106 protein-coding genes, 2 tRNA genes and 1 pseudogene (2 of these 109 cut by a window edge) are annotated in these 113,396 nt (G+C 64.0%); 53 read left to right on the forward strand and 56 right to left on the reverse strand.

Annotated features, from left to right (window positions below; translation table 11 throughout):
• Positions 1–312, forward strand: partial view of a glutamate-1-semialdehyde 2,1-aminomutase gene (gene hemL / locus HU763_RS21395; protein WP_170032852.1) — the 3' portion only. Its footprint begins 972 nt before the window's first position; 312 of the gene's 1,284 nt are visible here — the last part of the coding sequence; its start codon lies beyond the left edge, outside the window; the stop codon is at positions 310–312.
• A 234-nt stretch (positions 313–546) separates the two neighbouring features.
• Positions 547–1,092 (forward strand): tetratricopeptide repeat protein, encoded by a 546-nt coding sequence (locus tag HU763_RS21400; protein ID WP_186686599.1) that lies wholly within the window; start codon positions 547–549, stop codon positions 1,090–1,092.
• Positions 1,093–1,095: 3 nt separating this feature from the next.
• Here HU763_RS21400 and HU763_RS21405 read toward each other — a convergent pair whose 3' ends face one another.
• Positions 1,096–1,422, reverse strand: a complete 327-nt coding sequence (locus HU763_RS21405; protein WP_170032856.1) for a DUF1820 family protein — start codon at positions 1,420–1,422, stop codon at positions 1,096–1,098.
• Positions 1,423–1,672: 250 nt separating this feature from the next.
• Here HU763_RS21405 and HU763_RS21410 point away from each other — a divergent pair, with 250 nt between their 5' ends.
• Genes HU763_RS21410 through lnt form a run of 4 tightly spaced genes read left to right on the forward strand, consistent with a single transcriptional unit; the run spans position 1,673 to position 5,528 of the window.
• Entirely contained in the window at positions 1,673–2,671 is a 999-nt protein-coding gene (locus tag HU763_RS21410) for a PhoH family protein (RefSeq protein WP_170032858.1), read from the forward strand.
• A complete protein-coding gene (gene ybeY / locus HU763_RS21415) occupies positions 2,664–3,137 on the forward strand; it encodes an rRNA maturation RNase YbeY (RefSeq protein ID WP_170032859.1) in 474 nt (157 codons plus the stop codon). The genes HU763_RS21410 and ybeY overlap by 8 nt, the downstream gene beginning before the upstream one ends.
• A gap of 25 nt (positions 3,138–3,162) precedes the next feature.
• A complete protein-coding gene (locus HU763_RS21420) occupies positions 3,163–4,002 on the forward strand; it encodes an HlyC/CorC family transporter (RefSeq protein ID WP_186686596.1) in 840 nt (279 codons plus the stop codon).
• An 8-nt stretch (positions 4,003–4,010) separates the two neighbouring features.
• Complete coding sequence (gene lnt / locus HU763_RS21425; protein ID WP_186686594.1) at positions 4,011–5,528, forward strand: apolipoprotein N-acyltransferase; 1,518 nt, start codon at positions 4,011–4,013, stop codon at positions 5,526–5,528.
• A 125-nt stretch (positions 5,529–5,653) separates the two neighbouring features.
• Here the strand turns inward: lnt and HU763_RS21430 are convergent, their stop codons facing one another.
• A complete protein-coding gene (locus HU763_RS21430) occupies positions 5,654–6,415 on the reverse strand; it encodes a YdcF family protein (protein WP_186686592.1) in 762 nt (253 codons plus the stop codon).
• Positions 6,416–6,551: 136 nt separating this feature from the next.
• Entirely contained in the window at positions 6,552–6,866 is a 315-nt protein-coding gene (locus HU763_RS21435) for a hypothetical protein (protein WP_170032865.1), read from the reverse strand.
• A 227-nt stretch (positions 6,867–7,093) separates the two neighbouring features.
• Here HU763_RS21435 and leuS point away from each other — a divergent pair, with 227 nt between their 5' ends.
• The 5 genes from leuS (at position 7,094) to HU763_RS21460 (ending at position 13,191) form a co-directional block, all read left to right on the forward strand.
• Positions 7,094–9,700 carry a leucine--tRNA ligase gene (gene leuS / locus HU763_RS21440; protein ID WP_186686589.1) on the forward strand — a complete coding sequence of 869 codons (2,607 nt, stop codon included), beginning with the start codon at positions 7,094–7,096 and terminating at the stop codon, positions 9,698–9,700.
• 61 nt (positions 9,701–9,761) lie between these two features.
• Complete coding sequence (locus HU763_RS21445) at positions 9,762–10,367, forward strand: LPS-assembly lipoprotein LptE (protein WP_170032868.1); 606 nt, start codon at positions 9,762–9,764, stop codon at positions 10,365–10,367.
• Between the two features lie 39 nt (positions 10,368–10,406).
• Complete coding sequence (gene holA, locus HU763_RS21450) at positions 10,407–11,444, forward strand: DNA polymerase III subunit delta (RefSeq protein ID WP_170034297.1); 1,038 nt, start codon at positions 10,407–10,409, stop codon at positions 11,442–11,444.
• 205 nt (positions 11,445–11,649) lie between these two features.
• The gene (gene arfA / locus HU763_RS21455; RefSeq protein ID WP_170032870.1) at positions 11,650–11,814 is read left to right on the forward strand and encodes an alternative ribosome rescue factor ArfA; all 165 of its coding nucleotides are present in this window, start codon (positions 11,650–11,652) and stop codon (positions 11,812–11,814) included.
• Between the two features lie 60 nt (positions 11,815–11,874).
• Positions 11,875–13,191 (forward strand): lytic murein transglycosylase, encoded by a 1,317-nt coding sequence (locus HU763_RS21460; RefSeq protein ID WP_186686587.1) that lies wholly within the window; start codon positions 11,875–11,877, stop codon positions 13,189–13,191.
• A gap of 133 nt (positions 13,192–13,324) precedes the next feature.
• Here HU763_RS21460 and HU763_RS21465 read toward each other — a convergent pair whose 3' ends face one another.
• From HU763_RS21465 to HU763_RS21525, 13 genes are all read right to left on the reverse strand, one after another.
• Positions 13,325–14,227 (reverse strand): S66 peptidase family protein, encoded by a 903-nt coding sequence (locus tag HU763_RS21465; protein ID WP_186686761.1) that lies wholly within the window; start codon positions 14,225–14,227, stop codon positions 13,325–13,327.
• A 168-nt stretch (positions 14,228–14,395) separates the two neighbouring features.
• Complete coding sequence (gene lipA / locus HU763_RS21470; RefSeq protein WP_225931904.1) at positions 14,396–15,412, reverse strand: lipoyl synthase; 1,017 nt, start codon at positions 15,410–15,412, stop codon at positions 14,396–14,398.
• Between the two features lies 1 nt (position 15,413).
• Complete coding sequence (lipB, locus tag HU763_RS21475) at positions 15,414–16,061, reverse strand: lipoyl(octanoyl) transferase LipB (protein ID WP_013974352.1); 648 nt, start codon at positions 16,059–16,061, stop codon at positions 15,414–15,416.
• Positions 16,061–16,336 carry a DUF493 domain-containing protein gene (locus HU763_RS21480; protein WP_186686585.1) on the reverse strand — a complete coding sequence of 92 codons (276 nt, stop codon included), beginning with the start codon at positions 16,334–16,336 and terminating at the stop codon, positions 16,061–16,063. Before HU763_RS21480 ends, lipB begins: the two co-directional genes overlap by 1 nt.
• Positions 16,337–16,409: 73 nt before the next feature.
• Positions 16,410–17,570 (reverse strand): D-alanyl-D-alanine carboxypeptidase family protein, encoded by a 1,161-nt coding sequence (locus tag HU763_RS21485; RefSeq protein WP_186672699.1) that lies wholly within the window; start codon positions 17,568–17,570, stop codon positions 16,410–16,412.
• A gap of 270 nt (positions 17,571–17,840) precedes the next feature.
• Complete coding sequence (locus tag HU763_RS21490; RefSeq protein WP_186686582.1) at positions 17,841–18,845, reverse strand: septal ring lytic transglycosylase RlpA family protein; 1,005 nt, start codon at positions 18,843–18,845, stop codon at positions 17,841–17,843.
• The gene (gene mltB, locus HU763_RS21495; RefSeq protein WP_186686580.1) at positions 18,845–19,855 is read right to left on the reverse strand and encodes a lytic murein transglycosylase B; all 1,011 of its coding nucleotides are present in this window, start codon (positions 19,853–19,855) and stop codon (positions 18,845–18,847) included. Before mltB ends, HU763_RS21490 begins: the two co-directional genes overlap by 1 nt.
• A gap of 17 nt (positions 19,856–19,872) precedes the next feature.
• Positions 19,873–20,976: a rod shape-determining protein RodA gene (rodA, locus tag HU763_RS21500; protein WP_170034301.1), complete on the reverse strand. Its 1,104-nt coding sequence runs from the start codon at positions 20,974–20,976 to the stop codon at positions 19,873–19,875.
• A 38-nt stretch (positions 20,977–21,014) separates the two neighbouring features.
• Complete coding sequence (gene mrdA, locus HU763_RS21505; protein ID WP_170032884.1) at positions 21,015–22,904, reverse strand: penicillin-binding protein 2; 1,890 nt, start codon at positions 22,902–22,904, stop codon at positions 21,015–21,017.
• A gap of 16 nt (positions 22,905–22,920) precedes the next feature.
• A complete protein-coding gene (gene rlmH / locus HU763_RS21510; protein WP_003249722.1) occupies positions 22,921–23,388 on the reverse strand; it encodes a 23S rRNA (pseudouridine(1915)-N(3))-methyltransferase RlmH in 468 nt (155 codons plus the stop codon).
• Between the two features lie 10 nt (positions 23,389–23,398).
• Positions 23,399–23,818: a ribosome silencing factor gene (gene rsfS, locus HU763_RS21515; RefSeq protein WP_087499514.1), complete on the reverse strand. Its 420-nt coding sequence runs from the start codon at positions 23,816–23,818 to the stop codon at positions 23,399–23,401.
• Positions 23,819–23,861: 43 nt separating this feature from the next.
• Positions 23,862–24,554, reverse strand: coding sequence for a nicotinate-nucleotide adenylyltransferase (nadD, locus tag HU763_RS21520; RefSeq protein WP_186686578.1), 693 nt, complete (start codon positions 24,552–24,554; stop codon positions 23,862–23,864).
• A complete protein-coding gene (locus HU763_RS21525; protein ID WP_186686576.1) occupies positions 24,523–25,794 on the reverse strand; it encodes a glutamate-5-semialdehyde dehydrogenase in 1,272 nt (423 codons plus the stop codon). The genes nadD and HU763_RS21525 overlap by 32 nt, the downstream gene beginning before the upstream one ends.
• Before the next feature lie 271 nt (positions 25,795–26,065).
• Between HU763_RS21525 and HU763_RS21530 the strand changes: the two genes are divergently transcribed.
• On the forward strand, positions 26,066–26,734 hold the full coding sequence (locus HU763_RS21530) for a DNA-3-methyladenine glycosylase (RefSeq protein ID WP_186686575.1): 669 nt from the start codon (positions 26,066–26,068) through the stop codon (positions 26,732–26,734).
• Between the two features lie 3 nt (positions 26,735–26,737).
• Entirely contained in the window at positions 26,738–28,054 is a 1,317-nt protein-coding gene (locus HU763_RS21535; protein ID WP_186686574.1) for a bifunctional DedA family/phosphatase PAP2 family protein, read from the forward strand.
• Positions 28,055–28,192: 138 nt separating this feature from the next.
• Here the strand turns inward: HU763_RS21535 and HU763_RS21540 are convergent, their stop codons facing one another.
• Genes HU763_RS21540 through HU763_RS21550 form a run of 3 tightly spaced genes read right to left on the reverse strand, consistent with a single transcriptional unit; the run spans position 28,193 to position 29,868 of the window.
• On the reverse strand, positions 28,193–28,783 hold the full coding sequence (locus tag HU763_RS21540; RefSeq protein WP_186686573.1) for an LON peptidase substrate-binding domain-containing protein: 591 nt from the start codon (positions 28,781–28,783) through the stop codon (positions 28,193–28,195).
• A 9-nt stretch (positions 28,784–28,792) separates the two neighbouring features.
• Positions 28,793–29,509, reverse strand: a complete 717-nt coding sequence (locus HU763_RS21545) for an LrgB family protein (RefSeq protein WP_186686562.1) — start codon at positions 29,507–29,509, stop codon at positions 28,793–28,795.
• On the reverse strand, positions 29,506–29,868 hold the full coding sequence (locus tag HU763_RS21550; RefSeq protein ID WP_170032900.1) for a CidA/LrgA family protein: 363 nt from the start codon (positions 29,866–29,868) through the stop codon (positions 29,506–29,508). Before HU763_RS21550 ends, HU763_RS21545 begins: the two co-directional genes overlap by 4 nt.
• 144 nt (positions 29,869–30,012) lie before the next feature.
• Between HU763_RS21550 and HU763_RS21555 the strand changes: the two genes are divergently transcribed.
• From HU763_RS21555 to HU763_RS21595, 9 genes are all read left to right on the forward strand, one after another.
• The gene (locus tag HU763_RS21555) at positions 30,013–30,468 is read left to right on the forward strand and encodes a MaoC family dehydratase (RefSeq protein WP_186686559.1); all 456 of its coding nucleotides are present in this window, start codon (positions 30,013–30,015) and stop codon (positions 30,466–30,468) included.
• Between the two features lie 123 nt (positions 30,469–30,591).
• Complete coding sequence (prmA, locus tag HU763_RS21560) at positions 30,592–31,470, forward strand: 50S ribosomal protein L11 methyltransferase (protein ID WP_186686556.1); 879 nt, start codon at positions 30,592–30,594, stop codon at positions 31,468–31,470.
• 42 nt (positions 31,471–31,512) lie between these two features.
• On the forward strand, positions 31,513–32,862 hold the full coding sequence (locus HU763_RS21565; protein WP_186686553.1) for a DUF3426 domain-containing protein: 1,350 nt from the start codon (positions 31,513–31,515) through the stop codon (positions 32,860–32,862).
• 257 nt (positions 32,863–33,119) lie between these two features.
• A complete protein-coding gene (gene dusB, locus HU763_RS21570; RefSeq protein WP_170032907.1) occupies positions 33,120–34,133 on the forward strand; it encodes a tRNA dihydrouridine synthase DusB in 1,014 nt (337 codons plus the stop codon).
• Positions 34,130–34,450 (forward strand): DNA-binding transcriptional regulator Fis, encoded by a 321-nt coding sequence (gene fis / locus HU763_RS21575; RefSeq protein ID WP_012274390.1) that lies wholly within the window; start codon positions 34,130–34,132, stop codon positions 34,448–34,450. Before dusB ends, fis begins: the two co-directional genes overlap by 4 nt.
• A gap of 81 nt (positions 34,451–34,531) precedes the next feature.
• On the forward strand, positions 34,532–36,139 hold the full coding sequence (gene purH / locus HU763_RS21580) for a bifunctional phosphoribosylaminoimidazolecarboxamide formyltransferase/IMP cyclohydrolase (RefSeq protein WP_186686550.1): 1,608 nt from the start codon (positions 34,532–34,534) through the stop codon (positions 36,137–36,139).
• Between the two features lie 182 nt (positions 36,140–36,321).
• A complete protein-coding gene (gene purD / locus HU763_RS21585; protein ID WP_186686547.1) occupies positions 36,322–37,617 on the forward strand; it encodes a phosphoribosylamine--glycine ligase in 1,296 nt (431 codons plus the stop codon).
• Positions 37,618–37,767: 150 nt separating this feature from the next.
• Entirely contained in the window at positions 37,768–40,539 is a 2,772-nt protein-coding gene (locus HU763_RS21590; protein WP_186686544.1) for a hybrid sensor histidine kinase/response regulator, read from the forward strand.
• A 74-nt stretch (positions 40,540–40,613) separates the two neighbouring features.
• Complete coding sequence (locus HU763_RS21595) at positions 40,614–41,210, forward strand: MarC family protein (protein WP_186686541.1); 597 nt, start codon at positions 40,614–40,616, stop codon at positions 41,208–41,210.
• A 127-nt stretch (positions 41,211–41,337) separates the two neighbouring features.
• Here the strand turns inward: HU763_RS21595 and cobJ are convergent, their stop codons facing one another.
• Genes cobJ through cobG form a run of 4 tightly spaced genes read right to left on the reverse strand, consistent with a single transcriptional unit; the run spans position 41,338 to position 45,704 of the window.
• Positions 41,338–43,035, reverse strand: coding sequence for a precorrin-3B C(17)-methyltransferase (gene cobJ, locus HU763_RS21600; protein ID WP_186686538.1), 1,698 nt, complete (start codon positions 43,033–43,035; stop codon positions 41,338–41,340).
• Positions 43,023–43,757 (reverse strand): precorrin-2 C(20)-methyltransferase, encoded by a 735-nt coding sequence (locus tag HU763_RS21605; RefSeq protein ID WP_170032923.1) that lies wholly within the window; start codon positions 43,755–43,757, stop codon positions 43,023–43,025. Before HU763_RS21605 ends, cobJ begins: the two co-directional genes overlap by 13 nt.
• Positions 43,754–44,380: a precorrin-8X methylmutase gene (locus HU763_RS21610; RefSeq protein WP_186686536.1), complete on the reverse strand. Its 627-nt coding sequence runs from the start codon at positions 44,378–44,380 to the stop codon at positions 43,754–43,756. Before HU763_RS21610 ends, HU763_RS21605 begins: the two co-directional genes overlap by 4 nt.
• A complete protein-coding gene (gene cobG, locus HU763_RS21615; RefSeq protein ID WP_186686758.1) occupies positions 44,373–45,704 on the reverse strand; it encodes a precorrin-3B synthase in 1,332 nt (443 codons plus the stop codon). The genes HU763_RS21610 and cobG overlap by 8 nt, the downstream gene beginning before the upstream one ends.
• A 145-nt stretch (positions 45,705–45,849) precedes the next feature.
• Between cobG and cbiE the strand changes: the two genes are divergently transcribed.
• From cbiE to HU763_RS21700, 17 genes are all read left to right on the forward strand, one after another.
• A complete protein-coding gene (gene cbiE, locus HU763_RS21620; protein WP_186686534.1) occupies positions 45,850–47,061 on the forward strand; it encodes a precorrin-6y C5,15-methyltransferase (decarboxylating) subunit CbiE in 1,212 nt (403 codons plus the stop codon).
• Positions 47,054–48,148, forward strand: a complete 1,095-nt coding sequence (locus tag HU763_RS21625) for a cobalt-precorrin-5B (C(1))-methyltransferase (protein WP_186686533.1) — start codon at positions 47,054–47,056, stop codon at positions 48,146–48,148. The genes cbiE and HU763_RS21625 overlap by 8 nt, the downstream gene beginning before the upstream one ends.
• A complete protein-coding gene (locus HU763_RS21630; RefSeq protein ID WP_186686532.1) occupies positions 48,145–48,864 on the forward strand; it encodes a cobalt-precorrin-6A reductase in 720 nt (239 codons plus the stop codon). The genes HU763_RS21625 and HU763_RS21630 overlap by 4 nt, the downstream gene beginning before the upstream one ends.
• Positions 48,865–49,103: 239 nt before the next feature.
• On the forward strand, positions 49,104–49,538 hold the full coding sequence (locus tag HU763_RS21635) for an NfeD family protein (RefSeq protein WP_186686531.1): 435 nt from the start codon (positions 49,104–49,106) through the stop codon (positions 49,536–49,538).
• A 26-nt stretch (positions 49,539–49,564) separates the two neighbouring features.
• Positions 49,565–50,419, forward strand: a complete 855-nt coding sequence (locus HU763_RS21640) for an SPFH domain-containing protein (RefSeq protein WP_186686530.1) — start codon at positions 49,565–49,567, stop codon at positions 50,417–50,419.
• Between the two features lie 135 nt (positions 50,420–50,554).
• On the forward strand, positions 50,555–50,944 hold the full coding sequence (locus HU763_RS21645) for a DUF2946 domain-containing protein (protein ID WP_024087799.1): 390 nt from the start codon (positions 50,555–50,557) through the stop codon (positions 50,942–50,944).
• Positions 50,945–50,991: 47 nt separating this feature from the next.
• On the forward strand, positions 50,992–51,477 hold the full coding sequence (locus HU763_RS21650; protein ID WP_186686529.1) for a copper chaperone PCu(A)C: 486 nt from the start codon (positions 50,992–50,994) through the stop codon (positions 51,475–51,477).
• Between the two features lie 22 nt (positions 51,478–51,499).
• Positions 51,500–51,931, forward strand: coding sequence for a DUF2946 domain-containing protein (locus HU763_RS21655; protein WP_186686528.1), 432 nt, complete (start codon positions 51,500–51,502; stop codon positions 51,929–51,931).
• A 67-nt stretch (positions 51,932–51,998) separates the two neighbouring features.
• On the forward strand, positions 51,999–54,065 hold the full coding sequence (locus HU763_RS21660; RefSeq protein ID WP_186686525.1) for a TonB-dependent copper receptor: 2,067 nt from the start codon (positions 51,999–52,001) through the stop codon (positions 54,063–54,065).
• A 55-nt stretch (positions 54,066–54,120) separates the two neighbouring features.
• On the forward strand, positions 54,121–55,488 hold the full coding sequence (locus HU763_RS21665; RefSeq protein ID WP_186686515.1) for a PepSY-associated TM helix domain-containing protein: 1,368 nt from the start codon (positions 54,121–54,123) through the stop codon (positions 55,486–55,488).
• A gap of 237 nt (positions 55,489–55,725) precedes the next feature.
• Positions 55,726–57,132 (forward strand): D-serine/D-alanine/glycine transporter, encoded by a 1,407-nt coding sequence (gene cycA, locus HU763_RS21670; protein WP_186686513.1) that lies wholly within the window; start codon positions 55,726–55,728, stop codon positions 57,130–57,132.
• Between the two features lie 288 nt (positions 57,133–57,420).
• Positions 57,421–58,686 carry an urea ABC transporter substrate-binding protein gene (gene urtA / locus HU763_RS21675; protein ID WP_110701784.1) on the forward strand — a complete coding sequence of 422 codons (1,266 nt, stop codon included), beginning with the start codon at positions 57,421–57,423 and terminating at the stop codon, positions 58,684–58,686.
• Between the two features lie 127 nt (positions 58,687–58,813).
• Positions 58,814–60,301 carry an urea ABC transporter permease subunit UrtB gene (gene urtB, locus HU763_RS21680; RefSeq protein ID WP_186686511.1) on the forward strand — a complete coding sequence of 496 codons (1,488 nt, stop codon included), beginning with the start codon at positions 58,814–58,816 and terminating at the stop codon, positions 60,299–60,301.
• Positions 60,301–61,380, forward strand: a complete 1,080-nt coding sequence (urtC, locus tag HU763_RS21685; RefSeq protein WP_186686509.1) for an urea ABC transporter permease subunit UrtC — start codon at positions 60,301–60,303, stop codon at positions 61,378–61,380. The genes urtB and urtC overlap by 1 nt, the downstream gene beginning before the upstream one ends.
• Positions 61,377–62,234, forward strand: coding sequence for an urea ABC transporter ATP-binding protein UrtD (gene urtD / locus HU763_RS21690; RefSeq protein ID WP_186686506.1), 858 nt, complete (start codon positions 61,377–61,379; stop codon positions 62,232–62,234). The genes urtC and urtD overlap by 4 nt, the downstream gene beginning before the upstream one ends.
• A gap of 140 nt (positions 62,235–62,374) precedes the next feature.
• A complete protein-coding gene (gene urtE, locus HU763_RS21695; protein ID WP_170032955.1) occupies positions 62,375–63,073 on the forward strand; it encodes an urea ABC transporter ATP-binding subunit UrtE in 699 nt (232 codons plus the stop codon).
• Positions 63,074–63,104: 31 nt separating this feature from the next.
• Positions 63,105–63,620, forward strand: coding sequence for a GNAT family N-acetyltransferase (locus HU763_RS21700; protein WP_186686503.1), 516 nt, complete (start codon positions 63,105–63,107; stop codon positions 63,618–63,620).
• Positions 63,621–63,823: 203 nt separating this feature from the next.
• Here HU763_RS21700 and HU763_RS21705 read toward each other — a convergent pair whose 3' ends face one another.
• The gene (locus HU763_RS21705; protein ID WP_170032959.1) at positions 63,824–64,129 is read right to left on the reverse strand and encodes a chaperone modulator CbpM; all 306 of its coding nucleotides are present in this window, start codon (positions 64,127–64,129) and stop codon (positions 63,824–63,826) included.
• 2 nt (positions 64,130–64,131) lie between these two features.
• Positions 64,132–65,085: a curved DNA-binding protein gene (gene cbpA, locus HU763_RS21710; RefSeq protein ID WP_186686501.1), complete on the reverse strand. Its 954-nt coding sequence runs from the start codon at positions 65,083–65,085 to the stop codon at positions 64,132–64,134.
• A 164-nt stretch (positions 65,086–65,249) separates the two neighbouring features.
• On the opposite strand from cbpA, the gene HU763_RS21715 reads away from it, so the two are divergent.
• Positions 65,250–66,521: an Hsp70 family protein gene (locus HU763_RS21715; protein WP_186672614.1), complete on the forward strand. Its 1,272-nt coding sequence runs from the start codon at positions 65,250–65,252 to the stop codon at positions 66,519–66,521.
• Positions 66,522–66,653: 132 nt separating this feature from the next.
• On the opposite strand, the gene HU763_RS21720 is transcribed toward HU763_RS21715, so the two are convergent.
• The 3 genes from HU763_RS21720 to HU763_RS21730 all read right to left on the reverse strand — a co-directional run bounded on the left by HU763_RS21720 (position 66,654) and on the right by HU763_RS21730 (position 68,872).
• Positions 66,654–67,661, reverse strand: coding sequence for an AI-2E family transporter (locus HU763_RS21720; RefSeq protein ID WP_186686498.1), 1,008 nt, complete (start codon positions 67,659–67,661; stop codon positions 66,654–66,656).
• A 71-nt stretch (positions 67,662–67,732) separates the two neighbouring features.
• A complete protein-coding gene (locus tag HU763_RS21725; RefSeq protein WP_186686495.1) occupies positions 67,733–68,020 on the reverse strand; it encodes a PsiF family protein in 288 nt (95 codons plus the stop codon).
• A gap of 63 nt (positions 68,021–68,083) precedes the next feature.
• A complete protein-coding gene (locus HU763_RS21730; RefSeq protein WP_186686492.1) occupies positions 68,084–68,872 on the reverse strand; it encodes an AraC family transcriptional regulator in 789 nt (262 codons plus the stop codon).
• Between the two features lie 207 nt (positions 68,873–69,079).
• Between HU763_RS21730 and HU763_RS21735 the strand changes: the two genes are divergently transcribed.
• Entirely contained in the window at positions 69,080–69,952 is an 873-nt protein-coding gene (locus HU763_RS21735) for a DMT family transporter (RefSeq protein ID WP_186686490.1), read from the forward strand.
• On the opposite strand, the gene HU763_RS21740 is transcribed toward HU763_RS21735, so the two are convergent.
• Complete coding sequence (locus HU763_RS21740) at positions 69,949–70,839, reverse strand: esterase/lipase family protein (RefSeq protein WP_186686488.1); 891 nt, start codon at positions 70,837–70,839, stop codon at positions 69,949–69,951. The two genes, HU763_RS21735 and HU763_RS21740, sit on opposite strands and share 4 nt — an antisense overlap.
• A 121-nt stretch (positions 70,840–70,960) precedes the next feature.
• Between HU763_RS21740 and osmE the strand changes: the two genes are divergently transcribed.
• Both osmE and HU763_RS21750 read left to right on the forward strand, forming a co-directional pair.
• Positions 70,961–71,302, forward strand: a complete 342-nt coding sequence (osmE, locus tag HU763_RS21745; protein ID WP_170032974.1) for an osmotically-inducible lipoprotein OsmE — start codon at positions 70,961–70,963, stop codon at positions 71,300–71,302.
• 47 nt (positions 71,303–71,349) lie between these two features.
• The gene (locus tag HU763_RS21750; protein WP_170034307.1) at positions 71,350–71,880 is read left to right on the forward strand and encodes a ferritin-like domain-containing protein; all 531 of its coding nucleotides are present in this window, start codon (positions 71,350–71,352) and stop codon (positions 71,878–71,880) included.
• 213 nt (positions 71,881–72,093) lie between these two features.
• Here the strand turns inward: HU763_RS21750 and HU763_RS21755 are convergent, their stop codons facing one another.
• A complete protein-coding gene (locus HU763_RS21755) occupies positions 72,094–74,160 on the reverse strand; it encodes an AsmA family protein (RefSeq protein WP_186686487.1) in 2,067 nt (688 codons plus the stop codon).
• Positions 74,161–74,500: 340 nt separating this feature from the next.
• Between HU763_RS21755 and HU763_RS21760 the strand changes: the two genes are divergently transcribed.
• The 3 genes from HU763_RS21760 (at position 74,501) to HU763_RS21770 (ending at position 76,988) form a co-directional block, all read left to right on the forward strand.
• Entirely contained in the window at positions 74,501–75,043 is a 543-nt protein-coding gene (locus tag HU763_RS21760; protein WP_200626306.1) for a phage infection protein, read from the forward strand.
• Between the two features lie 121 nt (positions 75,044–75,164).
• Positions 75,165–75,797: a TetR family transcriptional regulator gene (locus HU763_RS21765; RefSeq protein WP_186686485.1), complete on the forward strand. Its 633-nt coding sequence runs from the start codon at positions 75,165–75,167 to the stop codon at positions 75,795–75,797.
• Between the two features lie 93 nt (positions 75,798–75,890).
• Entirely contained in the window at positions 75,891–76,988 is a 1,098-nt protein-coding gene (locus HU763_RS21770; RefSeq protein WP_186686484.1) for an AGE family epimerase/isomerase, read from the forward strand.
• 178 nt (positions 76,989–77,166) lie between these two features.
• Here HU763_RS21770 and HU763_RS21775 read toward each other — a convergent pair whose 3' ends face one another.
• The 6 genes from HU763_RS21775 to HU763_RS21800 all read right to left on the reverse strand — a co-directional run bounded on the left by HU763_RS21775 (position 77,167) and on the right by HU763_RS21800 (position 83,622).
• Positions 77,167–77,934 (reverse strand): SDR family oxidoreductase, encoded by a 768-nt coding sequence (locus HU763_RS21775; protein WP_186686483.1) that lies wholly within the window; start codon positions 77,932–77,934, stop codon positions 77,167–77,169.
• Positions 77,935–78,527: 593 nt separating this feature from the next.
• Complete coding sequence (locus tag HU763_RS21780) at positions 78,528–79,244, reverse strand: ABC transporter ATP-binding protein (protein ID WP_170032985.1); 717 nt, start codon at positions 79,242–79,244, stop codon at positions 78,528–78,530.
• Positions 79,241–80,116, reverse strand: coding sequence for an ATP-binding cassette domain-containing protein (locus HU763_RS21785; RefSeq protein WP_019098909.1), 876 nt, complete (start codon positions 80,114–80,116; stop codon positions 79,241–79,243). The genes HU763_RS21780 and HU763_RS21785 overlap by 4 nt, the downstream gene beginning before the upstream one ends.
• On the reverse strand, positions 80,113–81,414 hold the full coding sequence (gene livM / locus HU763_RS21790) for a high-affinity branched-chain amino acid ABC transporter permease LivM (RefSeq protein WP_186686482.1): 1,302 nt from the start codon (positions 81,412–81,414) through the stop codon (positions 80,113–80,115). The genes HU763_RS21785 and livM overlap by 4 nt, the downstream gene beginning before the upstream one ends.
• Before the next feature lie 2 nt (positions 81,415–81,416).
• A complete protein-coding gene (locus HU763_RS21795) occupies positions 81,417–82,331 on the reverse strand; it encodes an ABC transporter permease subunit (RefSeq protein WP_013974411.1) in 915 nt (304 codons plus the stop codon).
• 154 nt (positions 82,332–82,485) lie between these two features.
• Complete coding sequence (locus tag HU763_RS21800; RefSeq protein ID WP_186686481.1) at positions 82,486–83,622, reverse strand: branched-chain amino acid ABC transporter substrate-binding protein; 1,137 nt, start codon at positions 83,620–83,622, stop codon at positions 82,486–82,488.
• Between the two features lie 523 nt (positions 83,623–84,145).
• Between HU763_RS21800 and pncB the strand changes: the two genes are divergently transcribed.
• On the forward strand, positions 84,146–85,351 hold the full coding sequence (pncB, locus tag HU763_RS21805) for a nicotinate phosphoribosyltransferase (RefSeq protein ID WP_186686478.1): 1,206 nt from the start codon (positions 84,146–84,148) through the stop codon (positions 85,349–85,351).
• 3 nt (positions 85,352–85,354) lie between these two features.
• A complete protein-coding gene (gene nadE, locus HU763_RS21810) occupies positions 85,355–86,182 on the forward strand; it encodes an ammonia-dependent NAD(+) synthetase (protein WP_186686475.1) in 828 nt (275 codons plus the stop codon).
• Positions 86,183–86,294: 112 nt separating this feature from the next.
• Here nadE and azu read toward each other — a convergent pair whose 3' ends face one another.
• Positions 86,295–86,741, reverse strand: a complete 447-nt coding sequence (gene azu / locus HU763_RS21815) for an azurin (RefSeq protein ID WP_186686756.1) — start codon at positions 86,739–86,741, stop codon at positions 86,295–86,297.
• Between the two features lie 349 nt (positions 86,742–87,090).
• On the opposite strand from azu, the gene HU763_RS21820 reads away from it, so the two are divergent.
• Positions 87,091–87,678, forward strand: coding sequence for an LOG family protein (locus tag HU763_RS21820; RefSeq protein WP_186686472.1), 588 nt, complete (start codon positions 87,091–87,093; stop codon positions 87,676–87,678).
• A gap of 150 nt (positions 87,679–87,828) precedes the next feature.
• Here HU763_RS21820 and HU763_RS21825 read toward each other — a convergent pair whose 3' ends face one another.
• The 8 genes from HU763_RS21825 to rnr all read right to left on the reverse strand — a co-directional run bounded on the left by HU763_RS21825 (position 87,829) and on the right by rnr (position 97,575).
• On the reverse strand, positions 87,829–90,129 hold the full coding sequence (locus tag HU763_RS21825) for a YgiQ family radical SAM protein (protein WP_186686469.1): 2,301 nt from the start codon (positions 90,127–90,129) through the stop codon (positions 87,829–87,831).
• Between the two features lie 257 nt (positions 90,130–90,386).
• Complete coding sequence (gene dnaB, locus HU763_RS21830) at positions 90,387–91,784, reverse strand: replicative DNA helicase (RefSeq protein WP_170033000.1); 1,398 nt, start codon at positions 91,782–91,784, stop codon at positions 90,387–90,389.
• A 113-nt stretch (positions 91,785–91,897) separates the two neighbouring features.
• Entirely contained in the window at positions 91,898–92,344 is a 447-nt protein-coding gene (gene rplI, locus HU763_RS21835; RefSeq protein WP_003249568.1) for a 50S ribosomal protein L9, read from the reverse strand.
• Positions 92,345–92,364: 20 nt separating this feature from the next.
• Positions 92,365–93,228, reverse strand: coding sequence for a hypothetical protein (locus HU763_RS21840; protein ID WP_186686466.1), 864 nt, complete (start codon positions 93,226–93,228; stop codon positions 92,365–92,367).
• A gap of 33 nt (positions 93,229–93,261) precedes the next feature.
• A complete protein-coding gene (rpsR, locus tag HU763_RS21845; RefSeq protein ID WP_003249563.1) occupies positions 93,262–93,492 on the reverse strand; it encodes a 30S ribosomal protein S18 in 231 nt (76 codons plus the stop codon).
• 28 nt (positions 93,493–93,520) lie between these two features.
• A complete protein-coding gene (gene rpsF, locus HU763_RS21850; RefSeq protein ID WP_013974420.1) occupies positions 93,521–93,946 on the reverse strand; it encodes a 30S ribosomal protein S6 in 426 nt (141 codons plus the stop codon).
• A 309-nt stretch (positions 93,947–94,255) separates the two neighbouring features.
• Positions 94,256–95,002, reverse strand: coding sequence for a 23S rRNA (guanosine(2251)-2'-O)-methyltransferase RlmB (gene rlmB, locus HU763_RS21855; protein ID WP_170033004.1), 747 nt, complete (start codon positions 95,000–95,002; stop codon positions 94,256–94,258).
• A complete protein-coding gene (gene rnr, locus HU763_RS21860) occupies positions 94,999–97,575 on the reverse strand; it encodes a ribonuclease R (RefSeq protein ID WP_186686463.1) in 2,577 nt (858 codons plus the stop codon). The genes rlmB and rnr overlap by 4 nt, the downstream gene beginning before the upstream one ends.
• 271 nt (positions 97,576–97,846) lie before the next feature.
• On the opposite strand from rnr, the gene HU763_RS21865 reads away from it, so the two are divergent.
• The 4 genes from HU763_RS21865 to HU763_RS21880 all read left to right on the forward strand — a co-directional run bounded on the left by HU763_RS21865 (position 97,847) and on the right by HU763_RS21880 (position 101,001).
• Positions 97,847–97,933 (forward strand) — tRNA-Leu (locus HU763_RS21865).
• Positions 97,934–98,021: 88 nt separating this feature from the next.
• A tRNA-Leu gene (locus tag HU763_RS21870) sits at positions 98,022–98,108 on the forward strand.
• A 314-nt stretch (positions 98,109–98,422) separates the two neighbouring features.
• Entirely contained in the window at positions 98,423–99,436 is a 1,014-nt protein-coding gene (locus HU763_RS21875) for an extracellular solute-binding protein (protein WP_170033008.1), read from the forward strand.
• Positions 99,436–101,001, forward strand: coding sequence for an ABC transporter permease (locus tag HU763_RS21880; protein ID WP_186686460.1), 1,566 nt, complete (start codon positions 99,436–99,438; stop codon positions 100,999–101,001). The genes HU763_RS21875 and HU763_RS21880 overlap by 1 nt, the downstream gene beginning before the upstream one ends.
• Positions 101,002–101,033: 32 nt before the next feature.
• Here the strand turns inward: HU763_RS21880 and HU763_RS21885 are convergent, their stop codons facing one another.
• The 11 genes and pseudogenes from HU763_RS21885 to mutL form a co-directional block, all read right to left on the reverse strand.
• Complete coding sequence (locus HU763_RS21885) at positions 101,034–101,504, reverse strand: DUF2867 domain-containing protein (protein ID WP_186686457.1); 471 nt, start codon at positions 101,502–101,504, stop codon at positions 101,034–101,036.
• A 173-nt stretch (positions 101,505–101,677) separates the two neighbouring features.
• A complete protein-coding gene (locus HU763_RS25165; protein WP_372241585.1) occupies positions 101,678–102,562 on the reverse strand; it encodes a methyl-accepting chemotaxis protein in 885 nt (294 codons plus the stop codon).
• A gap of 21 nt (positions 102,563–102,583) precedes the next feature.
• Positions 102,584–103,276 (reverse strand): annotated as a pseudogene (locus HU763_RS25170) (methyl-accepting chemotaxis protein); the annotation flags it as partial.
• Positions 103,277–103,905: 629 nt separating this feature from the next.
• Positions 103,906–105,198: an adenylosuccinate synthase gene (locus HU763_RS21895; RefSeq protein WP_063911922.1), complete on the reverse strand. Its 1,293-nt coding sequence runs from the start codon at positions 105,196–105,198 to the stop codon at positions 103,906–103,908.
• Between the two features lie 56 nt (positions 105,199–105,254).
• On the reverse strand, positions 105,255–106,442 hold the full coding sequence (locus HU763_RS21900; RefSeq protein WP_186686452.1) for an ATP phosphoribosyltransferase regulatory subunit: 1,188 nt from the start codon (positions 106,440–106,442) through the stop codon (positions 105,255–105,257).
• Between the two features lie 300 nt (positions 106,443–106,742).
• Positions 106,743–107,612, reverse strand: coding sequence for a protease modulator HflC (hflC, locus tag HU763_RS21905; RefSeq protein ID WP_170033014.1), 870 nt, complete (start codon positions 107,610–107,612; stop codon positions 106,743–106,745).
• Positions 107,612–108,793: an FtsH protease activity modulator HflK gene (gene hflK, locus HU763_RS21910; protein WP_170033015.1), complete on the reverse strand. Its 1,182-nt coding sequence runs from the start codon at positions 108,791–108,793 to the stop codon at positions 107,612–107,614. Before hflK ends, hflC begins: the two co-directional genes overlap by 1 nt.
• A 96-nt stretch (positions 108,794–108,889) precedes the next feature.
• Positions 108,890–110,191: a ribosome rescue GTPase HflX gene (hflX, locus tag HU763_RS21915; protein ID WP_170033016.1), complete on the reverse strand. Its 1,302-nt coding sequence runs from the start codon at positions 110,189–110,191 to the stop codon at positions 108,890–108,892.
• 12 nt (positions 110,192–110,203) lie between these two features.
• Positions 110,204–110,464: an RNA chaperone Hfq gene (gene hfq, locus HU763_RS21920; RefSeq protein ID WP_015272006.1), complete on the reverse strand. Its 261-nt coding sequence runs from the start codon at positions 110,462–110,464 to the stop codon at positions 110,204–110,206.
• Between the two features lie 94 nt (positions 110,465–110,558).
• Positions 110,559–111,530 carry a tRNA (adenosine(37)-N6)-dimethylallyltransferase MiaA gene (miaA, locus tag HU763_RS21925; protein ID WP_186686450.1) on the reverse strand — a complete coding sequence of 324 codons (972 nt, stop codon included), beginning with the start codon at positions 111,528–111,530 and terminating at the stop codon, positions 110,559–110,561.
• Position 111,531: 1 nt separating this feature from the next.
• Positions 111,532–113,396, reverse strand: partial view of a DNA mismatch repair endonuclease MutL gene (gene mutL / locus HU763_RS21930; RefSeq protein ID WP_186686449.1) — the 3' portion only. The gene runs 34 nt beyond the window's last position; only the last 1,865 of its 1,899 coding nucleotides appear in the window; the start codon falls outside the window, past its right edge — the gene reads right to left on this strand; it ends in the stop codon at positions 111,532–111,534.

Consider the following 113,396-nt stretch of genomic DNA (forward strand, 5'->3'; position numbering starts at 1 on the left):
ACCGACTACACCAGCCGCATGCTCGACGGCCTGCAACAGCGCGCCGATGCTGCTGGCGTGCCGTTCGTCACCACCCAGGCCGGTGGCATGTTCGGCCTGTACTTCAGCGGCGCCGACGACATCGTCACCTTCGACGACGTGATGGCCAGCGATGCCGAGCGCTTCAAGCGCTTCTTCCACCTGATGCTCGACGGTGGCGTGTACCTGGCGCCGAGCGCATTCGAGGCGGGCTTCACCTCCATTGCCCATGGCGACAAGGAGCTGCAGATCACCCTGGATGCAGCAGAAAAGGCCTTTGCTGCGCTGAAGTAACTGCCAGCCAGGCCGGCCCCTTCGCGGGCAAACCCGCTGCCACAGGTTATGCGTATACCTGTGGCCGCGGGCCTACCTGCAAAGGCCGATACAGCAAATAAATAACCCTGCACAATCAGCCGACTCCCCAACCAAACAGAAATTCGAGTAAAACTTTGTAAGGTTGGCGCTGCTTATCCCATAATGTGCCACCAGAGACATTGGCCGCAGCTTTGCAGAGGTAAGTCGATCCCCATGAACCGCACCGGCCGCGCCCTGACCCTGGGCTGCCTGTTGCTTCTTCAGCCCCTGCTGGCCCTGGCAGAGGGCGGTAACTCGTTGCTGATTCCGGCGACGGGCCGCTGCACCCTGAATGTGCAGCCTGAAGACCTGGCAAACGCCCTGAAGGCCTGCGAACAGACGGCGACGGCGGGGGATGCCCAGGCGCAATTCGAACTTGGCGACTACTACTACTCGCAAACCCCGAAAAACCTCGACAAAGCCCTGGACTGGTTGCAGAAGGCCTCGCTGCAAGGGCATGCCGAAGCCCAGTACCGCCTGGGTGCCATGTTCTACCGTGGCGAAGGGGTCAAGGCCAACAATGTGCAGGCCTACATCCTGCTGAAGATGGCTGCGGTCAACGGCGCCGAGGATGCGCTGGACATGGCTGACGAAGTGACCGAGAAAATGCCCCGCGACGAGCTGGAGCATGCCACCCAGGTGCTCGGCCAGATCTTCCGCAAGTACCTGCTGGAACTGCAGAACGCCGAGGGGCGCACGCCGTTCTCGCCACTCCCCTGAGGGTTACTTCTCCGGCATCGGCATGGGGAACGGCATCACGTTGCCACCACCCTTGGCTTCGCTGATCTTGGCGGTGCCCAGGCGCTCCACCTCGTCGATGCGCACGATCGAATGCAGCGGCACGAAACTGCGGATCACCCCGTCGAACTGGCTCTTGAGCTTTTCTTCGCTCGGGTCCACCACCAGCTGCGAGCGCTCGCCGAACACGAACTCCTCGATTTCCAGGAAGCCCCACAGGTCGCTCTGGTAGATCTGCTTGGCATACATCTCGAAGACCTGCCCCTGGTTGAGGAAGATCACTTTATAGATGGCGGGTTCGCGCTTGCTCATGTTCGTCGGGATAACACATGCGTAAGAAAAGGCGGGCATCATACCTGTACCGGCCCCTTCGCGGGCAAGCCCGCTCCCACAGGTATTGCACCCACCTTCGAAGCGGTGCGGTACCTGTGGGAGCGGGCGGGCCCGCGAAGAGGCCGGAACAGGCCGTACATACCGTTGGACGTTTCAGTGCTTTCGCCACTGCCATTCAAGGGTTATTCTTGAGTTCACCTTCATTGCCGTCGAGCGGCTAAAAACGACCTTGAACGCACCCATACAACCCCATCGTTTCATCCTCGAACCTTTCGAGGCCCACCGTTTCGCCAACCTGTGCGGCCAGTTCGACGAGCACTTGCGCCTGATCGAACAGCGCCTGGCCATCGAAATCCGCAACCGCGGCAATCAGTTCGAACTGATCGGCGAACCCAAGACCACCTCTGCCGCCGAGCAACTGCTGCGCCGTCTCTATCGCGAGACCAAGGCCACCGACCTGTCGCCGGAAACCGTGCACCTGTACCTGCAGGAGTCGACTGTCGAGAACATCGACAACCCGGCGGTCAACGAGGTCAGCGTGTCGCTGCGTACGCGCAAGGGCAATATCCGCCCGCGCGGTGTCAACCAGCAGCGCTACGTCAAGGAAATCCTGGCCAACGACATCAACTTCGGCATCGGCCCGGCCGGTACCGGCAAGACCTACCTGGCCGTGGCCTGCGCCGTGGACGCGCTGGAACGCGAACAGGTGCGCCGGATCCTGCTGGTACGCCCGGCGGTCGAGGCAGGCGAAAAGCTCGGCTTCCTGCCCGGCGACCTGGCGCAGAAGATCGACCCGTACCTGCGCCCGCTGTACGACGCCCTGTATGAAATGCTCGGCTTCGAACACGTGGCCAAGCTGATCGAGCGCCAGGTGATCGAGATCGCCCCGCTGGCCTACATGCGTGGCCGCACCCTGAACAACAGCTTCATCATCCTCGACGAAAGCCAGAACACCACCCTTGAGCAGATGAAGATGTTCCTGACCCGTATCGGCTTCGGCTCCACGGCGGTCATCACCGGCGACATCACCCAGGTCGACCTGCCACGTGGCACCAAGTCGGGCCTGGCGCACGTCATCGAAGTGCTGAAGGACGTTCCCGGGATCAGCTTCACCCACTTCCAGCCCAAGGATGTGGTTCGTCACCCACTGGTGCAGCGCATTGTCGAAGCCTACGACCGCTTCGATGCCCGCCAGGCCAAGCCCGAGGCACCTGGCAAAGATGCTTGAACTCGACATTCAACGGGCCACGGATGCCGCCGCCCCGGATGACACCGCCTTCCGCCGGTGGTGCGAACTGGCCCTGCGCCAGCGCAGCGCCGATTCGGAAATGACCATTCGCCTGGTCGATGAAGCCGAGGGGCGTGAGCTGAACCACACCTACCGGCACAAGGACTACGCGACCAACGTGCTGTCGTTCCCGGCCGACGTGCCCGATGACCTGCTCGATATCCCCCTGCTGGGCGACCTGGTGATCTGCGTACCGGTGGTCGAGCGCGAAGCGGCCGAACAGGGCAAGGCGCTCGAAGCGCACTGGGCGCACCTGGTTATCCATGGCTGCCTGCACCTGCTCGGCTACGACCACATCGAGGATGAGGAAGCCGAGGAAATGGAAGGCCTGGAACGGGAATTGCTGGCAGAACTGGGTCACCCCGACCCTTACGCCGATGATGAAACCGACTCAATCACACACTGATACACGAAGGATCACGAGAACCGCCATGAGCGAAGATCGATCGAGCAACGGGCAGAAGTCCTGGCTGGGTAAACTGACCCAGGCTTTTGCCCATGAGCCGAAAAACCGCCAGGAGCTCCTCGAGCTGCTGCGCGAAGCGCACCAGAACAAACTGCTGGACAGCGAAGCACTGACCATCGTCGAAGGCGCCATCCAGGTCGCCGACCTGCAGGTGCGCGACATCATGGTGCCGCGCTCGCAGATGATCAGCATCAAGGCCAGCCAGTCGCCACGCGAGTTCCTGCCGGCGGTGATCGACGCCGCGCACTCGCGCTACCCGGTGATCGGCGAAAGCCACGACGATGTGCTGGGGATCCTGCTCGCCAAGGACCTGCTGCCGCTGATCCTCAAGGAAAACGGCGACAGCTTCAACATCAAGGACCTGCTGCGCCCGGCCACCTTCGTGCCCGAGTCCAAGCGCCTGAACGTGCTGCTGCGCGAATTCCGCGCCAACCACAACCACATGGCCATCGTCATCGACGAGTACGGCGGCGTGGCCGGCCTGGTCACCATCGAAGACGTGCTGGAACAGATCGTCGGTGACATCGAGGACGAGCACGACGTCGAGGAAGACAGCTACATCAAGCCGCTGCCAAGCGGTGACTTCCTGATCAAGGCACTGACCCCGATCGAGAACTTCAACGAGTTCTTCGACAGCGAGTTCTCCGATGACGAATTCGACACGGTGGGTGGCCTGGTGATGAGCGCCTTCGGCCACCTGCCCAAGCGCAACGAAACCACCGAGATCGGCCCCTACAAGTTCCGTATTCTCAACGCCGACAGCCGGCGGATACACTTACTGCGCCTGACACCGATCACCCGTTAAGGACGAACATGCGTTGGATCACCCGCCCCGGCTGGCCCGGTAACCTGCTGGCCCTGGCGGCCGGCGCTTCCACCCTCCTGGCCCTGGCGCCATTCAACATCTGGCCGCTGGCCTTGTTGTCCATCGCCGTGCTCTACCTTGGCCTGCGCGAGCTCAGCCCGCGTCAGGCCATGTGGCGTGGCTGGTGGTTCGGCTTCGGCCTGTATGGCGCTGGCACCTGGTGGATCTACGTCAGCATGAACACCTACGGCGGCGCCTCGCCGTTGCTGGCGATCCTGCTGCTGCTGGCGTTCTTCGCCGCCCTGGCCTGGTTCTTCGCCCTGCCCACCTGGCTGTGGGCACGCTGGTTGCGGCGCAACGAAGCGCCGCTGGCCGACGCCCTGTGCTTCGCCGCCCTGTGGCTGCTGCAAGAGGCCTTCCGCGGCTGGTTCCTGACCGGTTTCCCCTGGCTCTACGCTGGCTACAGCCAGCTGGACGGCCCGCTGGCCGGCCTGGCCCCGCTGGGCGGCGTCTGGCTGATCTCCTTCACCCTGGCCCTGAGTGCCGCCCTGCTGTGCAACCTGCACCGCCTGCGCGCGCGCCCCGCCTTCCTGGGGGTCGCCTGCCTGCTGTTGCTCGCGCCATGGCTACTGGGCCTGGCGCTCAAGGGCCATGCCTGGACCAAGCCCGCAGGCGACCCGTTGAAGGTCGCGGCCATCCAGGGCAACGTCGAGCAAGAGTTGAAATGGGACCCGGCGCACATCGACGCGCAACTGGCGCTGTACCGTGACCTGAGCTTCAGCTCCCGGCCGGTGGACCTGCTGGTGTGGCCGGAAACCGCCGTACCGGTGCTCAAGGACCAGGCCCAGGGTTATATCGACGTGATGGGGCGCTTCGCCGCCGGGCGAAATTCGGCGCTGATCACGGGCGTGCCGGTGCGCGAAGTGGTGCATCACCAACGCCGCTACTACAACGGCATCACTGTCACCGGTGAGGGCGACGGCACCTACCTCAAGCAGAAGCTGGTGCCGTTTGGCGAATACGTGCCGCTGCAGGACATGCTGCGAGGCCTGATCGAGTTCTTCAACCTGCCGATGTCGGACTTCGCCCGCGGCCCGGAAGACCAGCCGCTGCTGCAGGCAAAGGGCTATCACATTGCGCCTTACATCTGCTATGAGGTGGTCTACCCCGAGTTCGCCGCCAGCCTGGCTGCTCGCAGCGACCTGCTGCTGACGATCAGCAACGATACCTGGTTCGGTACCTCGATCGGCCCGCTGCAACACCTGCAGATGGCACAGATGCGGGCGCTGGAGGCCGGGCGCTGGATGATCCGCGCCACCAACAATGGTGTGACCGCGCTGATCGACCCGTTTGGCCGCATTACCACGCAGATTCCACAGTTCCAGCAGGCGGTGCTGTATGGCGAGGTAGTGCCGATGCAGCAACTGACGCCGTACCTGCAATGGCGCTCGTGGCCGCTGGCGATCGTCTGCGCATTGCTGCTGGGTTGGGCGTTGCTGGCGGGGCGCATTGCCAAGACCGTTTGAGTTTTCCTGTACTGGCCTCTTCGCGGGTGAACCCGCTCCCACAGAGACCGCACAAGCCCATGGCCTGCGGTGTACCTGTGGGAGCGGGTTCACCCGCGAAGAGGCCGGCACAGGCAACACAAGGCTCAGTAGAACAGCCGATACCCCACCAGCCCCACCCCTTCATTGAGCAACTGCCCGCTCTGCCACAGCGCCCGGCTTTCCGGCAGCAAGCCGGCAAACGGCCGCGCATGATCACGCCCGAGGAACCCGACCGGCGCCGGCACCACCTCGAACCCCGCCTGCTCGAAACTCCAGCGCGAGCGCTGCATGTGCCACGCCTGGGTGACCACGACCACCCGGCGAATCCCCAACGGCTGCAGCACCTTGGCAGACAGCTGGGCGTTCTCCCAGGTGGTACGACTGGCCTCCTCCCGCCATTTCACCTCGACGCCGAAATCTTCACGCAGGCAGTCCGCCATCAACTGCGCCTCGCTCGGTGGCGAGCCATAGTGCAAGCCACCACTGGTCAGCACCGGCAGGCCCGAGGCCTTGGCCAGCCGTGCGGCAAAGCGCATGCGCTCCAGGGCAGTGGCCGTGGGCTGGTCGCTGCCGCCCCAGGCCGGGTCACCGCGTTCACGCCCTGCTCCCAGTACCACGATGGCATCTGCCTGGCTTGCCAGGCCCGCCCAGTCGGTCACGGCCAGCGGCGGCTCCGTTTCCAGAACACGTGCCGTTTGCTGCATCACCAGCGGCAAACTCATCAACCACAGGCCTGCCAGGCCCACGGCAAAGCACAGCGCGGCCAGCCGCGGCCGCCGCGCGCGCAGCCACCATGCCGCCAACAGCAGCAGGAACAGGATGCCCGGCGGCATCAACCATTGCTTGATGAAGAATCGCAAAGCCATCGGCCACACCTCCTGGTCAGGCGTGCAGCCTAGAAGGATCGACGCCGGCCAACAAGATTGCAGCCGGCGCCGATCATGAGATATGCAAGTTTTTGAGAACCGGCGCGCTATAGCCTGCGCCTGGCGTCCTGAACGGCTAGCGATGCGGCAGCGTCCTGGATCTCGCCGAACTGGCGGGGCGTTTCTTGTCCTTGAGCCAGATGATCTTGGCCGATGTCGGCTCCGCTTGTGGGTAACTGCCGACACAGGCATTGTGGCGCTCCGGGAGGGAATCCAGGTAGGCCTTGATCAGTTCGAACTCCGCATGGCTCAGGCCACGCAACTCCAGTTCAGCTGGCATCTCGTCGCGCAATCGCACCGAGGTCCTGGCCACTTCCAGTGCCAGGCCAAGCCGGTCGATCAGGCGTTCGTATAGCTCCGGTTTGATTGCGGGTAGCTGCGTCTCTCCCATCCGTTCACCTCATTGAAGATAAGAATATCTCCCCCCACACCTGAGCTTAGCGTTGTTGCAAAAAGCAGCCGCGCGCCGCGACCAGCGGGCATAAGCAACGAAGGTTTCCCACGATGCGCGGCGCTGCTGTATGCTACGGCGTTCACTCTAAACGACACCGGAGTGCCGGACGCAGCGAGGTTCCGCTGCCTGGAACAAGGTCTCTTCCCTCTCAGCAAAAAGTAGCCATGCACGAACAATACACGCCCCGTGATATCGAAGCCGCCGCCCAGAAGTTCTGGGACGAGCAACAATCGTTCGCTGTTACCGAACAGCCAGGCAAGGACACCTACTACTGCCTGTCGATGTTCCCGTACCCGAGCGGCAAGCTACACATGGGCCACGTGCGCAACTACACCATCGGTGACGTGATTGCCCGCTACCAGCGCATGCTGGGCAAGAACGTGCTGCAGCCGATGGGCTGGGACGCTTTCGGCATGCCCGCGGAAAACGCGGCGATGAAGAACAACGTCGCCCCGGCCAAGTGGACGTACGAAAACATCGACTACATGAAGACCCAGCTCAAGAGCCTGGGCCTGGCCATCGACTGGGCACGCGAAGTGACCACCTGCAAACCTGACTACTACCGTTGGGAGCAGTGGCTGTTCACCCGCCTGTTCGAAAAAGGCATCATCTACCGCAAGAACGGCACCGTGAACTGGGACCCGGCGGACCAGACCGTACTGGCCAACGAGCAGGTCATCGATGGCCGTGGCTGGCGTTCGGGCGCGCTGATCGAAAAGCGCGAAATCCCGATGTACTATTTCCGCATCACCGACTACGCCGACGAGCTGCTGGAAAGCCTCGATGAGCTGCCGGGCTGGCCCGAGCAGGTCAAGACCATGCAGCGCAACTGGATCGGCAAGTCGCGCGGCATGGAAGTGCAGTTCCCGTACGACCAGGCCAGCATTGGCCACGCAGGTACCCTCAAGGTCTTCACCACCCGCCCCGACACGCTGATGGGCGCCACCTACGTCGCCGTCGCCGCCGAGCACCCGCTGGCTACCCAGGCGGCCCAGGGCAACCCGGCGCTGCAGGCGTTCATCGACGAATGCAAGAGCGGCAGCGTTGCCGAAGCCGACATGGCCACCCAGGAGAAGAAGGGCATGGCCACTTCCCTGCTGGTCGAACACCCGCTGACCGGCGAGAAGCTGCCGGTGTGGGTCGCCAACTACGTGCTGATGCACTACGGTGATGGCGCTGTAATGGCCGTGCCGGCCCACGACGAGCGCGACTTCGAGTTCGCCCACAAGTACAACCTGCCGGTCAAGGCGGTGGTGCGCACCAGCGCGGGTGAGGAAGTCGGCAGCGAATGGCTGGCCGCCTATGGCGAGCATGGCCAACTGATCAACTCCGGCGAGTTCGACGGCCTGGACTTCGCCGGTGCCTTCGACGCCATCGAAGCGGCCCTGATCCGCAAGGAACTGGGCAAGTCGCGGACCCAGTTCCGCCTGCGCGACTGGGGCATCAGCCGCCAGCGCTACTGGGGCTGCCCGATCCCGATCATCCATTGCCCGTCGTGCGGCGACGTGCCGGTGCCGGAAGACCAGCTGCCGGTCACCCTGCCGGAGAACGTGGTGCCGGATGGCGCCGGTTCGCCACTGGCGCGCATGCCGGAATTCTACGAATGCAGCTGCCCGAAATGTGGCGCCGCAGCCAAGCGCGAAACCGACACCATGGACACCTTCGTCGAGTCGTCCTGGTACTTCGCCCGCTACGCCTCGCCGAACTACGAAGGTGGCATGGTCGACCCGAAAGCGGCCAACCACTGGCTGCCGGTCGACCAGTACATCGGTGGTATCGAGCACGCCATCCTGCACCTGCTGTACGCACGCTTCTTCCACAAGCTGATGCGTGACGAAGGCCTGGTCACCTCGAACGAGCCGTTCAAGAACCTGCTGACCCAGGGCATGGTGGTCGCCGAAACCTACTACCGCGTGGCCAGCAACGGCGGCAAGGACTGGTTCAACCCGGCCGATGTCGAGGTCGAGCGCGATGCCAAGGCCAAGATCATTGGCGCCCGCCTGAAAACCGACGGCCTGCCGGTGGAAATCGGCGGTACCGAAAAAATGTCGAAGTCGAAGAACAACGGCGTCGACCCGCAATCGATGATCGACCAGTACGGCGCCGACACCTGCCGCCTGTTCATGATGTTCGCCTCGCCACCCGACATGAGCCTGGAATGGTCCGACTCCGGCGTCGAGGGTGCCAGCCGCTTCCTGCGTCGCGTCTGGCGCCTGGCCCAGGCCCACGTCGCCCAGGGCCTGCCGGGCAAGCTGGACGTCGCCGCCCTGGACGACGCGCAGAAGGTCATCCGCCGCGCCATCCACGCTGCCATCAAGCAGGCCAGCACCGATGTCGGCCAGTACCACAAGTTCAACACCGCCATCGCCCAGGTGATGACCGTGATGAACGTACTGGAAAAGGCCCCGCAGGCCACCGAACAGGACCGCGCCCTGCTGCACGAAGGCCTCGAAGCCGTCACCCTGCTGCTGGCCCCGATCACCCCGCACATCTCCCACGAGCTGTGGCAACAGCTGGGTCACCAGCAGGCGGTCATCGACGCCAGCTGGCCAGCCGTCGACGAAGCGGCCCTGGTACAGGACACCGTCACCCTGGTGGTGCAGGTCAACGGCAAGCTGCGTGGCCAGGTGGAAATGCCGGCCGCCGCCAGCCGTGAAGAAATCGAAGCGGCTGCGCGCAGCAACGAGAACGTCCTGCGCTTCATCGATGGCCTGACCATCCGCAAGGTCATCGTGGTACCGGGCAAGCTGGTCAACATCGTCGCCAACTGATGGCAACGCCCGCCCGCAGCCACTGCGGGCGGGCGGAACAGGCCCACAAGGGAGCAACAACATGATCAAACGCAATTTGCTGGTAATTGGCCTGGCGGTCATGCTCAGCGCCTGCGGTTTCCAGCTGCGCGGCACCGGTTCCACCGAACTGAGCGTGAAGGAAATGGACGTCAGCGCGCGCAACGCCTACGGCCCGACCGTGGTCCAGCTGCGTGAAACGCTGGAGCGCAGCGGCGTCAACGTGCACGCCGGCGCACCGTATCGCCTGGTGCTGACCAACGAGCAGGAGCGCGAGCGCTCGGCGACCTACAACAGCGGCAACCGTACCGCCGAGTACGAGCTGACCACCGTGCTGAACTACAGCATCCAGGGCCTGAACAACCTGGAGCTGATGAGCGACAAGCTGGAAGTGCGCAAGATCTACGTGCGCGACGGCTCGAACATCACCGGCTCCGAAGAGGAAGCCAACCGCGCCCGTGAAGAAATGCGCCGTGACCTGGTCAATGCGATGATGGTTCGCTTGCAGATGCTGACCCCGTCGCAGCTGGACGAGCTGCAGCGTCAAGCCGACGAACGCGCCAAGGCCGAAGCCGCCGCGCTGGAGGCCGCCCGCCGCCAGCAGGCCGAAACGCCTCAGCAATCGCCACTGGAAGTACCGGGCAACTAAGCCCGAGCGGGGTACTCTCGGGTGCCCCGCCTGCTCACCATGAAGCTCGCCCCCGCCCAACTCAACAAACACCTGCAAGGTGCGCTGGCTCCGGTCTACGTGGTTAGCGGCGACGATCCGCTGCTGTGCCAGGAAGCCGCCGATGCCATCCGCAGCGCTGCGCGCCAGCAGGGGTTCGACGAGCGCCAGGTGTTCAGCGCCGACGCCAACTTCGACTGGGGCACCCTGCTCCAGGCTGGTGCCAGCCTGTCGCTGTTCGCCCAGCGGCGCCTGCTGGAACTGCGGCTGCCCTCCGGCAAGCCCGGTGACAAGGGCGCTGCCGCGCTGATGGAATACTGCGCCAAGCCCGCCGAGGACACCCTGCTGCTGGTCAGCCTGCCCAAGCTCGACGGCAGCGCACAGAAGACCAAGTGGGGCAAGGCGCTGATAGAAGGTCCCCATTGCCAGTTCATCCAGATCTGGCCGGTGGACGTACACCAGCTGCCACAGTGGATCAACCAGCGCCTGCAGCAGGCCGGCCTGTCGGCACAGCGGGACGCCGTCGACCTGATCGCCGCACGTGTCGAAGGCAACCTGTTGGCAGCTGCGCAAGAGATCGAAAAGCTCAAGTTGCTGGCCGAAGGCAACCAGATCACCGTAGAGACCGTGCAGGCCGCCGTCGCCGACAGCGCCCGCTTCGATGTCTTCGGCCTGGTCGATGCCATTCTCAATGGCGAAGCCGCGCATGCCCTGCGCATGCTCGAGGGCTTGCGCGGTGAAGGCGTGGAGCCCCCGGTGATTCTCTGGGCCCTGGCCCGTGAGCTGCGTCAGCTGGCCGGGCTGGCCCAGCAGTTCAGCCAGGGCGTACCGCTGGACAAGGCTTTCAGCCAGGCCCGTCCACCGATCTGGGACAAACGCCGGCCACTGGTCAGCAAGGCCTTGCAGCGCTTGTCGGCACAACGCTGGGCGCAGTTGCTGCAGGATGCCCAGCGTATCGATGCGCAGATCAAGGGGCAGGCTGAAGGCTCGCCGTGGACCGGCCTGGCGCGCTTGTCGCTGCTGATGGCTGGTCAGCGGCTGGCACTCCCGCCCGAGTAACTGGTGCCGCTGTGAGAGCGGGCGTGCCCGCGAATCAGGCGATGCGGTGGATGGCACCGGCTTCGCCGGTGTTCGCGGGCACGCCCGCTCCCACAGGGCTGCAAGGCAGCCCCCTGCATCTCGACGATATACACAATCAATTGGCCCCCAGCTGCCCAGGGCCCTACAGTGCGCCGCGAAAACCACCAAACCGGGGAACCCCGCCATGAGCAAACAGCCGAAAAAGCACGGCCCCAACAAGGCCAAGTCCATCGTCGCCCAGCCCCTGTTCCGCTGCCGGCAGGAACGACCCAACAAGGGCAAAGGCAGCTACCGCCGCGAAGCCTTCCAATCGAGAGATTGGGAGGCTTCGTACTTTTTGGCCGCATGAAAGCATCGAAAGCGCAGGCATGATATGGTCGTCACCTGACCTGCAATTCTGGATCTGTGCATGCTTCTCAGTCTTCTCCCCCGCTGGAAAACCCGTCAGTTGCTCGCGGCCTCCAGTTTCATCCTGCTCGTGGCCTGCGCAGAAAAGCCCACCGCCGCCGATGCCCTGCCGCTGGCTCCCGCCCAGCCAGCCCCGGTGGTAACCCTGCCCGGCACCACGCCCGACGTCAGCACTGAAATCCAGCCTCTGCAAACCTTCGCGCAATGGCAGGCCGGTTTCCGCCAGCAAGCCCTGCAAGCCGGTATTTCGCCGGATACCTTCGACCGCGCATTCCTCGGTATCACCCCTGACATGGACGTGATCAAGGCCGACCGTAGCCAGCCGGAATTCACCCGCCCGGTGTGGGAATACCTCGAAGGCGCCCTGTCACCGTTGCGTGTGCGCAATGGCAAGAAGCTGCTGGAACAGCATGCAGACTTGCTTACGCTCATCGAGCAGCGCTATGGCGTCGACCGCCAGGTGCTGGTTGCCGTGTGGGGCATGGAAAGCAACTTCGGCCAGTTCCAGGGCAACAAGTCGGTCATCCGCTCGCTGGCTACCCTGGCCTATGAAGGCCGTCGTCCGCAATTTGCCCAGGACCAGCTGATCGCCGCGCTGCAGATCATCCAGCATGGCGACATCCAGCCTGAGGCAATGCGTGGCTCGTGGGCCGGCGCCATGGGCCAGACCCAGTTCATCCCGACCACCTATAACACCCATGCGGTGGACTTCGACGGTGACGGCCGCCGTGACATCTGGAACAGCACCCCGGATGCCCTGGCTTCGACCGCGCATTACCTGCAGAGCTCGGGCTGGAAGCGTGGCCAGCCTTGGGGCTTCGAGGTACAGGTGCCAGCAGGCTTCGATTACTGGCAAGCCGATGGCGCACTGCGCAAGCCGGTGAGCGAGTGGTTGGCGCAGGGCGTGAAACTGCCTGCGGGCACTCAGCTGCCGGTGGGCAGCAACCAGCTGTCTGCCGCCCTGCTACTGCCAGCGGGCGCGCGTGGCCCGGCGTTCCTGGTGCTGGACAACTTCCGCGCCATCCTCAAGTACAACAACTCGTCGTCCTATGCACTGGCGGTAAGCCTGCTGGGGGACCGCTTCACTGGCTGGGGTTTCATCGCCGGCAGCTGGCCGAAGGAAGACCTGCCGCTCAGCCGCAGCGAGCGCATGGAGCTGCAGAACCTGCTGAATAGCAATGGGCATGAGGCGGGGAACCCTGACGGCATCATTGGCGCCAACACCCGCAAGGCGATCCGTAATGCCCAGCAGGGGCTGGGCTGGCCGGCCGATGGCTACCCGACCCACAAGCTGCTTGAGAGCCTGCGCCAGCAGTGAGGGTCCTGGGGCCGCCATGCGGCCCTTTCGCGACACAGGCCGCTGCAACAGGGACCGCATAATCCCGATGATTGTCGATCGTTTGTAGCAGCGGCCTGGTGTCGCGCTGGGCTGCAAAGCAGCCCCGGCGATCTCAAGCCCTGAACAGATCCTGCTCCAGCACCAATGTTTGCTCAACACTATCCAGCCGCACCCTGGCCCCCAGCGGCAAGCACACATTCGGATCACAATGGCCACTTCGCCAACCGGCCAGCACCGGCACGCCCAGCGGCCCGAAGATGTCCTGCAGCAACGGCGTCAGCGCCACCGTGGTAATCCCGGCAAAATCCCCCACCAGCACGCCCGCGATCCCCTCCAGCTTGCCCGCCAGGCGCAGCTGGGTCAGCAGGCGGTCTACCCGGTACAGCGGCTCGTTGACGTCCTCGATGAACAGGATGCAACCCTTGGTATCCAACTCGGCAATCGTCCCCAAGGTCGCCCCCAGCATCGACAGGTTGCCACCTAGTAGCGGCCCGCTGGCCACACCCGGCTGTACACAGGTCAAAGCGTAGCCGGCCGGGTGCGCGATTGGCTCGCCGCTGCGCACCTGCCCACCCAGCTGCGCCAGCAGCGAAGCCTCGGTCGGTTGCTGCTTGGCACCCAACAGGTCTGCATTGAGCATTCCGCCATGGAAGGTGACCAGCCCGGTCCTGCGGTAAATGGCCGTGTGCAGCGCGGTGATGTCGCTGTAGCCGATCAGCGGCTTGGGGTTGTACCGGATCAGCTCGAAATCGAGCCGGTCGAGCAGGCGCATGCTGCCATACCCCCCACGCATGCACAGGATGGCGTCGATCGCCGGGTCGGCGAAAGCGTCATGCAGGTCTTGCAAGCGCTGCTGGTCTGCGCCTGCCAGGTATCCTTGCGCCTGCAGAGCTCCCTGGTAGATCCGGCAACGGTAGCCACGCTCGGCAAACCACCGGGTGGCCTTCTGGGTATCCAGCCGGGCCGGGCCGGCGGGCGCGACGATGGCAAAGCAGGCGTCGTGCGGCAACGCCATCGGCAGGCAAGGTTCGGTACGCTCAAGGCAATTCACATGCAACTCCTTGCAGGTCCTGGGGGCCCGATTCTGCCGCTGCGGAGCGACCTCGACCAGCAGGAAACCCCATCAACAAAAATGCCGATGGCGCCTTTCGGCGCGCATCGGCATGTGTGGCCCAACCTTTGATCAGAGCTTGATCTTGGCCTCGTGGGCCTGTTGGTCAGCGTGGTAGGAAGAACGCACCAGCGGCCCGGAAGCGACGTTCTTGAAGCCCATCTTGTAACCTTCCTCGGCGAACCAGGCGAAGGTGTCCGGGTGGACGAAACGCTGCACCGGCAGGTGGCTGCGCGATGGCTGCAGGTACTGGCCGAGGGTGAGCATGTCGATGTCATGCTCGCGCATGCGCTGCATCACCTCGATCACTTCGTCGTCGGTCTCGCCCAGACCCAGCATCAGGCCCGACTTGGTCGGAACGTGCGGCACCAGCTGCTTGAACTTCTGCAGCAGGTCCAGCGACCAGTCGTAGTCCGACCCCGGACGCGCGGCCTTGTACAGGCGCGGTACGGTCTCGAGGTTGTGGTTGAACACATCCGGCGGCTCTTGCGCGGTAATTTCCAGCGCAATGTCCATGCGGCCACGGTAGTCCGGCACCAGGGTTTCCAGTTGCACGCCTGGCGACAGCGCACGAATTTCACGGATGCAGTCAGCGAAGTGCTGGGCCCCGCCGTCGCGCAGGTCGTCGCGGTCGACCGAGGTGATCACCACGTACTTCAGGCGCAGGTCGGCGATGGCGATCGCCAGGTTCTTCGGTTCATCCAGGTCCAGCGGCTTCGGCCGGCCATGACCCACGTCGCAGAACGGGCAGCGGCGGGTGCAGATGTCACCCATGATCATGAAGGTCGCGGTACCACCGGAGAAGCACTCGCCCAGGTTCGGGCAGGACGCCTCTTCGCACACACTGTGCAACTTGTGCTTGCGCAGCAGTTGCTTGATGCGGTCTACCTCGGGCGAAACCGGGATACGCACGCGGATCCAGTCGGGCTTCTTCGGCAGCTCGTCGGTGGGGATGATCTTCACCGGGATGCGCGCCACCTTCTCGGCACCACGCAACTTGACCCCGGCTTCCACTTTCTTCGGCGCTGGGCGCTGGGTGGCATCCTGGGTAGGTATCAGGTTCGGCACGGCTTCTTGCACAGTTGTCATATCAGTCGATTCCGCCCGTAAGGGTCGTCTGCTCAGCGTAGTCGAGGTGCTTGACCAGCTGTCCGCGCAGCCTTGTCCTGACCTCGTCGAGTTCGATAGGACCTGCCAGGTCGCGCAGCTGGGTCATCGCCAGCCCCGCATAGCCGCAGGGGTTGATTCGGCGGAATGGCGCAAGGTCCATGTCCACGTTCAGGGCAAGGCCGTGGAACGAACGGCCATTGCGGATTCGCAGGCCGAGGGAGGCGATTTTCGCTCCATCGACATAGACGCCCGGGGCATCGGGCTTGGCCGCAGCCTGGACATCATAACTGGCGAGCAGGTCGATGAGGGTCTGCTCGATACGGCTGACCAGCTCACGCACGCCAAACCCTAGCCGACGCACATCCAGCAGCAGGTAGGCCACCAGTTGCCCGGGGCCATGGTAGGTTACCTGGCCACCGCGGTCGGTCTGTACCACCGGGATGTCACCCGGTACCAACAGGTGCTCGGCCTTGCCGGCCTGGCCCTGGGTGAAGACAGCGGGGTGCTCGACCAGCCAGACTTCATCCTGGCTGTCCGGGCTGCGTTGCTCGGTGAAGCGTCGCATGGCCTCCAGCACCGGTTCATAGGGCTGCAGGCCAAGCTCGCGAAAACCGAGGCAGGCGGACATCAGAGCACCATTTTCACGATGCCGGTAGCGCGCAGGGCGCTATTGATATCGTGCAGCTGGTTCTCGCTTTCGGCAACGATGTGCAACTGCACGGTGGTGTACTTGCCTTCCTTGCTCTGGCGCTCGGCCAGCGTGGCAAGGTCGACCTTGGCGTGCTTGCTGAGAATCTCGATCACCGTATCGCGGAAACCGACCACGGTATCGCCGATGACCTTGATCGGGTAATCGTCGCAGGGGAATTCGATCTTGTGCGACTTGACGTCTGGTTCGCTCATGGCGGAAACGGCCTCGTAAGCCGTGGCAACAACAACGCCCCCGCAGGATACGCGGGGGCATGCAGGTCACGTATCAGTTGAACAACCCGTAGAAGAATAGACGGATGCTATCCCACATACGGCGGAAGAAACCACCTTCCTCGACGCCGTCAAGGGCGATCAGGTCGGCGCTGTGAACCACTTTCTCGTCCAGTTTGACTTCCACTTTGCCGATCACGTCACCTTTGGCAATCGGTGCAGTGAGTTGCGGGTTCATGGTCATCGAAGCCTGAAGGCGTTTCAATTGGCCTTTAGGCATGGTCATGGTCAGGTCTTCGGCCAGGCCGGCTTTCACTTCGCCAGTGGCTCCTTTCCAGACCGGTGCCTTGGTCAGCTCGGTACCCTTCTGGTAGAAAGTCTGGGTTTCGAAGAAGCGGAAGCCATAGGTCAGCAGCTTCTGGGTCTCGGCTGCGCGCGACTGCTCGCTGTTGGTGCCGAACACCACGGCGATCAGGCGCTGGCCGTCGCGAACGGCGGAAGCCACCATGCAGTAGCCGGCTTCGTCGGTGTGGCCGGTCTTCAGGCCGTCGACGGTCTTGTCACGCCACAGCAGCAGGTTGCGGTTCGGCTGCTTGATGTTGTTCCAGAAGAATTCCTTCTGCGAATAGATGGCGTAGTGGGCCGGGTCGACATTGATGATCGCGCGGGCCAGGGTCGCCATGTCATGGGCCGACGAGTAGTGGTCCGGATGCGGCAGACCGGTCGGGTTCATGAAGTGGCTGTTGCTCATGCCCAGGTCGGCGGCAGTCTTGTTCATCATGTCGGCGAAGGCATCTTCGCTGCCGGCGATGTGCTCGGCCAGGGCGACCGAGGCGTCGTTGCCGGACTGGATGATGATGCCGTGCAGCAGGTCGCTGACGGTCACCTGGCTGCCCACCTTGATGAACATGCGCGAACCGCCGGTACGCCAGGCGTTCTCGCTGACGGTTACCGGGTCGTTTTCACCGATCTGGCCGCGGCGGATGTCGAGGGTGGCGATGTAGGCGGTCATCAGCTTGGTCAGGCTGGCTGGCGGCAGGCGCTCGTCACCGTTGTTCTCGACCAGCACGTTGCCGCTGGACGCGTCCATGAGTACGTAGGACTTGGCTGCCAGTTGCGGTGGCGCCGGCGTCATCTGCTCAGCCGCGAAGGCGGCCGGCGTGATCATCAGCAGTACGGGCAGGCAAAGTCGTTTGGCAAGGTTGGTGATGTTCATCCGTCTCTCGAAAATCGCTAATGGTCTGAATTTCCCTGGGCAAGATCATGTGCCCAGCGCCAGTCAGTCTAGTTTTGTGGCCATAGGCCTGGCCCGGCAAAATGCGGCGTTATGTCGCTGCGGGCAAAAGCCGACATTGTACATGCCTGCGCCCGGCAATTCATGACAAAACCGACAGTTTGGTGTTGCCTTCTTCGCGGGCACGCCCGCTCCCACAGGGTTTCGCATGCCCCTGTGGGAGCGGGCGTGCCCGCGAAAAAGGCAACGCGGTCAGTCAGCTGTGACCAGCTTGGCCTGCCCCAGGTTCGCCAGGCGGATGCTGTCCTGCGCCTGCTGGATCTCGCCCTGGCTGCTGATCGGCCCCAGGCGCACGCGGTGCAAGGTTTGCTGGTTACGCACGATCGAGCTGATGAATACCGGCGCGCTGACCATGCTGCTGAGCTTGGAACGCAGCAGTTCGGCGGCGTCCGGGTTGGCGAAGGCGCCCACCTGCAGGAAGCTGCCGCCACTGTTGCTGGCCGGCACGTTGTTGCCGCCAACCTGCACCGGCACCACAGGCGCTGCGTGCTGTTGCGGCGGTGGCGTCCATTGCTCGACGCGCCCGGTACTGGCCGGGATCGCCTGGGTCTGGGCCACTTGCGGCTCCTTCAGCACCATCGGCGGCGTCTGGCCACGCTGGGCCCACCATTGCTGCGGGTCGATGCCCTCGACGCGCACATGCGCGGTACCGATTTCAGCGTAACCGAGCTTCTTCGCCGCGGCATAGGACAGGTCGATGATGCGATCGGAGTAGAACGGCCCACGGTCGTTGACCCGCAGGATCACGCTGCGGCCGTTGGCCAGGTTGGTCACCCGCACATAGGCTGGCAGCGGCAAGGTCTTGTGCGCCGCACTCATGCCGTACAGGTCGTACAGCTCGCCGTTGGCGGTGTTCTGCCCGTGGAACTTGGTGCCATACCACGACGCAGTCCCCTCGGCGCGGTAGTTGCGGGCATCCTGCATCGGGTAGTAGGTCTTGCCCAGTACCGTGTACGGGTTGGCCTTGTAGTTGCCGGTGTGCACGGTCGGCGTGGCATCGGGGATCTTGCTCACATCCACGTCCCACCACGGCGCGCCGTCCTTGTGCGCCCGGTTGATATCCAGGCCCGGCTGGGTGCGCACCACGTTGCCGCTACCTTGCTGGGTTGGGCGGCTGGAAGAGCAGCTGGCCAGCAGCACGCCAACGGCGAGGCAGGTCAGCAGCTTGAAAGTATTGGCAGAGATGATTGCGCGCATTAGTTGACGCCCCGTGCTTGAACCAGCTGTTCCGAAAGCTGATGCACCGCCATGGCATACATCACGCTGCGGTTGTAGCGAGTGATCGCGTAGAAGTTCTTCAGGCCCATCCAGTATTCGGGGCCATTGTCGCCCTCGAGACGGAAGGCGGTAACCGGCAGATCATCGCGCAGGGAATCATGAACCGACCAGCCAAGCGCGCGCAACTCCCCTACCGTCTTTACCGGCTCGATGCCGGTGGTCAGGCCCTCGTCGGCCCGCTCGCCATCCACCCAGGCGCGGCTGACCACACCTTCACCGGCCACCCACCCGTGGCGCTTGAAGTAGCTGGCGACACTGCCGATGGCATCGTCCGGGTTGTTCCAGATATTGATGTGGCCGTCGCCATCGAAGTCCACCGCAAAGTTGCGGAAGCTGCTCGGCATGAACTGCGGCAAGCCCATCGCGCCGGCGTAGGAGCCCTTGAGGGTCAATGGGTCGAGCTGCTCTTCGCGAGACAGCAGCAGGAACTCGCGCAGCTCCTTGCGGAAGAAGTCGGCCCGCGGCGGATAGTCGAAGCTCAGCGTCGACAGCGCGTCTATCACCCGGTAGTTGCCGGTGTTGCGGCCAAAGAAGGTTTCCACGCCAATGATGGCGACGATGTACTGTGCCGGTACGCCATATTCCTGCTCGGCCCGGGCCAGCGCCGCCTCGTGCTGGCGCCAGAAATCCACACCGCGGGCGATGCGCGCGTCGGTGATGAACATCGGCCGGTAGTCCTTCCACGGTTTTACCCGTTCGGCCGGGCGCGAAATGGCGTCGAGGATCGACTGCTTGCGTTGCACCTCGGCGAACACGCCCATCAGCTGTTCAGGGGCAAAACCGTAGTCGCGGCTCATTTCGCCAACGAACTGGGCCATCTGCGGCGAGTCCCGGTAGTCGCCGGCATGGGCCAGCTGTACAGCGCCGAACAGGCCCACCGCGCCGACCCACGGCGCACAACGGGCAGCCCAGTTACGCACTGCTTGCATGAAATTGTTCACCTTATTCAAACCTGCGCGATCCATTTGCGGTGCGTATGGATCGACATCAGAACGCCAAACGCTGACAGCAGCGTCACCAACGAAGTTCCGCCATAGCTGATGAAGGGCAGCGGCACGCCCACCACGGGCAAAAGGCCGCTGACCATCCCGATATTGACGAATACATAGACAAAGAAGGTCATGGTCAGGCTGCCGGCCAGCAGCTTGCCGAACAAGGTCTGCGCCTGGGCGGTAATCACCAGGCCACGGCCGATCAGCAGCAGATAGACGATCAGCAACAGGCAGATGCCGACCAGGCCGAATTCCTCGCCGAGCACGGCAATGATGAAATCGGTGTGGCTTTCCGGCAGGAAGTCCAGGTGCGACTGCGTCCCGAGCAGCCAGCCCTTGCCGAATACACCGCCCGAGCCGATCGCCGCCTTGGACTGGATGATGTTCCAGCCGGTGCCCAACGGGTCGCTTTCCGGGTCGAGGAAGGTCAGTACCCGCTGTTTCTGGTAGTCATGCATGACGAAGAACCACATCGCCACCGCCACCGGCACTGCCGCCGCCAGCACGCTGAGGATCCAGCGCCAGCGCAGGCCGCCCATGAACAGCACGAAGGCACCGGAGGCAAGGATCAGCAGCGCAGTCCCCAGGTCGGGCTGGCGCACGATCAGGATGAACGGCACGCCAATCAGCACCAGGCTGATCGCCACGTGCTTGAGATGTGGCGGCAAGGTGCGCTTGGACAGGTACCAGGCGATGGTCGCCGGCATGATGATCTTCATGAACTCCGAGGGCTGGAAGCGAATCACCCCGGGAATGTTGATCCAGCGCGTGGCGCCCATGGCGTTGTGGCCCATGACGTCGACCACCACCAGCAGCATTACCCCGACCAGGTAGGCCAACGGCACCCAGCGCGCCATGAAGCGGGGCTCCAGCTGGGCGATGATGAACATCGACGCAAGGCCGATGCCGAACGAGGTGGCCTGCTTGAGCAACAAGTCCCAGTTCTTGCCACTGGCCGAGTACAGCACGAACAGGCTGCCAGCCGCGAGGGTCAGCAGAATGACCAGCAAAGGGCCGTCGACGTGGATGCGCTGCAGAAAACTGGCGCGCCGACGCATCACATCCTCGCTGGAGAGCATGCGATCGAAATTGTTCATCACAGGGCTGATTCCTGGGTAACGGTGGCGGGCGCGAACTCGGGCTTGAGCCGGCCGTTTTCGTCGAGCAGCCAGGCGTCCATCACCTGGCGTACCACCGGCGCGGCAACACCCGAGCCCGACTCACCGTTCTCGACCATCACCGATACCACGATCTTCGGGTCGTCGGCCGGGGCGAAGGCGACGAACAGGGCGTGGTCGCGGTGGCGCTCCTGGAGTTTGTTGCGGTCATACTTCTCGCCCTGCTTGATCGCCACCACCTGGGCGGTACCGCTCTTGCCGGCGATGCGGTACTGCGCGCCGATGGCCGCCTTGCGTGCGGTACCGCGGGCGTTGTGCATCACCTGCTCCATGCCATGGGTGACCTTGGCCCAGTCGGACTTGTCACGCAGCACGATGTTGTCCATGGGGTTGTCGTCCACCGGCGGCTGGCCCTCGATGGTCTTGGCCAGGTGCGGGCGGTTCCATACGCCCTTGTTGGCGATCAGCGCGGTGGCCTGGGCCAGCTGTAGCGGCGTAGCCTGCATGTAGCCCTGGCCGATACCGAGGATCAGGGTTTCGCCGGGGAACCACGCCTGGCGACGGGTAGCGCGCTTCCATTCCCGCGACGGCATCAGCCCGGCGGACTCTTCGAACATGTCCAGGGAAACCCGCTGGCCGATACCGAACTTGTTCATGTAGCTGGACAGCCGGTCGATGCCCATCTTGTGCGCCAGGTCGTAGAAGTAGGTGTCGTTGGAACGCATGATCGCGGTGTCCAGGTCGACCCAGCCATCGCCGGTGCGGTTCCAGTTGCGGTACTTGTGGTCGTAGTTGGGCAGTTGGTAGTAACCCGGGTCGAACACCCGGCTGCCGGCATTGACCACACCACTGTCCAGGCCGGCGATGGCCACGGCCGGTTTGATGGTCGAACCCGGCGGGTACAGGCCGCGCAGCACGCGGTTGAACAAGGGCCGGTCGATCGAGTCGCGCAGTTCGGCATAGGCCTTGAAACCGATGCCGGTGACGAACAGGTTGGGGTCGAAGCTGGGCTGGCTGACCATTGCCAGCACCTCGCCGGTACGCGGGTCGAGTGCCACCACGGCGCCGCGCCGACCACCCAGGGCGGCCTCGGCGGCTTCCTGCAACTTGATGTCCAGGCTCAGCACGATGTCCTTGCCCGGTTTCGGGTCGGTACGCTTGAGCACGCGCAGCACCCGGCCGCGAGCGTTGGTCTCGACTTCCTCGTAGCCCACCTGGCCGTGCAGGGCGTCTTCGTAGAACCGTTCGATGCCGGTCTTGCCAATGTGGTGGGTGCCGCTGTAGTTCACCGGATCGAGCGTTTTCAGCTCCTTCTCGTTGATCCGCCCCACATACCCCACCGAATGCGCGAAATGCGCACCCTGCGGGTAATGGCGCACCAGCTGGGCCACCACTTCCACACCCGGCAGGCGGAACTGGTTCACTGCCACGCGAGCAATCTGCTCTTCGTTGAGCTCGAACAGGATCGGCACTGGCTCGAACGGCCGGCGGCCCTGGCGCATGCGCTTCTCGAACAGGGCGCGATCATCGGGCGTCAATTCCAGCACTTCGACGATGGTATCCAGCACTTCCTGCCAGTTACCCGCACGTTCACGGGTCATCGACAGGCTGAAGCTGGGCCGGTTGTCGGCAACGATCACCCCGTTACGGTCGAAGATCAGCCCGCGGGTCGGCGGAATCGGCTGCACATGCACCCGGTTGTTCTCCGACAGCGTCGAGTGGTAGTCGTACTGGATGATCTGCAGGTAGTACAGCCGCGCGATCAGCACGCAGACCAGCAGCACGACCGCCACTGCGCCCACCACGACGCGGTTGCGCACCAGGCGGGCGTCTTTCTCATGGTCCTTGAGACGGATCGGCTGCGACATCGGGCTGCTTACAGGCTCATTTGTGGTAAGGATGCCCGGACAGCACGGTCCAGGCGCGGTAGATCTGCTCGCCGATGAGTATCCTTACCAACGGGTGCGGCAGGGTCAACGGCGACAGCGACCAGCGTTGTTCGGCACGCGCACAGACCTCCGGCGCCAGGCCTTCCGGGCCGCCCACCATCAAATTCACCGTGCGCGCATCCAGGCGCCAGCGGTCCAGCTCGGTCGCCAGTTGCTCGGTACTCCAGGGCTTGCCATGGACCTCGAGGGTGACGATGCGCTCCCCGGGCTGAACCTTGCTCAGCATGGCCTCGCCCTCCTGACGAATCAGGCGGGCGACATCGGCATTCTTGCCACGGGTATTCAGCGGGATTTCCACCAGCTCCAGCGACAGCTCGGCGGGCAGGCGCTTGGCATATTCATGCCAGCCTTCCTCGACCCACTTCGGCATGCGCGAGCCGACCGCGATCAGGCGCAGACGCACAGCGCTTTCCTTATTCCCGGTCCTTGAGCTTTTCGGAATACTCGTGGGCCTGGTCCGGGCTGTGGTGCTTGCCATCGGCGGCACGGCTCTGCTCGGCACCCTGCCACAGGCGCTCCAGGTCGTAGAACTGGCGGGCAGCGGCGGTCATCATGTGCACGATGACGTCGTTCAGGTCCAGCAGTACCCAGTCGCTGTCGCCCTTGCCTTCTTCACCCAGTGGCTGGGCGCCCTTGGCCTTGACCGCTTCGCGGACCTTTTCCAGCATCGCGTTGATCTGGCGGTTGGAGGTACCGGTGGCAATGATCATGTAGTCGGTCAGGCTGTGCTTTTCGCGCACGTCGATGACCTGGATGTCCTGGGCCTTGACGTCTTCCAGCGCTGCCTTGGTCAGGGCGACCAGTTCTTCGCCGTGGATTTTCTGCTTGGTCATATAAAACTCGTTCAACTCGTTGGATGAGGCGCCAGAGGCACCGTCAGTTAGGTGCACGATACAGTTCGTGCGCCTCGATGTAGGCCAGTACGGCGTCCGGCACCAGGAACCTCACCGACTTGCCGCTGGCCAGCAGCTGTCGGATCTGTGTAGCCGACACCGCAAGCGGCGTCTGCCAGACGAACGAAATGTTTCCCGCCGGGCCGGACAAGGCGGTGGGATCGCTCTCCGAGCGCGCAGCCAGCAGGTTGCGCAGCTCGTCAGGGGGTTCTACGTCGGCATCCGGGCGTTGCAGGACCAGGATGTGACAGTGTTGCAGCAATTCTTCCCAGCGGTGCCAGCCGGGCAGCCCACAGAAGGCATCCCAGCCCAGCACCAGGAACAGCTGGTCGTTGGCCGCCAGTTCGGCGCGGATCGATTCCAGCGTATCGATGGTGTACGACGGCTTGTCGCGTGCCAGCTCACGAGCATCCACGCTCAGGCAGGGCACACCCTGCACGGCGCTCTGCACCATGGCCAGGCGGTCCTTGGCGGCCACCTGCGGGGTGCCGCGGTGCGGCGGCCGGGCATTGGGCAACAGGCGCAGCTCGTCCAGCCCCATGAACTCGGCCACTTCCAGCGCGCTGCGCAGGTGGCCGATGTGCACGGGGTCGAAGGTGCCGCCTAGAATGCCGATGCGCCGGACTGCCTGGGCCTTGCTCAACTCAGCAGGACTCCTGGCCGCGCAGCTGGCCATCGCCGATCACCACGTACTTCTCGCAGGTCAGGCCTTCCAGGCCGACCGGGCCGCGGGCATGCAGCTTGTCGGTGGAGATGCCGATCTCGGCACCCAGGCCGTACTCGAAGCCGTCGGCGAAGCAGGTCGGGGTATTGAGCATGACCGACGCCGAATCGACCTCGGCCATGAACTGACGCGCTTCACCCTGGTGTTCGCTGATGATCGAATCGGTGTGGTGCGAGCCATAGTGGTTGATGTGCTCGATGGCCTGGTCCAGGCCGTCGAGCACACGGATCGACAGGATCGCATCCAGGTACTCGGTGTGCCAGTCGGCCTCGGTGGCCGGCTTGGCCTCGATGATGGCCCGGGTGCGCTCGCAGCCACGCAGCTCTACGCCCTTCTCCTGAAAGCGACGGGCCATCTCTGGCAGGAAGCGCTCGGCCACCTGCTGATCGACCAGCAACGTCTCCATGGCGCCACAGATACCGTAGCGATAGGTCTTGGCGTTGAATGCCACGCGCCAGGCCTTGTCCAGATCGGCGTGCCGGCTGACATAGATGTGGCAGATGCCGTCCAGGTGCTTGATTACCGGCACACGGGCATCGCGGCTGATGCGCTCGATCAGGCCACGGCCACCGCGAGGCACGATGACATCGACGAATTCCGGCATGCTGATCAGTGCCCCCACGGCCTCGCGGTCGGTGGTTTCCACCACCTGCACCACGGCCGCCGGCAGGCCGGCTGCGGCCAGGCCACGCTGGATGCAGGTGGCAATCGCACGGTTGGAATGAATGGCTTCGGAGCCGCCACGCAGGATGGTCGCGTTACCCGACTTCAGGCACAGGCTGGCAGCATCGATGGTCACGTTCGGACGCGACTCGTAGATGATCCCGATCACCCCCAGCGGCGTGCGCATCTTGCCCACCTGGATACCCGATGGGCGGTAGCTCATGTCGCGGATGGCACCGACCGGGTCCGGCAGGCTGGCCACCTGGCGCAGCCCGGTGATCATGCCGTCGATACGCGCCGGGGTCAGCGCCAGACGATCGAGCAAGGCCGGCTCCAGGCCGTTGGCGCGGCCGGCGGCGAGGTCTCGCTCGTTGGCGGCGGTCAGCTCGGCCCGGGCGGCATCCAGCGCGTCGGCGGCAGCTTGCAGGGCGCGGTTCTTCTGCGCGGTGCTGGCACGGCCGATCACCCGGGAAGCCTCACGGGCAGCGCGACCCAGGCGGGTCATATAGTCAAGAACGGACTCAGTCATGGGTTCGGTGTCTTGGCGAAGGGGAAATCGGCTGATTATAACTGCCGCGCAGGTGTACGCCCAGCGGTGGGTGGCGGATGGTCGAAAATGGCTGGGCTCGACCCGCTTCTTGTGGCGCCTGTGAGATCGCGCGCCGCCCGCCCCAAGGCGAACCCCTTAGGCTCAACCAACACCGAAACATGCAGATACCAATCAATCACCCCACCGGTTCAGCCTCGATTAAGTCATTCATTGCTATCATCCCCGCCTTCCCAACCGCGAACTGCCCCGCATGCCAGCACTGCCCGACAGCTTCTTCGACCGCGACGCCCAGACCCTGGCCAAGGCCCTGCTGGGCAAGGTCATCCGTCACCGCCACGGCGACCTGTGGCTGGCCGCACGGATCATCGAGACCGAGGCCTACTACCTCAGCGACAAAGGCAGCCACGCCTCGCTCGGCTACACCGAAAAGCGCAAGGCGCTGTTCCTCGATGGCGGGCACATCTACATGTACTACGCGCGCGGCGGCGACTCGCTTAACTTCAGCGCCCACGGGCCGGGCAACGCGGTGCTGATCAAGTCCGCCTACCCTTGGCAGGACGCCATCTCGGGGCCGAACAGCCTGGCGCAGATGCAACTGAACAACCCCGACGCCAGCGGCAACCTGCGCCCGGCCGAGCGCCTGTGCGCCGGGCAGACGCTGCTGTGCCGCGCCCTCGGCCTGAAGGTGCCACACTGGGACGCCCAGCGCTTCGACCCCGAGCGCCTGTACGTCGAGGATTGCCGCAACGCCGTGCCGCGGATCATCCAGACGGCCCGCCTGGGCATCCCGTACGGCCGCGACGAGCACCTGCCCTACCGCTTCGTCGATGCCGAATACGCCCGTTTCTGCACGCGGAACCCGTTGCGTCGAGGCCAAGTCGAAGGCCGCGACTTCTTCATTCTCGAACAAGGAAGCTGAACCATGGGCCAATGGCTCGACAGCCTGACCGGCTGGCTCAGCGCCAACCCACAGTGGCTTGGCCTGGCAATTTTCCTGGTGGCCTGCATCGAATGCCTGGCCATTGCCGGCATCATCGTACCGGGCACCGTGCTGCTGTTCGCGGTCGCGGTGCTGGCCGGCAGCGGTACCTTCAGCCTGGGCGAAACGCTGCTGCTGGGCTTTCTCGGTGGCCTGCTGGGTGACGCCGTGTCCTATGCCGTGGGCAAGTACTTCCATCAGAACATCCGCCGCCTGCCGCTACTGCGTCACCACCCGGAATGGATCGGCAGCGCCGAGGCCTATTTCCAGCGCTACGGCATCGCCAGCCTGCTGGTAGGGCGCTTCATCGGGCCGCTGCGGCCCATGCTGCCGATGGTCGCCGGCATGTTCGACATGCCGCTGCCGCGCTTCATCGCCGTCAGTCTGGTGGCCGGCGTGGGCTGGTCGGTGGCCTATCTGCTGCCCGGCTGGGCCACGGGTGCAGCCATGCGCCTGCCGTTGCCGGAAGGCTTCTGGCTGGATGCCGGCATCATCGCCGGCACCCTGGCAGTCATCATCGGGCTGAGCCTGAATACCAGCATCCGCGATCAACGCCACGGCACCCGGCTGATCGCCGGCATGAGCCTGGCGGCACTGGCCGGGGTGTTCCTGGGCTGGCCCTACCTGCACGAATTCGACCAAGGCGTGATGACACTGGTGCAGGAGCACCGTAGCCAGGCCTTCGATGGCGCCGTGGTGCTGGTGACCCGGCTAGGCGATTTCCGCACTCAACTGGTCTTGGGCGGCCTGTTGACTGGCCTGCTGCTGCTTGCCCGGCAATGGCGTCATGCCCTGTTCGCCGCTGGCGTACTGATGGGCACGGCACTTGCCAATGGCACCCTGAAATGGCTGTTCGCCCGGGCCCGGCCAGAGGTACTCAGCGACCCCTTGACCAGCTACAGCATGCCCAGCGGGCACAGTTCGGCGTCGTTCGCGTTCTTTCTGGTCATGGCCGTGCTGGCCGGGCGCGGGCAGCCGCCGCGGATGCGCCTGACCTGGGTCATGCTGGGCTGCATTCCGGCGCTGGCGATAGCCCTGTCGCGGGTTTACCTGGGGGCTCACTGGCCGACCGACATCCTCGCCGGGGCCCTGTTGGCGTGCTGTGTATGTGCGCTGAGCCTGGCATTGGTACAGCGGCGGCAAACCTTGCCGGCCTTGCCACTGCGGGTGTGGTGGCTGATAGTACCGGCCTGCATCGCGTTGCTGGCATTCTTTGCCATGCATGCGTTGCCGCAGGCGTTGTTGCGCTATCAGTACTGATTGCGCCCTGTAGGAGCGGCCTTGTGTCGCGAAAGGGCTGCGAAGCAGCCCCGGCAATTTATGGCTGCGCTGAAGTTCTGGGGCTGCTTCGCAGCCCTTCCGCGACCCAAGGCCAGGGCCAGCAGCAGGGCGAGGCAGTCAGGCAAACAGCTCGCCCTGAATCCGCTCCAGCAGCTTCTGGATCTCGCCCAGGCGCTGCTGCGGTGAGTCGAGGGCCAGCAGGTCCAGCTTGTCCTCTTCCATGAACGGCAAAAGGTACGCCAACTGGTTGGCCAGCGCCTGCCGCCCGTCCACCGGGCGCGGCATGCCCAGGGCTTCGACCATCGGGTGCTCGCCCAGCGCCACCAGCAACGCCAGCAGGTCATCGTCGGCCTCGAGCAACGGGCTGTCCGCCTGCTCCGGCAACCATTGCACCTGCCCCATCATCAACTGGTCCTTCTGCACCTCGGTGCTTGCCAGGTTGAAACGCCGCACACCTTCGACGCGAATGCCCAACAAACCGTTATCCTGCTGCACGAAGTCGCGGATCACCGCCTCACAGCCGATCGAGGCCACTACCGGCGGCGCCTTGCCGACCTGTTCGCCTTCGAGGATGCACACCACGCCAAAACCTTCGCCCTGCTTCATGCAGCGCCCGATCATGTCCAGGTAGCGCGCCTCGAAAATCTGCAGATCGAGAAAGCAGCCAGGAAACAGCACGGTATTGAGCGGAAACAGCGGTAACGTCATTACAAATCCTCAAGCCACCAGGCTGACCGCCAGCGGCAGGAACACCGCCGTGGCCACGCCCATCAGGCTCATTGCCAGCGCGGCAAAGGCGCCGCATTCGTCACTTTCCTGCAGGGCCACCGAAGTACCCACCGCGTGCGCGGTCACCCCCAACGCCATGCCGCGCGCCTCGGGACTGTGCACGCCAAAGCGGCTCAGCAGCGCCGGGCCGAAGATCGCCCCGATCACGCCGGTAATCAACACAAACACCGCCGCCAGGGCCGCCACCCCGCCAATCTGCTCGGCCACCAGCATGGCAATTGGCGAGGTCACCGATTTTGGCGCCATGGTCATCAAGATCATGTGTTCCGCACCGAACCACCAGCCCAGCATCAGGCAGAACAGCGTGGCAAACAGGCCTCCGATTACCAGCGTAGTAAAGATGGGCCAGAACAGCTGGCGGATACGCCGCAGGTTCAGGTAAAGCGGCACCGCCAGGGCCACGGTGGCAGGCCCCAGCAGGATGTTCATGATCTCCGTGCTCTTGCGGTACTCGCGGTAGTCGATGCCGAACAGCAGCAGCACGCCGATCACCAGCAGCATCGACACCAGCACCGGCTGCAAGAAGATCCAGCGGGTCTTCTCGTAGGCGGCCAGCACCACCTGGTAGGCGCCGAGGGTAATGCCGATACCGAACAAGGGATGATGCACCACCGCGTCCAGCGCGCCTTGCCAGTCAAGCATCATGGCTGCTCCTCGCGTCGGCCCTGGCGCTGGATGAGCTTTTGCATCAGCACGCCGACAAACGCCAGGGTCACCAGGCAGGAAATCAGCAACGCCCCGACGATGGCCCAGAAGTCGGCAGCAATGTCCCTGGCATACACCATCACCCCTACTGCCGGCGGCACCAGCAACAGCGGCAGGTAGCGCAGCAGGCTGCTGGCCGCCTCGTTCAGCGGCTTGCCAACCTCGCCACGGGCCATGAGAAAACACAGCAGCAGCAACAGGCCGATGATCGGCCCCGGCAGAAACGGCACCAACAAGTGGTTGATCGCCGTACCCAGCAACTGGAACAGCACCAGCCAGGTCAGACCACGCAACAGCATAAGCATCTCCCTCGTGCACGGCTGCCATTATAAGCATGTGGCCGTCATATACCGATATTCGCCGAAATACCTGCAACTTGACTGAAACGGTTCGCCGTGCTGATCTTGCACATTCGTACCAACTGACAACTTGGAGAGCCCGCGATGCCCTATGTACCGGTTACAGAGCTTTCGCAGTACGTTGGTAAGGAACTGGGCCGTTCGGCCTGGCTGAAGATCGACCAGCAGCGCATCAACCTGTTCGCCGAAGCCACGGGTGATTTCCAGTTCATCCATGTGGACCCGGTGAAGGCGGCGCAGACTCCGTTCGGCTGCACCATTGCCCACGGCTTCCTGACGTTGTCGCTGATCCCCAAGTTGATCGAGGACATCCTGGTCCTGCCGCAAGGGCTGAAAATGGTGGTGAACTATGGGCTGGACAGCGTGCGCTTCATCCAGCCGGTCAAGGTCGATAGCCAGGTGCGGCTGAAGGTAGAGCTGGCAGAGGTGGCGGAGAAGAAGCCGGGGCAGTGGCTGCTCAAGGCGATCGCCACCCTGGAGATCGAGGGCGAGGACAAGCCGGCCTACATAGCCGAGTCGCTCTCCCTGTGTTTTGTCTGATGGATTTCGGGGGCGCTGCACGCCCCCTTGCCAAGCCGATCCACAAATCCCCCGCACTCGCGTAAACTGCCAGCCTTCGCGCAGCCTGGGGCTGCCCCTGTCGATTTACCAAAGGTGCCCGCCATGCCCTGGCTGCAAGTACGCCTGGCCATCAGCCCGGAACAAGCCGAAACCTACGAAGACGCCCTGCTCGAAGTGGGCGCTGTCTCGGTCACGTTCATGGATGCCGAGGATCAACCGATCTTCGAGCCAGACCTCAACACCACCCCGCTGTGGTCGCACACCCACCTGCTGGCCCTGTTCGAGGCCGATGCCGAGCCCGAGCAGGTGTTCTCCCACCTGCGCCTGCTGACCGGTGCCGAGCTGCCCGAGCACCAGGCCGAGGTGATCGAGGACCAGGACTGGGAACGCAGCTGGATGGACAACTTCCAGCCGATGCGCTTCGGCCGCCGCCTGTGGATCGTGCCCAGCTGGCACGAAGCACCGGAAAAGGACGCGGTGAACCTGCTGCTCGACCCGGGCCTGGCGTTCGGCACCGGCACCCACCCGACCACCGCCCTGTGCCTGGAATGGCTCGACGGCCAGCAGCTCGAAGGCACCCAGGTGCTGGACTTCGGTTGCGGCTCGGGCATCCTGGCCATCGCCGCGCTGCTGCTGGGCGCCCGCGAGGCGGTGGGTACCGACATCGACGTGCAGGCCATCGAGGCTTCGCGCGACAACGCCCAGCGCAATGGCATCGCCGATGAAAAGCTGGCGCTGTACCTGCCCGAGCACATGCCGGCGATGCAGGCCGACGTGCTGGTTGCCAACATCCTTGCCGGCCCGCTGGTGTCGCTGGCGCCGCAGCTGTCCGGCCTGGTGCGCCCCGGTGGCCTGCTGGCGCTATCGGGCATCCTCGCCGAACAGGGTGAAGAAGTGGCTGCGGCCTATGCCGCCGACTTCGAGCTGGACCCGATCGTCGTGCGCGACGGCTGGGTCCGCATCAGTGGTCGCCGCCGTTAAGCCGGCCTAGAATACGTTTCTGCATAGCTCCCGGATCGCCGCATGACCGACAGTTTCGTCACCCAGTGCCCGCATTGCCAGACTAGCTTTCGCGTCACTCACCACCAACTGAGCGTGGCCCGCGGCGTGGTGCGCTGCGGCCACTGCCTGCAGGTATTCAATGCTGCCAGGCAGTTGCTGGAGCAGAACCGCACCAGTACGGCCAGTCAACCTGTGGTGCCGGCGCCAGAGCCGGCGGTGCCTGACGCGCCGGTGGCCGAGCCAACGGTGGCGCACGAGCCGGCTGTCGACCAGCACAGCAGCGCTGCCGACGAAAACTGGGCACTCACCGCCCAGGCACTGGACGCCCTCGATCTCGACAAGGAGCTGGAACGCCTGGAGCGTCGCGGCCAACCCGTACCGGCACGCCCGGCCGAGCAGGATGACGGGTTGCAGGCCCGGCGCGACGACTTGCAGCCGGACGAACACGCTGACGACCTGTTCGGCACGGCCGCCGATGAACCTTTCGAACCACCACAGGCAGATGAGCCGGCCCCGGTGCTGCAGCCGCTGGAGCTGGATCTCGAACCTGCCCCGGGCGAGCGCACCGAGCCAACCCTGGGCGGTAGCCTGGAGCTGGACTTCGACGATGAGCCGCCGGTGCGCCATGCCGTCGACGATGACCACCCCGCCTTCGACGAACCGCTGCGTGCCAGCGATGACGAAACTGCGGAAAAAGGCCTGAACGCGCGCGACGAGGAACCGCTGGCGCTGAGCCTGTCGGCGCACGATGACGACCCTGTCGAGCCGCTGCCCGGCGAACGCCTGGAACCAGGCTTTGCCGCCAAGCCAGAGCGCCCGGCACGCAAGGAGCCGCTGGTCGACGTGGTCGACGACCCATTGCAGCTGGGCTGGGAGAAGCCCGCACCGAACTGGGGCAAACGCCTGCTGTGGGGCTTCCTGACCTTGCTCGCCGCGGGCATGCTGGCGTTCCAGTACGTGTGGTTCCACTTCGACGAAATGGCCCGTCAGGACCAGTACCGGCCGCTCTTCCAGCAAGTCTGCCCGTTGGTCGGGTGCGAAGTCCCGACCCGCGTCGATATTGCCCGGATCAAAAGCAGCAACCTGGTGGTGCGCAGCCACCCGGACTTCAAGGGCGCGTTGATCGTCGATGCGATCATCTACAACCGCGCGCCGTTCGCCCAGCCATTCCCGCTGCTGGAGCTGCGCTTCGCCGATCTCAATGGCCAGCTGATCGCCAGCCGACGCTTCAAGCCCAGCGAGTACCTCTCGGGGGAACTGGCCGGGCGTGGCGAGATGCCCAGCCAGACCCCGATCCATATCGCCCTGGACATCCTTGACCCCGGGCCGAAGGCAGTCAACTACAGCCTCAGCTTCCGTTCGCCGGAATGAACATCATGCCGGCGGGGGCGCCTTGCGCCCCTTCGCGACACAAGGCCGCTGCTACAGGAGATCGCGTTCGCCTGTAGCAGCGGCCGCGTGTCGCGAAAAGGCTGCAAAGCAGCCCCAGGCCCTTCTCCATACCAAATGGCATAAGCCGACAACTGTTCAGATTTTATCCAAACCCATCTTTATCCGGTCACCGAGAGCGGGTATCATGCCAACCCTTTTTCAGACTCCAAGATTCGGCCCCACAACAGGGATCACCTATGTCGGCGGTACGCATCGGCCAATACACACTACGTAACAACCTGATCCTCGCGCCCATGGCCGGCGTTACGGACCAGCCTTTCCGTACCCTTTGCCAGCGCCTGGGCGCCGGCATGGTGGTGTCGGAAATGGTCTCCAGCGACATGAGCCTGTGGAACAGCCGCAAGTCGAGCCTGCGCCGCATCCATGAAGGTGATCCCGAGCCACGCTCGGTGCAGATCGCCGGTGGTGATGCGCAGATGATGGCAGCGGCGGCGCAAGCCAATGTCGAGGCAGGTGCCCAGATCATCGATATCAACATGGGCTGCCCGGCAAAAAAAGTCTGCAACAAAGCCGCAGGCTCTGCTTTATTGAGAGATGAAGCCTTGGTCAGCGAGATTCTCCACGCCGTGGTTGGCGCCGTGGACGTCCCGGTGACGCTGAAGATTCGCACCGGCTGGGACCGGGCGAACAAGAACGGCCTGAACGTGGCGAAGATCGCCGAACAGGCCGGCATCCAGGCGCTGGCGGTACATGGCCGCACACGCGCCGACCTGTATACCGGCGAAGCCGAATACGACACCATCGCTGCCATCAAGCAGGCGGTGTCGATCCCGGTTTTTGCCAACGGCGATATCACATCGCCAGAAAAGGCCCGGGCGGTGCTGGACGCCACCGGTGTCGATGGCCTGCTGATTGGCCGGGCTGCCCAGGGGCGGCCATGGATCTTTCGCGAGATCGAGCATTACCTGCGCACTGGCGAACATCTGCCAGCGCCGCAACTGGATGAAGTGGAACGCATCCTGCTGGAGCACCTGGCAGCGCTGCATGCCTTCTATGGCGATGTGATGGGCGTACGTATCGCCCGCAAGCACGTTGGCTGGTACCTGGCAACACGACCCGGCGGCAAGGAGTTTCGCTCCCGGTTCAACGCTTTGGAAGACACACAAGCGCAGTGCGCCAACGTTCGTGCGTTTTTCAGCGAACGTCGACAGAGCCTTGAGACAGAGGACGGACAAGGGGTGGCCGCATGACGATGATGACCGAGACATTTGTGAGTGGAACAACGCCCGTGAGCGACAACGCCAACCTGAAACAGCACCTGAACACGCCGAGCGAAGAAGGCCAGACCCTTCGCGACAGCGTCGAGAAGGCGCTGCACAACTACTTCGCCCACCTGGAAGGCGCGACCGTGACGGACGTGTACAACCTGGTGCTGTCCGAAGTCGAGGCGCCCCTGCTCGAAAGCGTGATGAACTACGTCAAGGGCAACCAGACCAAGGCCAGCGAGATGCTCGGGCTGAACCGAGGCACCCTGCGCAAGAAGCTCAAGCAGTACGACTTGCTGTAAGCCAGAATCCCAACCAGAAAAGGCGGCTCCCTGAACAGAGGCGCCTTTTTTGCTGACTCCACCGCGTTATTGGAACCCGAAATGACCGACCAGACTACCCGCCTGCCAGTCCGCCGCGCCCTGATCAGCGTCTCCGACAAGACCGGTATCCTCGAATTCGCCCGTGAGCTGCAGCAGCTCGGTGTCGAGATCCTGTCCACCGGTGGCACCTACAAGCTGCTCAAGGACAACGGCGTCAACGCGGTGGAAGTGGCCGACTACACCGGCTTCGCCGAAATGATGGATGGCCGGGTCAAGACCCTGCACCCGAAAATCCACGGCGGCATCCTCGGCCGTCGCGGTATCGACGACGCCATCATGAACGAGCACGGCATCAAGCCGATCGACCTGGTAGCAGTCAACCTGTACCCGTTCGAAGCCACCATTTCCAAGCCTGGCTGTGATCTGCCGACCGCCATCGAGAACATCGACATCGGCGGCCCGACCATGGTCCGTTCGGCTGCCAAGAACCACAAGGACGTGGCCATCGTGGTCAACGCCAGCGACTACGCCGGCATCGTCGAAGGCCTCAAGGCCGGTGGCCTGACCTACGCCCAGCGTTTCGACCTGATGCTCAAGGCGTTCGAGCACACCGCTGCCTATGACGGCATGATCGCCAACTACATGGGCACCATCGACCAGGCCAAGGAGACCCTGAGCACCGAAGGCCGCAGCGAATTCCCGCGCACCTTCAACAGCCAGTTCGTCAAGGCCCAGGAAATGCGCTACGGCGAGAACCCGCACCAGAGCGCGGCGTTCTACGTCGAGGCGAAAAAGGGTGAAGCCAGCGTTTCCACCGCCATCCAGCTGCAGGGCAAGGAGCTGTCGTTCAACAACGTGGCCGACACCGATGCCGCGCTGGAATGCGTGAAGAGCTTCGTCAAGCCAGCCTGCGTCATCGTCAAGCACGCCAACCCGTGCGGCGTGGCCGTAGTACCTGAAGAAGAAGGCGGTATCCGCAAGGCCTACGACCTGGCCTACGCGACCGACACCGAATCGGCGTTCGGTGGCATCATCGCCTTCAACCGCGAGCTGGATGGCGAAACCGCCAAGGCCATCGTCGACCGCCAGTTCGTCGAAGTGATCATCGCACCGAAAATCTCCCAGGCCGCCCGCGACGTGGTTGCCGCCAAGCAGAACGTACGCCTGCTGGAATGCGGCGAGTGGCCAGCCGAGCGCGCTGCCGGTTGGGACTTCAAGCGCGTCAACGGTGGCCTGCTGGTGCAGAGCCGCGATATCGGCATGATCAGCGCCGATGACCTGAAGATCGTGACCAAGCGTGCACCGACCGAGCAAGAGATCCACGACCTGGTATTCGCCTGGAAAGTGGCCAAGTTCGTCAAGTCCAACGCCATCGTCTACGCCAAGCAGCGCCAGACCATCGGCGTCGGTGCCGGCCAGATGAGCCGCGTCAACTCCGCCCGCATCGCGGCCATCAAGGCTGAACACGCCGGCTTGCAGGTGCAGGGTGCTGTCATGGCATCGGATGCGTTCTTCCCGTTCCGTGACGGCATCGACAACGCAGCTAAAGTGGGTATCAGCGCCGTGATCCAGCCAGGTGGCTCGATGCGCGATGCCGAGGTGATTGCTGCCGCTGACGAAGCTGGCATCGCCATGGTCTTCACCGGCATGCGCCACTTCCGCCACTGATTTACGGCAATCGGCCGCACTGAAGCAGGCATCTGCTGCGTTGGGGCCGGTTTCGCTGATGCTCATTGCCAGAAGGCAACTCCGCTCATCGCAACCGGCCCCGCCTTGCATCTACCTGCTTCATTGCGACCTCGTACAGCGTGAGGTTTTGCCTCTCGCCCGAAAGAACTCGAGGTTTTGACATGAAAGTTTTGATCATCGGCAGCGGCGGTCGTGAACACGCCCTGGCCTGGAAAGTCGCCCAGGACCCACGTGTCGAGAAAGTCTTCGTTGCCCCGGGCAACGCCGGCACCGCCACCGAAGCCAAGTGCGAAAACGTCGCTATCGACGTCAACGCGCTGGAGCAACTGGCCGATTTCGCCGAGCAGAACGTACAAATGACCATCGTCGGCCCGGAAGCGCCGCTGGTCGCCGGTGTCGTCGACCTGTTCCGCAGCCGTGGCCTGGATTGCTTCGGCCCGACCAAGGGCGCGGCCCAGCTGGAAGGCTCCAAGGCCTTCACCAAGGACTTCCTGGCCCGGCACAAGATTCCAACCGCCGACTACCAGAACTTCACCGAAATCGAGCCCGCCCTGGCCTACCTGCAGGAAAAAGGCGCGCCGATCGTGATCAAGGCCGATGGCCTGGCCGCCGGCAAGGGCGTGATCGTCGCCATGACCCTCGAGGAGGCCGAAGCCGCCGTGCGCGACATGCTGGCCGGCAATGCCTTCGGTGACGCCGGTTCGCGCGTGGTCATCGAAGAGTTTCTCGACGGCGAGGAAGCCAGCTTCATCGTCATGGTCGATGGCCAGAACGTGTTGCCCATGGCCACCAGCCAGGACCACAAGCGCGTCGGCGACCAGGACACCGGCCCGAACACCGGCGGCATGGGTGCCTACTCCCCTGCCCCGGTGGTCACCGCCGAAGTGCACCAGCGCGTGATGGACCAGGTAATCTGGCCGACCGTGCGTGGCATGGCCGAAGAAGGCAACCTCTACACCGGCTTCCTCTACGCCGGCCTGATGATCGACAAGGCGGGCAACCCCAAGGTCATCGAGTTCAACTGCCGCTTCGGCGACCCGGAAACCCAGCCGGTCATGCTGCGTCTGGAGTCGAGCCTGGTGCTGCTGGTCGAGGCTGCATTCGCCAAGGCGCTGGACAAGGTCGAAGCCCAGTGGGACCCGCGCCCGAGCCTGGGCGTGGTGCTGGCCGCCGGCGGTTACCCGGGCGACTATGCCAAGGGTGATGTGATCAACGGCCTGGAAGCAGCGGCCAAGATCGAAGGCAAGGTATTCCATGCCGGTACTTCGCTGAAAGACGGCCAGGTGGTCACCAACGGTGGCCGCGTGCTCTGCGCCACCGCCATGGGTGCCAGCGTTGCCGACGCCCAGCAGCAGGCCTATCGCCTGGCCAAGGAAGTCAGCTGGAACGGCAGTTTCTACCGTAGCGACATCGGCTACCGGGCCATTGCCCGCGAGCGCGGTGAGCACCAGCAGTAAGCTTTACCGGAGCGCCGTGACGCCCAGGGTTGGAAGAACCCAGGCGCACGGCCCCCGGCTCGTCGACAGGGCCCCGCGCGGGCCTTGCCTTCGACTTGGCGCGCCGCGCATAGTTACTACCTGGCACCTAGGCTAAGAAGGGATTTCGTAGTGCGTCGGCTTCGGATTGCCTCAGTTCTGATCGTCAGCTTGCTGACCCTGCTCTGCCTGTTCCCGGCTGCCGCCGAACATGACGGAGGCTGGGCCGTGCTGCTCGACGAACAGGCCAACCTGCAACTGAGCGACGTGCGCTCCGAGCGTTACCGCAACCAGTTCAGCCCGCTGGCCCTCGCCGACCTGGATGCCGCTCCGGCGGAACAGGCCATGTGGCTGCACTACCGTTTGGACCCCAGCGAGCAGGAACAACTGCTGCGGGTGTTCGCCCCAGACCTGTCTGGCCTGGACCTCTACGCCCTCGAAGGCGACAAGCTTCTGCGTCAGCTGCACCACGGCCGCCAGGCTGGCAATGCCAGCCCGACCCTGCGTGGCAGCGACCATGTATTACCCCTGCCCAACAGCAAGCAACCGGTGGACATCTACCTGCGCCTGGTCTCTGAACACCAGCTGCGCCCGGCCATCAGCCTGGAGCCTGCGGCCGTGGCCGCCTCCGACCAACGCCAGCCGCTGCTGTTCGGCATGCTGTTCGGCGGCCTGGTGATGCTGATCCTGCATAACCTGATCCGCTTCTTCTACAGCCGCTCCAGCACCGCCCTGATCCTGGCCCTCTACCATGGCCTGATGCTGCTCAGCGGCCTGATCCTGCTGAACCTCAGCGGCCCCTGGTGGCACGTCTGGCACAGCGCACAGACGCCCGCCGCCTACCTCACGCTGGTCCTGGCCGGCCTGGCGGGGCTGTATTTCACCCAACACTTCTTCGCACCGTGCAACTCACCGCGGCTGAATCGCCTGCTGCAGGGCGACATGCTGGTGGTCGGTGTCAGCGGGCTGGTACTGCTGTTCGTCGACACCCTGCCGCTGAACCTGATGACCTACGCCCTGATGGCCCTGGGTAGCGTCAGCATGCTGCTGGTCAGCAGTTATCACTGGTACAAGGGTTATGCCCCGGCGCGGGTGTTCAGCCTGGCGATGGTGGTGTTCAACCTCGGCGGCCTGGTGCTGTTGCCGGCGCTGCTCGGCCTCACCCGCACACCGACACCCTGGCTGCTGTGCATCCTCCTGGGCTTGACCGTGGCCAGCGGCCTGCTGCTCAACCTGGCGGTCAGCGAACGTCTGCGGCGAATGAGCGAGGAGCGCTTCAGCGCCAGCCGCGCCCTGGCCGCCAGCAATGCCGAAATCAACGCCAAGGCCGAATTCCTGGCCAAGATCAGCCACGAAATCCGTACGCCGATGAACGGGGTGCTGGGCATGACCGAATTGCTGCTGGGCACCCCGTTGTCGGTCAAGCAGCGCGATTATGTGCAGACCATCCACAGCGCCGGCAACGAACTGCTCACGCTGATCAACGAGATTCTCGACATCTCCAAGCTGGAGTCCCGGCAGATCGAACTGGATGACGTGCAGTTCGACCTCAATGCGCTGATCGAGGATTGCCTGAACATCTTCCGCGCCAAGGCCGAGCAGCAGAACGTCGAGCTGATCAGCTTTACCCAACCACAAGTTCCAAGGGTGATCAGCGGCGATCCCACACGCCTGCGCCAGGCCTTGTCGAGCCTGCTGGAAAACGCCTTGAAGAACACCGATCAGGGCGAAATCCTGCTGGTAGTGGCGCTGGACCAGCGGGGCGAGGTACCGCGCCTGCGCATTGCCGTGCAGGACAGCGGCGAGCCGATGCCCGCTGCCGATCGCGAAGCCTTGCTGCAAGCCGAACTGCACAGCCACCACTTCCTGTCCAGCAACAAGCTGGGCGGCCACCTCGGGCTGGTCATTGCCAAGCAGTTGATCGGCCTGATGCAAGGCGAGTTCGGCATCAAGAGCAGCAGCGGCATGGGCAATACCCTGTGGCTGGCGCTACCACTCGACCCTTCGCGCCTGGAGCAGCCGCCGGCCGACCTCGACGGCCCGCTGCGTGACGCCCGCGTGCTGGTGGTGGACGACAACGACACCTGCCGCAAGGTGCTGGTACAACAGTGCAGCGCCTGGGGCATGAACGTCAGCGCGGTGCCGTCGGGCAAGGAAGCCCTGGCCCTGCTGCGCACCAAGGCCCATCTGCGCGACTACTTCGACGCCGTGCTGCTGGACCAGAACATGCCGGGCATGACCGGCATGCAACTGGCCGCCAAGATCAAGGAAGACCCGAGCCTGAACCACGACATCCTGGTGGTGATGCTCACCGGTATCAGCAACGCACCGAGCAAGATCATTGCGCGCAACGCCGGGGTCAAGCGGATCCTCGCCAAGCCGGTGGCCGGCTACACCCTGAAGACCACCCTCGCCGAAGAACTGGCCCAGCGCGGTCGCGAGCAGGCCATCCCTGCCAGCCCGCCCGGTACCGCACAGGCGCTGGAGCTGCCTGGCGACTTCCGCGTACTGGTCGCCGAGGACAACAGCATTTCGACCAAGGTGATCCGTGGCATGCTGGGCAAGCTCAACCTCGAGCCCGACACCGCCAGCAATGGCGAAGAAGCCTTGCAGGCGATGAAGGCGCAGCGTTATGACCTGGTGCTGATGGACTGCGAAATGCCGATACTGGATGGCTTCTCGGCCACCCAACAACTACGTGCCTGGGAAGCCGCCAACCAGCGCCAGCGCACCCCGGTGGTGGCGCTGACCGCGCACATTCTTGCCGAACACAAGGAACGCGCGCGCCTGGCCGGGATGGACGGGCACATGGCCAAACCGGTGGAATTGTCGCAGTTGCGCGAGCTGATCCAGTATTGGGCCAATCAGCGGGAAACCAAGGTGGACCCGGCGCCTACCTCCTGATCGGTATTGTCTGTACAGGCAACCCTGATGCTGCTGATACACTTGCCCACACCTTTCCTGCCAGGGGCTACCCCATGCTCCATGAGTTGTTCAGCGTCTACCTGAAAATGCTCGTGCTCTACAGCCCGTTCTTCGTGCTGTCGTGCTTCATCAGCCTGACCCGCGGCTACTCCAGCAAGGAGCGCAAGCAACTGGCCTGGAAGGTAGCGATTGCCGCGCTCGTCGCCAGTGTCCTGCTGTACCTGTTCGGGCGAGCGATCTTCGGTATCTTCGGCATCACCGCCGACGCCTTCCGCATCGGCGCCGGCAGCGTGCTGTTCATCTCGGCACTGGGCATGGCCCAAGGCAAGTCGGCGGTTCAGGCAGACAACGTGCAGCAGGACGTCACCATCGTACCACTGACCATCCCGCTGACCGTGGGCCCCGGTACCATCGGTGCGTTGTTGGTGATGGGGGTGGGCCACCCACACTGGGACGACAAGGTGCTGGCCATTGTCAGCATTGCACTGGCCAGCTTCACCGTCGGCCTGGTGCTGTACCTCTCACACCGCATCGAGCGCATCCTGGGCGACCAGGGCCTGCAGATCGTCAGCCGGCTGATGGGGCTGTTCGTCTGTGCCCTGGCTGCCCAGATCATCTTCACCGGTATCAAAGGCTACCTGGCACCCTAGAGCTGCAGGTCGTGAATCACCCGCTGCCCGTTGCGCTCCGAAAAGGCTCAAGGAAAGGGTTGGAGCCGCATGGCTCCAGCCGCAAACCTTGCCGCGAAACCCTTCCTAAGCTGCCCGGCGTGCCCCCTCAGGGCTGGTTGCCGTACCAGCGCGGCGTATACACCCATGAGCCGCCATTGGCACGGCCGAAAGTGCAGGTATGGGACGAACCGACCAGCACCATGGTGCGCATGTCGACCATTTCGGGCACCAACTCGGCCAATGTGACTACCTTCAGCGTCTGCCCCGGCCTACCGATGTCGCGGCCAAGGACTACCGGTGTATTCCCGTCACGATGCCGACGCACCACCTCCAGCGCCACGCCGAGCTGATGCGGCCTGGCTTTGGAAATCGGGTTGTAGAACGCCAGCACCAGGTCGGCCTGCGCCGTCAGGTCCAGGCGCTTTTCAATGATCGACCAGGGCTTGAGGTTGTCCGACAGCGACATCACGCAGAAGTCATGCCCCAGTGGCGCTCCAGCCTGCGCGGCCGTCGCCAGCGAGGCCGACACCCCCGGCAGGATCTCCAGGTCAACGCGATGCCAGGCAGGGTCGCTGGATTCATGCAGCGCCTCAAGTACCGCAGCCGCCATGGCGAACACGCCCGGGTCGCCCGATGACACCACCACCACCGAACGGCCCTGGGCCGCCAGTTCGAAGGCATGCCGGGCGCGCTGCATCTCTTCGCGGTTGTCGGTGCAATGCAGTACCTGATCGTCCCGGAACGGGCCGGCCATGCGTACGTAGGTTTCGTAACCCAGCACATCTTCGGCCCGCGCCAGCTCGGCCTTGACCGCCGGTACCATCAGCTCGGCAGCGCCCGGGCCGAGGCCGATCACCGCCAGGCGCCCACGACGGCGGCCAACCCGCGCCACCTCGACCGGTGCAGGTGCCACCGCGATGACCATGTCGGCCACCTCGATCAGTTGCGCGTCTGGCAATGCTTCGGCCAGCATGCCGGCGACATCCTGCGGCTTGGCGGCAAAACGCAAGGCAACGCCCAGTGCCTGGGCGGCTTCGTGCAGTGCGCTATCGGCCATGGCTTGTTCGTCCGCCAGCACACATGCCAGCGAAGGCTCGGCGATACCGGCCTGCTGCAAGGCGGCGCGAATGCCGTGCAGATTGCCACCGGCAACACCCACTACCACCGAGCGCGGGTGAATCAGCAGTTCGTTGCGGTCGGCTGGACGCGCCTGATGCCCCACATGGATGGTGCGCCGGGCCTCGTCACTGGCAGGCAGCTGTGCCTGCTGCAACCACGGCGCATCCCCTTCGATGCGCACTGCTTCACCCGCCAGCAGGTCGGAAACAAAGCGCTTGCCTTGCTCGATATCTGCCAGCGCATAGCCCTGCGGCGGGCTCAGCAGGCAGGTCCCGAAACGCAGTTCGCCACTGGTGGTAATCGCCGCAGCAACGCCCAACGCTTCGCCGATTTCGCGCGCCATCAGGTTCACGCCCGCCAGGCCGCCGAGCAGCGGTACCACGGCGCTGCCGTCTTCAGCCACCGCCAGCACCGGTGGTTCCACGCCCTTCTCGCTGAGCAGGCTGGCCAGGCTGCGAATCACGATCCCTGCAGCACAGAGGGCAATGATCGGCGTGTCCTGCAGGTACAGCGCCCGCAAGGTATCGCCGAACGCACTGTAGGAAAGGTCGGCCCCTTCGACCCGGCCTTGCAGGCCATGGATCGACGCCTGTGGATAACATTGCCGGATACGCTGCGCCGTGGCCAGGCTGCCCTGGCCCAGAATGACAATCGCCGGAGCCTTGTGCATGTTCAGCCCTGCCATTTTTCACCCGGCACGATGATCAGCGAGAAGTACGGCGACGACTGTGGGTCGACCTGATCCAGCGGCACGATCTTCTGGTTGGCCATGGTCGCCCGCTCTACATACAGCGCGCGGCCGTCCAGGCCCAGTTCAGCCAGCACCTCGCGCACCTTGGGGAAGTTGCGGCCAAGCTTCATGATCACCGCCGCATCGGCGTCGGCCAGGCGACGACGAAGCTCTTCAGCGGGCAACACGCCAGACAGCACCGACAGGCTCTGGTTGCGATACACCAGCGGCGCGCCCAGTACCGAGGCACCGCCGAGCATCGAACAGACGCCGGGAACCACTTCGGCCTCGTAACGCTGCGCCAGGCGGTCGTGCAGGTACATGTAGGAACCGTAGAAGAACGGGTCGCCTTCGCAGATCACCGCCACGTCGCGGCCGGCATCCAGATGCTCGGCCACCTGTACGCTGGCCTCGTCATAGAAGTCGCTGATCACCTGTTCATAGGACAACGGCGCCGGCAGGGCTTCGGTAGTGACCGGGTAGACCAGCGGCAGCAAGGTCTGCTCGGGCTGCAGGTGCGCCTCGATGATGCCGAAGGCATTGCCGCGCTTGCCCTTGGCCACGAAATAGCCGACCACCGGCGCTTCACGCAGCAGGCGCAGGGCTTTCAGGGTAATCAGTTCAGGGTCGCCAGGGCCTACGCCCAGGCCAAGCAGACGTCCACGCGGCGCCATCATTCCACCTCCGTGGCCAGGGCGTTGACCGCAGCGGCGGCCATCGCGCTACCGCCCAGGCGGCCCTGCATGATCACGAACGGCACGCCACGGCTGTCGGCGGCGAGCATCGCCTTGGACTCGGCGGCACCGACGAAACCGACCGGGAAGCCGAGGATCAATGCCGGCTTGGGGGCGCCGGCATCGAGCATTTCCAGCAGGTAGAACAGTGCAGTAGGGGCATTGCCGATCACCACCACGCTGCCTTCCAGGTACGGCCGCCAGAGCTCCAGGGCCACGGCGGAACGGGTATTGCCGGCTTCTTTCGCCAGGCCCGGCACGCTCGGGTCGCGCAGGGTGCAGATCACTTGGTTGTCGGCTGGCAGGCGCGCGCGGGTGATGCCTTCGGCCACCATGTGCGCATCGCACAGGATCGGCGCCCCCTTCTGCAGCGCTTCACGCCCGGCGCGGCCGGCACCTTCGGAGAACTGCAGGCCATCGATGGCCTCGACCATGCCGCAGGCGTGGATCACCCGCACGGCGAGCTTTTCGAGGTCTGCGGGGATCCGCTCGAGTCGGGCTTCCTCACGGATGATCCGGAAGGAATTGCGATAGATCTCCTGGCCATCGCGGATGTAGTCAATCATCAAGGTGCTCCGTCGGCAGGTCGAGCATGGCGCCTGCTTCATTCAAGGTAAGGTCGGTGGCGCGCAGGGCGCCGAAGCCCGGCTGGCTTGGGTCACGCTGGTACAGGTCATAACGGCCCGGCGATCGGGCCAGCAGGGTGGCCGGGGCAACATGGGCCACGGCGCAGGATCGGGTGCAACCGGACAAATGCACGCTGCCGGGCGCGCCCGGGCCGAGCAACGCGGCCAGGGTGACGGCGTCGGCCTTGGTTTCGCCGAGGGCCTTGGCACAACCACCGCTGCCGGTGCAGGCACTGATCCGGGCCAGTGGCTCATGCGCGTGGCACAGCAGGCCCAGGGCGCCCAGGGCGGCTTGGGCCTGGGCGACGGCTTGCCCCTGGATATTGGTCATCACCAGGCTCTGCCAGGGGCTCAGACGCAGGCTGCCATCGCCCAGTTCACGAGCGACATGTGCGGCCCCGCGCAGCATGCTCGGGGTCAGCCGGCCCTGCGGCGGGGCAACGCCCACGGCCAGCCCCTGCGCCTGGGGCAGTACACCCAGCCACGGGGCATCGTACGCTTCACGTCGCCAGCCGAGCACGGCGGCATCGCGGCGGATCGCCAGGCCAAGGCCGTCGATGAAATCGCTTGGCGAACACACTGCAAGTAATTGGCGCATGCGCGATTGGGCCGGGGTGGCCAGGTCGAGGAAGCGCTCCAGCACGGCACGCACCAACATCAAGCCCTGCTCCACTGGCACCGCCCCGAGCACCTGGCCGTCAGCCGGGCAGCCCGCCAGGCCGAACGCCAGCCAGGCCTGCTGCTCCAGATGCAAAGCCGACAACCACAGGTCATGGGGATGTTCGAGCATGGCCAGACGCTCACCGGCATCCAGCTGCACGGCGAACTTGGCCGACAACTGGTGAAAGCGCGGGGTATCTTCCAGCAGGTCGAGGATCTGCCCGGCCAACGGTCGAGCGTCCAGCAGCATGGCCGGATCGTGGCCAGCCAGCGGACTGAGCATCAGGTTGCGCACATCGTCGCCAGCGGCATCACGCGGGCCCAGGCCGGCAGCGAGCAGGGCCTCGACCAGGCCCTGGTGATCGCTGCCGATGCCGCGGATCTGCAGGTTGCCGCGGTTGGTGGCCTCGATCACACCGCCGGCAAAACGCTCGGCCGCCGTCGCCACCGCGTCGGCCTGGTCGGCTAGCAATAGGCCACCCGCCAGCTTGATGCGGCAAATACCGCCATCACGGGCACTGACGATACGCCACAACCCCGGACAGGCCGAGGGGCGGGGCGCAACTTGGGGGGTATGGGCCTGCGTCAATGGGGTATCCGGCAGTCTGTGAAAATGCGCTTGAGTGTAGAAGGCGCGGTATTATGCCTGCTTTGTCCGGCGGCATGAAAAGCCGGTGGTCGAGCATCATCAGCGATTGAGCAGAAATTCAGGGGCGCGCAGCGGCCCCAATCATGGCGGAATGAAATACATGGCACCCTGGCTGACAGTAGTAGGCATCGGCGAAGACGGCTTCAGCGGCCTGGGCAAGCAGGCCCGGCGCGCGCTGCTGGGCGCGGCGCGGATCTTCGGCAGCCCGCGCCAGCTGGCTCTGCTGCCGCGCTGCGTGGCCGGCGAGCGGCTGGGCTGGCCGAGCCCGTTCTCCCTCGCCCCGGTGCTGGCCCTGCGCGGCGAACCGGTGTGCGTGCTGGCCAGCGGCGATCCGATGTTCTACGGCGTCGGTGCCAGCCTGGCACGCCAGGTGCCTGAAACAGAAATGCACGTGCTGCCGATGCCCTCGTCCTGCGCCCTGGCCGCCGCCCGCCTGGGTTGGCCACTGCAGGACGTGCAGGTGCTGTCACTGGTCGCCCGCCCGCTGTCTGCACTGAATGCCCAGCTGCACAGTGGCGCGCGCCTGCTGGTGCTGAGCAACGACGGCGACAGCCCGGCGGCGATTGCTGCGCTGCTGCGCGAACGTGGTTTCGGGCCAAGCCGGCTGAGGATGTTCGAGCATTTGGGCGGGGCAGCGGAACGGGAACTGTCCGGCTCCGCCGAGGATTGGCCACATGCCCAGGTCGCTGCGCTCAACCTGGTGGCCATCGAATGCCGGGCTGCGCCACACGCCGCTCACCTGCACCGTCTCGCCGGGCTGCCGGACAGCGCCTTCCGCCACGACGGCCAGCTGACCAAGCGCGATGTCCGTGCCATCACCCTCGCCCGCCTGGCGCCACAGCCCGGCCAACTATTGTGGGACGTCGGCGCGGGCTGTGGCTCGGTCGGTATCGAATGGATGCGCGCCCACCCCGCCTGTCGGGCCCTGGCCATCGAGGCCGACGAGGGTCGCCAGGGTTTTATCGAGCACAACCGCGATGCGCTGGGGGTACCCGGCCTGCAACTGGTACGCGGCAAGGCCCCGGCAGCACTGCACGGCCTGGAACAACCCGACGCCATCTTCATCGGCGGCGGCGTCACCCGCGACGGCGTGCTCGACCTGTGCTGGGCAAGCCTGCGCCCCGGCGGCCGCCTGGTAGCCAATGCAGTGACCCTGCAGAGCGAACTGGCCCTGGCGCAGTTCCGCGAACGCCACGGCGGTGAGCTGACCCGCATCCACGTCGCGCATGCCCAGCCACTGGGCGCCTTCGACACCTGGCGCCAGGCGCTGCCGATCACCCTGCTGGACGTCGTGAAGCCCGCCGATGCGTGAAGAAACCCGTGAACAGCCCGCCCCCCTGCGCAGCGGCCTGACCACCGGCAGCTGCGCCACCGCCACCAGCCTGGCAGCCGCTCGCCTGCTGCTGAGCGGCACAAGCAGCGATGCCGTGAGTATCACCCTGCCCAAGGGCAAGGTGGTGCAGATGCGCCTGGAGTTCTGCCGCCTGAACGGCGAAAGTGCCGAGGCGGGCACGCTCAAGGATGCCGGCGACGACCCGGACGTGACCCACGGCGCCCTGCTCTACAGCCAGGTGCGCCTGCTGGCCGAACCAGGCATCCGCTTTGTCGCCGGCACCGGTGTCGGCACCGTGACCCGCCCGGGGCTGGTGCTGGCAGTGGGTGAGCCGGCCATCAACCCGGTGCCGCGGCGCATGATCAGCGAGCACTTGCAAAGCCTGGCGGACGAATGCGGTTATGCCGGTGGCTTCGAAGTCACCGTCAATGTGCAGGGCGGCGAGCAGCTGGCGCTGAAAACCATGAACCCGCGCCTGGGCATTCTTGGCGGGCTGTCGATCCTCGGTACCAGCGGCATCGTGCGGCCGTTTTCCTGTGCGGCCTACATCGCCTCGATCCACCAGGGCATCGACGTGGCCCACACCAATGGCTACACGCACATTGCTGCATGCACCGGCAACGCCAGCGAGGACACCATGCGCCGCGTCTATGGCCTGCCGGAAATCGCCCTGATCGAAATGGGTGACTTCGTCGGCGCGGTGCTCAAGCACCTGCGCAAGGTGCCAGTACCACGCCTGACCCTGTGTGGCGGCTTCGGCAAGATCAGCAAGCTGGCGGCCGGGCACATGGACCTGCACAGCCGTCATTCCAGCATCGACTTGCCGCAACTGGCCGGCTGGGCTGCGGACATCGGCGCTGACGAAGCGCTGCAGGCGGCGATCCGGGCAGCCAACACCAGCCAGCAGGCTCTGGCCCTGGCGCATGCCGCCGGCATTACGCTGGGTGATGCGGTTTGCGCCCATGCCCTAGCCTTCGCCCGCAGCATCGTGCCGGCCGAGGTGCACGTGGAGGTATTCGCCATCGACCGCCAGGGCGGCATCGTTGGCCGGGCGGGCGTGCCATGAACGGGCGCATCCTGCTGTTGGGCGGCATCACCGAAGCCCTGGCCATCGCTCGCCGCCTTGGCCCGCAGCACGTCTACAGCCTGGCCGGCATCGGCCGCGTGCCGCAGGACCTGCAATGCCAGGTGCGGGTAGGCGGCTTTGGCGGTGCCGAGGGCCTGGCCGGCTACCTGCGCGAGGCGGGCATCAGCTTGCTGATCGATGCCACCCACCCCTACGCCGCGCAGATCAGCCGCAATGCCGCCATCGCGGCGCGTAGTGCCGGTATCGCCTGCTGGGCATTGCGCCGCCCGGCGTGGCAGGCACGGCCGGGGGACGACTGGCGCGAGGTCGACGACTGGGCCGGGTTGATCGACGCCCTCAAGCCGTTCCGCCGGCCTTTGTTCACCCTGGGGCGTGAGCCGCTGCAGCACCTGGCTGAAATTCCGCCCGAGCAGTTCTGGACCTTGCGCGCGCTGGAAGCGTGCCCTGGCAACGAGCGCTGTGAAGTGATTGGCGCGCGTGGGCCGTTCCATATCGACGATGAGCGGGCCTTGTTCCAGCGTCGTGGCATCGATGTGCTGATCAGCAAGAACAGCGGCAGCGTGGCGACCGAACCGAAGCTGGAGGTGGCGCGGGAGCTGGGCGTGCCGGTGCTGGTGCTGAAGCGCCCGGTGCTGCCAGCTGTGGACCGGGTATTCGCATCGCTGCATGACCTGACTGCAGCACTCGGCCTGTAGGAGCGGCCTTGTGTCGCGATCGGGCTGCGCAGCAGCCCCAGGAGTTCAGCACTGGTACACAAAATTGCTGGGGCTGCTGCGCAGCCCGATCGCGACACAAGGCCGCTCCTACACGAGATTGCGTCACTTCTCAGAAGATAGTCCTACAGCCATTTCGGGCTTTTCGTTCAGCCTTCAGGTGGCCCTCTGCCGCCCTGCTGCCTTAAACTCGCCTCCTCCCTCTGGAAGGCGCTACCCATATGGACATGCAATGGTGGATCTGGCTGGTCTTCGGCATCGCGCTGATGCTGCTCGAACTGGTTCTGCCGACGTTCTTCATCCTCTGGTTCGGCATCGGTGCCGTGCTGGTTTCGCTTATCTCGCTGGCCGCTCCCAGCCTGCATCTGGACATGCAGGTGCTGCTGTGGGTGGTGCTCTCGTCAATCACCACGGCACTGTGGTTCAAGCTGTTCCGGCGCAAACCGGATGTACGCTGGACCGCCGACAGCGTGATCGGTGAAGTCGGGCTGCTGACCGCTGCCGTCTCGGAGTTCCACAAAGGCCGGGTACGCTTCCAGAAGCCAGTGCTCGGCAACGAAGAATGGACCTGCATCGCCGACAGCGAGATCGCCGCTGGCGAGCGGGTACGCCTTACCGCCATCGAAGGGAATACCGCCCGGGTCATCCGGGCCTGAACCTGTATCAAAAGGAATTGCGCACCATGACCAGCCTCATCGTCGTCGCCGCCATCGCCCTGTTCGTCCTGATCACCGTGTTCAAGGGGGTGCGGATCGTGCCCCAGGGCGAGGAATGGATCGTCGAGCGCCTTGGCCGTTACCACAGCACGCTCAAGCCTGGCCTGAACATCGTCATCCCGTACATGGACGTGGTTGCCTACCGCCTGCCGACCAAGGACATCATCCTCGATGTGCAAGAGCAGGAGATCATCACCCGGGACAACGCGGTGATCGTCGCCAACGCCCTGTGTTTCGCCAAGGTGGTCGATCCGCAGAAGGCCTCCTATGGCGTGCAGAACTTCTCGTTCGCCGTCACCAGCCTGACCATGACCTCGCTGCGCGCCATCGTCGGTGCCATGGACCTGGACGAAGCGCTGTCCAGCCGCGAGCAGATCAAGGCGCGCCTGCGTGAAGCCATGTCCGAGCAGACCGAGGATTGGGGCGTGACCGTGCGCTCGGTGGAAATCCAGGACATCAAGCCTTCCGAGAACATGCAACTGGCCATGGAGCGCCAGGCGGCCGCCGAGCGTGAGCGCAAGGCCGATGTAACCCGCGCCGAAGGGGCCAAGCAGGCGGCGATCCTCGAGGCCGAAGCACGCCTGCAGGCGGCCAGGCTGGATGCCGAGGCGCAGGTCAGCCTGGCCGAGGCCTCGGCACGGGCGATCACCCTGGTCAAGGACGCGGTGGGCAACGAGACCGTGCCGGCGATGTACCTGCTGGGCGAGCGCTATGTGGGGGCGATGGAGAACCTGGCGGGCAGCAGCAATGCCAAGGTGGTGGTGCTGCCGGCGGACCTGCAGGAGACCGTGCGCGGGTTGATGGGTCGTAACAAGGCTTGAGGGTACCTTTGCCGGCGATTGGGCTGCAAAGCAGCCCTCCCGACGGGCCCGGCCTGCGTCACTTCACCGCACCCCGACATTTTTACCTATACTCGGCCGTACAATAGCCACCACGATTCCTGACCGGATCTCTCCATGCCCCCACGTCGGCACATCGCCTGGATAGCCTGCCTCGCAGTGCTGTTCAACCTGCTGGCCATGCCGCTGTCCTCTGCTGCGCCCAAGGGCCCGGCCGAACAGCTGCTGTGGGGGGCTTTCTGTTCCAGCATGGCCAACAAGGCCAAGGTCGACGTCCAGGCACTGGCCAAGATCGACCTCGGCCCCCAAAGCGACGATAGCGCCAGCATGATGAATTGCTGGTGCTGCTCCGGTGCCGCGCCACTGCTGGCCTTGCCCGGCTACCCGCCGCAGCTGCACAACCCGCCGATACTGCTGGCCGGGCTGCTGCCGCCACCCGCCGACTATCACGCCACGCCGCGCCAACTCTGGCCAGCCCTCAACCCTCGTGCCTCTCCGCTGGCCTGAGTTCATCGCCCTGTCTGCCTGAACCTGAACAGAAACGGAGATTCACCATGCTCAAGCACGCCCTCGTCGTGGCCGCCCTGCTGCTGCCCGGCGCCTTTGCCAATGCCCACGAATACAGTGTGGGCGACCTGCATATCGCCCACCCCTGGTCGCTGCAGCTGCCTCCCAACGCGCCCAACGTCGCGGCGTACTTCGTGGTTCACAACAATGGCCAGGCCGACGACCGCCTGCTCGGTGTCGACAGCCCGATCACTGACGATGCGCAACTGCACGAACATGCCATGAGCGCCAGCGGCGCCATGAAGATGCAGCAGGTCCCCAGCGTGGTGGTGCCGGCCGGCAAGGACCTGACCTTCGCCCCCAGCGCCTACCATGTGATGCTGATGCAGCCCAAGGACCGCAGCCTGCTCAGCGATGGCAAGCGTTTCCCGCTGACCCTGCACTTCGAGAAGGCCGGCGACATCACCGTTGAAGTGGCTGTGCAGAAGCAGGCGCCAGCGGACCCGCCGCAAGCCCACGAACACGCGCACTGACACCCGCTGACAGGCACTCGCCATGAGCCTGCCGCGCCACAGCTCCAGCCGTACCACCCGCCCTGACCGCAGGCGCGCCGGTGGCGTATGGCTGAGCCTGTTCGCCATGTGGATGATCTTCATCGGCCCGCTGATTTCCCAGTCGATGCCGATGGACCACCCTGCCGGCATGAGCATGCCGATGGACATGCCGATGGCGGCCGGCCATCAGCATGCTGGCGACACCCATCACGGTCAGGCTGGCGATGGCCAGTTGCATGTGATGTGGGAAAAGTGCGGTTACTGCAGCCTGTTGTTCAACTGCCCGGCCCTGCCGCAGGCGCTCAGCCCGCTCAGCGCCGACAGCGTCGTTGCCACCACCCACCTGCTCGCCCCCACGCGCCAGGGTCATGCCCGGCAGGCTGTATTCCCCGGCGCGCGCAGCCGCGCGCCGCCCTTCTCGATCAACGTCTGACCGCACATCACTTTGCACGGAGCCAGGAGGCTTCGTGCTGACTCATGACTGATCGACTGGAATCATTATGTCCGGCTGCACCCCTGTTTTTGCCTGGTCCCTGCGTGGGACCCTCGCCGCCGTGTGCGGCTCGCTGCTCGCGCCCGTAGCACTGGCCGCCGAACCCGGCCATGAAGGCCATGCCCACGACGCACCTGAGCTGAGCCCGACGGTAATCACCGCCGTAGCCCCGAGTTCGCCACTGACCGTGGTCACCAACCCGAAAGACCCGCGCCAGCCAGTGCCGGCCAGCGACGGCGCCGACTATCTGAAAACCATCCCGGGGTTTTCCGCCATCCGCGCCGGCGGTACCAACGGCGACCCGGTATTGCGCGGCATGTTCGGCTCGCGCCTGAACATCCTCACCAATGGCGGGCTGATGCTGGGCGCCTGCCCGAACCGCATGGACGCACCCACCTCGTACATCTCACCGGAAACCTACGACCGCCTGACCGTGATCAAAGGCCCGCAAAGTGTAATCTGGGGCCCAGGCGGCTCGGCAGGCACCATCCTCTTCGAGCGCGATCCGGAGCGGTTCGGCAGCCTCGGCAGCCGGGTCAACGCTAGCCTGCTGGCCGGCTCCAACGGCCGCTTCGACAAGGTACTGGACGCCGCCGCCGGCAACAGCCAGGCCTACGCCCGCTTTGTCGGCAACCAGTCGCGCTCGGATGACTACCACGACGGCAGCGACAACACCGTGCCATCCCGCTGGGACAAGTGGAACGGCGATGTCGCCCTCGGATGGACGCCCGACCAGGACACCTTGCTGGAGCTGACCGCCGGCAAGGGCGACGGCGAAGCCCGCTATGCCGGGCGCGGCATGGACGGCTCGCAGTTCAAGCGCGAAAGCCTGGGGCTGCGTTTTGAAAAATCCAACCTGGGCGAGGTGCTCGACAAGGTCGAGACACAGGTCTACTACAACTACGCCGATCACGTGATGGACAACTACAGCCTGCGCACACCGTCGGGCGGCGGCATGATGGGCATGCCGATGGTCAGCAACGTCGACCGCCGCACCCTGGGCGCCCGCGTCAAGGCCACCTGGCGCTGGGCCGACGTGCAGCTGATCGGCGGCATCGATGCGCAGACCAACGAACATCGCAAACGCGGCGGCATGGGCGTGGACGCGCACAAGGGCCAGGCGTGGACCAAGGACGCCGACTTTCACAACTACGGCGCCTTCGGCGAGCTGACCTGGTACGTCTCGGGTGAGGACCGCATGATTACCGGTGCCCGTCTGGATCGCGCCTCGGCTCGCGACTTCCGCGTAAACAGCGTCACCAACGGCGATACCCGCGCCGACACCCTGCCCAGCGGTTTTGTCCGCTACGAGCACGACCTGGCAGCCATCCCGGCCACCACGTACGTCGGCCTTGGCCATGCCCAACGTTTCCCCGACTACTGGGAGCTGTTCTCGCCCAAGCTGGCACCACCCGGTGCGGCCAACGCCTTCGACGGTATCAAGCCAGAGAAGACCACCCAGCTCGACTTCGGTATCCAGTACCGCACCGAGCGCCTTGAGGCCTGGGCTTCGGGCTATGTCGGGCAGATCCGCGACTACATCCTGTTCGACTACCGCAGCGGCATGATGGGCATGAGCACTTCGCAGGCACGGAACATCGACGCCCGCATCATGGGTGGTGAACTGGGAGCGGCCTATCAGCTGACCGACCACTGGAAGGCCGACGCCACCCTGGCCTACGCCTGGGGCAAGAACAGCAGTGACGGCACGGCACTGCCGCAGATGCCGCCCCTCGAAAGCCGCCTGGGCCTGACCTACAGCCGCGATGTGTGGAGCGTTGGGGCACTGTGGCGGCTGGTGGCGGCGCAGAACCGCATCGCCGAGAACCAGGGCAACGTGGTCGGCAAGGACTACGACAACAGCGCCGGCTTCGGCGTGTTCTCGCTCAATGGCGCCTACAAGGTCAGCAACCACCTCAAGCTCAGCGCCGGGGTCGACAACCTGTTCGACAAGACCTACGCCGAGCACCTGAACCTGGCCGGCAACGCCGGGTTCGGCTACCCGGCCACCGACCCACAACCGGTGAACGAGCCAGGCCGGACGTTCTGGACCAAGGTCGATTTCAGCTTCTGACAACAACCGCGGGCGCAACCTGGTGTTGCGCCCTTTGGTAAAACTGGAGGTTCCCATGAGAGGAACACGCATCAATTTCTACAACCTGGCCTGGCGTTGGCACTTCTATGCCGGGCTGTTCGTGGCCCCGTTCATGATCCTGCTGGCGGTTACCGGGATCATCTACCTGTTCAAGCCGCAACTCGACCCGCTGCTGTACCGCGACCTGATGGTGGTCGAAGCCGGCCATCATCGACAGGGCGCCGACTCGCTGCTGGCCGAAGTGCGCCAGGCCTATCCCAAGGGCCACGTCGGCCAGTACCTGCCGCCGCTGAACGCCGAGCGCAGCGCGCAGTTCGTGGTGCATGACGGTGGGCGTGAACTGAACGTGTTCGTCGACCCTTACAGCGGCAGGATTCTCGGCGAGCAGGACGGCAAGCAGAACCTGCAGGCCATTGCCCGCGCCCTGCATGGTGAATTGATGGTCGGCACGCTCGGCGACCGCCTGGTGGAGCTGGCTGCGGGCTGGGGCATCGTACTGGTGGTGTCAGGCCTGTATCTGTGGTGGCCACGCGGGCGCAACGGCGCCGGCGTACTGTGGCCACGGCTATCGGCGCGCGGCCGCCTGTTATGGCGCGACCTGCATGCAGTGACGGGCTTCTGGGGCTCGGCCTTGCTGTTGCTGATGCTGCTCAGCGGCATGACCTGGACCGGCCTGTGGGGCAAGCAATACGCCGATCTGTGGAACCGCTTTCCGGCGGCCATGTGGAACGACGTACCCAAGTCGGACCAGCAGGCGGGTGAATTGAACAATGCGCACCGCCAGACCGTGCCCTGGGCGGTGGAGAACACGCCAATGCCGCAGTCCGGTGCGCACGCCGAACACGCCGGGCATCACATGATGTCGGAGCGGCCCGCCGCTCCGCAGGTGAGCGTGCAACAGGTCGAGGACATCGCCAGCGCGCGCCAGGTCGAACCGGGCTACAGCATCACCCTGCCGACCACGGCCGACGGTGTGTTCACCATCGCGGTGTTCGCCGACGACCCCCGCAACGACGCCACCCTGCATGTTGACCAGTACACCGGCAAGGTCCTGGCCGACGTGCGCTGGCAGGACTACAGCACGGTAGCGCGGGCCACGGAGCTTGGGGTGATGCTGCATGAAGGCAAGATGTTCGGGGCGCTGAACCAGGTCATCATCCTGCTGGTGTGCCTGATGATCCTGCTGGGCTCGGTGAGCGGGCTGCTGATGTGGTGGCAGCGCCGGCCGGCCGGCGGGCTGGGTGTGCCGCCGCTGCGCCATGACCTGCCGCGCTGGAAGACGGCAGTGGCGGTGATGCTGGTGCTGGGGGTGGTGTTTCCGCTGGTGGGGGTGTCGATGGTGGTGATGTGGCTGGTAGATAGCCTGGTGGTCAGGCGCGGCCGGGTGCTGGCCAGCGCTTGAGCCTTGCTTCGTCTGTGCCGGCCCTTTCGCGGGTAAACCCGCTCCCACAGTTTCTGCGCCAAGCCTGAGGGCAGCGCGGTCCCTGTGGGAGCGGGTTCACCCGCGAAGAGGCCGGCACAGGCACAAAACTGCTCCCCAAAAGTCGAGTCGATCTGTCGCGCCCCGAACTGGAACACGCGTGTTAGCCTAGCCGGCTACCTCCGCCAAGACGACCGATTGTCCAATGGAATGCAGCCCATGACGCAAACTTCACCCACCCCGCCAGATGAGCCACATCTGCAACGCAACCTGACCAACCGTCACATCCAGCTGATCGCCATCGGCGGCGCCATCGGCACCGGCCTGTTCATGGGCTCGGGCAAGACCATCAGCCTGGCCGGGCCGTCGATCATCTTCGTCTACATGCTGATCGGCTTCATGCTGTTCTTCGTCATGCGCGCCATGGGCGAACTGCTGCTGTCGAACCTCAACTACAAGTCGTTCATCGACTTCTCCGCCGACCTGCTGGGCCCTTGGGCCGGTTATTTCACCGGCTGGACCTACTGGTTCTGCTGGGTGGTCACCGGCATCGCCGACGTGGTCGCCATTGCCGCCTATACCCAGTTCTGGTTCCCCGAGCTGCCACAGTGGATCCCGGCCCTGGCCTGCGTGGGCGTGCTGCTGTCACTCAACCTGGTGACGGTGAAGATGTTCGGTGAACTGGAATTCTGGTTTGCCCTGGTCAAGATCGTCGCCATTCTCGGCCTGGTCGCGACCGGCCTGTACATGGTCATCAGCGGCTTCACTTCGCCCAGCGGGCACACTGCGCAACTGGCCAACCTGTGGAACGATGGCGGCATGTTCCCCAACGGCCTGATGGGCTTCTTTGCCGGGTTCCAGATCGCCGTGTTCGCCTTCGTCGGGATCGAGCTGGTAGGCACCACCGCCGCCGAAGCGAAGAACCCGGAACGCACCCTGCCACGGGCGATCAACTCGATCCCGGTGCGGATCATCATGTTCTACGTACTGGCACTGATCGCGATCATGGCCGTGACCCCTTGGCGCGATGTGGTGCCGGGCAAGAGCCCGTTCGTCGAACTGTTCGTGCTGGCCGGCCTGCCGGCGGCGGCAAGCATCATCAACTTCGTGGTGCTGACCTCGGCAGCCTCGTCGGCCAACGGCGGCGTGTTCTCCACCAGCCGCATGCTTTATGGCCTGGCGCAGGAGGGTGATGCACCCGGGGCGTTCGAGAAGCTGTCGAGCCGCTCGGTGCCGGCCAACGGGCTGTACTTCTCCTGCACCTGCCTGCTGCTGGGGGCGGTGATGATCTACCTGGTGCCCAACGTGATCGAAGCATTTACCCTGATCACCACCGTTTCGGCGGTATTGTTCATGTTTGTCTGGACGCTGATCCTGCTGTCGTACCTGCAGTACCGCAAGCACCGCGCGGCGCTGCACCAGGCGTCGAAATTCAGGATGCCCGGCGGGCGCTTCATGTGCTACGTGTGCCTGGCGTTCTTTGCCTTCATCCTGGTGTTGCTGAGCCTGGAGGCAGACACGCGCTCGGCGTTGCTGGTGACGCCGATCTGGTTCGTGCTGCTGGCGGTGACCTACCAGTTCGTGCGCAGCAAGCGCCATCCGCGCACGGCGATGCGTAACGGCTGAAGGACTCGGGGGCTGCTTTGCAGCCCATCGCGACACAAGGCCGCTCCTACAAGTGTACGCGTTTCCCTGAGGTGCGCGTTTCCCTGTAGGAGCGGCCTTGTGTCGCGATGGGCCGCACAGCGGCCCCAATCCTGTGCACACAAATCCCCCAGGCACCAACCTGGATCCAACCCACGCCCCAACACCTCGCACAACCCCTCTAATACGGGCCTTGAGCCACCAGGCACACCCCTTGCAACCCCCTCTCCGCTTGCCCAACACCCTAAAAAAACTCAGCGGAGAGAGCACATGAAGCGTCGCAGTCTGATCAAGGCCTTTACCCTTAGCGCATCGATCGCGGCGATGGGCCTGAGCTGGAGTATCCAGGCCGCCGAGACCATCAAGGTCGGCATCCTGCATTCGCTGTCCGGGACCATGGCGATTTCCGAGACCTCGCTCAAGGACATGGCGCTGATGACCATCGACGAGATCAATGCCAAGGGCGGTGTAAACGGCAAGATGCTCGAACCGGTCGTGGTCGACCCAGCCTCCAACTGGCCGCTGTTCGCCGAAAAGAGCCGCCAGCTGCTGACCCAGGACAAGGTCGCGGTGGTGTTCGGCTGCTGGACTTCGGTGTCGCGCAAATCCGTGCTGCCGGTGTTCGAGGAGCTCAACGGCCTGCTGTTCTACCCGGTGCAGTACGAAGGCGAAGAGATGTCGCCGAACGTGTTCTACACCGGCGCCGCGCCCAACCAGCAGGCCATCCCGGCCGTCGAGTACCTGATGAGCGAAGACGGCGGCAGCGCCAAGCGCTTCTTCCTGCTAGGCACCGACTACGTCTACCCGCGTACCACGAACAAGATCCTGCGCGCCTTCCTGCACAGCAAGGGCGTGGCCGACAAGGACATCGAAGAGGTCTACACCCCGTTCGGCCATGCCGATTACCAGACCATCGTCGCCAACATCAAGAAGTTCTCCGCCGGCGGCAAGACTGCGGTCATATCCACCGTCAACGGCGACTCCAACGTGCCGTTCTACAAGGAACTGGCCAACCAGGGCCTGAAGGCCACCGACGTGCCGGTGGTGGCGTTCTCGGTCGGCGAAGAAGAGCTGCGCGGCATCGACACCAAGCCGCTGGTCGGCCACCTGGCGGCGTGGAACTACTTCGAGTCGGTGGATAACCCGGTCAACCAGAAGTTCGTCGCCGACTGGAAGGCCTACGCCAAGGCCAAGGGCTTGCCGGGTGCCGACAAGGCGGTGACCAACGACCCTATGGAAGCCACGTATGTGGGTATCCACATGTGGGCCCAGGCCGCCGAGAAGGCCAAGTCCACCGACGTTGACAAGGTCCGCGAGGCGCTGGCCGGGCAGACCTTCAAGGCACCGTCGGGCTTCACCCTGACCATGGACAAGACCAACCACCACCTGCACAAGCCGGTGATGATCGGCGAGATCCAGGATGACGGGCAGTTCAGCGTCGTGTGGGAAACCGAGCAGCCGCTGCGGGCGCAACCGTGGAGCCCGTTCATTCCCGGGAACGACAAGCGCCCTGATTACGCAGTGAAAGGTAACTGAGTGCATTGGGGCCGCTTTGCGGCCCATTCGCGGGCAAGCCCGCTCCCACAGTTTCAAACCTTTCACCGCACCTGTGGGAGCGGGCTTGCCCGCGAAGCATCCACCACTGTATTCCAGGACTGCCCGAATGCTCAGACTCCTGCTCACCCTCCTGCTGCTCTTGCCCCTGGCAACCCAGGCCAGCGAGGGCGAATTCTTCCTCACCGCCAAGCCCGCCGAGCAAGCCCAACTGCTCGAAAGCTGGGCGGCACAACCCGATGCCGCACGCCTGCCGCTGCTGGACAACCTGCGCCAAGGCCACATCGCCGCCGATGACACCCGCAAGGTGCGCCTGAACAATCGCCTGCGCGGCCTGATCGACAATGCCTTGGCCAGCCACCAATTGCTCGACAACGACAGCGCCACGCGCCTGGCCGCCGCCCAGCAACTGCAAAAGAGCGCCCAGCCCGCGCAGATGGCCTTCCTCGACCGGCGCTTCTCCCTCGAGGTGGACCCCGCCGTGCACGCCGCCCTCGGCCTGGCCCTGGCCAACCTGCAACTGGGCGCCAGCGAACCGGCCGTACGCCTGGCTGCCGTGCGCCTGCTCGGCGAAACCGGTGACCCATTGGCGCGCACCCGCCTCGAAGCACTGCTGCAACCGGGCGCGGAAGCCGACCCGGGCGTACGCACCGCAGCCGAAACCAGCCTGGCCCAGGTGCAGCGCAAGCTGTTGGTCGGCGAACTGCTCGGCCAGGCATTCAGCGGCCTGTCGCTGGGTTCGATCCTGCTGCTGGCGGCCCTGGGCCTGGCGATCACCTTCGGCCTGCTCGGCGTGATCAACATGGCCCACGGCGAAATGCTCATGCTCGGTGCCTACAGCACCTACATGGTCCAGGTGCTGCTGCAGCGCTACGCCCCCGGCGCCATCGAGTTCTACCCGCTGCTCGCCCTGCCGGTGGCCTTCGCCGTCAGCGCCGGGGTCGGCATGGCCCTGGAGCGCACGGTGATCCGCCATCTCTATGGCCGCCCCCTGGAAACCCTGCTGGCGACCTGGGGCATCAGCCTGATCCTGATCCAGGCCATCCGCCTGCTGTTCGGCGCGCAGAACGTCGAAGTCAGCAACCCGGCCTGGCTGTCCGGTGGCATCCAGCTGCTGCCCAACCTGGTGCTGCCGTACAACCGCCTGGTGATCATCGGCTTCGCCCTGGCCGTGGTGCTGCTCACCTGGCTGCTGCTCAACCGCACGCGGTTGGGCCTGAACGTGCGTGCGGTTACCCAGAACCGCAACATGGCAGCCTGCTGCGGCGTTTCCACCGGGCGCGTCGACATGCTCGCCTTCGGCCTCGGCTCGGGCATCGCCGGGCTGGGCGGCGTGGCCCTGAGCCAAGTCGGCAACGTCGGCCCCGACCTCGGCCAGAGCTACATCATCGACTCGTTCCTGGTGGTGGTGCTCGGCGGTGTCGGCCAGCTGGCCGGCAGCCTGTGGGCAGCCTTCGGCCTAGGGATAGCCAACAAGCTGCTGGAACCGCAGATCGGTGCAGTACTGGGCAAGATCCTCATCCTTGCGTTGATCATTCTGTTCATCCAGAAGCGCCCGCAAGGCCTGTTCGCCCTCAAGGGACGGGTAATCGACTGATGAACCAGCCACTGCTTGTCACTGCTGCGCAAAAGGCCGGGCCGCGCCTGTCGCTGGCCATCGGCGCCGTCGTCGTCCTGCTGCTGGTGGCCCTGCCGCTGCTGTCGCTGCTACCGGCGGAGCATGCCCTGCAGGTGTCGGCCTACACCCTCACCCTGGTCGGCAAGATCCTCTGCTACGCCATCGTGGCCCTGGCGCTGGACCTGGTCTGGGGCTATGCCGGGTTGCTGTCGCTGGGCCACGGCCTGTTCTTCGCCCTCGGTGGCTACGCCATGGGCATGTACCTGATGCGCCAGGCCGCCGGTGACGGCCTGCCGGGGTTCATGACCTTTCTGTCGTGGAGCGAACTGCCCTGGTACTGGGCCGGCACCCAGCACTTCGCCTGGGCCTTGTGCCTGGTGGTGCTGGCACCCGGGCTGCTGGCGCTGGTATTCGGCTGGTTCGCCTTCCGCTCACGCATCAAGGGCGTGTATTTCTCGATCATGACCCAGGCCCTGACCTTCGCTGGCATGCTGCTGTTCTTCCGCAACGAGACCGGCTTTGGCGGCAACAACGGCTTCACCAGCTTTCGCACCATCCTCGGTTTCGATATCGCCGCCCAGGGTACCCGTGCCGTGCTGTTCCTGTGCACGGTCGGCCTGCTGCTGGCCAGCCTGTACCTGTGCTGGGGCCTGACCCGCAGCAAGTTCGGCCGCCTGCTCACCGCCGTACGCGACGCGGAAAACCGCCTGATGTTCTGCGGCTACGACCCGCGCGGTTTCAAGCTGCTGGTGTGGGTGCTCAGTGCCGTGTTGTGCGGCCTGGCCGGCGCGCTGTACGTGCCGCAGGTGGGCATCATCAACCCTGGCGAAATGTCGCCGACCAATTCCATCGAAGCCGCCGTGTGGGTGGCGTTGGGCGGGCGCGGCACGCTGCTCGGCCCGCTGCTCGGCGCCGGCCTGGTCAATGGCATGAAAAGCTGGTTCACCGTGGCCTTCCCGGAGTTCTGGCTGTTCTTCCTCGGCGCGCTGTTCATCCTGGTCACCCTGTACCTGCCCAAAGGTGTGGTGGGCCTGCTGAAGAAAAGGAGCCAGCCATGAGAGGCGTGCCCCCGGTCCACCCGGAATTCATGCTCGAACCTGTGTTCGACACCCTTGGCAGCGGCCGCGATGCGATCGGCCTGGGCCAAAGCCGCAAGGCTGGCCTGGACACCCGCCATGGCACGGTGCTCAGCCTTGAAGACATCAGCGTCAGCTTCGACGGCTTCAAAGCCCTCAACGCGCTGAACCTGTACATCGGTGTCGGCGAACTGCGCTGCATCATCGGCCCCAACGGCGCCGGCAAGACCACGATGATGGACGTGATCACCGGCAAGACCCGGCCCGACATCGGCAGCGCCTTCTTCGGCGACACCCTCGACCTGACCCGCATGAGCGAATACCAGATCGCCCAGGCCGGGATCGGGCGCAAGTTCCAGAAGCCCACGGTGTTCGAAGCACTGAGCGTGTTCGAGAACCTGGAGCTGGCGTTGAAGACCGACAAGTCGGTGTGGGCCAGCCTGGCCGCGCGCCTGAACGGCGAACAGCGCCAGCGCATCGACGAGGTGCTGACCACCTTGCGCCTGCTGCCGCTGGCCCAACGCCAGGCGGGCCTGCTGTCGCACGGGCAGAAGCAGTTCCTGGAGATCGGCATGCTGCTGGTGCAGGAGCCGCAACTGCTGTTGCTGGACGAGCCGGTAGCCGGCATGACCGATGCCGAGACCGAGTTCACCGCCGAGCTGTTCAAGGGCTTGGCCGGCAAGCACTCGCTGATGGTGGTGGAGCATGACATGGGCTTTGTCGGCAGCATTGCCGACCATGTGACCGTGCTGCACCAGGGCAGTGTGCTGGCGGAAGGGTCGCTGGCGCAGGTGCAGGCGGATGAGCGGGTGGTCGAGGTGTATCTGGGCCGCTAGCCATGGAAACCTGTGCCGGCCTCTTCGCGGGCTTGCCCGCTCCCACAGGTTTTGCACCAGCTTCCAGAGCTGTGCAGTAGCTGTGGGCGAGCCCGCGAAAGGGCCGGCACAGGCACAGCAACAATTTCAGGAATACACACATGCTCAAGATCGACACCCTGCACCAGTATTACGGCGGCAGCCACATCCTGCGCGGCCTGTCCTTCGAAGCCAGGGTCGGTGAAATCACCTGCCTGCTGGGGCGCAACGGGGTGGGCAAGACCACCTTGCTGCGTTGCCTGATGGGCCTGGTACCCGTGCGCGACGGCAGCATCGAATGGGAAGGCAAGCCGATCACCGCACTCAAACCCCAGCAACGGGTCCATGCCGGCATCGCCTACGTACCCCAGGGCCGCGAGATCTTTCCGCGCCTGAGCGTCGAGGAAAACCTGCTGATGGGCCTGTCGCGCTTCCCCGCCCGCGAAGCCCGTGAAGTGCCAGCGTTCATCTACGAGCTGTTCCCGGTACTCGAGCAGATGAAGCAACGCCGTGGCGGCGACCTGTCCGGCGGCCAGCAGCAACAGCTGGCCATCGGCCGAGCCCTGGCCAGCCGCCCGCGCCTGCTGATCCTCGACGAGCCGACCGAAGGCATCCAGCCCTCGGTGATCAAGGAAATCGGCGCGGTCATCCGCCGCCTGGCCGAACGTGGCGACATGGCCATCCTGCTGGTGGAGCAGTTCTATGATTTCGCCGAGGCGCTGGCCGACCAGTACCTGGTGATGGCCCGTGGCGAGATCATCCAGCGTGGCCGTGGCGAAAACATGCAGGCGGAAGGTGTGCGCGGGCTGGTAACCATTTAACCTGCACACAACGAACCTGCGAGACGCTGTCATGACGCACCACATCCGCGACGCCCTACCCACCGACGTGGCGGGCATCCTCGACATCTACAACGACGCGGTGCGCAACACCACGGCGATCTGGAACGAAACCCCGGTTGACCTGGGCAACCGCCAGGCCTGGTTCGAATCACGGGCGCAGCAGGGCTACCCGATCCTGGTGGCGGTGGATGACAGCGGCGTGCTCGGCTATGCCTCGTTTGGCGACTGGCGGCCGTTCGAGGGCTTTCGCCATACCGTGGAACATTCGGTGTATGTCCGTGGCGACCAACGTGGCAAGGGCCTGGGGCCGCAGCTGATGGCGGCACTGATCGAACGCGCGCGGGATTGCGGCAAGCATGTAATGGTCGCGGCCATCGAGAGCGGCAATGCCGCGTCGGTGCGCCTGCACGAGCGGCTGGGCTTCGTGGTGACCGGGCAGATGCCGCAGGTGGGGGTGAAGTTTGGCCGCTGGCTGGACTTGACCTTCATGCAACTGGTGCTGAACCCAGGGGCTGAACCCAACTGATACGCCACGGGTGCTGAACCCGGGGGCTGAACTCAACTGATACGCCACGGGTGCGCCCCCTGTAGGAGCGGCCTTGTGTCGCGATGGGCTGCAACGCAGCCCCGACAATCTTGATCCAGAGCGACGATCAGGGGCTGCTTTGCAGCCCATCGCGACACAAGGCCGCTCCTACAGGGACCATCATCAGCCGTCCCTGCACCAGCTCACATCTGGATGAACCTGCCCAAGCGCTGCCTCAGCATGCTGTTCTCGCTACGCAACTGCCGCACCTCCTGCAACAGCTCCAGCGCCAGGGCCACCCCTTCCCACTCCAGCTCCAGCTCCTCGTGCAGCTTGGCCGCGCGTTTGGCCAGCAACGGTGCCTGATCGTCGAACAACCAGTCCTCCGGCGTTCGCCCGGAGGGTTCGACAATGCCGTGCTCGACGATTTCGATCACGCAGTCAGCCGTGAGGTCGGCCTCCTGACACAAGGTACGCATGTCCAGTTGAACGATCAGGGTGCTGCTCATGATCACTTACTCCATTGTGTCCTCGGGTTGAACGCAGCCTTCTCGGAAAGCTTGGTCCACAGTTCGCGGGCAGACTCGTCGGATGCTGGCGGCATGACCACTTTCAGTTGCGCGTAAAGGTTGCCACGCTCGCCACTCTTGTTGGCCAGGCCCTTGCCCGGTACGCGCAGACGCTGGCCGCTCTGGCTGTCGGGGCGGATGGTGAGGTTGATCTTGCCGTCCAGGGTCGGTACGGCCACCTTGGCGCCCAGTGCTGCCTCCCACGGTGCCAGTGGTACGGTAATGATCAAGTCATGACCTTCGACATCGAACAACGGGTGCGGTGCCATGCGGATGGTCAGGAACAGGTCGCCGTTGGCCCCGCCTGCGCTGCCCGGCGCGCCCTGGCCCTTGAGGCGGATACGCTCGCCATCGGTCACCCCGGCCGGGATCTTCACGTTCAGGGTCTTGGTGGTGAAGCCGGTGCGCTGGCCCATCGCATTGGTCTGCGGCACCTGGAAGCTGATCTGCTTGGACTCCTTGTTCAGGGTCTCTTCAAGGAATACCGCCAGTTCAAGCTCCACGTCCTGCCCTCGCCTGCCGGCACTGCGTTGCTGTTGCCGGGCGCCACCAAAGGGGTTGCCACCCCGGGCACCGAATATCGAACTGAAGAAGTCGGAAAAATCACCGCCCTCGAAGCCGCCGCCACCGCCACGGCTTTCCCAGCCCGGTGGCGCCTGGAACGGCCGGCCATGCTGGCCGCCGTACTTGCGGATTTCGTCGAACTCGGCACGTTTCTGCGCGTCGCCCAGCACTTCGTAGGCCTCGTTGGCCTCCTTGAATTTTTCCTCGGCGTCGCGCTCCTTGCTGACATCGGGGTGATACTTGCGCGCCAGCTTGCGGTACGCGGCCTTGATCGCCTTCTCGTCCGCCGTGGGCTCTACGCCAAGTATCTTGTAGTAGTCTTTGAAGTCCATCTATGGATCACCAATGTGAATGTGCGTGTTGCCACTGAAGATAGGGCTCAAGCATAGCCTTTCAAGACCGCTTTGGGTTTGCTCCAGGGCAGATGACCGGTCTTGATTCTGTGGCCAACTGGCATACACTGCGCGGCCGTTTTGCCTCCGGAAGCTCATTCCCCATGTCTGACGTATCCCCGGCCCGCGCCCTGGGCATCGATTTTGGCACCTCCAACTCCACGGTTGGCTGGCACCGCCCGGGTGTCGAGTCGCTGATTGCCCTGGAAGACGGCAAGATCACCTTGCCCTCGGTGGTGTTCTTCAACATCGAGGAACGTCGGCCGGTGTATGGCCGCCTGGCGCTGCACGAGTACCTGGAAGGCTATGAAGGGCGTCTGATGCGCTCGCTGAAAAGCCTGCTGGGTTCCAAGCTGATCAAGCACGATACCAGCGTGCTGGGCAGCGCCCTGCCGTTCAAGGACCTGCTGGGCATGTTCATCGGCGAGCTGAAGAAGCGCGCCGAGGCCACTGCCGGCCGTGAGTTCGAACAGGTAGTGCTGGGCCGCCCGGTGTTCTTCGTCGACGAAGACCCGGCCGCCGACCAGGAGGCCGAGGATACCCTGGCCGAAGTGGCGCGCAAGATCGGCTTCAAGGACGTGTCGTTCCAGTACGAGCCGATTGCCGCGGCCTTCGACTACGAGTCGGGCATCAGCCGCGAAGAGCTGGTGCTGATCGTCGATATCGGCGGTGGTACCTCGGACTTCACCCTGATCCGCCTGTCGCCCGAGCGCCACCTGGTTGCCGAACGGCAGAGCGACATCCTCGCCACCGGCGGCGTGCACATCGGTGGTACCGACTTCGACAAGCAACTGAGCCTGCAGGGCGTGATGCCGCTGTTCGGCTACGGCAGCCGCATGAAGAGCGGCGCGCTGATGCCCACCAGCTACCACCTCAACCTGGCCACCTGGCACACCATCAACGCCCTGTACTCGCAGAAGTCGCAACTGGCCCTGGGCAGCATGCGCTACGACATCGAGGACACGCTGGGCATCGACCGCCTGTTCAAGCTGATCGAAGAGCGTGCCGGGCACTGGTTGGCGATGGAAGTGGAGGCCAGCAAGATCGAGCTGACGGAGCAGCAGAGCCGGCGCGTCGACCTCGGCCGCATCGAGCGCGAGCTGGGCGTGGACCTGTCCCGTACGTTGTTCGAGGCGGCTATCGAAGGGTTGCTCGAGCGCGTGCGTGGCAGCGTGAGCGAATTGCTGGCCAAGGCGGGTGTCAGCGAGACCCAGGTCGACACGGTGTTCTTCACCGGCGGTTCCAGCGGGATCCCGGCGCTGCGCAACAGCGTGGCGGCGATGCTGCCGAATGCGCGGCATGTGGAAGGCAACATCTTTGGCAGCATTGGCAGCGGGCTGGCCATCGAGGCACGCAAGCGCTACGGCGTGGCCTGATTGCTTTGGGGGCTGCTTTGCAGCCCATCGCGACACAAGGCCGCTCCTACAGGACCATGCCTCCACCTGGCTACGCGGTCCCTGTAGGAGCGGCCTTGTGTCGCGACGGGCCGCAAAGCGGCCCCAGCCACCTCAGACCAACTCCGCCCGCTTCAGCTCGCTCTTCAGGTAGGCATAGTAGACCGGCCCCGCCACCACCCCCGGCAAGCCGAACGCCGCCTCGAACACCAGCATCGCCAGCAGCAATTCCCATGACTTGGCGCTGATCTGCCCGCCCACGATCCGCGCGTTGAGGAAATACTCGACCTTGTGGATGACGATCAGGTAACCCAGCGCCGCCGCCGCCACCCAGATCGACAGCGACAGGCCGACGATGGTGATCAGGGTGTTCGACATCAAGTTGCCGATCACCGGCAGCAGGCCGAGCAGGAAGGTCAGCACGATCAGCGTCTTTGTCAGCGGCAGGTGCACGTCGAACATCGGCAGCACCACCGCCAGGAAGATGCCGGTGAAGGTGGTGTTGAGCAGCGAGATCCTGATTTGCGCGAAGACGATGTTGCGAAACGCCTGCACCAGCAGGCTCAGGCGTTCGAACAGCGCCGCCGCCAGGGGTTTGCGCCGGGAAATGTCAGGGATGCGCTGCAAGGCGACGATGGCACCGAGGATCATGCCGATCAGCAAGGTGACGAACATGTGCGCCATGCCCTTGCCGACCAGTTGCAGGTCGCTCAGGTGGCTCTTGATCCAGTCACCGATGGCCACCTTGAACTCCGCCGCACTGGCCGGCAGGTAGCCTTCGATGAACGGCGGCAGCTGCCCGCGGGCACGCTCCACCAGGGCCATGAACTTGTCCAGCGAGGCACCGGGGTTTTCTGCCTCGTGCAGCAGGAAACTGAAGGCACCGGCGATGAGCAAGGCCAGGGTAATGACCACCAGTGTGCCAAGCAGTGCAACGGCCAGCCAGCGCGCGCGTTGCCCGGCAATCAGCGGCTGCAGCCGCGGGGTGAGCATGTTGACCAGCTCGAACACCAGCAGACCGGCCAGCAGGCTTGGCAGCAATTTCAGGGGCAACGCCAGCAACAGGCCGGCAAATACGATGATCCAGCTGGCCAGGGTGACCTGGCGGGGGGTGAAGGTCATACAGCCTCAACGGCAGACAACGGGAAAGACCCGCAGTCTGCCAGCGTTACGCTTGCAGGCATAGGCGCAGGTCATTTCTTCTTCAGACAGTCACTCATGAACGCCTTGCGCTCATCCCCCTTGAGGGCTTTGCTGGTGGCGTCAGCGTTGCAGGTTTTCATCTTCTCCTGCTGGGTTTGTGGCACCTCCTTCTTCAGGCAGGTGCTCATGAAGGCTTTGCGCTCATCGCCCTTCAGGGCCTTGGCGGTGGCGTCGGCGTTGCAGGTTGTCATCTTTTCCTGCTGCGCGGTCGTGGCAGCGAAGCCTTGGGCGCTGAACAACACCGCCAATACCAGTAAAGGGATCTGCAGCACTTTCATGGAGTGGTCTCCTTGGCTCCGCGCCCGATGCGCGGGGGTCGAGCTGAGTGTAGCCAAGAATTCTCAGCGCTTTGCCCGCGCCTGGCGACGGTATTGCTCGGGTGTGCATCCGGCCTGGCGCTGGAACATGGCGATGAACGCTGACGCGCTGCTGTAGCCAAGGTCGAAGGCGATGGCCTGGATCGGCAAGCCGGCTTCCAACGCATCGATGGCGCGCAGGAAACGCAGGCGCAGGCGCCATTCGCCGAAACTGATGCCCAGTTCACGCAGGAACTGACGGGCCAGGGTACGTTCGCTGACATGCACCCGCGCAGCCCAGTCAGCCAGCGGGCGGTTGTCGCCGGGCTCGGCGGCAAGGGCATCGAGCACCTGGCGCAGACCTTCGCTGTGGGCCAACGGCAGGTAGCAGGCCTGGGTCGGTGCCAGCAGCAGTTGGTCGAGCAGCACCTGTACCAGGCGCTGGTCGCGCTCGCCCTCGGCTACCCGCAGGTCGCGCCGGGCGAAGTCGGCGAGGATGGCCTTGAGGATATCGCTGATGATCAGGCTGCACGGTTGCTGCGGCAAGGCGGTACACAGGCTGCGGTCCAGGTAGATCGAACGGTACACGATGGCGTGCGGGTTGTAGCAGCCATGCTCGGTATCGGGTGGTACCCACACCGCATACTGCGGCGGCGACAGGAAGCGTTGGCCGGCAACCTCCAGCTGCATCACGCCGTGGGCGGTGTAGTTGAGCTGGCCCCAGGTGTGGCGGTGCAAGGCACTGTGGGTGTCGGCACCGAATTCGTCGTGGCGGAAATACACCGGCGCCGGCAGTTGGGTGAATTGGGGGAGGTCGAGGTATTTGCGCGGCATGCTGACTGTTTCGCGGGGTGGGTTGTCTGGCTGGAAGTATAGGCTTGTAGACAGACAGTTGATAATGAGTGGCATCGGGGCCTGCTGCGCAGGCCATCGCGACACAAGGCCGCTGCTACACGGCACAGGCGATCTCGTATCGTAGCGGCCTTGTCTGGCGATGGCCGGCAAAGCAGCCCAATCTGCCCGCAACGAGTATCTCGCTCCATGAACTACCTCTTTCCGCTCACCGCCATCCTCATCTGGGCCGGTAACACGGTGGTCACCAAGATGTCCGCCGGCGCCATCCACCCCGCCGAGATCGGCTTCTACCGCTGGCTACTGGCCGCCCTGTTGTTCACCCCGTTCCTGCTGCCCGCCGTATGGCGCAACCGCACAGCCATCCGCCCGCACCTGGCCAAGGTGGCCGTGCTGGGCGTGCTCGGCATGGCGCTGTACCAGAGCCTGGCGTACTTCGCCGCCGGCATCACCAGTGCCACCAACATGGGCATCATCCTTTCGCTGATGCCGTTGATGGCGCTGGCGCTGTCCATCGCCGGGCTGGGCCAGCGGCTGAGCTACGGGGCCTTGCTGGGGGCCGTGGTGTCGTTCTTCGGTGTGCTTGAGGTGGTCAGCGCCGGTGACCCCGCCAGCCTGCTGGAGCAGGGCCTGAACAGCGGCGACCTGCTGATGCTGGTGGCCACCCTGGCCTACGCGCTGTATAGCTTCCTGCTGAAGAAGTGGCAACTGCGCCTGCCACCGATGCAGTTGCTGTACCTGCAGGTGCTGGTGGCCATCGTCGTGCTGCTGCCGTTGTTCCTGCTGTCGGAAAAAACCGGCCTGAACAGCCGCAACATCGGGCTGGTGCTGTACGCCTGCGTGCTGGCCTCGATGCTTGCGCCGTTGCTGTGGATGCAGGCGGTGCACCGCCTGGGGCCAAGCCGCACCACCTTGTTCTTCAATCTGCTGCCCCTGGTCACCGCAGTCATCGCCGCCGTGGCTCTCGGAGAGCAACTGGCCCGCTATCACCTGGTCGGCGGTGTGCTGACCCTGGCCGGCGTGCTGCTGGCCGAGCGCTGGACCACGCCGATTCGCCGCTAGAGCCCGGCCGCCTTCAGCCGGGCGGCATGCTCGGTGAATAGCCGCACCGGCTCGGCAGCCTTGCCGATGGCCCCCAGGGACTGGTTGACGATGTCCAGGTGATCGAGCGGGTAATCGTCGCCAATCACTTGCCCAAGGTGCGAGCTGAAGCGCCCGACCATGCCATCGCACTGGCCCTTTTCCTTGCTGAAACTGCGCGCGAACAGGCGGCAGAAGTAGCTGCTGCCATCGAAACGGTTGCGTCCCCGGTCGGTCAGGCCAGGTTGCAAGGTGCCGGACCAGGAGTAATAGCGTACGCCATCGACCTGATAGGCCCCTTCCCCGCCCCAGGTATCTGGCAGCCCCTGTGGATAAGCCTGGTTGAAGCGCGCCACCCCGCTGCTGGTCAGCGCCTGGTGCGAGGCGTGCACATCCACCGGCAGCGGGTCGCGGCGCCAGCTGGTTTCCAGCCACACCAGCAGCACGGCAATACCGTGCAGCAAGGCCTTGAGCAAACGCCCCTGGGGCGAATCACCCGGTGCCATGCGCTCCAGCCAGTCAGCCAGCTCCGAGCCATGGTTGGGCCCCGCCACCGACGTGACCGACGCCACACGGTCGGGGCGCCTGGCTGCAGCGTAGCGTGCGTCCAGCGCACCTTGGCTGTGGCCAATGAGGTTGACCTTTTCGGCATTGCTGCGCTGGCAGATGTCTTCGATGATCGCCAGCAGCTGCTCGCCGCGCACCTCGCTGCAATGCAGTGGCGAAACCTGCACCGGGAACACCTGCGCCCCGCCCTTGCGCAGTGCCGGCACAATGCCGAACCAGTAGGGGTAGAGCACCACCCGCACGAACCCCAGCATGCCCGGCACCAGCACCAACGGGTATCGCGTGGTCAATTCCTGTGGCATGGCCAGCCCCTTTCCGTGGACGACCGACCCACACTACAGCGGCCCTGATGAACAGCGCAATCGAACTCTGGCCACCCGCTGCGGTTCCAAAGCCAACAGACCCTTTGCAAGGAGCGGGACCATGTACAAGCAGACCCTGGCAATCCTCCTGGCTAGCGCCACCCTCGCCGCCTGTGGCAGCCGCCCGGAAAACCCCGTGGATTACGTCACCTACCGCGACGAACCGCTGGTCAAGCAGGTGGAAAATGGCATGACCATGCAGAAGGTCATCGCTATCGGCGGTAGCCCATCCAACGTGACCGACCTGCCTCACGGCGGTACCTGCAATGACTACATCCTCAACCGCGACGGCCACCAGCAGCCCTACTACGTGCGCTTCGACGCCACTGGCCATGTCGATGCCAAAGGCTTCAAGACCTGCAAGCAACGCCAGGAAGACAGCGACGCCGCCCACGGCGCATGACACCCACAGGACACGCCATGACCACCTTGATGCTTTCGGAGATGAATATGACTGCGATTGAACTGACCGATGTGCAAACCCTACGCCAGCGTGCCCGCCAGCACGTCGAGAACGGCGCCGTGACCGAGGGCTACCACGCCGACCGTGAGCGCATCATCCGCCTGCTCAACGAAGCCCTGGCGACCGAACTGGTGTGCACGCTGCGCTACAAGCGCCACTACTTCATGGCTTCGGGGGTGAAAGCCAGCATAGCGGCCGAAGAATTCCTGGAGCATGCCAACCAAGAAGCCGAACACGCCGACAGGCTCGCCGAGCGTATCGTGCAGCTGGGCGGCGAACCGGACTTCAACCCGGACAACCTCAGCAAGAACTCGCACGCCCAGTACGTGGCGGGTACCACGCTGAAGGAGATGGTGTTGGAGGACCTGGTGGCAGAGCGCATCGCCATCGACAGCTACCGCGAGATCATCCAGTACATCGGTGACAAGGACCCGACCACGCGGCGGATCTTCGAGGACATCCTGGCCCAGGAAGAAGAACACGCGGACGATATGTCCGATCTGCTGCAAGGGCTGTAATTGCCAGGGGCTGCTCGGCAGCCCAGCGCCCTCCTACCGGTACCGCGTCAACTGTAGGAGCAGATTTATCCGCGAAGCAGGCGGCGCGGTGGATGGCACCGGCTGTGCCGGTGCTCGCGGCTGAAGCCGCTGCTACAGGTGTCGCGTCAAGTCGAAGCCGGCGCGGTACCTGTGGGAACTGGCTCGCCGGCGATGGGCCGCAACGCGGCCCCCTCATTGCTTGCCTTTCACCGCAGCTGGCGCCTTGCCCGCCTTCATCTGCTGCAACAGCGGCGTGCATTGGTTCGGGTCATCCCCGCTGCTGGGGGCAACCAACGCCAGCAAGCCCGCCGCCGGCCCGGCCACCACGCCCAGCGCCACCATCCCCGCCCCGCGCAATGCCAGCGGCACCGCCTGCACCCCGGCACTGGGCTTGGCGAACGGCCCGCGCACGTATAGCGGCGAGCGCAGCGAGAACAGCCGCAGCCCTTTCGATTCCGGGGTGATTTTCAGGTCCAGCTGCTCGCTGGCGAAATTGGCCGTGCCGTTGATGTAGATGATCGCGTTCTCGGTATCGAAGATGAACAGGCGCGTGGTCGCCAACCCATCCTTGATGCCGACATCGGCTGCTGCGCAATTGATCTTCACGTCTTCATCGCCGAACAGCTTGCCGACCACGTAGTTGCCCACGTTCAACCCGGCAATCTCCATCAGGCTCCGGCTGATAGCGCCATCGTTGACCAGCATGCGCAGGTCGCCATTGGCCGTACCCAGCAGCGCAGCTACCGAGTTACCCCGGCCTGTGATGTCGGCATCGCCATTCAACTCGCCAAAGCTGGTCTGCATTGGCGCAAAACCAGGGAACAGTTGCTTGAGCTTGAAGCCCCGCGCGGTCAACCGGGCACGCCCCTGCAGCGGCACGTTGCGGCCATCCAGGCGGATCTGCGAGGCCAGGTTGCCACCGGCCACGCCAAAACGCAGGGGTTCCAGGCGCAGCAGGCCATCTTCCAGGATCACGTGGGCCGACAGGTCATTGAAGGGCAATTGCGCGCTGTGCACGATGCGCTTGCCGGCAAAGGTGACGTCGGCATCCATGGCACGCCAGCGCTCGGTGCGGAACTCCTCCACTGGCAGAACCTTGCCTTGCGGCTGCTTGCTGGCGCCACCACGGGTTTTCTGTTCGGCATTGGAGTCGGCACCGATCAGTGGCGCCAGGTCCTTGAACAGCAATTGATTGGATACCAGGTTGCCCGACAGCCTGGGCCGTGGCTGGCTGGCAACGAAGACCAGGTCACCATGGATGTCGCTGTCACCGATCTGGCCGTTGAAGCCCTGGTAATCGAAGCTCGCCCCTTGCGCCGCGTGCAGGTTGGCGCTGAGGTGGCCATCGGTGGAATAGGCCGGGGTGTCCGGCAGGGTCACACCGGTCAGCGGGTAGAGGTTGCCCAGGCTGGCCCCGGACAGGCGCAGGCGCAGGTCGAGGGCGCCCAGGTTGCGCGGGTCGGTCAGGGTACCGGCGAGCACCACATGGGTGTCGGCGATACGCACATCGGCCTGCAGCGGGAACGGTTGGCTGGCGTCCTGCAGGGCCAGCAGGCCGCCTATCTTGCCGGAGCCGGCCACCGGCTGGCCTTTGTAGCGGCCCTGCACCTTCAGGCCGAAGGCGTAATCCTGCGCTGCACCGGCCTTCTCGGCCCTGGCCTTGCCGACGATGTCACTGAACGGTATTGGCTTGCCCAGCGGGTCGATCTGCACCTTCATGCTGGTTTTCAGGGTTTGGTCATCGAAACTGACATTGCCCTGGTCAAAGCCGATGGCGCCGATGTCCAACTGCCATTTCGAAGGTTCGGCGTTGTCATCCTTGGGGCCGAAATCGAAGGTCCAGTTGGCGCGGCCATCGGCCAGACGGGTCAGGCTGGCAGTGGGTTTGGTCAGGTCGATGCGCGGGATGCTGATCTGCCGGAACAGCAACGGTAACGGCGCCAGGCGGAACGCCACACGTTCCAGGCCGACCATCTTCTGCTCGTTGAGCCACGCCGGGTTGCCCAGGCTCAGGTCCTCGGCAATGAAATGCGGCCAGGGTACCCAGGCACGCCAGCCGCCCTCTTGCGCTTCGGTGCGCCACTCGACGGCAAGGTTGCCATTGATCGCGAAGGGCCGCTGCAGGGCTTCTGAGACTTTGTCGTTGAGCAGGGGTTTGACGCGGTTCCAGTCGAAGGTGGCGATGATCACCACCAGGATCGCCAACAAGGTCAGCAGGCTGGTGAAGGTCCAGACGAGGATTCTGGCGGGACGCGTCATTGCGTGATTCTCCTTGCGGTATGGCACAGAAACAGGCGTAGCGGGGCATTCACTATCTGGGACTGACGAAAACCCGCGGGGTTTTATGGTTGGCCCATGATAGCGAAGTTTTTCCTGGCCATTTGTTCAGCAATTCATCGCGTCAGGCTGGATGTGTAACCGGCTCACAGCAATATCAAAAAGCCATTACTCAAGCCATAAAGGCTGTGCTAGAGCCGTTCGAGGTCTCTATCAATATGGTCGATTGTTACCATTACCCGTATGAACTTCTCTCTGGCGTTACCCGGCGTAGCATTGACTCCGTACCCACTTTCCAGCCCCCGAGAGGAGCACCGAAGTCATGAAACGCCACCTGCTGACCCTGACCCTGTCCATTCTGGCTGCCAACGCTTTTGCCTTGCCAGCCGACGAGCAACACCTGACCGCCGAATCGCGCTCCAGCGCTGCCGAAATCGCCCAGCCGCTGAAGACTGTTGCCGAAGGTGGTTCTGATCGCCTGATCGAACGTACTGGCCGCGTTGCCGAAGGTGGCTCCGATCGCCTGATCGAACGTACTGGCCGCGTTGCCGAAGGTGGCTCCGATCGCCTGATCGAACGTACTGGCCGCATTGCCGAAGGTGGCTCCGATCGCCTGATCGAACGCACTGGCCGTGTTGCCGAAGGTGGTTCTGATCGCCTGATCGAACGCACTGGCCGTGTTGCCGAAGGTGGCTCCGATCGCCTGATCGAACGCACTGGCCGTGTTGCCGAAGGTGGCTCCGATCGCCTGATCGAACGCACTGGCCGCGTTGCCGAAGGTGGCTCCGATCGCCTGATCGAACGCGCTGGCCGTGTCGCCGAAGGTGGTTCTGATCGCCTGGTCGAAATCAGCCGTGTGAGCTGACCCCATGACCGAAAAGAACAATCTCTGTCGCAACACCGCCTCCCCTCCAGGCCCGGTCCATTGACCGGGCTTTGTTTTTTTCACTAGAGTGCCCAGCCTCACCGTCACAGAAGCTCGCACCATGCTGCCGCGCGCCGAACAGAAGCTACAGACCCGCCAGGCCCTGCTTGATGCCGCCTGCCAGCTCATGGAGAGTGGCCGTGGTTTCGGCAGTATCAGCCTGCGCGAAGTGGCGAAGACCGCCGGCATCGTACCCACCGGCTTCTACCGGCATTTCTCCGACATGGACGCCCTGGGCCTGGCCCTGGTGGCCGAGGTCGATGCCACGTTCCGCCAAACCATCCGCCTGGTACGCCACAACGAATTCGAACTGGGCGGCATTACCGATGCCTCGGTGCGCATCTTCCTCGACGTGGTCGCCGCCCACCGCGCACAGTTCCTGTTCCTGGCCCGCGAGCAGTACGGCGGTTCACAGGCAGTCCGCCAGGCCATTGCCCGCCTGCGCCAGAACATCAGCGACGACCTGGCCACCGACCTCGCACGCATGAAACGCTGGCAGCACCTGGACAGCGCGGCGCTGGCGGTAATGGCCGACCTGGTGGTGAAGACCGTGTTCGCCACCCTGCCGGAACTGATCGACAGCCCGGAGCCGGGTTATCCACAGGCGCTGACGCCGCAGGAAAAGATCACCCAGCAGTTGCGCTTCATCTTCGTCGGCGCGCGACATTGGCAGGGGTTGGGCAACCCGGGCTGATGGTTGCCGGTACTGGCCTCTTTGCCGGCACAGGCTACCGAAAACCCCAGTTCTGCTACCATGGCGCCCTGCCCGACAGCGACGAGCGCCTAAATGTCCAACCCCCGCCACACCCTGCCCGAACTGGCCCGCTTCAACCAGCATTTCGCCGAACGCATCGTGCCGTTGTGGCAAGGCCCGGGCTGGAACGCCGACATGGCCCTGCCCTACGAAGCCCTGGACGCCGAGCAGCGGCCCTTGCCGGTGCAGCGCTACCGGGCCATGGCCTGCGCGCGCCAGCTGTACCTGTTCAGCAGCCGCATCGGGCAGCCCGGTGCCGCCGAACGCGCGGCCGCCCTGTTCCGCTCGTTGCAAAAGCACTTCCACGACGCCGAACATGGTGGCTGGTTCTACAGTATCGACGCCCAAGGCAAGCCGCTGGACCGGCGCAAGGACCTGTATACCCATGCCTTCATCGTGTTCGCCTGCGCGCACTACTGGGGCAAGGTGCGCGAAAGCCTGGTGGAGTCCACCTTGAATGCCGCTCTGGGCATCATCGACCAGCAGTTCGCCCGTGGCGACGGCCTGTACGAAGCCAGCCTGGGTGAAGACTGGGCCGACCTGGGCAGCGGCCCGCTGCAGAACCCACAGATGCATCTGGCCGAAGCTTTCCTGCAAGTGCTGGCAGTACGTGAAGACGAACATACCCGGCAGTCGCTGCTGCAGCTGTGCGATGCCCTGCAGGCGCACTTCATCGAACCGGCCCATGGCCTGATGCTGGAAAAACCCCGCGACGCTGTGGATAACTGGTTCGAACCAGGGCATCAGTTCGAGTGGTTCTACCTGCTGCACACCTCGCCGCTGCTGCGTGACACGCCGCTGCATGCCTCCATCGACCGGGCGTTCGGCTTTGCCGAGCAGTACGGGGTGAAGGATGGGGCAGTGTTGGCGATGCTGGCTGTGGATGGCCAGGTACTGGATGCCACCCAGCGGATCTGGGCGCAGGCCGAATACCTGCGGGCGTTGGTGTTGCGCGTCGGTGGCGAGGCGAAGCTGGCGGGGCAGTTGCAGGCGCTGGAAGCGCGGTTCCTGCGGCAAGCGGGCTGGTATGAGTGCCGGGACGGCGAGGGAGCGGTCAGCCGGCATGATATGCCTTCGACCACCCCCTACCACCTGGCGACGTGCCTGGAAGGCTTGCAACGCCTGGGCTGACGCTGCAGCGGCCCGTAGATGCGCATTGCCCGTGTAGGAGCGGCCTTGTGTCGCGAAAGGGCTGCAGAGCAGCCCCGGGGTTTCAGCGTATATGCACAAATTGCCGGGGCTGCTTCGCAGCCCTTTCGCGACACAAGGCCGCTCCTACAAAGGGCGCACTAGCCGACCAGGTGGATACTCAACCGTTGGCTGACCGGTCGATCGAGAACCCTGCCCAGTCCTGGCTAACCGGCATCAGCTCCAGGCTGTTGATGTTGATGTGCGCCGGCTGGTTGAGGATCCAGAAAATGGTCTCGGCGATGTCCTGCGGCTGGATTGGCTCGGCACCGGCGTAGGTCGCATCGTACTTGGCCTGGTCGCCGCCGAAGCGCACCAGCGAGAATTCACTCTCGCACAGGCCCGGCTCGATGTTGCTCACGCGCACCCCGGTGCCGCGCAGGTCGCAGCGCAGGCTCAGCGAGAACTGGCCGACGAACGCCTTGGTACCGCCATACACGTTGCTGCCCGGGTACGGGTAGTTGCCTGCCACCGAGCCCACGTTGAGGATCGAGGCGCCGCGGCCATGGGCGATCAGGCGTGGCAGCAGCAGGCGGGTGGTGTAGATCAGCCCCTTGATGTTGGTATCGACCATGGTTTCCCAGTCGTCCAGGCTGCAGTTCTGCGCCGCATCCACGCCCAGCGCGAGGCCGGCATTGTTGACCAGCCCTCGCAACTTGTCGAAGCCTGCCGGCAGGTTGGCGATGGCTTGCTCCATGGCCTTGCGATCGCGCACGTCGAGCACCAGCCCATGCACTTCGGTCTTGGCTGACAGCTCGGCGCACAGGGCGTCCAGGCGCTCCTTGCGACGACCCGTGAGGACCAGTTTCCAGCCGGCCTCGGCAAAGCGGCGAGCAGTCGCCTCGCCGAAACCGGAAGTCGCGCCAGTGATGAATACGGTGGACGTCATGCTCTGTTCCTCACGGTAGGTTGTCATCGGCAGCTTTGCAGCATGCCCGCGCCGGACGCTGGCAGCAAGCCGTCGAGGCCGCTGGTCATTTTTTGTTCATAACCGGCAAACCCTTGCTGCAGAGGGCGCGGCGCCAGCTATGCGCATGTTATCCACAAGACTTTCCCCATGGATTGGGGGCAACTTGTCTGCTGGGCGGAACCCTTTCAGCGTGGCGGGGTTGGTGGATATCTTCAAGGTGATGGCGCAAGGCTTTCAAGCATGCCGCGTGTAGCGGTCTGTCCAAGGGTTTTTCACAGAGTTATCCACAGGGTGTTCGCTGCGTTGGGCGAGGCTGCAGGGCTCGCCAGAGCAGTGAAAATCACCCACAGAAGGCTTCTGATCAAAAAATAACCATGCAGCTGCAACCCTTGCTGTTCAAGGGCTCGCGCCAGGTGCCACCATGTTTTCCACAGGCGGCTCCACATTAACCGTGGAAAACATCAGCCTGTGCAAACAATGGCTTGCGACGCGCTTGTGGAGTAATTCCGGAAGGATGTGAAACAGGTTGTCCACATAGCGGACGGGGCTGCGTTTGCAGCCCCGGATACCACTCAATGACCGCCCAGATAAGCGTTGCGCACTTCCTCGTTGACCAGCAGCTCCTGCCCGGTGCCGGTCATGCGAATCTGCCCGTTGACCATCACATAGGCCCGGTCCGACAGCTTCAGTGCATGGTTGGCGTTCTGCTCGACCAGGAAGATGGTCATCCCGGTCTTGGCCAGTTCGCGCAGGGTCGAGAAGATCTGCTTGACCACGATCGGCGCCAGCCCCAGCGATGGCTCGTCCAGCAGCAACAACTTCGGACGGCTCATCAGCGCCCGGGCAATCGCCAGCATCTGCTGCTCGCCACCGGACATGGTCATGGCCCGCTGGTTGCGCCGCTCCTTCAGCCGCGGGAACAGCTCGTACATGCGCTGCATGTCTTCGTCGGCATGCTTGTCGCCGATGGGGATGGTGCCCATCATCAGGTTTTCCTCGACGGTCATGTCGGGGAACACCCGGCGCCCTTCCGGCGACTGGGCGATGCCGTTGGAAGCGATGTAGTGCGACGATTTGCGGGTAATGTCGGTGCCGCGATAGACGATATGCCCCGACGCTGCCCGCGGCTGGCCGAAAATCGACATCAGCAAGGTCGACTTGCCGGCACCGTTGGCGCCGATCAGGCTGACCGTCTCGCCCTCGTTGATGTGCATCGACACCTTTTTCAGCGCCTGGATCGGCCCGTAGAACACGTCCAGGTCCTTCAGTTCGAGAATGGGTGCAGTCATACCAGTTCCTCTTCATCGGCACCCAGGTAGGCGGCGATCACCGTCGGGTTGTGGCGGATATCCTGCGGCGCGCCTTCGGCAATCACGTTGCCGTGGTCGAGCACCACGATATGGTCGGAGATGCTCATGACCATGCCCATGTCGTGCTCGATCAGCACCACGGTGATGTCGTGCTCGTCGCGCAGCACGCGGATCATGCGGCTGAGGGCCTCGGTTTCCTGCGGGTTCAGGCCAGCCGCCGGTTCGTCCAGGCAGATGATCTTCGGCCGCGTGCACATGGCCCGGGCGATTTCCAGGCGGCGCTGCTGGCCGTACGACAATTCACCGGCCAGGCGGTTGGCGCAATCGACCAGGTCGACCACTTCCAGCCAGTAGAACGCATGGTCCAGGGCATCGCTTTCAGCCTTGCGGTAGGCCTTGGTGTTGAGCACCCCGGCCAGTAGGTTGCGGTTTACCCACATGTGCTGGGCCACCAGCAGGTTTTCCACCACCGACATTTCCTTGAACAGGCGAATGTTCTGGAAGGTCCGTGCCAGGCCGGCGCGGTTGACCAAGTGGGTACCGCCGAACATCTTGTAGTACAGGCGGTTGGCAAAGCGCGCCGGCGAGACGAAGTCCGCAGCCTGGAAGCGCTCGCCGAGCAGCTGGATGACATTGGTGTGGCTACCGCGCACGTTCAGCTCGATGCGCCCACCACTGGCCTTGTAGAAGCCGGTGAGGCAGTTGAACACCGTGGTCTTGCCGGCGCCGTTGGGGCCGATCAGGGCGAAGATCTGGTTGCGCTTGACCTTCAGGCTGACATCGCTGAGCGCCTTGATGCCACCGAACTGCATCATCAGGTTGTCGACCGAGAGAATGATATCGTCGCTCATGGCGCCACTCCTTTACGCGGGGTCACACCGGTACGGCTGATGCGGATCAGCCCACGCGGTCGCCAGATCATCATCAGCACCATGAGCACACCGAACAGCAGCACCCGGTATTCCGAGAAGCTGCGCAGCAGCTCTGGCGCCACGGTCAGGACGAAGGCCGCGATCACCACGCCCACGGTCGAGCCCATGCCGCCGAGCACGACGATGGCAAGAATCAGTGCCGACTCGAAGAAGGTGAACGAGGACGGGTTGACGAAGCCCTGGTAGGTTGCGAAGAACACCCCCGCAAGGCCAGCAGTGGAGGCGCCCAGGGTAAACGCCGAGAGTTTCACCAACACATGGTTCAGGCCCATCGAGCGGCAGGCGATCTCGTCCTCGCGCAGCGCTTCCCAGGCCCGGCCGACCGGCATGCGGGTCAGGCGGTGCTTGATGTACAGCACCGCCAGCACGACCATGAACAGCACCGCGTAGATGAACACGAACTTGAGGTTGGCGTTGTATTCGAAGCCGAAGAACTCGTGGATCGGTACCCCACCGTCCTTGGCCCGGCGGCCGAATTCCAGGCCGAAGAAGGTTGGCGACGGCGCCGGCATGCCGTTCGGGCCACCGGTGAACGACAGCCAGTTGTTCAGTACCAGGCGGATGATCTCACCGAAGCCCAGGGTCACGATCGCCAGGTAGTCACCGTGCATCCGCAGCACCGGGAAGCCGAGGACACAGCCCGCCAGCGCCGCTGCGATGGCCGCCAGTGGCAGCACGCTCCAGAAGCCCAGGCCGAGGTACTGGTAGCCCAGCGCCAGGCCGTAGGCGCCGATGGCATAGAACGCCACGTAGCCGAGGTCGAGCAGGCCGGCCAGGCCGACCACGATGTTCAGGCCGAGGCCGAGCAGTACGTAGATCAGGCCAAGGATGACCACGGTCAACAGGTACTTGTTGGCGAAGATCGGGAAGACGATGGCAATCACCACCAGCGCCGGGATGATGTAGCGCAGCCGCGACACGTAGTCCGGCGCGCGCACATGCACGCCCGAGCCACCGCTTTCGAAGCCCTGCAGCATGCGGGTGCCGGCGGCGGTCTGCAGGTACAGGCTGAGCAGGAAGCGCCCCAGCATCACCCCACCGACCAGCCAGGCCACGCGACGCGGCTCGGCATTGAAGCTGTAGCCATCGAGGACCACGCCGACGACCGGGCCAAACACGATGAGTGCCAGCAAGCCGGCGACGATGGTCTCCAGCAGGCTGCGTTTAAGGTCGAAACCCTTGGTTTCGGGAACAGCGGCAGTTTTGGCAATGGACATGTTCACACCTTAGCCACGAGCGGGCGACCCAGCAGGCCTTGCGGGCGGAAGATAAGGATCATCACCAGCAGCGAGAAGCTGAACACGTCCTTGTAGTCGGAGTTGATCAGGCCAGAGAACAGCGACTCGGAAATACCCAGGATGATCCCGCCGAGCATGGCGCCAGGCAGCGAGCCGATACCGCCGAGCACCGCGGCGGTGAACGCCTTGATGCCGATGATGAAGCCGGCGTAGAAGTCGAAGGTGCCGTAGTTCATGGTGATCAGCACGCCAGCCAGGGCGGCCATCACCGCACCGATGACGAACACGTAGGAGATCACCCGGTCGGTGTTGATGCCGAGGATCGAGGCCATCTTGCGGTCTTGCTGGGTAGCCCGGCACATGCGGCCAAGCTTGGTGTACTTGATCACGTAGGTGAGCAGGCCCATGCCCACGAATGCGGCCACCAGGATGAAGATCTTGGTGTAGGTCAGTTGCACGAAGCCGGTGCCCACTTCGACGCGCCAGGCGCCTTCGAGCAGGGTTGGCACGCCTTGCTGGCGGGCGCCCTGGCTGATCTGCGCGTAGTTCTGCAGGATCAGCGAAATGCCGATGGCACTGATCAGCGGTGCCAGGCGGGTGGAGTTGCGCAGGGGTTTGTAGGCGATGCGTTCGATGGTGAAGCCGTACACACCGGTGACGACGATGGTGAACAACAGGGTGCCCAGCATCAGCAGGGGGAACGACTCGATACCGAAGTAAGCCAGCAATGCCAGGCTGATTGCCGCGAGGTACGCGGAAATCATGTACACCTCGCCGTGCGCGAAGTTGATCATGCCGATGATGCCATAGACCATTGTGTAGCCGATGGCGATCAGGCCATAGACCGACCCGAGAGTCAGGCCGTTGACCAGTTGCTGCAGGAAAATACCATCCATAACGCAATCTCACCTGATTGAGATTGCACGAGCGCCGACCACGGCGGGCCTTGGGACTAGGCGGCCCTCGCAGCGCAGTACTGTGCAGATCTACGGATAAAGACAGGTACCGCGGGGCTTGGGCCCGGGCGTGAACCCGGGCCGTGGGCCGTTGTTATTTTTGTTTTTCCAGCTGGTGGTACTTGCCTTGGGCATCCCACTGGTAGACCACGTAGTCGGACACGGTCAGGTCACCCTTGCTGTCCCACTTCTTCTCGCCCATGACGGTCTGCACCGGGTTGGCCTTGAGCCACTTGGCAGCGTCTTCGCCCTTGTTCGACTTGGCGCCGTTGAAGGCAGCGGCCAGGGCCTGCAGCGAAGCGTAGGCGTACAGGGTGTAGCCTTCCGGCTCGGTGCCATTCTTGCGGAACTCCTCCACCACCGCCTTGCTGTCCGGCAGCAGGCGCGGGTCGGCACCGAAGGTCATGTACACGCCGTCGACGTACTGCGCGCCGCCTGCGGTGGACACCAGTTCGTCGGTGACGATGCCATCATCGGACATGAACTTGACGTCCTTCAGGCCCTGCTCGCGCAGCTGGCGCACCAGCGGGCCGGCTTCCGGGTGCAGGCCACCGAAGTACACCACGTCGGCACCGGTGGAGCGGATCTTGGTGACCACGGCACTGAAGTCTTTCTCGCCACGGGTCAGGCCTTCGTACAGCACCGGCTTGACGCCGCGTTTCTCCAGCTGCGCCTTGGTCGCGTCAGCCAGGCCTTGGCCGTAGGTGTCCTTGTCGTGCAGCACCGCGACCTTCTTGCCCTTGAGCACGTCGACGATGTAGTCGCCAGCGACGATGCCCTGCTGGTCGTCACGCCCGCACATGCGGAACATGGCGGAAAGGCCGCGCTCGGTCACCTGCGGGTTGGTCGAGCCCGGGGTGATGGCGATCACGCCAGCCTCGTCATATACCTCGGAAGCCGGGATGGTATTGGAGGAACAGAAGTGGCCGACCACGCCGATCACCTTGTCCTGGTCGACCAGGCGGTTGGCCACGGCCACGGCCTGCTTCGGTTCGCAGGCGTCATCGCCCTTGACCAGGACGATTTTCTCGCCATTCACGCCACCGGCGGCGTTGATCTTGTCGGCCGCTGCCTGCGCACCTTTCATGTACTGCTCGCCAAACGCTGCGTTTGCCCCGGTCATCGGGCCCGCTACACCGATCTTGACGTCGGCCTGAACATACGAAGAAACACCCAGTGCCGTAGCTACGGCCAGAGCCAGGAAACCTTTCTTGTAAAACGTCTGCGACATGAGGTGGTGCTCCTAGAGTTTTTTTGGTTGGCACTACAACTTCTCAGCCCTGTGCTCCGAGCAAGGGCCGTGCCATCGGTTTTGTCTTCCGGAAAAACACACCGTAGAGGGCGTCTGCAGGCGACCGACGGCCTTTTCTTTATTGAGCGTGCAACCGTCTGCCGCGCGGCGGGCGCCACCACACGTACAGACAAGGAGCAACCGTCGAGTGCCATCATTGCAACCCCGGCAAGTGTTTACGTGCAACCGGCCTGTAACAGCGGACGTCACCGAACTGCACACTGCTGGTGCGCGACTGCTACAGGCGGCACCGTTACAAGGCCTGCGCGCGCACCGAAAAACACGCTGTTTTGGCTGTTCCGGCCTCTTCGCGGGCTCGCCCGCTCCCACAGGTACTGCACCGTTCCTGAGCTCGGAGGTGTTCCTGTGGGAGCGGGCAAGCCCGCGAAGAGGCCGGAACAGCCACACGAGGCGCAAAAGGCTGGCACAATGTCCGCCATTCGCCGCTTCCGGAGCCCCTTTGATGAGCGAGAGCGCATTCGCCGAGCGCATCGTGCACAACCTGCTCGACACTGACTTCTACAAACTCACGATGATGCAGGGCGTGTTGCACAACTACCCGGACGCCGACGTCGAATGGGAATTCCGCTGCCGCAACGGCGAGGACCTGCGCCCCTATCTCGGCGAGATCCGCAACCAGCTGGAAAAGCTCAGCGACCTTACCCTCGACGACGGCCAGCTGGCCTTCCTCGAACGCATCAGCTTCCTCAAGCCCGACTTCCTGCGCTTTCTGCGCCTGTTCCGCTTCAACCTGCGTTACGTGCGCCTGGGGATAGAAGACAACCAGCTGTTCCTGCGCCTGAAAGGCCCGTGGCTGCATGTGATCCTGTTCGAAGTGCCGCTGCTGGCGATCATCAGCGAAGTGCGCAACCGCCACCTGCACCCCCGCATGCGCCTGGCCGAAGCGCGCGACCAGCTGTACCGCAAGTTCGACTGGCTACGCGCACATGCCAGCGCCGATGAACTGGCCGAACTGCAGGTGGCCGACTTCGGCACCCGTCGACGCTTTTCCAGCCGCGTGCAGGAAGAAGTGGTCCGCGTGCTGCGCGACGACTTCCCGGCCCGTTTCGTCGGCACCAGCAACGTCGACCTGGCATGGAAACTGGATGTCAAGCCGTTGGGCACCATGGCCCACGAATGGATCATGGCCCACCAGCAACTCGGCCCGCGGCTGATCGACAGCCAGATCGCCGCGCTGGACTGCTGGGTGCGCGAGTACCGCGGCCTGCTCGGCATCGCCCTGACCGACTGCATCACCATGGATGCCTTCCTCGGCGATTTCGACCTGTACTTCGCCAAGCTGTTCGACGGCTTGCGGCATGACTCCGGCGAACCGGTGGCCTGGGCAGAAAAGGCCATCGCCCACTACCAGAAACTGGGTATCGACCCGATGACCAAGACCCTGGTGTTTTCCGATGGTCTCAACCTGACCCGCTCACTGGAAATCTTCCGCGCCCTGCGTGGTCGCATCAACGTGAGCTTTGGCATCGGCACCAACCTCACCTGTGACATCCCAGGCGTGGCACCGATGAACATCGTGCTTAAAATGACCGACTGCAATGGCGCGCCGGTGGCGAAGATTTCCGACGAAGCCGCCAAGACCCAATGCCGCGACGAGAACTTCGTCGCCTATATGCGCCACGTATTCAAAGTCCCCAGCAAGGAGTAACCCATGCAAGCGGTTCAGCAAGAGATTGCCCAGGCGCTGAAGGTACAGCCGCCGTTCGCCGACGCCGCCGCGCTCGAGGCCGAAGTGGCCCGGCGCGTGGCGTTCATCAAGGATTGCCTGGCCAACGCCCGGCTCAAGACCCTGGTGCTGGGCATCAGCGGCGGCGTCGACTCGCTGACCGCGGCCCTGCTCGCCCAACGTGCCATCAACGAGCTGCGTGCCGAGACCGGTGACAAGGCCTATACCTTCATCGCGGTGCGCCTGCCTTACCATGTCCAGCATGATGAACACGACGCCCAGGCCTGCCTGGAGGTGATCAAGGCCGATGAAGTACACACCATTGATATCGCCCCGGCGGTAAAAGCCCTGGCTGGCGAAGTAGAGGAACTGAAGAACGGTTCGCCGACCTTGGTGGATTTTGTCGTCGGTAACGTCAAGGCTCGCACCCGCATGATTGCCCAGTACACCCTGGCCGGTGCGCGCGGGGGGCTGGTGATCGGCACCGACCACGCTGCCGAAGCGGTAATGGGCTTCTTTACCAAGTTCGGCGATGGGGCATGTGACCTGGCACCGCTGAGCGGGCTGGTGAAAAACCAGGTGCGGGCGATTGCGCGCAGCTTTGGTGCGCCAGAATCACTGGTGGAGAAGGTGCCGACCGCAGACCTGGAAGACCTCGAGCCGGGCAAGCCGGATGAAGCGTCCCATGGCGTGACCTACCAGCAGATCGATGCCTTCCTGCATGGGCTACCGGTTGACCAGGAAGCGTTCGACATCATCGTCGCCACCTACCGCAAGACCCAGCACAAGCGCGAAATGCCGTTCGCCCCTTAAAAGCTTCGCGGGCTCGCCCGCTCCCACAGGTACACCAGTTGCTGAGCATTATGGTGTACCTGTGGGAGCGGGCGAGCCCGCGAATAGGCCCGAACTGCCTACACAGCTTTGATTACTTGACGACGACCGTGCCTTTCATCATCGAGATGTGGCCTGGGAACGAGCAGAAGAAGCCGTAGTCTGTGCCAGCTGCCAACTTGGACACATCAAAGGTCACAGAATCTTTTTCGCCCGCGCCAATGATCTTGGTGTGAGCGATGACACGCTCGTCACCCTCTTTCAGATAGGCCTTATCGATACCAGCACTCAGGCCTTCGGTAGCGATCGGCTGCATATCAGCTGCCTTGCTGATGACAATGTTGTGGCCCATGACGTTCTTCGGCAGGTTGCCCGAATGCTCCAGGTTCACAGTGAATTGCTTGCAGCTCTTGTCGATGACGATTTCCTTGGTGTTGAAGGACATCTGGTCGGTCGAGTCGACAGTTACCGAGCACTCGGCTGCGAAGACAGAGGCGCTGGCGAGGGTCAGCAGGGATACCGCTACAGCTTTCGCAAACATCATGAATCTCCTTGGCAGGGTTTTATCAATTGCGAGACTGCCTGAAACCGTTCAGCCCCTTGCTGATATGGGTCAAGGGGCTGTCAAGCGGTCAGCCAGTAGAATTGTTCAATCGATTGTATACAACCAATTCAAGAGCACATCATGCCCTTTTATTGGACGATGGGACAACCTCTCATTTAGGAGCAATACGAAATGACCCTAGGTAGCCTGATGAACAGCCTGCTCGCGGCCTACGCCCATGGCGCGACGGGTGCGATCTGTGAATTCTCCCGTCCGGAGTGAAACCTGCCTTGGAACGGTAGCGCACGGGCCTTACCCTGTCTGCCTGAGTGACTGGAGATGAGCAATGCCCGTACGTTCCGTTTGTGTGTTCTGCGGCGCCAGCATCGGCGCCAACCCTGCCTACCGTGAAGCGGCCGTCGCGCTGGGCCAGGCGATTGCCCATCGCGGCCTGACCCTGGTCTATGGCGGTGGCGCGGTTGGCCTGATGGGCGCCGTCGCCGACGCAGCCATGGCGGCCGGTGGCGAAGTGGTCGGGATCATCCCTGAGAGCCTGATGAATGCCGAAATCGGCCACAAGGGCCTCAGCCGCCTGGAAGTGGTCGACGGCATGCACGCGCGCAAGGCACGCATGGCCGAGCTGAGCGATGCGTTCATTGCCCTGCCGGGTGGGCTGGGTACGCTGGAAGAGTTGTTTGAAACATGGACCTGGGGGCAGCTGGGATATCACGCCAAGCCGCTGGGCCTGCTCGATGTGGATGGCTTCTACGAGAAGCTGGGCGGGTTCCTCGACCATATCGTCGCAGAAGGCTTCGTGCGCCCACAGCATCGGGCGATGTTGCTGCTGGCGCAGCAGCCTGATGAACTGCTGGACGAAATGGACAACTTCGTCGCGCCGGCGGCGCCGAAGTGGGTCGACAGGAAACCTGACTGAACCTGTGATTTTGGGACCGCTTTGCGGTCCATCGCGACACAAGGCCGCTCCTACAATGAGCGTGCAAACCCTACAGTTCCGGGTGCTCGCGGTCGGTGTAGGAGCGGCCTTGTGTCGCGATGGGCTGCAAAGCAGCCCCAAAATCGCCAGTTAACGCGGGAGAACTGGCTGACGCGGCTTCTTCTTGCCCTTGCCGCCCTTGCCCGCTTCCTTGCGCTCCTTGGCCGCCTGCTGGTTACGCGCAAACGCTTCGGCCTTGGCCTTCTCGCGCTTGTCCCACGGCTTGCTGCCATCACTGCCACGTGGCGGCAGGCCGGTGTGCTGGGTAAGGATCTTCTGCTCCTTGCCGACCTTGTGGCTACCCGCCGGGGTCGAGTTCTTGCGGCGCGCGCTCTGGTAACTGTCGGTCTGTGGCTGGTGCAGCGGAATCAGCTGGTGCTTGCCCGGCCCGATCAGGTCGGCGCGGCCCATGCGCTGCAGCGCTTCACGCAGCATCGGCCAGCCCTTCGGGTCGTGGTAGCGCAGGAACGCCTTGTGCAGGCGGCGCTGCTCCTCGCTCTTGACGATCTCCACGCCTTCGCTCTTGTAGGTCACCTTGCGCAGCGGGTTCTTGCCCGAGTGGTACATGGCCGTGGCCGAGGCCATCGGCGACGGATAGAAGGCCTGCACCTGGTCGGCGCGGAAGCCGTTGCCCTTCAGCCACAGGGCCAGGTTCATCATGTCTTCGTCGGTGGTGCCCGGGTGCGCGGCGATGAAGTACGGGATCAGGTACTGCTCCTTGCCCGCCTCTTTCGAGAACTTCTCGAACATGCGCTTGAAGCGGTCGTAGGTACCGATGCCCGGCTTCATCATCTTGTCCAGCGGGCCACGCTCGGTGTGCTCCGGGGCAATCTTCAGGTAACCGCCGACATGGTGGGTGACCAGCTCCTTGACGTACTCCGGCGACTCCACGGCCAGGTCGTAGCGCAGGCCCGAGGCAATCAGGATCTTCTTCACCCCCGGCAGGGCACGCGCCTTGCGGTACAGCTCGATCAGCGAGCTGTGGTCGGTGTTGAGGTTTTCACAGATGCCCGGGAACACGCACGACGGCTTGCGGCAGTGTTTCTCGATGTCAGGGCTCTTGCAGGCGATACGGTACATGTTGGCGGTCGGGCCGCCCAGGTCGGAGACCACGCCGGTAAAGCCCGGCACCTTGTCGCGCATCTCCTCGATCTCATGCAGGATCGATTCGTGCGAACGGTTCTGGATGATGCGGCCTTCGTGCTCGGTGATCGAGCAGAAGGTGCAGCCACCGAAGCAGCCGCGCATGATGTTTACCGAGAAACGGATCATCTCATAGGCCGGGATGCGCTCCTTGCCATAGGCCGGGTGCGGCACGCGGGCGTAAGGCATGCCGAACACGTAGTCCATTTCCTCGGTGGTCATGGGAATGGGTGGCGGGTTGAACCACACATCCACCTCACCGTGCTTCTGCACCAGGGCGCGGGCGTTGCCGGGGTTGGTTTCCAGGTGCAGCACACGGTTGGCGTGGGCATACAGCACCGGGTCGTTACGCACCTTCTCGAACGACGGCAGGCGGATGACCGATTTGTCCCGGGTCATGCGCGGGCTGTCGAGAATCTGCACCACCTTGGCTTCGTTCGGGTCTTCCACCTCGCCCTTGGCCTGCTCGATGGCGCAGGCCTGGGTGTCCTGGGTGTTCACGTACGGGTTGATGATCTTGTCCACGCGGCCCGGGCGGTCGATGCGCGTGGAATCGATCTCGTACCAGCCCTCGGGCGTGTCGCGGCGCACGAAGGCCGTACCGCGCACGTCGGTGATGCTTTCGATCTTCTCGCCGCTGGCCAGGCGCTGAGCTACCTCAACCACTGCACGCTCGGCGTTGCCGAACAACAGGATGTCGGCGCTGGCGTCGATCAGGATCGAATGGCGCACCTTGTCCTGCCAATAGTCGTAGTGGGCGATCCGGCGCAGCGACGCTTCGATGCCGCCCAGCACGATCGGCACGTGCTTGTAGGCTTCCTTGCAGCGCTGGCTGTAGACCAGGCTGGCGCGGTCCGGGCGCTTGCCGGCCAGGCCGCCGGGGGTGTAGGCGTCGTCGGAACGAATCTTCTTGTCCGCAGTGTAGCGGTTGATCATCGAGTCCATGTTGCCCGCAGCCACGCCGAAGAACAGGTTCGGCTCGCCGAGCTTCATGAAGTCGTCCTTCGACTGCCAGTTCGGCTGGGCAATGATGCCCACACGGAAGCCCTGGGCCTCCAGCAGGCGGCCGATGATGGCCATGCCGAACGATGGGTGGTCGACGTAGGCATCGCCGGTCACGATGATGATGTCGCAGGAATCCCAGCCGAGCAGATCCATCTCCTCCCTGCTCATCGGCAGGAAAGGTGCTGGCCCGAAGCATTCGGCCCAGTACTTGGGATAGTCGTAGAGTGGTTTGGCTGCTTGCATGTCAGTGACCGGTTCTGGTGTGCAGGAAAATCGCGGGCGCGGAATATAGCACAAATTTTGACCAAATCCGACGATGGTTGTCGGATTCATGGATACCGATGAGCAAGGCCGCTCTGTTGGAACGGCCTGTGTCGCGATCGGGCGCGACACAAGGCCGCAAGCCAGGGGACCGCAATTGCCAGCGATAACCTGGTTCGCAGGTTTTACGGCCGCTTCGCGCCCGATCGCGACACAAGGCCGCTCCTGCACGGGCCCGGTTATTCGTCGTCGTCGAAGTTGTACATGCCCGGCGCAAGGTTTTCGAAGCGGGTGTACTTGCCGATGAATGCCAGGCGTACGAAGCCGATGGGGCCGTTACGCTGTTTACCGATGATGATTTCCGCCACGCCCTTGTGCTCGGTCTCGGGGTGATACACCTCGTCGCGGTAGACGAACATGATCACGTCGGCGTCCTGCTCGATCGCACCGGACTCACGCAAGTCGGAGTTCACCGGGCGTTTGTTCGGCCGCTGTTCCAGGGAACGGTTCAGCTGCGACAGGGCGATGACCGGGCAGTTGAACTCCTTGGCCAGGGCCTTGAGCGAGCGGGAGATCTCGGAGATCTCGTTGGTACGGTTGTCACCGGCCGAACCAGGGATCTGCATCAGCTGCAGGTAGTCGACCATGATCATGGCGATTTCGCCGTGTTCACGGGCCAGGCGACGGGTGCGCGCGCGCATTTCCGAGGGGCTGATGCCGGCGGTATCGTCGATGAACAGCTTGCGGTCGTTGAGCAGGTTCACCGCAGATGTCAGACGCGGCCAGTCATCGTCGTCCAGTTGACCGGAACGCACCTTGGTCTGGTCGATACGGCCCAGCGACGACAGCATACGCATGATCAGCGACTCACCTGGCATCTCGAGGGAGAACACCAGCACTGCCTTGTCGGTACGCAGTACGGCGTTCTCCACCAGGTTCATGGCGAAGGTGGTCTTGCCCATCGACGGACGGCCGGCAACGATGATCAGGTCGGCCGGCTGCAGGCCGCTGGTCTTCTCGTCCAGGTCGGTGAAGCCGGTGGAAACACCGGTGATGTCGCTGTCGGAGTTGAACAGCGTGTCGATACGGTCGATGGCCATGGTCAACAGCTCGTTGACCCCTACCGGGCCGCCGGTTTTCGGCCGCGCCTCGGCGATCTGGAAGATCTGCCGCTCGGCATCGTCGAGAATTTCTTCGGCATTGCGCCCTTGCGGGTTGAATGCGTTGTCGGCGATATCGGTACTGATGCTGATCAGCTGGCGCAGGGTGGCACGCTCGCGAATGATCGCGGCGTAGGCCTTGATGTTGGCCACCGATGGGGTGTTCTTGGCCAGTTCGGCCAGGTACGCCAGGCCACCGACCTGCGATGACAGGCCTTCCTTGTCCAGTTGCTCATGCAGCGTGACCACGTCGAATGGCTGGTTGGCATCAGCCAACTTGTGCACGGCGCGGAAGATCAGGCGGTGGTCATGCCGGTAGAAATCGCCGTCCGACACCTGGTCCAGTACCCGCTCCCAGGCGTTGTTATCCAGCATCAGGCCACCGAGCACGGCCTGTTCGGCCTCGATGGAATGCGGCGGCACCTTCAGGGCTGCGGTTTGCAGGTCAAGCTGTTCGGGGGTGGTGATCTCGTTCATGGCCACGAAAGAATTCTTGAGGATGAAAAAGACAAAGGGCACGGCCTGTCAAAAACAGGACCGTGCCCGATGTTAACCGCCCGGCTCACGAGGAGCCAGCCAGTCAGCGCAGCTTAGGCAGCTACGACGACCACGCGTACGGTGGCTTCAACGTCGCTGTGCAGGTGCACGGCTACGTCGTATTCGCCAACCTGACGGATGGTGCCGTTCGGCAGACGAACTTCAGCCTTGGCCACTTCAACGCCGGAGGCGGTCAGGGCGTCAGCGATGTCGTGGGTGCCGATCGAACCGAACAGCTTGCCTTCGTCGCCAGCGGTGGCAGTGATGGTCACTTCCAGCTCGGCCAGTTGGGCAGCGCGGCTTTCAGCCGAAGCTTTCTTGTCAGCGGCTGCTTTTTCCAGCTCGGCACGACGCTCTTCGAACGCAGCCAGGTTGGCGGCGTTGGCAACGGTGGCCTTGCCGAATGGCAGCAGGAAGTTACGGCCGTAACCAGCCTTAACCTTTACTTTGTCGCCCAGGTTGCCCAGGTTAGCGACTTTTTCCAGCAGGATCAGTTCCATTTGGTAAAACCTCTTAACTTTTAACCTTCACCGTTCGCGGAGTCATTCCCCTTGGGGGACTTGCGACCGCGAAAATCAATCAGGCTGTCGACAATGGCCAAAACCACCAGCAACGGATAAATCAGCTGCATGATCAGCGGCAACGTCACGTACATCCCCACCAGCCAGAAACCGGCCAGTCGGCCCTGTGCCACCAGCCCGTGCATCAAGGCGATGCCGGCCAGCACCAGTACCAGGCTCGAGGCCGATGCCAGGACGATGAACTGCGGCCCGATGAACGGGGCCACCACCATCACTGCCACCAAGACCGCCATGGTCTGTTTCGGCAACTTCAGGGCGCGAAACTCGCGACCGAAGCCTCCAGGGTTGTACAACGCTGCCTGCCAGTAGCGCGCCAGCACCAGGGCCAACACGCTGAACAATTGCACCGTCACTGCTGTGGAAGCGACCAGCACAGGGCGGATCAGCTCACCGGAAAGCACCGGTTGCCCTTCGATTTTCGGCATGGCTTCGGCAAACGCCTTGGCCAGCCCGTCGAAGGTTTGCGCCAGCGCCAGATCGAGCACGAGGCTGAAAGCCACGGCGAACACGGCACTGACCACCAACACCCGGCTCCAGGGATGCTCGGCGCGCAGCAGCGCAGCCAGGCCCAGGGCACCCGCGATCACCAGGAAGGTGATCGGATCGCCCATGACCCACACGGCCAGCCCGGCCAGCAGGCCGCCGGCGATGACCGTAGTAGCATCCTTGAACCCACGCCGCAGCAGCACAAGGCTGCTGGCAGCGGCACTCAACCAGAACAGCAGCGGCAATACCGCGCTGATGACCACCACCAGGGTGGCCTGCACACGACCGCGCATGATGAAACTTGCTAACGCTCGCATGCTAATCCCTTACTGCTTGTCGACGACCCGGTCTCAGCGGCCGTGGCTGTCGGTGTAGGGCAGCAGGGCCAGGAAGCGGGCGCGCTTGATAGCGGTAGCCAGCTGACGCTGATAACGAGCTTTGGTACCGGTGATACGGCTTGGAACGATCTTGCCGGTTTCGGATACGTAAGCTTTCAGGGTGTTGAGATCTTTGAAGTCGATCTCTTTCACGTCTTCAGCAGTGAAGCGGCAGAATTTACGACGACGGAAGAAACGTGCCATTTAATAGGCTCCTCTAAAGGTCCGTGGATTACTCGTCAGCGTTATCGCTGGAGTCGCTGTCATTGCTGTCGTCGCCGTCGGCGGATTCAGCATGCTCAGGACGCTCACGACGCTCACGGCGCTCGCTGCGGTTTTCTTCAGCCTTCAGCATCTCGGACTGGCCGGTAACGGCTTCGTCGCGACGGATGACCAGGTTACGGATAACGGCATCGTTGTAGCGGAAGTTGTCTTCCAGCTCGGCCAGGGCCTTGCCGGTGCACTCAACGTTCAGCATCACGTAGTGAGCCTTGTGAACATTGTTGATTGCGTAGGCCAGTTGACGACGGCCCCAGTCTTCCAGGCGGTGGATCTTGCCACCATCTTCTTCGATCAGCTTGGTGTAACGCTCAACCATGCCGCCGACTTGCTCGCTCTGGTCCGGGTGAACCAGGAAGATGATTTCGTAATGACGCATGAATGCTCCTTACGGGTTAGTAGTCTGCCAGTGGATCTGGTCAGACAAGGAGTGAATGACACTGGTGTGTCTTGCCAGGGAGTAGAGGCACATGCGCACCTGCCAGCTCGGCAAGGGGCGCAATTGTAGAGAAGGCGGGACACACAAGCAAGGAAATTGGCGATTATTTGAACAGCCAGAAACATATTCACAATGTGCAAGGCCCCATTCGCGGGCACGCCCGCTCCTACAGGTTCAGCGCAGCCTTTGGCATTGCAGATTACCTGTGGGAGCGGGCGTGCCCGCGAAGAGGCCGGTACAGGCTATCGATCAGCGCTTGGCCTGCCGCTGGCGCACGGCCTCGAACAGGCAGACCCCGGTCGCCACCGAGACGTTCAGGCTGCTGACGCTACCGGCCATCGGCAGCTTCACCAGGAAATCGCAATGCTCGCGGGTCAGCCGGCGCATGCCCTTGCCTTCCGCGCCCATGATCATCACCAGCGGCCCGGTCAGGTCCTGCTGGTAGATCTCCTGCTCGGCTTCGCCAGCGGTACCGACCACCCACAGGCCACGCTGCTGCAACTTCTCCAGGGTGCGCGCCAGGTTGGTCACGGCCACCAGCGGGATCACTTCCGCCGCTCCGCAGGCCACCTTGCGCACCACCGGGGTCAGGGTTGCAGACTTGTCCTTGGGCACGATCACCGCCGTGGCACCGGCCGCATCGGCGGTACGCAGGCAGGCACCGAGGTTATGCGGGTCGGTGACGCCGTCCAGCACCAGGATCAGCGGTGGCGTTTCGCTACGCTCAAGCAGCTCCTCGAGCATCAACTCGCCCCACACCTGGCTTGGGCTCACCTCGGCAACCACGCCCTGGTGCACGCCTTCGACCCAGGCATCCAGCTCGCGACGCTCGGCCTGGCCAACCGCCACGCGGTTTTCTGCGGCCAGCGCCAGCAACGCCTGGATGCGCGGCTCGCTGCGCCCTTCCGACAGCCAGATCTGCTTGACCCGCTTCGGATGGTGCTGCAGCAATGCCTGCACGGCGTGCACGCCGTAGATCTTTTCCAGCTGACTCATGACTTGTTCTTGCTCTTGCGTGGCGCGCCGGACTTCGACGGCCCTTTACGGTGCTTGGTCGGCTTGCCAGAGGCCTTGCCACCTTTGTCCGACTTGCTGCCGGCATGGCCGCTGCTGCGCGCCTCGCTCATCAGCGCCTTCTTCATTTCGCGGCTCTTGCGCACTTCGGCGTTACGCTGCACGGCGTCCTTCGGGAAGTACGCCTCGGCGGTCTCGCTCTTGCGGCTGCGCGGCTTCGGCGTGGCCTTGGCCTCGACCGGGGCCTGCTCGGCCTGGCCGGCAGCCGGTGCGGCGCCACGCTGCTTGCGGCCGATCGGCGCGGCAAGGGTGCTTTCCGACACTTCGAAATCGATCTTGCGCTCGTCCAGGTCGACGCGCATGACCTTGACCTCGATCGTGTCGCCCAGGCGGAAGCTGCGCCCGGTGCGTTCGCCAGACAGGCGGTGGTGCACCGGGTCGAAGTGGTAGTAGTCACCCGGCAGCGCACTGACGTGCACCAGGCCTTCTACATAGATATCGGTCAGCTCGACGAACAGGCCGAACCCGGTCACTGCGGTGATCACGCCCGGGAAGGTCTCGCCCACGCGGTCTTTCATGAACTCGCACTTGAGCCAGTTGACCACGTCACGGGTGGCTTCATCGGCCCGGCGCTCGGTCATCGAGCACTGCTCGCCGAGTTGCTCGAGGGTGTTCTCGTCATACGGGTAGATACGCGCCTTGGGAATGCTCATGGCGCCGGCACGCTTGACGTGCGGGGTATCGACCCTGGAGCGGATGATGCTGCGGATGGCGCGGTGCACCAGCAGGTCCGGATAGCGACGAATCGGCGAGGTGAAGTGGGTGTACGCCTCGTAGTTCAGGCCGAAGTGGCCGTTGTTTTCGGTGCTGTACACCGCCTGGCTCAACGAACGCAGCATCACGGTCTGGATCAGGTGGAAGTCCGGGCGCCCGGCGATGCTCGCCAGCAAGGCCTGGTAATCCTTCGGCGACGGATCCTTGCCCTTGTGCAGGGTCAGGCCCAGCTCGCCGAGGAAGGCGCGCAGCTTTTCCAGGCGCTCTGGCGGCGGGCCGTCGTGCACACGGTACAACGCAGGCACGCCATGCTTCTGCAGGAACTCGGCGGTGGCCACGTTGGCCGCCAGCATGCATTCCTCGATCAGCTTGTGGGCATCGTTGCGCACGGTCGGGCGGATTTCCGCGATCTTGCGCTCGTCGCCGAAGATGATGCGGGTTTCCTGGGTCTCGAAGTCGATCGCGCCACGGGTGTGGCGGGCAGCTACCAGCACCTTGTACAGGTTGTACAGGTTCTTCAGGTCCGGCACGACTGCCTTGTACTCCTCGCGCAGCGCCTTGCCCTCACGGGTGCGGGAGTGCTCGAGCATGCTGCTGACCTTGTTGTAGGTCAGGCGGGCTTGGGAGTGGATGACACCTTCATAGAACTGGTAGTCGACCATCTGGCCGGCCTTGTTCATAGTCATTTCGCAGACCATGGCCAGGCGATCGACATGCGGGTTCAGCGAGCACAGGCCGTTGGACAGTTCCTCGGGGAGCATCGGCACCACGCGCTCGGGGAAGTACACCGAGTTGCCGCGCTGCTGGGCTTCGACGTCCAGGGCCGAGCCCAGGCGCACGTAGCTGGACACGTCGGCGATGGCCACATAAAGGCGCCAGCCGCCGGAGAACAGACGCAGCTTGCCCAGTGGTTCGCAATACACGGCATCGTCGAAGTCGCGGGCGTCCTCGCCGTCGATGGTAACGAACGGCAGGTGGCGCAGGTCGACACGCTTCTCCTTGTCTTTCTCTTCGACTTCGGAGCGGAACTTGCGCGCTTCCTTGATCACTTCCTTGGGCCAGACGTGCGGGATGTCGTAGCTGCGCAGGGCAACGTCGATTTCCATGCCCGGCGCCATGTAGTTGCCGATGACTTCGACCACATCGCCTTGCGGCTGGAAGCGGGGGGTTGGCCAGTGGGTGATCTTGATCTCGACGAACTGGCCGATCTTCGCGCCACCATTGCGCCCGGCAGTCACCAGCACTTCCTGCTGGATCTTCGGGTTGTCCGGGGTCACGTAGCCGATGCCGCCTTCTTCGAAGTAACGGCCGACCACGCTTTCGTGGGCACGGGAAATGATCTCGACCAGCACGCCTTCGCGGCGGCCACGGCGATCGACGCCAGACACGCGGGCCAGGCCGCGGTCGCCATCGAACACCAGGCGCATCTGCGCCGGGCTGAGGAACAGGTCTTCGCTGCCGTCATCGGGGATCAGGAAACCGAAGCCGTCACGATGGCCGGAGACGCGGCCGCAGATCAGGTCCAGCTTGTCCACCGGGGCATAAGTGCCGCGCCGGGTATAGATAAGCTGGCCGTCACGTTCCATGGCGCGCAGGCGACGGCGCAGGGCTTCGATCTGGTCTTCGTCGTGAAGACCGAACTCGGCCGCCAGCTCCTCGCGCGCGGCCGGTTCGCCACGGTCGGCAAGGCGCTGCAGGATCAGCTCACGGCTGGGAATGGGGTTGTCGTATTTTTCCGCTTCGCGAGCGGCCTCGGGATCGAGGGATTGCCAATCGGCCATCAGAAGGGGTTCACCTTGGGGTATATAGATAGGAATTCTGGCATAGGCGTATTGAAACCGGAAATGTCAGCCTTGGACAGCCCCACCGGCATCTCCGGCGGGCAGGAATAGGCCTGCGGAATCAACAAGTTGAATTTTTTGAAATTTTTTTCGCTCAGGGGGTTTACAGCCCCCCGGACCGTCCGTATAGTGCGCACCACAACGACGGACAACCCCGAAGTTGTAGTAGAGATGAACGACGCTGTAAAGCATCTTTTAATCTCGAATGTGTGCCCAGGTGGCGGAATTGGTAGACGCGCTGGTTTCAGGTATCAGTGGCTTAACGGCCGTGGAAGTTCGAGTCTTCTCCTGGGCACCAAATATTTTCAAGTAATAGATGACCAAGGATCTGTTACTACTGTGTGAAAGCGAACGATAGTCGCCTTCTCCAGATGATGCAAAGCTTTGCCCAGGTGGCGGAATTGGTAGACGCGCTGGTTTCAGGTATCAGTGACTTAACGGTCGTGGAAGTTCGAGTCTTCTCCTGGGCACCATACAAAAACCCACTAGCTTGCTAGTGGGTTTTTTCTTGCCTGCGATTTTTGTATCCCTTCTCTTTTCGGTCATAGGTGCAAACCTGTGCTGGCCTCTTCGCGGCTAAAGCCGCTCCCACAGGTATTTCACCCCCTCAAGACCCGTGATGCAGCTGTGGGAGCGGGTTTACCCGCGAAGAGGCCAGCACAGCCAACACACCTTCAGACTCTTGCACCATGGTCTGACCATGAATTTCTCCTCATCCGGCCACTTGAGAAACGATTTCGTTTACCATTGTTTCCAAATATGTAGCCGTAAGCGAGGAAGTACCCGCATGACGATCCGCCCGCAACCGCTGATGCGTACCTTGGCCGCCGCCGTGCTGAGCCTGGTCATCGGCGCTCCGGCCGCCATGGCAGATGCACCGGTCACCCTGACCATGTACAACGGCCAGCACAAGGAAATCGGCGAAGCCATCGCCAAGGCCTACGAGGCCAAGACCGGTATCCACATCAATATTCGCAAGGGCAGCAGCAACCAGCTGGCCAGCCAGATCATCGAGGAAGGCGACCGCTCGCCGGCCGATATCATCTACACCGAAGAGTCGCCGCCGCTGAACAACCTGGGCGAGCTGGGCCTGCTGGCGAAGATCGACGATGCCACGCTGAACATGCTGCCCAAGGAGTACGTTGGCGCCAACGGCACCTGGATGGGCGTCACTGCACGTACCCGGGTCGTCGTGTACAACCCGAAGAAGATCGACGAGAAAGACCTGCCAACCACCGTCATGGATTTTGCCGGCCCTGAATGGGATGGCCGCGTCGGCTATGTACCCACCAGCGGCGCATTCCAGGAACAGGCCGTGGCCATCCTGAAGATGCACGGGCGCGAAGCCACCGAAGAATGGCTCACCGGCCTGAAAGCCTTCGGCAAGACCTACACCAACAACATGGTCGCCCTGAAGGCCGTGGAAAAAGGCGAAGTCGCTGCCGTACTGGTGAACAACTACTACTGGTATGCACTGGAACGCGAGCGCGGCAAGCTCGACTCCAGGCTGTACTACCTGGCCGACGGCGATGCCGGCAACCTGGTAACCATCTCCGGCGCTGCAGCGGTCAAGGCCAGCAAGCACCCGAAGGAAGCCCAGGCCCTGCTCAACTGGATGGCCAGCGAAGAAGGCCAGCGGGTGATCACCCAGACCACCGCCGAGTACCCGCTGCACAAGGGCATGGTTTCCGACCGTGGCCTGAAGCCGTTCGAAGAGCTGCGCCCGCCAAAGATCTCGCCGGCGGACCTGGGCAATGCCGAGGAAGCCATCGAGCTTGAACGCGAGGTCGGCCTGCTCTGATGACTGCCGCCCTGTCCGAGCCGGTACCGGTACGCTTCGTACCGCGCCGCAAGCGCCCTTCCGCCTGGGTGGTGCTGCCTGTGCTGTTCCTGGTGGCCATGAGCTTGCTGCCATTGGCCTATGTCGCCATCAAAGCCTGGGAAGCCGGCTGGCGCGAAGCCTTGCACCTGCTGTGGCGGCCGTTTGTCTGGGGGCTGATGCGCAACACCCTGATGCTGATGGTCGGGGTGACGCTGGCCTGCATGGTGGTCGGCCTGGCCCTGGCCTGGTTGCTGGAGCGCAGCAACCTGGTCGGGCGCAGGCTGTGGGGCGTGGTGCTGTGCCTGCCGTTCGCCGTACCGTCGTTCGTCAGCAGCTTCACCTGGGTATCGCTGAGCTCGGACTTCGAAGGCCTGGGCGGGGCGATCCTGGTCATGGCCCTGTCCAAGTACCCGCTGGTGTTCCTGCCGGTGGCGGCGACCCTGCGCAACCTCGATACCTCGCTGGAGGAGTCGGCACGCACCCTCGGTTGCAGCCGCTGGGGCGTATTCGTCAAGGTCACCCTGCCGCTGCTGTGGCCATCGATGCTCGGCGGTGCGCTGTTGATTGCCCTGCACATGCTGGTGGAGTTCGGCGCGCTGTCGATTCTCGGCCTGCAGACCTTCACCACGGCGATCTACCAGCAGTTCGAACTGGAGTTCAGCAATGCCAATGCGGCCATGCTCTCGGCAGTACTGCTGGCGCTGTGCCTGGTGATGCTGTGGCTGGAATTGCGCGTGCGCGGCAAGGCCCGCCACGTGCGCATCGGCCAGGGCGTGGCACGCCGCGCGCAGCCGGTGCGGCTACGCGGCTGGGCCGTACTGGCGCAGCTGTTCTGTGTCGCCCTGGCAGTGCTGGGCAGCGGCATTCCGCTGGCCATGCTCGGCTACTGGCTGAGCGTGGGCTCATCAGCGGCCTTCCCGGTTGCGGCCATCTCCAAGGCGCTGTTCACCTCACTGTCGGTGTCGCTTGGTGGTGCCGGCTTCTGCGTGCTCCTGGCCCTGCCGATCAGCTTCCTGGTGGTGCGCTACAAAGGCCGCCTGGCAATCTGGGCCGAACGCCTGCCGTACCTGCTGCACGCCCTGCCCGGCCTGGTAATTGCCCTGACCCTGGTATTCTTCGCCCTGCACTATGTGCCCGCGCTGTACCAGACCACGGCCTTGTTGTTGCTCGCCTACGCGCTGCTGTTCCTGCCACTGGCCCAGTCGCCAGTGCGTACTGCGCTGAACAAGGCTTCGCCGACGCTGGAGGAAGCCGCACGTACCTTGGGCGCGAACAGCTTTGCCGCGTTCTGCCGGGTGACCTTGCCGATCATCTTCCCGGCCATGGCCGCGGCCTTTGCGCTGGTGTTTCTGGATGCCATGAAGGAATTGACCGCGACATTGCTGCTCAGCCCTACCGGCATGACCACCTTGGCCACCGAGGTGTGGGCCCATACCGCCAACGTCGAGTTCGCGGCAGCAGCGCCTTACGCGGCATTGCTGATCGTGGTGTCAGGGTTGCCGGTTTACCTGCTGACTACGCGGATGTATCTGAACAAGGCGTAACCTGCTTCGCGGGCTTGCCCGCGAAACGGCCTTCAGGCGATGTTGCGCAGCATGCGCCGCACGATAGGCCCGTGAGCCTTGCCGACCGGCAGCATGTAGAGGCGGCCGAACCTGTTGAAGCACTGCACCGAGGTGGTAACGCGCAAGTGTTGCTGCCCCTGCCCTGCTTCAGCCAGGTCCAGGCTCACCATTACCGCCAGGTGTATGTCGCGCGAAGTCAGCACCAGTTGCCGGTCACTGATCGCCTCGACAGTGAAGAAATCCAGAAGCTCGCCCACTGCTGGCACCTGCTCGGGCCTGCGTGACGAGAAACCGTGGATGGCGGCAACATGGAACCGCCGCGAGATGCCATCGCGCAGGCGGAAGGCCACGGCCAGCCAGCCCGGGACGTGCGAGGTCATGGCGCAGTAGGCCTGGAAGGCGGTCATTGGCGCAGTGACGACGGTGCCATCGCAATGAAGAAAATCCAGTTCCGCCGGGGCGGCGACCAGTTGCGCAGACATGAACAACTCCCTTTGCCATCTGTCGCCGCCATCATAGCAACGCAGCCCCTTGTAGGAGCAGCCTTGTGTCGCGATGGGCTGCGCAGCAGCCCAGGGTATCGACGCCAACGCACAAATCGCCGGGGCTGCTGCGCAGCCCATCGCGACGCAAGGCCGCTCCTACAGCGATCGCATCAGGCCCTGAACTGGCCCAGGCTTGCCCGCAGTTGCGCGGCCAGGTCATCCAGTACCTTGCTGCTGGCCGTGGTCTGCATCACCACCTCGGCCGAGCGCTCGGCCTGTGCATGGATGTTCTCCACCCGCCCGCGTACCGCCTGTGCGCCATGGGCCTGCTGTTCGGCGGCCCGGGTCGCCAGGCCGATCGCCGCATGCACCTGCTCGACCGCCACCTGCACCGACTGCTGGCGGCGCTCGTTGTCGCGCAGCACCAGCAGCCCTTCGCTGGCCTTGAGCCCGGCCTGGCTGATGGTCGCCACGGCTTCCTTCGCACCTTTCTGCAAGGCGGCGATATGCGCCTGTATGTCACCGGTGGAGCTTTGCGTCTTGCTCGCCAACGCCCGCACTTCATCAGCCACGACGGCAAACCCGCGCCCGGTCTCGCCCGCCCGGGCAGCCTCGATGGCAGCGTTGAGGGCCAACAGGTTGGTCTGTTCGGCAATACCGTGGATCACCGTCAGCACCACTTCAATCTGTTCACTCTGCTTGGCCAGCCGCTCGATCACCTGCGAGCCGGTCTCCACCTGCTCGGCCAGGTTCTCGATCAAGCCGGCCAGCTGGGTCGAAGTGCGGCTGTTTTCATTGGTGGCCTGGCGGATATCCACGACTTGTTGCAGCGCCGCCTGCATCGCATGGCTTTCGGCCTGGGCCTCATCAGCCATGCTCGACAGGTCGCGCAGGCTGGCCGCCACTTCATCGCGCTGCAACGCAGCGGCGGCATCGGCGCCCGCATTGCGCTGGGCCATCGCGCCGATCTCGACCCCGGTACGCTGGGCCACCTCGCCGGCCTCGCGCACGATGGGTTGCAGCTTGTCGACGAAGCGGTTTACCGCCGAGGCCATGTCGCCGATTTCGTCACGGCTGTCCAGCGGCACTCGCTTGGTCAGGTCGCCTTCGCCGGCCGCCAGGTCATCGAGCGCAGCAATCAACAGGCGCAACTTGCTCAGCACCCGACGGCCAAGCACCACGGCCACCACCAACAGAACGCCCAGCCCCACCAGCACCAGGCCCAGGCCGATCCGCCAGCGCAGCTCGGCGGCGGCATCGCGCACGGTCTGGGCGGTGTTGGCCTGCATGGCAGCAGCACTGCCCTGCGCCTTTTCCAGGCGCTCACGCAGGGTCTTGCCACTGTCGGCAGCCGCACCGACCAGGCTATCGCCAACCAGCTGCTCGCCGCTGGCGATCAGGGCTGCGAAGCGCTGGTCGAGGGCTTTCAGTTCCTGGTCGATGCCAGCGGTGGATACCCCCATCACCACCTTGCCGATTTCCGCGCCATTGGGGCTGATCGAGGCTTCGACGAAGTACACCGCCGGGTCATGCCGGGCGGCATCGATCACCTTGTCCAGCGCACGCTCGCCCTGACCCTTGTCCATCAGCGCCTGGTTGATCGGGTTTTGCCGGTTCAGGTAGCGGGTCAGGTGCTGGCCTTGGGCATCGTCATAGACCACGAACAACACGTTGGGGTTGCGCTGGGCACGGCGGGCAAAGTCCGAGAGCACTGGCACATCGTTATCCCAGATCGCACGCGGGGCGACCGAGGCCAGCAGTTCGGCCATGTCGTTGGCGGAGTCCTTGAGGTTCTTTTCCAGGGTACTGCGCAGTTGCTGCTGTTCGCTTTGCAGGCGCGCCGACAAGCCGGCGCTCAGGCGCTGGCGGGTGCTGCTGGACAGGCTGTCGAGGCCCGAGCGGACATCTTGCCCGGCTTGCTCGAGGTCGCCGGCGAGTTCGCGACTGTCGTTACCCAGGCGCTCGCCCAGTTCGGCCTCCAGGGCCGTGACCGTGCTGCGGGTAAGCGCAACGGCCACCAGCACCTGCACCAAAAGAGCGATACCAAGGGCAACAAACACAGGCCGCAAAAGGCGGCTTCGTAACAGTGAGAGAATGGCAGACACGGTGAAACCCTCGTGTATTCTGGCGCCACTACTTTGATGGCATCTTCAGAAGCTTCTTACAGCAAGGGTTGTGCCGGGGGCAGCAGGGATAAGTGCCAAGGTTTAGCAATGGGTTTTCCTGAACCGGCCTCTTCGCGGGCTTGCCCGCTCCCACAGGGACCCCGCACATTCTGAAATTTGTGGAGGCTCTGTGGGAGCGCGCAAGCCCGCGAAGAGGCCGGTTCAGGAAAGCACAAATGAAAACGCCGCAGCCCCTTTCAGGGCCACGGCGTCAGATCAGCCTGGAAGGCAGATCAGGCGAACGGATGACGCAGCACGATGGTCTCGTTGCGGTCCGGGCCAGTGGAGATGATGTCGATCGGCGCACCGATCAGCGCTTCGATGCGCTTGATGTAGGCGCGAGCGTTGGCTGGCAGTTCTTCCAGGGTTTTAACGCCCAGGGTCGACTCGCTCCAGCCTGGCATCTCTTCGTACACCGGCTCCAGGCCGATGTAGCTGTCGGCATCGGAAGGCGCGTCGATGACGGCACCGTTCTCGTTCTTGTAGCCCACGCAGATGTTGATGGTTTCCAGGCCGTCCAGTACGTCCAGCTTGGTCAGGCAGATGCCCGAGATGCTGTTGACGTCGATGGCACGACGCAGGATGACGGCATCGAACCAGCCGCAACGGCGCGCACGGCCAGTGGTGGAACCGAACTCGTGGCCACGCTTGGCCAGGGTAGCGCCGGTCTCGTCGAACAGTTCGGTCGGGAACGGACCGGAACCCACGCGAGTGGTGTAGGCCTTGGTGATACCCAGAATGTAGTCGAGGTACATCGGGCCAACGCCGGAACCAGTGGAAATACCGCCAGCGGTGGTGTTGGAGCTGGTGACGTACGGGTAGGTACCGTGGTCGATGTCCAGCAGCGAACCCTGGGCGCCTTCGAACATGATGTCCTTGCCGGCGCGGCGCAGGTTGTGCAGCTCGGCAGTGACGTCGAGCATCATCGGCTTGAGCTGTTCGGCGTAGGCCATGCATTCGTCCAGGGTCTGCTGGAAGTCGATGGCCGGCTCTTTGTAGTAGTTCACCAGCTGGAAGTTGTGGTAATCCAGCAGCTCACCGAGCTTGGCAGCGAAACGCTCGCGGTGGAACAGATCGCCGACGCGCAGGCCGCGACGTGCAACCTTGTCTTCATAGGCTGGGCCGATACCGCGGCCGGTGGTGCCGATCTTGGCTTCGCCACGGGCTTTCTCGCGGGCTTGGTCCAGGGCCACGTGGTACGACAGGATCAGCGGCGCAGCCGGGGAAATGCGCAGGCGCTCACGCACCGGTACGCCCTTCTCTTCCAGCTTGGTGATTTCACGCATCAGCGCGTCCGGTGCAACGACCACGCCGTTGCCGATCAGGCACTGTACGCCTTCACGCAGGATGCCCGAGGGAATCAGGTGCAGAACGGTCTTTTCACCATTGATCACCAGGGTGTGACCCGCGTTGTGGCCACCCTGGTAGCGCACTACGGCGGCAGCATGTTCGGTCAGCAGATCGACGATCTTGCCTTTGCCCTCATCACCCCACTGGGTACCCAGGACGACGACATTCTTACCCATTACATTGGTCCTCATTCACGCAAACTTGGTTGTCGGCCTGTTGCCGACGCAGAAACTCACTGGGTCAGCGGCAGAACCTGCCAGCGCCCGTCTTGCTGAATCAATTGCCGATCACAATCCGCCTCGAGGGCAGCACTCAACGGCTGGCCAGGCAGGGCCTGAACCACACGCTGGCCCTCGTTGCGCAACTGGCAGACTTGCTGCCAGAGGGCCGCGTCGCCACTGTCCGGCATCCAGATGCCGCCAGCTGGCAATACGACCTCCGCTCGCCCCAGTGTGACCAGGGTCTTCAAATCCGTGGAGAAGCCGGTGGCCGGGCGCGCCCGGCCAAAGTCGGCGCCGATGTCATCGTAGCGCCCGCCCTGGGCGATCGATTGGCCTTCGCCAGGCACGAACACGGCGAACACCACGCCGGTGTGGTAGTGGTAACCACGCAGTTCGCCGAGGTCGAAGTACAACGGCAGCTCGGGGAAGCGCGATGCCAGGCGATCGGCGATCGCCAGCAGGTCATCCAGCGCCGCCAGCACGCTGGCCGGGGCACGGCCCAGGCGCACGCGGGCCTCGGCCAGCACCTCACGACCACCGCACAGCTCGACCAGCGCGCGCAGCATGTTGCCCAAGTCATTTGGCAGGTCGGCGGTCAACGCCTGGACCTCATCGACGGCCTTGCGCTGCAGGGCGTCGAACAGCTGCTGCTCGACCGCACCAGACAGACCGGCAGCACGGGCCAGGCCGCGGTAGATACCGACGTGGCCGAGGTCCATGTGCACATCCGGGACATCGGTCAGTTGCAACGTGGCGAGCATCAGGCTGATGACTTCGACATCACTGGTAGGGCTGGCATCGCCGTACAGCTCGGCACCCAGCTGGATCGGGCTGCGCGAGGTGGACAGGGCGCGCGGCTGGGCGTGCAGCACGCTACCGGCATAGCACAGGCGGCTCGGGCCTTCACGACGCAGGGTGTGGGCATCGATGCGTGCCACCTGCGGGGTGAAGTCGGCGCGGAAGCCCATCAGGCGGCCGGACTGCGGGTCCACCACCTTGAAGGTGCGCTGATCCAGGTCCTGGCCGGCGCCGGTGAGCAGCGACTCCAGGTACTCGATATGCGGGGTGACGACCAGTTCGTAGCCCCAACTCTGGAACAGGTCCAACACCTGGCGGCGCGCGATTTCGATGCGCGCAGCCTCAGGTGGCAGTACTTCCTCGATGCCATCTGGCAGCAGCCAGCGGTCTACCGTTGCCATTACGCCATTTCCCCTCTGGTCCGGGTGGCTTGCCAGCAGGCGAGCCGTCAGTAAAGCCGGTATCGCGCACAGCAGCGGGCAGCACTGATCCCAGCGCAGCCACCGTACCCGATACCCTCGAATTGCCATGCGACCTGACCAAACCGTCAACTGGCGGTTTGCCAATCAACCTTGCAGACGCAAAAAAGCCGGGAAATTTCCCGGCTGCCTCATCATACACCCCTTTTCCATCAGGATGCACCCCGCCAGGCGTTTTAGCTGCCAGGCGGGGGCCGCTGCATTGGAATCAGGGCCTGAGCATCACGGCTTGCTCTTGTCCAGGAAGCGGAAGAACTCGTTCTTCGGGTCCAGGACCAGCACGTCGCTCTTGCTCGAGAAGCTCTCGCGGTACGCCTGCAGGCTACGGTAGAACGCATAGAAATCGGCGTCCTGGGTGTAGGCCTTGGCGTAGATGGCGGCCGCCTGGGCGTCGCCGTCACCGCGGGTTTCCTCTGCCTCGCGATAGGCCTCGGCCAGCAGTACACGACGCTGACGGTCAGCATCGGCACGGATACCCTCAGCCAGCTCGTTACCCTTGGCGCGGTGCTCGCGGGCTTCACGCTCACGCTCGGTGCTCATGCGATCGAACACGCTGCGGTTGACTTCCTTCGGCAGGTCGATGGCCTTGACGCGTACGTCCACCACCTCGATACCCAGCTCCTTGGCGGCCATGCGGTTGAGCGATGCAGTGATGTCAGCCATCAGCGCGTCACGTTCACCGGAAACCACCTCGTGCAGGGTACGTTTACCGAACTGGTCACGCAGGCCGCTTTCCAGACGACGCGACAGACGCTCGTCGGCAATCTGCTTCATGCCGGAGGTAGCGGTATAGAAGCGCTCGGCATCCTTGACGCGCCACTTGGCGTAGGCGTCGACCATCACCGCTTTCTTCTCCAGGGTCAGGAACCGCTGGGTCGGGGCGTCGAGGGTCATCAGGCGGGCGTCGAACTTGCGTACCTGGTTCACGTACGGAATCTTCACGTGCAGGCCCGGCTGGACATCCGCCTGGACTACCTTACCGAAGCGCAGCATTACCGCACGCTCGGTCTGCGACACGATATAGAAGCTGTTCCAGGCAACGATGGCCAGGACCACGGCGGCGATCAGGGCGATCAGCGATCGGTTGCTCATCAGCGGCTCTCCCTAGTGCGCAGCGGCTGCTGTTGCTGTTGCAGGTCCTGCGCCGCACGGGCGGCCGCATCGTTGACCGATGGCGACACGCTGGTGGTTGGCGCGGACGGGTTGCGGCTGCCTTCGACCATCTTGTCCAGCGGCAGGTAGAGCAGGTTGTTCTGCCCGTCCTTGGTTGCCACCATGACCTTGCTCGAATTGCTGTAGACCTCCTGCATGGTCTCCAGGTACAGGCGCTGACGGGTCACGTCAGGTGCCTTGCGGTACTCGGCAACCAGCTTGGTGAAGCGGTCGGCCTCGCCCTTGGCACGGGCAATGACTTCGTCACGGTAACCGTTGGCATCCTCGATGATGCGCTGGGCCTGGCCACGCGCTTCCGGCACCACGCCGTTGGCGTAGGACTCGGCCTGGTTGCGCGCACGCTGCTCGTCTTCACGGGCACGGATCACGTCGTCGAAGGCTTCCTGCACTTCACGCGGGGCTGCCGCGCTCTGCACGTTGACCTGGGTAACGGTGATACCGGTGCGGTAGTTGTCGAGGAAGCGCTGCAGGCGTTCGCGGATATCCACGGCCATCTGCTCGCGGCCTTCGGTCAGCACCTGGTCCATCGAGGTGGAGCCCACCACGTGGCGCAGGGCACTTTCGGTCGCGTGCTGCAGGCTGACCTCCGGCTGGTCGACGTTGAGAACGAAGTCCTGCAGGTTGCTGATCTTGTACTGCACCGTCAGCGGCACCTCGACGATGTTCTCGTCTTCGGTCAGCATCTGGCCCTGCTTGGTGTAGGCACGCTCACGCGTGACGTTTTCCATGTACTTGCGATCGATCGGCGGGAAGTAAATGTTCAGGCCGGGACCGACCGTTTCATAGTACTTGCCGAAGCGCAGCACCACGGCCTGCTCCTGCTCGTCGACGACATACACGGCGCTGTACAGCCAGATGGCCGCCAGTACCGCCAGGCCGATGCCCAGCAGGCCCAGGCCACCGCCCTTGCCGACATTGCGGTCGCCGCCGCCACGTTTCTTGCCACTGCCGAACATGCCGTTCAGGCTGTCCTGCAATTTGCGGAAGGCCTCGTCCAGATCCGGCGGACCTTTCTTGTCACCACCGCCGCCACCGCCACCACGGCGGCCGCCCCAGGGATCCTGATTGTTCGAGTTGCCACCCGGCTCGTTCCAAGCCATAGCGCTCTCCATCTGATAAAGCAAAGACGCGCCCACGGCGCGCCGTCCAATGCTACAGAATGCCTGTCACTGCTGCCCGGCGACCTCGACGAGCATTTATTGCAAAGTGTGTTGCTCGACAAACACTTGCGGCTCCATGCCTTCGCGGCTGACCAGGCGATTCAGTTCCACCCTGGGCAGTCGCACGCTCAGCAGGCTGCGCCCTTCTTCATCATGCGCTTCACTCTGCACGGCACCCAGGGCAAAGAATTGCGCGCGCAAGCGGGCAAAACGCTGCTCCAGACACAGGGTACCGACAAACAGATCATCCCCCAGCAACTCGGCAATCGCCTGGCCGACCAGCTCCAGGCCACGCCCATCGCGTGCCGATACCCAGACCCGCTCAGGCTTGCCATCGGCATTGCGCTGGATCTGCGGCTCGACATCTTCGAGCAAGTCGAGTTTGTTATACACCTCGAGGATCGGCAACCCTTCGGCACCAATCTCGCCCAACACCGCCAGCACCTGCTCGATCTGCTCCATGCGCTCTGGCTCATGGGCGTCGATCACATGCAGCAACAGGTCGGAGTTGCTCGACTCTTCGAGCGTAGCCCGAAATGCCTCGACCAGCTTGTGCGGGAGGTGGCGAATGAAACCCACGGTGTCAGCCAGCACGATCGGCCCCAGGTCGTTCAGTTCGAGCCGGCGCAGGGTCGGGTCGAGGGTGGCGAACAGCTGGTCCGCGGCATACACCTCGGATGCGGTCAGGGCATTGAACAGCGTGGATTTGCCGGCGTTGGTATAACCCACCAGCGACACCGACGGGATATCCGCGCGCTTGCGCCCGCGACGCGCCTGCTCACGCTGGCTGCGCACCTTTTCCAGGCGTGACTTGATCTGCCGAATCCGTACCCGCAACAGGCGGCGGTCGGTTTCCAGCTGGGTTTCACCCGGGCCGCGCAGGCCGATACCACCCTTCTGCCGTTCAAGGTGGGTCCAACCGCGGACCAGCCGCGTGCTCATGTGTTCGAGCTGGGCCAGTTCGACCTGCAGCTTGCCTTCATGGGTACGCGCCCGCTGGGCGAAGATATCGAGGATCAGCCCGGTACGATCGAGCACACGGCACTCGAAAACGCGTTCGAGGTTGCGCTCCTGACTGGGCGTGAGGGTGTGATTGAAAATCACCAGGTCTACCTGTTCGGCATGGACCAGGTCGTGCAACTCCTCGACCTTGCCAGTGCCAATCAGGTATTTGGCGGAAGGCTGATGCCTTGACACCGTGACCAGCGAGACGATGTCGGCACCTGCCGACAATGCCAGCTCCTGAAACTCCTGCGGGTCTTCGCGCGCCTCAGGGTTCTGACCTTCCAAGTGAACGAGCAACGCCCGCTCACCACCACCGTGGCGCTCAAAGAACAATGCAGGCTCCTATCAGGCGTTGCCTGGCTCGCTGTCGCCGTGATCGGAATCGGACGGGCTTGGCAGGCGAACCGGACGTGCAGGAACCACGGTCGAGATGGCGTGCTTGTAGACCATCTGGCTGACGGTGTTCTTCAGCAGTACCACGAACTGGTCGAAGGATTCGATCGAGCCCTGCAGTTTGATGCCGTTGACCAGGTAGATGGATACCGGGACCTTTTCTTTTCTCAAGGTGTTCAAGTAAGGGTCTTGTAGCGAATGCCCTTTTGACATATGCCGCACTCCTGTAAGGATCAATAATAGAAAATCAAGAAAATCGATAAATTAGGCCGCCCCTTCGCAAGAATAGACGGCAATCAGCAGGGACTCAGCTCAATATGGAGATGGCCCCAAGGTATTTCAAGGTGCGGGACAGATTGTCGCAGGCCAGGCTGTCAAGCCAATGCACTTCCGGCCAGCCACGCAACCAGGTGAACTGCCGCTTGGCCAGCTGCCGGGTAGCAATGATACCGCGTTCACGCATCTCATTCTCAGTCAGCTTGCCGTCAAGGTAGTCCCAGACCTGCCTATACCCCACTGCCCGTATAGACGGCAGCCCGGCGTGCAAGTCACTTCTGGCTCGCAGCGATCGGACCTCCTCGACAAAGCCCTGTTCCAACATTTGCGAAAATCGTAACGCAATTCGCTGATGCAAAATGTGACGATCTGTAGGAGCAATCGCCAAACTCGCGACAGTATAGGGCAAATGTCCGCCAGCGCCTGCGTCTGCGCCGCGACTTTCCGCGAATTGACGCTGACGATGGACTGTCATGCTTTCGCCACTCACCCGGTATACCTCCAGCGCCCGGATCAACCGTTGCGGGTCGTTGGGGTGGATGCGCGCCGCCGACTCCGGGTCGACTTCGGCCAGCTGGCGGTGCAGCTCGGCCAGCCCCAGGGCCTCGGCCTGGGCTTCCAGCTCGGCACGTACCGCAGCATCGGCGGCCGGCATGTCGGCCAGCCCCTCGATCAACGCCTTGTAATAGAGCATGGTGCCGCCCACCAGCAAGGGGATCTTGCCGCGGGCAGTGATTTCAGCCATGGCCTCCAGGGCATCGGCACGGAACTGCGCAGCCGAGTAGCTCTCGGCCGGATCGCGAATGTCGATCAGCCGGTGCGGGTAGGCGGCGAGGATTTCCTTCGAAGGCTTGGCCGAACCGATGTCCATGCCGCGGTAGACCAGGGCCGAATCGACGCTGATCAGTTCACAGGGCAGGACCTTGGTCAGTTCGATGGCCAAGTCGGTCTTGCCGGCCGCCGTCGGGCCCATCAGGAATATTGCAGGGGGCTTGCCGCTCATGTCATCGACCGCGCAGGAAGAGTTTGTCCAGGTCGTCCAGGCCCATCTGGGTCCAGGTGGGACGGCCGTGGTTGCACTGGCCACTGCGCTCGGTGTTTTCCATGTCGCGCAGCAGGGCGTTCATCTCGGGGATCGCCAGGCGCCGATTGGCGCGCACGGCCCCATGGCAAGCCATGGTGCCGAGCAGCTCGTTCAGGTGCGCCTGGATACGGTCGCTGGTGCCGTATTCCATCAGGTCGGCGAGCACATCCTGCACCAGGCGGTTGGCCTCGGCCTGCTTGAGCAAGGCCGGGATCTGGCGGATCGCCAAGGTCTCGGGGCCCAGGCGCTGTAGTTCGAAGCCCAGGCGCTGGAACCACTGCGCGTGCTCTTCGGCGCAGTCGGCTTCGCGCTGGCTCAGGGCCAGGGTCTCGGGCACCAGCAGCGGCTGGCCACTGAGGCCTTCGCTGGCCATGGCCACCTTCAGGCGCTCGTACATGATGCGCTCGTGGGCCGCGTGCATGTCCACCAGCACCAGGCCGATGGCGTTCTCGGCCAGGATGTAGATGCCCTTGAGCTGGGCCAGCGCGTAGCCCAGCGGGGGAATATCGCCCTGGCTTTCGGGCAACGCCGACGCCGCGACCACACCTTCCTCCAGCGGCTTGTAAAACTCGCGATACACCGCCTGCGCCTCGGCGGCCGGCAGCGCTTGCGCGGGCCGCGGGGTGTACTGGTACTGGTAACCCGCGCCACCGCCGCCACCGGCGTATGACTGCTGCGGGGCACGTGGCTGTTCGAGCACCGGCGAGGCCAGGCGCATTTCGCCCTGAGGGCCGAACTCACCAGCCTGCGGCCCGGTTGGGCGGATGATTTCAGGCACGGCGGCAGGCGCGGCCAGCTGGTCTTCCGGGCGCACGTCGGCCAAGGCGCGATGCAGGGTGCCATAGAGGAAGTCGTGCACCGAGCGCCCTTCACGGAAACGCACCTCATGCTTGGTCGGGTGCACGTTGACGTCGACGCCGTTGGGCTCCAGCTCCAGGAACAGCACGAAGGTGGGGTGCCGGCCATTGAACAGCACGTCACGGTAGGCCTGGCGCACGGCGTGGGCGACCAGCTTGTCGCGCACCGCACGGCCATTGACGAAGAAATACTGCAAGTCGGCCTGGCTGCGTGAGAAGGTTGGCAGGCCGACCCAGCCCCACAAGCGCAGGCCATTGCGCTCTACGTCGATTGGCAGCGCCTGCTCCATGAAGCCTGGGCCGCAAATGGCGCCTACCCGCCGTGCACGGGCGGTTTCGTCGTGGGCTTCGTGCAGGCTGAGAATGCTCTTGCCGTTGTGGCGCAGGTGGAAGCCGACATCGAAGCGCGCCAGCGCCAGGCGCCGGATGACTTCCTGCAGGTGGTCGAATTCGGTTTTCTCGGCTTTGAGGAACTTGCGCCGCGCCGGGGTGTTGAAGAACAGGTCGCGCACTTCCACCGACGTGCCTACCGGATGCGCCGCCGGCTGCACCCGTGGGGTCATGTCGCGGCCTTCGGTTTCCACCTGCCAGGCTTCGCTCGCACTGGCGGTACGCGAGGTCAGGGTCAGGCGTGCCACCGAGCTGATCGAGGCCAGGGCCTCACCGCGGAAGCCCAGGCTCAATACCCCTTCGAGGTCTTCCAGCTCGCGGATCTTGCTGGTGGCGTGGCGGGCCAGGGCCAGTGGCAGGTCATCGGCGGAAATGCCGCTGCCATCGTCACGCACCCGCAGCAGCTTGACGCCGCCCTGCTCTACTTCCACATCAATGCGTCGGGCACCAGAGTCCAGGCTGTTCTCCAGCAGCTCCTTGGCGACCGAAGCCGGCCGCTCGACAACCTCGCCGGCGGCAATCTGGTTGGCCAGCCGCG

Source organism: Pseudomonas anuradhapurensis, from assembly GCF_014269225.2.
GTDB classification, from domain to species: Bacteria; Pseudomonadota; Gammaproteobacteria; order Pseudomonadales; family Pseudomonadaceae; genus Aquipseudomonas; species Aquipseudomonas anuradhapurensis.

Bases quoted from the DNA above. Each gene is read 5' to 3' on its own strand.
- HU763_RS21775 (WP_186686483.1), bottom strand. From the start codon at position 77,934: ATGACGTCCACCGTATTCATCACTGGCGCGACTTCCGGTTTCGGCGAG.
- HU763_RS21800 (WP_186686481.1), bottom strand. From the start codon at position 83,622: ATGTCGCAGACGTTTTACAAGAAAGGTTTCCTGGCTCTGGCCGTAGCT.
- HU763_RS21485 (WP_186672699.1), bottom strand. From the start codon at position 17,570: ATGAACATCACCAACCTTGCCAAACGACTTTGCCTGCCCGTACTGCTG.
- HU763_RS21545 (WP_186686562.1), bottom strand. From the start codon at position 29,509: ATGATGCTTGACTGGCAAGGCGCGCTGGACGCGGTGGTGCATCATCCC.
- osmE (WP_170032974.1), top strand. From the start codon at position 70,961: ATGTACAAGCAGACCCTGGCAATCCTCCTGGCTAGCGCCACCCTCGCC.
- HU763_RS21885 (WP_186686457.1), bottom strand. From the start codon at position 101,504: ATGTCTGCGCAACTGGTCGCCGCCCCGGCGGAACTGGATTTTCTTCAT.
- HU763_RS21760 (WP_200626306.1), top strand. From the start codon at position 74,501: ATGAAACGCCACCTGCTGACCCTGACCCTGTCCATTCTGGCTGCCAAC.
- prmA (WP_186686556.1), top strand. From the start codon at position 30,592: ATGCCCTGGCTGCAAGTACGCCTGGCCATCAGCCCGGAACAAGCCGAA.
- HU763_RS21825 (WP_186686469.1), bottom strand. From the start codon at position 90,129: ATGCAAGCAGCCAAACCACTCTACGACTATCCCAAGTACTGGGCCGAA.
- HU763_RS21770 (WP_186686484.1), top strand. From the start codon at position 75,891: ATGTCCAACCCCCGCCACACCCTGCCCGAACTGGCCCGCTTCAACCAG.
- cycA (WP_186686513.1), top strand. From the start codon at position 55,726: ATGACGCAAACTTCACCCACCCCGCCAGATGAGCCACATCTGCAACGC.
- HU763_RS21820 (WP_186686472.1), top strand. From the start codon at position 87,091: ATGCCCGTACGTTCCGTTTGTGTGTTCTGCGGCGCCAGCATCGGCGCC.
- rlmB (WP_170033004.1), bottom strand. From the start codon at position 95,002: ATGAGTCAGCTGGAAAAGATCTACGGCGTGCACGCCGTGCAGGCATTG.
- HU763_RS21430 (WP_186686592.1), bottom strand. From the start codon at position 6,415: ATGGCTTTGCGATTCTTCATCAAGCAATGGTTGATGCCGCCGGGCATC.
- HU763_RS21785 (WP_019098909.1), bottom strand. From the start codon at position 80,116: ATGAGCGACGATATCATTCTCTCGGTCGACAACCTGATGATGCAGTTC.
- HU763_RS21465 (WP_186686761.1), bottom strand. From the start codon at position 14,227: ATGGCGTTGCCGCACGACGCCTGCTTTGCCATCGTCGCGCCCGCCGGC.
- purD (WP_186686547.1), top strand. From the start codon at position 36,322: ATGAAAGTTTTGATCATCGGCAGCGGCGGTCGTGAACACGCCCTGGCC.
- HU763_RS21405 (WP_170032856.1), bottom strand. From the start codon at position 1,422: ATGAGCAAGCGCGAACCCGCCATCTATAAAGTGATCTTCCTCAACCAG.
- HU763_RS21650 (WP_186686529.1), top strand. From the start codon at position 50,992: ATGCTCAAGCACGCCCTCGTCGTGGCCGCCCTGCTGCTGCCCGGCGCC.
- HU763_RS21535 (WP_186686574.1), top strand. From the start codon at position 26,738: ATGGGCCAATGGCTCGACAGCCTGACCGGCTGGCTCAGCGCCAACCCA.
- rpsR (WP_003249563.1), bottom strand. From the start codon at position 93,492: ATGGCACGTTTCTTCCGTCGTCGTAAATTCTGCCGCTTCACTGCTGAA.
- HU763_RS21610 (WP_186686536.1), bottom strand. From the start codon at position 44,380: ATGATTGACTACATCCGCGATGGCCAGGAGATCTATCGCAATTCCTTC.
- HU763_RS21900 (WP_186686452.1), bottom strand. From the start codon at position 106,442: ATGGCAACGGTAGACCGCTGGCTGCTGCCAGATGGCATCGAGGAAGTA.
- urtB (WP_186686511.1), top strand. From the start codon at position 58,814: ATGCTCAGACTCCTGCTCACCCTCCTGCTGCTCTTGCCCCTGGCAACC.
- cobJ (WP_186686538.1), bottom strand. From the start codon at position 43,035: ATGGCAGGGCTGAACATGCACAAGGCTCCGGCGATTGTCATTCTGGGC.
- cbiE (WP_186686534.1), top strand. From the start codon at position 45,850: ATGGCACCCTGGCTGACAGTAGTAGGCATCGGCGAAGACGGCTTCAGC.
- HU763_RS21525 (WP_186686576.1), bottom strand. From the start codon at position 25,794: ATGACTGAGTCCGTTCTTGACTATATGACCCGCCTGGGTCGCGCTGCC.
- purH (WP_186686550.1), top strand. From the start codon at position 34,532: ATGACCGACCAGACTACCCGCCTGCCAGTCCGCCGCGCCCTGATCAGC.
- mrdA (WP_170032884.1), bottom strand. From the start codon at position 22,904: ATGTCGCAGCCGATCCGTCTCAAGGACCATGAGAAAGACGCCCGCCTG.
- ybeY (WP_170032859.1), top strand. From the start codon at position 2,664: ATGCTTGAACTCGACATTCAACGGGCCACGGATGCCGCCGCCCCGGAT.
- rsfS (WP_087499514.1), bottom strand. From the start codon at position 23,818: ATGACCAAGCAGAAAATCCACGGCGAAGAACTGGTCGCCCTGACCAAG.
- rodA (WP_170034301.1), bottom strand. From the start codon at position 20,976: ATGCGTCGGCGCGCCAGTTTTCTGCAGCGCATCCACGTCGACGGCCCT.
- hflC (WP_170033014.1), bottom strand. From the start codon at position 107,612: ATGAGCAACCGATCGCTGATCGCCCTGATCGCCGCCGTGGTCCTGGCC.
- HU763_RS21705 (WP_170032959.1), bottom strand. From the start codon at position 64,129: ATGAGCAGCACCCTGATCGTTCAACTGGACATGCGTACCTTGTGTCAG.
- lipB (WP_013974352.1), bottom strand. From the start codon at position 16,061: ATGTCCGCCTGCCTCGGTTTTCGCGAGCTTGGCCTGCAGCCCTATGAA.
- arfA (WP_170032870.1), top strand. From the start codon at position 11,650: ATGAGCAAACAGCCGAAAAAGCACGGCCCCAACAAGGCCAAGTCCATC.
- rpsF (WP_013974420.1), bottom strand. From the start codon at position 93,946: ATGCGTCATTACGAAATCATCTTCCTGGTTCACCCGGACCAGAGCGAG.
- HU763_RS21605 (WP_170032923.1), bottom strand. From the start codon at position 43,757: ATGATGGCGCCGCGTGGACGTCTGCTTGGCCTGGGCGTAGGCCCTGGC.
- hfq (WP_015272006.1), bottom strand. From the start codon at position 110,464: ATGTCAAAAGGGCATTCGCTACAAGACCCTTACTTGAACACCTTGAGA.
- HU763_RS21740 (WP_186686488.1), bottom strand. From the start codon at position 70,839: ATGCCACAGGAATTGACCACGCGATACCCGTTGGTGCTGGTGCCGGGC.
- HU763_RS21715 (WP_186672614.1), top strand. From the start codon at position 65,250: ATGTCTGACGTATCCCCGGCCCGCGCCCTGGGCATCGATTTTGGCACC.
- fis (WP_012274390.1), top strand. From the start codon at position 34,130: ATGACGATGATGACCGAGACATTTGTGAGTGGAACAACGCCCGTGAGC.
- HU763_RS21550 (WP_170032900.1), bottom strand. From the start codon at position 29,868: ATGCTGTTGCGTGGTCTGACCTGGCTGGTGCTGTTCCAGTTGCTGGGT.
- HU763_RS21725 (WP_186686495.1), bottom strand. From the start codon at position 68,020: ATGAAAGTGCTGCAGATCCCTTTACTGGTATTGGCGGTGTTGTTCAGC.
- HU763_RS21635 (WP_186686531.1), top strand. From the start codon at position 49,104: ATGGACATGCAATGGTGGATCTGGCTGGTCTTCGGCATCGCGCTGATG.
- HU763_RS21795 (WP_013974411.1), bottom strand. From the start codon at position 82,331: ATGGATGGTATTTTCCTGCAGCAACTGGTCAACGGCCTGACTCTCGGG.
- nadD (WP_186686578.1), bottom strand. From the start codon at position 24,554: ATGGCCAGCTGCGCGGCCAGGAGTCCTGCTGAGTTGAGCAAGGCCCAG.
- HU763_RS21630 (WP_186686532.1), top strand. From the start codon at position 48,145: ATGAACGGGCGCATCCTGCTGTTGGGCGGCATCACCGAAGCCCTGGCC.
- HU763_RS21490 (WP_186686582.1), bottom strand. From the start codon at position 18,845: ATGCGCGCAATCATCTCTGCCAATACTTTCAAGCTGCTGACCTGCCTC.
- holA (WP_170034297.1), top strand. From the start codon at position 10,407: ATGAAGCTCGCCCCCGCCCAACTCAACAAACACCTGCAAGGTGCGCTG.
- HU763_RS21880 (WP_186686460.1), top strand. From the start codon at position 99,436: ATGACTGCCGCCCTGTCCGAGCCGGTACCGGTACGCTTCGTACCGCGC.
- HU763_RS21840 (WP_186686466.1), bottom strand. From the start codon at position 93,228: ATGCGAGCGTTAGCAAGTTTCATCATGCGCGGTCGTGTGCAGGCCACC.
- HU763_RS21480 (WP_186686585.1), bottom strand. From the start codon at position 16,336: ATGAGCGAACCAGACGTCAAGTCGCACAAGATCGAATTCCCCTGCGAC.
- lnt (WP_186686594.1), top strand. From the start codon at position 4,011: ATGCGTTGGATCACCCGCCCCGGCTGGCCCGGTAACCTGCTGGCCCTG.
- miaA (WP_186686450.1), bottom strand. From the start codon at position 111,530: ATGAGCGGCAAGCCCCCTGCAATATTCCTGATGGGCCCGACGGCGGCC.
- HU763_RS25165 (WP_372241585.1), bottom strand. From the start codon at position 102,562: ATGGCCTCGGCGGTAAACCGCTTCGTCGACAAGCTGCAACCCATCGTG.
- HU763_RS21780 (WP_170032985.1), bottom strand. From the start codon at position 79,244: ATGACTGCACCCATTCTCGAACTGAAGGACCTGGACGTGTTCTACGGG.
- livM (WP_186686482.1), bottom strand. From the start codon at position 81,414: ATGTCCATTGCCAAAACTGCCGCTGTTCCCGAAACCAAGGGTTTCGAC.
- HU763_RS21700 (WP_186686503.1), top strand. From the start codon at position 63,105: ATGACGCACCACATCCGCGACGCCCTACCCACCGACGTGGCGGGCATC.
- HU763_RS21565 (WP_186686553.1), top strand. From the start codon at position 31,513: ATGACCGACAGTTTCGTCACCCAGTGCCCGCATTGCCAGACTAGCTTT.
- HU763_RS21765 (WP_186686485.1), top strand. From the start codon at position 75,165: ATGCTGCCGCGCGCCGAACAGAAGCTACAGACCCGCCAGGCCCTGCTT.
- HU763_RS21625 (WP_186686533.1), top strand. From the start codon at position 47,054: ATGCGTGAAGAAACCCGTGAACAGCCCGCCCCCCTGCGCAGCGGCCTG.
- HU763_RS21895 (WP_063911922.1), bottom strand. From the start codon at position 105,198: ATGGGTAAGAATGTCGTCGTCCTGGGTACCCAGTGGGGTGATGAGGGC.
- dusB (WP_170032907.1), top strand. From the start codon at position 33,120: ATGTCGGCGGTACGCATCGGCCAATACACACTACGTAACAACCTGATC.
- HU763_RS21750 (WP_170034307.1), top strand. From the start codon at position 71,350: ATGACTGCGATTGAACTGACCGATGTGCAAACCCTACGCCAGCGTGCC.
- dnaB (WP_170033000.1), bottom strand. From the start codon at position 91,784: ATGAACGAGATCACCACCCCCGAACAGCTTGACCTGCAAACCGCAGCC.
- HU763_RS21640 (WP_186686530.1), top strand. From the start codon at position 49,565: ATGACCAGCCTCATCGTCGTCGCCGCCATCGCCCTGTTCGTCCTGATC.
- mltB (WP_186686580.1), bottom strand. From the start codon at position 19,855: ATGCAAGCAGTGCGTAACTGGGCTGCCCGTTGTGCGCCGTGGGTCGGC.
- rplI (WP_003249568.1), bottom strand. From the start codon at position 92,344: ATGGAACTGATCCTGCTGGAAAAAGTCGCTAACCTGGGCAACCTGGGC.
- urtA (WP_110701784.1), top strand. From the start codon at position 57,421: ATGAAGCGTCGCAGTCTGATCAAGGCCTTTACCCTTAGCGCATCGATC.
- urtC (WP_186686509.1), top strand. From the start codon at position 60,301: ATGAACCAGCCACTGCTTGTCACTGCTGCGCAAAAGGCCGGGCCGCGC.
- rnr (WP_186686463.1), bottom strand. From the start codon at position 97,575: ATGGCCGATTGGCAATCCCTCGATCCCGAGGCCGCTCGCGAAGCGGAA.
- leuS (WP_186686589.1), top strand. From the start codon at position 7,094: ATGCACGAACAATACACGCCCCGTGATATCGAAGCCGCCGCCCAGAAG.
- HU763_RS21665 (WP_186686515.1), top strand. From the start codon at position 54,121: ATGAGAGGAACACGCATCAATTTCTACAACCTGGCCTGGCGTTGGCAC.
- HU763_RS21400 (WP_186686599.1), top strand. From the start codon at position 547: ATGAACCGCACCGGCCGCGCCCTGACCCTGGGCTGCCTGTTGCTTCTT.
- urtE (WP_170032955.1), top strand. From the start codon at position 62,375: ATGCTCAAGATCGACACCCTGCACCAGTATTACGGCGGCAGCCACATC.
- hflK (WP_170033015.1), bottom strand. From the start codon at position 108,793: ATGGCTTGGAACGAGCCGGGTGGCAACTCGAACAATCAGGATCCCTGG.
- HU763_RS21445 (WP_170032868.1), top strand. From the start codon at position 9,762: ATGATCAAACGCAATTTGCTGGTAATTGGCCTGGCGGTCATGCTCAGC.
- HU763_RS21735 (WP_186686490.1), top strand. From the start codon at position 69,080: ATGAACTACCTCTTTCCGCTCACCGCCATCCTCATCTGGGCCGGTAAC.
- HU763_RS21460 (WP_186686587.1), top strand. From the start codon at position 11,875: ATGCTTCTCAGTCTTCTCCCCCGCTGGAAAACCCGTCAGTTGCTCGCG.
- lipA (WP_225931904.1), bottom strand. From the start codon at position 15,412: ATGACAACTGTGCAAGAAGCCGTGCCGAACCTGATACCTACCCAGGAT.
- nadE (WP_186686475.1), top strand. From the start codon at position 85,355: ATGCAAGCGGTTCAGCAAGAGATTGCCCAGGCGCTGAAGGTACAGCCG.
- azu (WP_186686756.1), bottom strand. From the start codon at position 86,741: ATGTTTGCGAAAGCTGTAGCGGTATCCCTGCTGACCCTCGCCAGCGCC.
- HU763_RS21555 (WP_186686559.1), top strand. From the start codon at position 30,013: ATGCCCTATGTACCGGTTACAGAGCTTTCGCAGTACGTTGGTAAGGAA.
- HU763_RS21645 (WP_024087799.1), top strand. From the start codon at position 50,555: ATGCCCCCACGTCGGCACATCGCCTGGATAGCCTGCCTCGCAGTGCTG.
- HU763_RS21530 (WP_186686575.1), top strand. From the start codon at position 26,066: ATGCCAGCACTGCCCGACAGCTTCTTCGACCGCGACGCCCAGACCCTG.
- HU763_RS21655 (WP_186686528.1), top strand. From the start codon at position 51,500: ATGAGCCTGCCGCGCCACAGCTCCAGCCGTACCACCCGCCCTGACCGC.
- HU763_RS21595 (WP_186686541.1), top strand. From the start codon at position 40,614: ATGCTCCATGAGTTGTTCAGCGTCTACCTGAAAATGCTCGTGCTCTAC.
- HU763_RS21730 (WP_186686492.1), bottom strand. From the start codon at position 68,872: ATGCCGCGCAAATACCTCGACCTCCCCCAATTCACCCAACTGCCGGCG.
- HU763_RS21660 (WP_186686525.1), top strand. From the start codon at position 51,999: ATGTCCGGCTGCACCCCTGTTTTTGCCTGGTCCCTGCGTGGGACCCTC.
- HU763_RS21540 (WP_186686573.1), bottom strand. From the start codon at position 28,783: ATGACGTTACCGCTGTTTCCGCTCAATACCGTGCTGTTTCCTGGCTGC.
- cbpA (WP_186686501.1), bottom strand. From the start codon at position 65,085: ATGGACTTCAAAGACTACTACAAGATACTTGGCGTAGAGCCCACGGCG.
- urtD (WP_186686506.1), top strand. From the start codon at position 61,377: ATGAGAGGCGTGCCCCCGGTCCACCCGGAATTCATGCTCGAACCTGTG.
- HU763_RS21720 (WP_186686498.1), bottom strand. From the start codon at position 67,661: ATGACCTTCACCCCCCGCCAGGTCACCCTGGCCAGCTGGATCATCGTA.
- pncB (WP_186686478.1), top strand. From the start codon at position 84,146: ATGAGCGAGAGCGCATTCGCCGAGCGCATCGTGCACAACCTGCTCGAC.
- HU763_RS21755 (WP_186686487.1), bottom strand. From the start codon at position 74,160: ATGACGCGTCCCGCCAGAATCCTCGTCTGGACCTTCACCAGCCTGCTG.
- HU763_RS21875 (WP_170033008.1), top strand. From the start codon at position 98,423: ATGACGATCCGCCCGCAACCGCTGATGCGTACCTTGGCCGCCGCCGTG.
- HU763_RS21435 (WP_170032865.1), bottom strand. From the start codon at position 6,866: ATGGGAGAGACGCAGCTACCCGCAATCAAACCGGAGCTATACGAACGC.
- HU763_RS21420 (WP_186686596.1), top strand. From the start codon at position 3,163: ATGAGCGAAGATCGATCGAGCAACGGGCAGAAGTCCTGGCTGGGTAAA.